At 56.1% G+C, this 115343-nt stretch carries 97 protein-coding genes and 1 pseudogene (2 of these 98 running past the window's edge); 36 read left to right on the forward strand and 62 right to left on the reverse strand.

Translation table 11 applies throughout. From position 1 onward, the window contains the following. The 23 genes and pseudogenes from K6L24_RS19185 to K6L24_RS19295 form a co-directional block, all read right to left on the reverse strand. On the reverse strand, positions 1–972 hold the 5' portion of the coding sequence (locus K6L24_RS19185) for a hypothetical protein (protein ID WP_222681739.1). The gene continues 189 nt to the left of window position 1, outside the view; only the first 972 of its 1161 coding nucleotides appear in the window; the start codon lies at positions 970–972; its stop codon lies beyond the left edge, outside the window. A 3-nt stretch (positions 973–975) separates the two neighbouring features. Continuing rightward, positions 976–1242, reverse strand: a complete 267-nt coding sequence (locus K6L24_RS19190; protein ID WP_222681740.1) for a PAAR domain-containing protein — start codon at positions 1240–1242, stop codon at positions 976–978. 382 nt (positions 1243–1624) lie between these two features. Then, entirely contained in the window at positions 1625–2629 is a 1005-nt protein-coding gene (locus K6L24_RS19195; RefSeq protein WP_222681741.1) for a Rieske 2Fe-2S domain-containing protein, read from the reverse strand. Next, positions 2626–3765 carry a GNAT family protein gene (locus K6L24_RS19200; RefSeq protein WP_222681742.1) on the reverse strand — a complete coding sequence of 380 codons (1140 nt, stop codon included), beginning with the start codon at positions 3763–3765 and terminating at the stop codon, positions 2626–2628. The genes K6L24_RS19195 and K6L24_RS19200 overlap by 4 nt, the downstream gene beginning before the upstream one ends. After that, positions 3762–4916: an ATP-grasp domain-containing protein gene (locus K6L24_RS19205; protein WP_222681743.1), complete on the reverse strand. Its 1155-nt coding sequence runs from the start codon at positions 4914–4916 to the stop codon at positions 3762–3764. The genes K6L24_RS19200 and K6L24_RS19205 overlap by 4 nt, the downstream gene beginning before the upstream one ends. Positions 4917–5210: 294 nt before the next feature. Next, positions 5211–5921 carry a hypothetical protein gene (locus tag K6L24_RS19210; RefSeq protein WP_245006694.1) on the reverse strand — a complete coding sequence of 237 codons (711 nt, stop codon included), beginning with the start codon at positions 5919–5921 and terminating at the stop codon, positions 5211–5213. Between the two features lie 174 nt (positions 5922–6095). Continuing rightward, the gene (locus K6L24_RS19215) at positions 6096–6869 is read right to left on the reverse strand and encodes a hypothetical protein (protein ID WP_222681745.1); all 774 of its coding nucleotides are present in this window, start codon (positions 6867–6869) and stop codon (positions 6096–6098) included. After that, positions 6862–8889: a lipase family protein gene (locus K6L24_RS19220; protein WP_222681746.1), complete on the reverse strand. Its 2028-nt coding sequence runs from the start codon at positions 8887–8889 to the stop codon at positions 6862–6864. Before K6L24_RS19220 ends, K6L24_RS19215 begins: the two co-directional genes overlap by 8 nt. 33 nt (positions 8890–8922) lie before the next feature. Beyond that, entirely contained in the window at positions 8923–9354 is a 432-nt protein-coding gene (locus K6L24_RS19225) for a hypothetical protein (protein ID WP_222681747.1), read from the reverse strand. Further along, a complete protein-coding gene (locus K6L24_RS19230) occupies positions 9351–12218 on the reverse strand; it encodes a type VI secretion system Vgr family protein (RefSeq protein ID WP_245006695.1) in 2868 nt (955 codons plus the stop codon). Before K6L24_RS19230 ends, K6L24_RS19225 begins: the two co-directional genes overlap by 4 nt. A gap of 346 nt (positions 12219–12564) precedes the next feature. Then, the gene (locus K6L24_RS22425) at positions 12565–13218 is read right to left on the reverse strand and encodes a putative T6SS immunity periplasmic lipoprotein (RefSeq protein WP_342393961.1); all 654 of its coding nucleotides are present in this window, start codon (positions 13216–13218) and stop codon (positions 12565–12567) included. Positions 13219–13572: 354 nt separating this feature from the next. Next, positions 13573–14037, reverse strand: a complete 465-nt coding sequence (locus tag K6L24_RS19240) for a putative T6SS immunity periplasmic lipoprotein (protein ID WP_062749649.1) — start codon at positions 14035–14037, stop codon at positions 13573–13575. 156 nt (positions 14038–14193) lie between these two features. After that, a pseudogene (locus K6L24_RS19245) lies at positions 14194–14478 on the reverse strand (type VI secretion system tip protein VgrG); the annotation flags it as partial. Between the two features lie 366 nt (positions 14479–14844). Further along, positions 14845–15312 (reverse strand): putative T6SS immunity periplasmic lipoprotein, encoded by a 468-nt coding sequence (locus tag K6L24_RS19250; protein WP_062747973.1) that lies wholly within the window; start codon positions 15310–15312, stop codon positions 14845–14847. Continuing rightward, positions 15306–15860, reverse strand: coding sequence for a type IV secretion protein Rhs (locus K6L24_RS19255; protein ID WP_222681748.1), 555 nt, complete (start codon positions 15858–15860; stop codon positions 15306–15308). Before K6L24_RS19255 ends, K6L24_RS19250 begins: the two co-directional genes overlap by 7 nt. Further along, a complete protein-coding gene (gene tssH / locus K6L24_RS19260; RefSeq protein WP_222681749.1) occupies positions 15853–18492 on the reverse strand; it encodes a type VI secretion system ATPase TssH in 2640 nt (879 codons plus the stop codon). The genes K6L24_RS19255 and tssH overlap by 8 nt, the downstream gene beginning before the upstream one ends. A 303-nt stretch (positions 18493–18795) precedes the next feature. Then, positions 18796–19287, reverse strand: coding sequence for a type VI secretion system effector Hcp (gene hcp, locus K6L24_RS19265; RefSeq protein WP_062747979.1), 492 nt, complete (start codon positions 19285–19287; stop codon positions 18796–18798). Between the two features lie 3 nt (positions 19288–19290). After that, the gene (locus K6L24_RS19270) at positions 19291–21018 is read right to left on the reverse strand and encodes an OmpA family protein (RefSeq protein ID WP_222681750.1); all 1728 of its coding nucleotides are present in this window, start codon (positions 21016–21018) and stop codon (positions 19291–19293) included. 3 nt (positions 21019–21021) lie between these two features. Then, positions 21022–21675 carry a type VI secretion system protein TssL, short form gene (gene tssL, locus K6L24_RS19275; RefSeq protein WP_062747981.1) on the reverse strand — a complete coding sequence of 218 codons (654 nt, stop codon included), beginning with the start codon at positions 21673–21675 and terminating at the stop codon, positions 21022–21024. Beyond that, positions 21672–23009, reverse strand: coding sequence for a type VI secretion system baseplate subunit TssK (gene tssK / locus K6L24_RS19280; protein ID WP_222681751.1), 1338 nt, complete (start codon positions 23007–23009; stop codon positions 21672–21674). The genes tssL and tssK overlap by 4 nt, the downstream gene beginning before the upstream one ends. Before the next feature lie 15 nt (positions 23010–23024). Next, entirely contained in the window at positions 23025–24572 is a 1548-nt protein-coding gene (tssC, locus tag K6L24_RS19285) for a type VI secretion system contractile sheath large subunit (protein ID WP_062747985.1), read from the reverse strand. A 39-nt stretch (positions 24573–24611) separates the two neighbouring features. Further along, a complete protein-coding gene (gene tssB, locus K6L24_RS19290; RefSeq protein WP_222681752.1) occupies positions 24612–25109 on the reverse strand; it encodes a type VI secretion system contractile sheath small subunit in 498 nt (165 codons plus the stop codon). A 490-nt stretch (positions 25110–25599) separates the two neighbouring features. Beyond that, positions 25600–26448 carry a hypothetical protein gene (locus K6L24_RS19295; RefSeq protein ID WP_222681753.1) on the reverse strand — a complete coding sequence of 283 codons (849 nt, stop codon included), beginning with the start codon at positions 26446–26448 and terminating at the stop codon, positions 25600–25602. A gap of 414 nt (positions 26449–26862) precedes the next feature. Here K6L24_RS19295 and K6L24_RS19300 point away from each other — a divergent pair, with 414 nt between their 5' ends. The 4 genes from K6L24_RS19300 to K6L24_RS19315 all read left to right on the forward strand — a co-directional run bounded on the left by K6L24_RS19300 (position 26863) and on the right by K6L24_RS19315 (position 33124). After that, a complete protein-coding gene (locus K6L24_RS19300) occupies positions 26863–28362 on the forward strand; it encodes an OmpA family protein (protein ID WP_222681754.1) in 1500 nt (499 codons plus the stop codon). A 15-nt stretch (positions 28363–28377) separates the two neighbouring features. Then, positions 28378–30030, forward strand: coding sequence for a hypothetical protein (locus tag K6L24_RS19305; protein ID WP_118664865.1), 1653 nt, complete (start codon positions 28378–28380; stop codon positions 30028–30030). Continuing rightward, positions 30027–30857: a hypothetical protein gene (locus K6L24_RS19310; RefSeq protein ID WP_222681755.1), complete on the forward strand. Its 831-nt coding sequence runs from the start codon at positions 30027–30029 to the stop codon at positions 30855–30857. The genes K6L24_RS19305 and K6L24_RS19310 overlap by 4 nt, the downstream gene beginning before the upstream one ends. A gap of 155 nt (positions 30858–31012) precedes the next feature. Then, positions 31013–33124 carry a TonB-dependent siderophore receptor gene (locus tag K6L24_RS19315; protein WP_187509378.1) on the forward strand — a complete coding sequence of 704 codons (2112 nt, stop codon included), beginning with the start codon at positions 31013–31015 and terminating at the stop codon, positions 33122–33124. A gap of 47 nt (positions 33125–33171) precedes the next feature. Here the strand turns inward: K6L24_RS19315 and K6L24_RS19320 are convergent, their stop codons facing one another. Next, positions 33172–34110: a LysR family transcriptional regulator gene (locus K6L24_RS19320; RefSeq protein ID WP_062747998.1), complete on the reverse strand. Its 939-nt coding sequence runs from the start codon at positions 34108–34110 to the stop codon at positions 33172–33174. Between the two features lie 98 nt (positions 34111–34208). Between K6L24_RS19320 and K6L24_RS19325 the strand changes: the two genes are divergently transcribed. Then, the gene (locus K6L24_RS19325; RefSeq protein WP_240043843.1) at positions 34209–35417 is read left to right on the forward strand and encodes an MFS transporter; all 1209 of its coding nucleotides are present in this window, start codon (positions 34209–34211) and stop codon (positions 35415–35417) included. Positions 35418–35480: 63 nt separating this feature from the next. On the opposite strand, the gene K6L24_RS19330 is transcribed toward K6L24_RS19325, so the two are convergent. The 3 genes from K6L24_RS19330 to K6L24_RS19340 all read right to left on the reverse strand — a co-directional run bounded on the left by K6L24_RS19330 (position 35481) and on the right by K6L24_RS19340 (position 38136). After that, a complete protein-coding gene (locus K6L24_RS19330) occupies positions 35481–36365 on the reverse strand; it encodes a hypothetical protein (RefSeq protein ID WP_222681756.1) in 885 nt (294 codons plus the stop codon). A gap of 95 nt (positions 36366–36460) precedes the next feature. Continuing rightward, the gene (gene fsa, locus K6L24_RS19335; protein ID WP_062748004.1) at positions 36461–37126 is read right to left on the reverse strand and encodes a fructose-6-phosphate aldolase; all 666 of its coding nucleotides are present in this window, start codon (positions 37124–37126) and stop codon (positions 36461–36463) included. Between the two features lie 269 nt (positions 37127–37395). Next, entirely contained in the window at positions 37396–38136 is a 741-nt protein-coding gene (locus K6L24_RS19340) for a DeoR/GlpR family DNA-binding transcription regulator (RefSeq protein WP_084344219.1), read from the reverse strand. A gap of 309 nt (positions 38137–38445) precedes the next feature. Here K6L24_RS19340 and K6L24_RS19345 point away from each other — a divergent pair, with 309 nt between their 5' ends. After that, entirely contained in the window at positions 38446–39261 is an 816-nt protein-coding gene (locus K6L24_RS19345) for a Cof-type HAD-IIB family hydrolase (protein WP_222682342.1), read from the forward strand. A gap of 83 nt (positions 39262–39344) precedes the next feature. Here K6L24_RS19345 and hglS read toward each other — a convergent pair whose 3' ends face one another. Next, entirely contained in the window at positions 39345–40679 is a 1335-nt protein-coding gene (hglS, locus tag K6L24_RS19350) for a 2-oxoadipate dioxygenase/decarboxylase HglS (RefSeq protein ID WP_062748010.1), read from the reverse strand. 484 nt (positions 40680–41163) lie between these two features. On the opposite strand from hglS, the gene K6L24_RS19355 reads away from it, so the two are divergent. From K6L24_RS19355 to K6L24_RS19370, 4 genes are all read left to right on the forward strand, one after another. Next, the gene (locus K6L24_RS19355; protein WP_222681757.1) at positions 41164–42747 is read left to right on the forward strand and encodes a carbohydrate porin; all 1584 of its coding nucleotides are present in this window, start codon (positions 41164–41166) and stop codon (positions 42745–42747) included. Between the two features lie 38 nt (positions 42748–42785). Next, entirely contained in the window at positions 42786–43970 is a 1185-nt protein-coding gene (locus K6L24_RS19360) for an alpha/beta hydrolase-fold protein (RefSeq protein ID WP_062748014.1), read from the forward strand. A 22-nt stretch (positions 43971–43992) separates the two neighbouring features. Further along, a complete protein-coding gene (locus K6L24_RS19365) occupies positions 43993–44409 on the forward strand; it encodes a nucleotide triphosphate diphosphatase NUDT15 (RefSeq protein ID WP_062748016.1) in 417 nt (138 codons plus the stop codon). Between the two features lie 185 nt (positions 44410–44594). Further along, the gene (locus K6L24_RS19370) at positions 44595–45374 is read left to right on the forward strand and encodes a HalD/BesD family halogenase (RefSeq protein WP_062748018.1); all 780 of its coding nucleotides are present in this window, start codon (positions 44595–44597) and stop codon (positions 45372–45374) included. On the opposite strand, the gene K6L24_RS19375 is transcribed toward K6L24_RS19370, so the two are convergent. The 3 genes from K6L24_RS19375 to treF form a co-directional block, all read right to left on the reverse strand. Next, positions 45359–46474, reverse strand: a complete 1116-nt coding sequence (locus tag K6L24_RS19375) for a DUF2817 domain-containing protein (protein WP_245006696.1) — start codon at positions 46472–46474, stop codon at positions 45359–45361. The genes K6L24_RS19370 and K6L24_RS19375 overlap by 16 nt on opposite strands. Positions 46475–46477: 3 nt before the next feature. Next, the gene (locus K6L24_RS19380) at positions 46478–47257 is read right to left on the reverse strand and encodes an ABC transporter substrate-binding protein (RefSeq protein ID WP_062748020.1); all 780 of its coding nucleotides are present in this window, start codon (positions 47255–47257) and stop codon (positions 46478–46480) included. A gap of 160 nt (positions 47258–47417) precedes the next feature. Further along, the gene (gene treF / locus K6L24_RS19385) at positions 47418–49079 is read right to left on the reverse strand and encodes an alpha,alpha-trehalase TreF (protein ID WP_222681758.1); all 1662 of its coding nucleotides are present in this window, start codon (positions 49077–49079) and stop codon (positions 47418–47420) included. 650 nt (positions 49080–49729) lie between these two features. On the opposite strand from treF, the gene K6L24_RS19390 reads away from it, so the two are divergent. Beyond that, on the forward strand, positions 49730–50356 hold the full coding sequence (locus K6L24_RS19390) for a LysE family translocator (RefSeq protein ID WP_137269808.1): 627 nt from the start codon (positions 49730–49732) through the stop codon (positions 50354–50356). A 1-nt stretch (position 50357) separates the two neighbouring features. On the opposite strand, the gene K6L24_RS19395 is transcribed toward K6L24_RS19390, so the two are convergent. Both K6L24_RS19395 and K6L24_RS19400 read right to left on the reverse strand, forming a co-directional pair. Beyond that, entirely contained in the window at positions 50358–50912 is a 555-nt protein-coding gene (locus K6L24_RS19395) for a LeuD/DmdB family oxidoreductase small subunit (RefSeq protein ID WP_222681759.1), read from the reverse strand. Continuing rightward, a complete protein-coding gene (locus K6L24_RS19400; RefSeq protein ID WP_118664883.1) occupies positions 50909–52210 on the reverse strand; it encodes a 3-isopropylmalate dehydratase large subunit in 1302 nt (433 codons plus the stop codon). The genes K6L24_RS19395 and K6L24_RS19400 overlap by 4 nt, the downstream gene beginning before the upstream one ends. 137 nt (positions 52211–52347) lie before the next feature. Between K6L24_RS19400 and K6L24_RS19405 the strand changes: the two genes are divergently transcribed. Then, a complete protein-coding gene (locus K6L24_RS19405; protein WP_187509385.1) occupies positions 52348–53241 on the forward strand; it encodes a LysR family transcriptional regulator in 894 nt (297 codons plus the stop codon). A 242-nt stretch (positions 53242–53483) separates the two neighbouring features. Here the strand turns inward: K6L24_RS19405 and K6L24_RS19410 are convergent, their stop codons facing one another. Both K6L24_RS19410 and K6L24_RS19415 read right to left on the reverse strand, forming a co-directional pair. Next, positions 53484–54263 carry an L-threonylcarbamoyladenylate synthase gene (locus K6L24_RS19410; RefSeq protein WP_118664887.1) on the reverse strand — a complete coding sequence of 260 codons (780 nt, stop codon included), beginning with the start codon at positions 54261–54263 and terminating at the stop codon, positions 53484–53486. Between the two features lie 140 nt (positions 54264–54403). Further along, entirely contained in the window at positions 54404–55468 is a 1065-nt protein-coding gene (locus tag K6L24_RS19415) for an SDR family oxidoreductase (protein ID WP_062748034.1), read from the reverse strand. A gap of 96 nt (positions 55469–55564) precedes the next feature. Here K6L24_RS19415 and K6L24_RS19420 point away from each other — a divergent pair, with 96 nt between their 5' ends. Next, positions 55565–56473 (forward strand): LysR family transcriptional regulator, encoded by a 909-nt coding sequence (locus K6L24_RS19420; protein WP_118664889.1) that lies wholly within the window; start codon positions 55565–55567, stop codon positions 56471–56473. A 101-nt stretch (positions 56474–56574) separates the two neighbouring features. Here the strand turns inward: K6L24_RS19420 and K6L24_RS19425 are convergent, their stop codons facing one another. Further along, positions 56575–57387: an IclR family transcriptional regulator gene (locus K6L24_RS19425; protein WP_062748038.1), complete on the reverse strand. Its 813-nt coding sequence runs from the start codon at positions 57385–57387 to the stop codon at positions 56575–56577. A 335-nt stretch (positions 57388–57722) separates the two neighbouring features. On the opposite strand from K6L24_RS19425, the gene K6L24_RS19430 reads away from it, so the two are divergent. From K6L24_RS19430 to araD, 11 genes are all read left to right on the forward strand, one after another. After that, positions 57723–59249: a sugar ABC transporter ATP-binding protein gene (locus K6L24_RS19430; RefSeq protein WP_222681760.1), complete on the forward strand. Its 1527-nt coding sequence runs from the start codon at positions 57723–57725 to the stop codon at positions 59247–59249. 41 nt (positions 59250–59290) lie between these two features. Next, on the forward strand, positions 59291–60391 hold the full coding sequence (locus K6L24_RS19435; protein ID WP_062748042.1) for an ABC transporter permease: 1101 nt from the start codon (positions 59291–59293) through the stop codon (positions 60389–60391). Continuing rightward, a complete protein-coding gene (locus tag K6L24_RS19440; RefSeq protein ID WP_062748044.1) occupies positions 60388–61488 on the forward strand; it encodes an ABC transporter substrate-binding protein in 1101 nt (366 codons plus the stop codon). The genes K6L24_RS19435 and K6L24_RS19440 overlap by 4 nt, the downstream gene beginning before the upstream one ends. A gap of 10 nt (positions 61489–61498) precedes the next feature. After that, positions 61499–62350 (forward strand): SMP-30/gluconolactonase/LRE family protein, encoded by an 852-nt coding sequence (locus K6L24_RS19445; protein ID WP_174522434.1) that lies wholly within the window; start codon positions 61499–61501, stop codon positions 62348–62350. 230 nt (positions 62351–62580) lie between these two features. Continuing rightward, positions 62581–63579 (forward strand): 3-dehydro-L-gulonate 2-dehydrogenase, encoded by a 999-nt coding sequence (yiaK, locus tag K6L24_RS19450; protein WP_222681761.1) that lies wholly within the window; start codon positions 62581–62583, stop codon positions 63577–63579. A gap of 14 nt (positions 63580–63593) precedes the next feature. Continuing rightward, positions 63594–64064 (forward strand): NanQ anomerase/TabA/YiaL family protein, encoded by a 471-nt coding sequence (locus tag K6L24_RS19455; RefSeq protein WP_062748048.1) that lies wholly within the window; start codon positions 63594–63596, stop codon positions 64062–64064. Between the two features lie 12 nt (positions 64065–64076). After that, complete coding sequence (locus K6L24_RS19460) at positions 64077–65372, forward strand: MFS transporter (protein WP_137269813.1); 1296 nt, start codon at positions 64077–64079, stop codon at positions 65370–65372. After that, entirely contained in the window at positions 65369–66853 is a 1485-nt protein-coding gene (locus tag K6L24_RS19465) for an FGGY-family carbohydrate kinase (protein WP_222681762.1), read from the forward strand. Before K6L24_RS19460 ends, K6L24_RS19465 begins: the two co-directional genes overlap by 4 nt. After that, positions 66850–67512: a 3-keto-L-gulonate-6-phosphate decarboxylase UlaD gene (gene ulaD / locus K6L24_RS19470; RefSeq protein ID WP_062748054.1), complete on the forward strand. Its 663-nt coding sequence runs from the start codon at positions 66850–66852 to the stop codon at positions 67510–67512. The genes K6L24_RS19465 and ulaD overlap by 4 nt, the downstream gene beginning before the upstream one ends. Before the next feature lie 2 nt (positions 67513–67514). Next, positions 67515–68372 carry an L-ribulose-5-phosphate 3-epimerase gene (locus K6L24_RS19475; protein ID WP_118664893.1) on the forward strand — a complete coding sequence of 286 codons (858 nt, stop codon included), beginning with the start codon at positions 67515–67517 and terminating at the stop codon, positions 68370–68372. Beyond that, positions 68369–69067: an L-ribulose-5-phosphate 4-epimerase gene (gene araD / locus K6L24_RS19480; protein ID WP_118664895.1), complete on the forward strand. Its 699-nt coding sequence runs from the start codon at positions 68369–68371 to the stop codon at positions 69065–69067. Before K6L24_RS19475 ends, araD begins: the two co-directional genes overlap by 4 nt. A 566-nt stretch (positions 69068–69633) precedes the next feature. Here the strand turns inward: araD and K6L24_RS19485 are convergent. From K6L24_RS19485 to K6L24_RS19505, 5 genes are all read right to left on the reverse strand, one after another. Beyond that, complete coding sequence (locus K6L24_RS19485; protein ID WP_222681763.1) at positions 69634–70950, reverse strand: cytochrome c; 1317 nt, start codon at positions 70948–70950, stop codon at positions 69634–69636. A 10-nt stretch (positions 70951–70960) separates the two neighbouring features. Further along, positions 70961–72745 (reverse strand): GMC family oxidoreductase, encoded by a 1785-nt coding sequence (locus tag K6L24_RS19490; protein ID WP_062748062.1) that lies wholly within the window; start codon positions 72743–72745, stop codon positions 70961–70963. A 2-nt stretch (positions 72746–72747) separates the two neighbouring features. Continuing rightward, complete coding sequence (locus tag K6L24_RS19495) at positions 72748–73485, reverse strand: gluconate 2-dehydrogenase subunit 3 family protein (RefSeq protein ID WP_062748064.1); 738 nt, start codon at positions 73483–73485, stop codon at positions 72748–72750. Positions 73486–73767: 282 nt separating this feature from the next. Further along, on the reverse strand, positions 73768–76230 hold the full coding sequence (locus K6L24_RS19500) for a sensor domain-containing protein (protein WP_191928011.1): 2463 nt from the start codon (positions 76228–76230) through the stop codon (positions 73768–73770). Next, entirely contained in the window at positions 76223–76411 is a 189-nt protein-coding gene (locus tag K6L24_RS19505; RefSeq protein ID WP_137269818.1) for a hypothetical protein, read from the reverse strand. The genes K6L24_RS19500 and K6L24_RS19505 overlap by 8 nt, the downstream gene beginning before the upstream one ends. A 271-nt stretch (positions 76412–76682) precedes the next feature. On the opposite strand from K6L24_RS19505, the gene sbmA reads away from it, so the two are divergent. After that, positions 76683–77891: a peptide antibiotic transporter SbmA gene (gene sbmA / locus K6L24_RS19510; RefSeq protein ID WP_222681764.1), complete on the forward strand. Its 1209-nt coding sequence runs from the start codon at positions 76683–76685 to the stop codon at positions 77889–77891. Between the two features lie 73 nt (positions 77892–77964). Here sbmA and K6L24_RS19515 read toward each other — a convergent pair whose 3' ends face one another. Together K6L24_RS19515 and K6L24_RS19520 are read right to left on the reverse strand one after the other, a co-directional pair. After that, positions 77965–79617 carry a dihydroxyacetone kinase subunit DhaK gene (locus tag K6L24_RS19515; protein ID WP_187509394.1) on the reverse strand — a complete coding sequence of 551 codons (1653 nt, stop codon included), beginning with the start codon at positions 79615–79617 and terminating at the stop codon, positions 77965–77967. A 368-nt stretch (positions 79618–79985) separates the two neighbouring features. Beyond that, complete coding sequence (locus K6L24_RS19520; protein ID WP_157076031.1) at positions 79986–80189, reverse strand: hypothetical protein; 204 nt, start codon at positions 80187–80189, stop codon at positions 79986–79988. Between the two features lie 19 nt (positions 80190–80208). On the opposite strand from K6L24_RS19520, the gene leuA reads away from it, so the two are divergent. Next, positions 80209–81882, forward strand: coding sequence for a 2-isopropylmalate synthase (leuA, locus tag K6L24_RS19525; protein WP_062748074.1), 1674 nt, complete (start codon positions 80209–80211; stop codon positions 81880–81882). Here the strand turns inward: leuA and K6L24_RS19530 are convergent. From K6L24_RS19530 to gltP, 3 genes are all read right to left on the reverse strand, one after another. Beyond that, positions 81864–82628: an AraC family transcriptional regulator gene (locus tag K6L24_RS19530; protein ID WP_062748076.1), complete on the reverse strand. Its 765-nt coding sequence runs from the start codon at positions 82626–82628 to the stop codon at positions 81864–81866. The two genes, leuA and K6L24_RS19530, sit on opposite strands and share 19 nt — an antisense overlap. A gap of 162 nt (positions 82629–82790) precedes the next feature. Further along, the gene (locus K6L24_RS19535) at positions 82791–84335 is read right to left on the reverse strand and encodes a methyl-accepting chemotaxis protein (protein ID WP_062748079.1); all 1545 of its coding nucleotides are present in this window, start codon (positions 84333–84335) and stop codon (positions 82791–82793) included. A gap of 366 nt (positions 84336–84701) precedes the next feature. Then, positions 84702–86003: a glutamate/aspartate:proton symporter GltP gene (gene gltP, locus K6L24_RS19540; protein WP_062748081.1), complete on the reverse strand. Its 1302-nt coding sequence runs from the start codon at positions 86001–86003 to the stop codon at positions 84702–84704. Between the two features lie 524 nt (positions 86004–86527). On the opposite strand from gltP, the gene acs reads away from it, so the two are divergent. The 3 genes from acs to K6L24_RS19555 all read left to right on the forward strand — a co-directional run bounded on the left by acs (position 86528) and on the right by K6L24_RS19555 (position 90704). Beyond that, positions 86528–88483, forward strand: coding sequence for an acetate--CoA ligase (acs, locus tag K6L24_RS19545; RefSeq protein ID WP_118664907.1), 1956 nt, complete (start codon positions 86528–86530; stop codon positions 88481–88483). A 254-nt stretch (positions 88484–88737) separates the two neighbouring features. Beyond that, a complete protein-coding gene (locus K6L24_RS19550; protein WP_062748086.1) occupies positions 88738–89049 on the forward strand; it encodes a DUF485 domain-containing protein in 312 nt (103 codons plus the stop codon). Then, on the forward strand, positions 89046–90704 hold the full coding sequence (locus tag K6L24_RS19555; protein ID WP_118664909.1) for a cation acetate symporter: 1659 nt from the start codon (positions 89046–89048) through the stop codon (positions 90702–90704). Before K6L24_RS19550 ends, K6L24_RS19555 begins: the two co-directional genes overlap by 4 nt. A gap of 89 nt (positions 90705–90793) precedes the next feature. On the opposite strand, the gene K6L24_RS19560 is transcribed toward K6L24_RS19555, so the two are convergent. The 3 genes from K6L24_RS19560 to K6L24_RS19570 form a co-directional block, all read right to left on the reverse strand. Beyond that, entirely contained in the window at positions 90794–91339 is a 546-nt protein-coding gene (locus K6L24_RS19560; protein ID WP_062748087.1) for a YfaZ family outer membrane protein, read from the reverse strand. A 140-nt stretch (positions 91340–91479) separates the two neighbouring features. Next, positions 91480–92178 carry an LrgB family protein gene (locus K6L24_RS19565; RefSeq protein ID WP_062748088.1) on the reverse strand — a complete coding sequence of 233 codons (699 nt, stop codon included), beginning with the start codon at positions 92176–92178 and terminating at the stop codon, positions 91480–91482. Then, positions 92171–92599 (reverse strand): CidA/LrgA family protein, encoded by a 429-nt coding sequence (locus tag K6L24_RS19570; protein ID WP_118664913.1) that lies wholly within the window; start codon positions 92597–92599, stop codon positions 92171–92173. The genes K6L24_RS19565 and K6L24_RS19570 overlap by 8 nt, the downstream gene beginning before the upstream one ends. A gap of 107 nt (positions 92600–92706) precedes the next feature. Here K6L24_RS19570 and K6L24_RS19575 point away from each other — a divergent pair, with 107 nt between their 5' ends. Continuing rightward, positions 92707–93609, forward strand: coding sequence for a LysR family transcriptional regulator (locus K6L24_RS19575; RefSeq protein ID WP_062748092.1), 903 nt, complete (start codon positions 92707–92709; stop codon positions 93607–93609). A gap of 84 nt (positions 93610–93693) precedes the next feature. Here K6L24_RS19575 and K6L24_RS19580 read toward each other — a convergent pair whose 3' ends face one another. From K6L24_RS19580 to soxR, 4 genes are all read right to left on the reverse strand, one after another. Next, positions 93694–95343 (reverse strand): Na+/H+ antiporter, encoded by a 1650-nt coding sequence (locus tag K6L24_RS19580; protein WP_062748094.1) that lies wholly within the window; start codon positions 95341–95343, stop codon positions 93694–93696. 173 nt (positions 95344–95516) lie between these two features. Continuing rightward, positions 95517–96866: an NCS2 family permease gene (locus tag K6L24_RS19585; RefSeq protein ID WP_062748096.1), complete on the reverse strand. Its 1350-nt coding sequence runs from the start codon at positions 96864–96866 to the stop codon at positions 95517–95519. A gap of 378 nt (positions 96867–97244) precedes the next feature. Next, on the reverse strand, positions 97245–97907 hold the full coding sequence (locus K6L24_RS19590) for a glutathione S-transferase family protein (RefSeq protein WP_118664915.1): 663 nt from the start codon (positions 97905–97907) through the stop codon (positions 97245–97247). A 30-nt stretch (positions 97908–97937) separates the two neighbouring features. Further along, complete coding sequence (soxR, locus tag K6L24_RS19595) at positions 97938–98405, reverse strand: redox-sensitive transcriptional activator SoxR (protein ID WP_062748100.1); 468 nt, start codon at positions 98403–98405, stop codon at positions 97938–97940. A gap of 90 nt (positions 98406–98495) precedes the next feature. Between soxR and soxS the strand changes: the two genes are divergently transcribed. Continuing rightward, positions 98496–98921, forward strand: coding sequence for a superoxide response transcriptional regulator SoxS (gene soxS, locus K6L24_RS19600; RefSeq protein WP_062748102.1), 426 nt, complete (start codon positions 98496–98498; stop codon positions 98919–98921). Positions 98922–98924: 3 nt separating this feature from the next. On the opposite strand, the gene dgcN is transcribed toward soxS, so the two are convergent. Next, entirely contained in the window at positions 98925–100223 is a 1299-nt protein-coding gene (dgcN, locus tag K6L24_RS19605; protein ID WP_062748104.1) for a diguanylate cyclase DgcN/YfiN, read from the reverse strand. 490 nt (positions 100224–100713) lie between these two features. On the opposite strand from dgcN, the gene K6L24_RS19610 reads away from it, so the two are divergent. After that, positions 100714–100995: a YjcB family protein gene (locus tag K6L24_RS19610; protein WP_062748109.1), complete on the forward strand. Its 282-nt coding sequence runs from the start codon at positions 100714–100716 to the stop codon at positions 100993–100995. A 57-nt stretch (positions 100996–101052) separates the two neighbouring features. Here K6L24_RS19610 and K6L24_RS19615 read toward each other — a convergent pair whose 3' ends face one another. Both K6L24_RS19615 and K6L24_RS19620 read right to left on the reverse strand, forming a co-directional pair. Further along, positions 101053–102009 carry an ATP-grasp fold amidoligase family protein gene (locus K6L24_RS19615; RefSeq protein ID WP_062748111.1) on the reverse strand — a complete coding sequence of 319 codons (957 nt, stop codon included), beginning with the start codon at positions 102007–102009 and terminating at the stop codon, positions 101053–101055. A gap of 8 nt (positions 102010–102017) precedes the next feature. Beyond that, positions 102018–103274: an MATE family efflux transporter gene (locus K6L24_RS19620; protein WP_062748113.1), complete on the reverse strand. Its 1257-nt coding sequence runs from the start codon at positions 103272–103274 to the stop codon at positions 102018–102020. A gap of 546 nt (positions 103275–103820) precedes the next feature. Here K6L24_RS19620 and K6L24_RS19625 point away from each other — a divergent pair. Continuing rightward, complete coding sequence (locus K6L24_RS19625; protein ID WP_062748114.1) at positions 103821–104216, forward strand: transposase; 396 nt, start codon at positions 103821–103823, stop codon at positions 104214–104216. An 862-nt stretch (positions 104217–105078) separates the two neighbouring features. Here the strand turns inward: K6L24_RS19625 and K6L24_RS19630 are convergent. From K6L24_RS19630 to gstA, 3 genes are all read right to left on the reverse strand, one after another. Further along, positions 105079–106041: a DMT family transporter gene (locus tag K6L24_RS19630; RefSeq protein WP_062748116.1), complete on the reverse strand. Its 963-nt coding sequence runs from the start codon at positions 106039–106041 to the stop codon at positions 105079–105081. Between the two features lie 71 nt (positions 106042–106112). Then, a complete protein-coding gene (locus tag K6L24_RS19635) occupies positions 106113–106946 on the reverse strand; it encodes an AraC family transcriptional regulator (protein ID WP_137269825.1) in 834 nt (277 codons plus the stop codon). Positions 106947–107012: 66 nt separating this feature from the next. Continuing rightward, on the reverse strand, positions 107013–107618 hold the full coding sequence (gene gstA / locus K6L24_RS19640) for a glutathione transferase GstA (RefSeq protein ID WP_062748120.1): 606 nt from the start codon (positions 107616–107618) through the stop codon (positions 107013–107015). Between the two features lie 215 nt (positions 107619–107833). On the opposite strand from gstA, the gene K6L24_RS19645 reads away from it, so the two are divergent. Beyond that, complete coding sequence (locus K6L24_RS19645) at positions 107834–108766, forward strand: VirK/YbjX family protein (RefSeq protein WP_222681765.1); 933 nt, start codon at positions 107834–107836, stop codon at positions 108764–108766. A 6-nt stretch (positions 108767–108772) separates the two neighbouring features. On the opposite strand, the gene K6L24_RS19650 is transcribed toward K6L24_RS19645, so the two are convergent. Continuing rightward, the gene (locus tag K6L24_RS19650) at positions 108773–109216 is read right to left on the reverse strand and encodes a DUF3828 domain-containing protein (protein WP_062748124.1); all 444 of its coding nucleotides are present in this window, start codon (positions 109214–109216) and stop codon (positions 108773–108775) included. Between the two features lie 164 nt (positions 109217–109380). After that, a complete protein-coding gene (gene dld, locus K6L24_RS19655) occupies positions 109381–111072 on the reverse strand; it encodes a D-lactate dehydrogenase (protein WP_222681766.1) in 1692 nt (563 codons plus the stop codon). Positions 111073–111529: 457 nt separating this feature from the next. Between dld and K6L24_RS19660 the strand changes: the two genes are divergently transcribed. Next, on the forward strand, positions 111530–112927 hold the full coding sequence (locus K6L24_RS19660) for an amino acid permease (RefSeq protein WP_222681767.1): 1398 nt from the start codon (positions 111530–111532) through the stop codon (positions 112925–112927). A 96-nt stretch (positions 112928–113023) separates the two neighbouring features. Here the strand turns inward: K6L24_RS19660 and gdhA are convergent, their stop codons facing one another. Next, positions 113024–114367: an NADP-specific glutamate dehydrogenase gene (gene gdhA / locus K6L24_RS19665; protein ID WP_137269830.1), complete on the reverse strand. Its 1344-nt coding sequence runs from the start codon at positions 114365–114367 to the stop codon at positions 113024–113026. Between the two features lie 493 nt (positions 114368–114860). On the opposite strand from gdhA, the gene K6L24_RS19670 reads away from it, so the two are divergent. Beyond that, positions 114861–115343: the 5' portion of a lipid kinase gene (locus K6L24_RS19670; RefSeq protein ID WP_404997986.1), read on the forward strand. Its footprint extends 420 nt past the window's final position; the window shows 483 of its 903 coding nt (coding positions 1–483); its start codon is at positions 114861–114863; its stop codon lies beyond the right edge, outside the window.

The raw sequence follows: 115343 nt of genomic DNA on the forward strand, positions 1-115343 counted from the left end.
CACCCACGGTGTCAGATGTGATTGAGAAGCAGTCATTAGATCAGCAAATCCATCATTCCAGTGTCCGTAATCACAAAACACATTTGACGTCTGACAGGCAATGGTTTGTGTTTCGAGGAACAAACCCATATCAGCCCTGAAATTTGTCATGTCCAGCGGCATCGGTCGCAATATGCGGGCGGAGTGTGAAAGCTGGTATTTTTCAGCAACATCATCGCTGGTAAGTACCATCGCTGCGAGTGCATCGGAATACAGTTCAGCACCCTGATTCTGCAATATCAGGATCAAATCAATATCGAAAACGGGATTTTTAAGGCGCTCCTCGAGCCAGTCAAAAGAAAGGGCTTCGCAACATGAAACTGAACCTGTTAGCACACGTCCAGGATAAATTTTTTCCCATGATTTGCGGAACCGGGTCTCGAAGTCTGACGAAAACATGTCGCTCACAATGGTAACGTTGAACGGCACTGTCGCAGGCAACATCGCGATCGCGTTTTGTACACCGGCCAGGCCCAGTTCGAGCAAGGTGGTGGACTTCACTGATTTCTCATCAAAATGGCTGGTCAGTGAAAGCAATTGCGGCGCGTCTACAGCATCCGATTTAGCAATGGCGTCAGAAGTCACTCCGGAAGGTAGCAGTATGCTGCTTCCAAGCACGGCCAGATAGCGGCCAGCCCAGGCTTCCCACTGTTGCTGTCCGTATTCAGCTTCCTTCTGCAAAAACTGATGTTCATTGACTGTTTTACCCCACAGCCACCCCCGTAAACAAAACAGGAAAAACCAGCCAAGAACCGGACTGGATGCCAACCACCAGATATTGAATGCAGCCAGTACCTTAACCATGCCTGACGCATGCAGGATAAACAGCAAAATCCCCACAACCGCGGCAACACCTCCAGCCAACAGCCATCCCGTAAAAGATGGCTCAGGAGGCAACTCCATCGTTGTTGCTTTCGTCCTTTCCCAGCCCATTGATTATCCTACCGTGCTGTTCTGAGCACTTGAAATTACAGTACAACCACACTGACATTTGCAGCCATCGACAACGACCGCACGACCATTAAAGGTACGATGCAGTGATCCTTCCACTATAGGATTAGTTCCATGCCCATCTACCGGACAACTCACCATATCACCCACTAACGCGGCTTTTTTCCCGTCGACAGTAATATTGGAAGAGGCGGAGATCACTTTTCCGCCGTGCGATGTTTGATCACCGAATAAAACCAGACCCTTAGCCATAACCATCCTTAATTAGGAATTAAACCTTAAAATAATAGATATAATTAATAATGCAGCACATATTAGACAATTCAACATCTTTCTCCCGCAGTATCAGCACTACGGGGAATTCTATTTACCCAACCACCTCATAATAAATTATGATTAATGTACTCACCGATGGTATTAATCACTTTCGATATTAATTATTTAATTGCAAGCAAATTACTATAATCAGGCACTAATGTGTGTCGTGACTATTTTCCGTATAAAATCATATCCATTTTCACTACAAAAATTGGTTTAAATTTGGCTCGCTACAATTCTTTATGGGAACGGCCAGTCATTCCCAACCTGGTAAACATGGGCTGGCAAAAGTGTAGAGATATTCTGCGCAGCGATATTAAAGCCAGAAATAAAATTGATGTTCCTCGAGAACTAGCGGTTGGCCATCTTCGAGCAAACGCCGAATACTCGGCCCAAGCAGGTCCTGCTCGCCATCTAGAGGTGTGATCAGGGATTCCTGAAAACGCAGTTTATTAGCACTGACCTTCTCCAGCATCCGGCGGTCTTGGCGCAGGATCACACAGAATAACTTGCTCAATACGCAGCGTTTAATCATTGCCGGAAGCCAGCCACGCCCAGTGGCTATCCGTGCAAACAGGCGTAGCTGGCCGTTACCACATGGAGTCAGCCAAGCGCTGACCAGCAGATTGAGATCGTCGCATCGGTCGCGGTACTCAATTTCCGCCAGGCACGGCAGGCGGAAACGTCCCATACTGACACCACGTTCACTTTCGAACAGTCGCGAGATAAGCCCTGACTGTTTGCTCTCTTCGCTGTACACGGCTTCGACGCCATCGGTGAGTGGGCGAACCAACGCACTGATTCTCTGTCGTTGTTTGTCATGACGAATCCAGCCAGAGTGAACGAAATGGGTGTGGAAACCGTCGAGGAAATTCTCCGCCGCGTCTTGCAACGAGCACTGAACTTGCTCGGTGATCCAGAATGTATCGAGTTTCTGCCGGTGCTCGGCGGGTGCAACGGGCGGCCCCCAAGGGCTCTCAGTGCTCAGGCTGACCCACACCAGCCCGTGTGCTTCGCAACTGGGCATACTATTGAGTAGCGGCTTGCTGCCCGGCACCAGGTCGGTGCCGGGTACTTGAGTGCAACGCCCGTCGGCAGCAAACCGCCAGCCATGATAAGCACATTCAATCTGCCCATCGCAAACCTTGCCCGCGCTCAATGGAGCGAAGCGGTGCGGGCAACGATCCGGCAGCGCGGCAGGGCGGCCCTCGTTGGTACGGAATAGCACCAGTGGTGTGTCGTGTATCTGGCACGCCAGCGGTGTGTTTCGCAATTCGTCGCTGAGAGCCACTGGCCACCACTGATGATCAAACGGATTCACAGTTTGAGCTTCCTCATCATGGGCACACCGATACCATGCAACAGACGACTAAGCATGGTCCATACAAGCCGTCGTCCCCAAGACAAATGGGCGATGTAGATCAGGCTGTACTCGATCTGCGGCTGACCACCACGCAAGCGTTTGAACTCAGCAGCTCCAGAGCTAAAATTCAGCACCTGCCGGCGCTCGACAGCTTCTTGCAGGCACAGGCGAGTCAATTGTCGATACAGTCCGGTCCGTTGGGGCAACGCGGTGTCGTAACCGACTATCGGGGCGCTGATCACGGCAGAAGACGTAAACCAGCCCAACGCGCCGTCAATGCGCCCATCAGGGTTGCGCAAGGCGCGGAATTCGAGCCAGCCTTCACGTTGCCCCTGCTGCATCCACTGAGACTTGTAGTGCGGGTTCAGCGTGCAGTATTTTTCCAGATAAAGCAGGTTATAAAGGTGTTCTATTCTCTGGAAGTCGGCGTCACTCAGTTCGGTGCCTGGTATTACTGTATATGGACTGTGTCGTAACAATGTGGCATCCAGCCGGGTGTTGTGATGCTTGAGAAACGGTGCCTGCCCCCCAGCCCGGCCGTCGAACAGATAGACCTGGCGGCTGGGAATGCTCAGGTAACCAAGGGCTTTCAGGCATTGGCGCAATTCACGGTTGCTGAAATCATTGAGCGAGCGAAAACCGATCCCGTGCTCAGGAAAGTCTCGTAGCAGCAGCGCAGTGATCGCAGGTAGTTCGGCAACGTTCCAATCTGGCGGATAAAGATTGGTCGACAGCAGCCAGTTGTTTACCTGCACCAGTTTATTGATCCTGGCAGTGCTCAGTAAGCGCTCGACGGCTTGAGTTAGCAGCTTCAACGGCCAAGTCAGGTATGGTCGGCCGAGGCGCTTGAGCTCTTCGCGGGCATAACCGCTGTACGCTATTTGGGTCGACACCACATAGCAGTTGTCGTCTGGTTCATTACCTTCCGTGATGCTAACAGGAAATTGCTGTGTACCGGTGTCAAGCAACGCCATTCTAGTGCTGACATTACCGATCAAGTCTCCGCAGGCACACGCGCGCACATAGCACCAGGCGAGGCTGTCATTGGGGGTGACAGCCTCGCAGAGAAGTTGTTCTTCAAACAGTAGTTTCATGGCGTGTGCTCGCTCAACGGCAGGCCGTTCCATTCGATATCCGCTGTAGAAGCGGCCAGTAATCCGCAGCGCCGGGATACGGCCCGGGCGATGATTTCCACCAGGCTTCCCCCTTGCGCGATCAGCGGCCACAAATCGCCTTTTTGGACGATGACATCGCGGGCAGCGACATAATCAAGCCAGAACGGGGCGCTCAAGGCTCGTTGCGGTGCCGCTAGCAGAAGCATAGCCAGTGCGATCATCCGTGGCTCGGATGTCGGCTCAAGTACACGCTTGGGTGGATGACTCAGGCTACTCACTAATAACTGGCGCTGGTTGTCGAACAAATGCACACCACTCGTAGCCCTTGGGTTGCACTCCAGCACATGAAAACGGCCATCTCCATCCTCAATAAAGTCAAATCCCACTTGTCCACTGTAGCCTGTCTTCTGGCCAAAGTGCTCGATAAAGCGGCGCACCGGCTCCAATACGCTCGGCTGGAAATAGATCCCCGAGCCACGGCCAACCCGGTAACGCGGCCGATAACAGCTGTGAGCGCGTAAGACGCCGTCAATCAGGACGCTGAAACTGCAAAACTCCCGTCCTTTGATAAACCGCTGCGCCACCCATGGGGCGACCTGGGTGGGTTGCACGTTATTCAACTGTTGGGCTGACGGACGAATCAAGGTCTGCGAGGCAAAACGCGAGTATGCTGGTTTGAACACCCACATCGCAGTTTCATCAGCGAGTGCTAGCAATGCCTGACGGTCCGTCAGCAAACGAGTTTCGGGGGCGGCCACGGGCCAGCCATCGGTCATGGCCGCAAAGTCCCCCTTGTGGTGCAAGCGGTGCAACAGCGCAAAATCGCAGGTCAGCACCTGACACAACGGTGCCAGACGTTCGCGGCCGTGGGCCAAGTAAAACACCTCTTCGCAAGTTGGCAGCAGCAGGTCAATACGTTGGGTTTCGATCACCGCCGCGAGGGTTTCGATCCAGGCTGCTGGATCTTGTCGTGGTTCAGGCAATCGAACATAGTGTTGCACCGAACGGCTGAAACGACTAAGCGGCTGACTCAGCGAATCGCCTACGCTGACGGTCCAGCCAGCCTCGTCAAAGGCTCGCGCCCACTCCAAGCAGGCAGGCGCACGTGCGCCGAGAATCAGTACATGCATGGCAATCCCTCGGGAAATTGCAGCAATATGAGAATGGAGAATCCCTTTGTTCGATCGCAACGGCTTGTATTTCAAAGACTCGACTTGATATAGGAAGTTATTATATCAGGCCGGGAACCTACTTTAGCTCATGATGCAGAGTTAGTATCTGCAGTATACACGCCTTTTGGATAGACGGTTTTACCCATTCAGTATCCTATGGTGGTGAAAATGCACGCTAATCTGCCTTCGTACAGCTAACAATAAAACAATCAGCACAATGAGAAATAATTTATTTGCAACCTTACATATAAATCAATCCTTTAATCTTTTTACATCAGGGTGAGTTGTTCCATCAGATACAACCGTGCCATCAGGGTAGATAATTTTATAGTACACTCCAATTTTTTGTTCTGTTGGAGCTATCATCCTAACTACTTTAGTCTCATCAAGAGTTGGCTCGAATTTTATCTGAAGATTTTTGGTAGAAGATACTATCTTCTTTTGTACAAAATTAACTTTACCAAATAAATTTAAGGTATCATCCACACTTATATCTTTATTGCTATCTATAAAAGGGTAGTATGCAGGAGATAAAATGAGTTCAGAACCTTTAAATAAATCAAAGCGACCACTTTTTGTTGCATTATCATCAAATGCTATTGTAGCACCAACAGCCGTTCCAGGCACTAACTCCTTACCGAGGTGAGTTGCATCAACATATTCAATACCCAGATTAAATTCACTCAACTGCCAATTACATTTACCGCCACCATTTTTAGCTATTTTTGCAACCCATAAATTAGAATTACTTTGGTTCTGAAGTGGGATCTTTACGGGATTATATCCCACTTTCTCATAGTGTTGGCCGTCCCGCATACTCATCAGCTTTCGCTTGCACGTCGTTGATATGTACAGAACCTCAAGCGGAAACGGTTTCGTATACTGAGAAGGGTTTTTTACTTCAATATTGACCCATTCTGTATCTGCCGGTGGAGATAACGTCTTGTTAACGGCATGGCTCATACTGCAACCCGCCACAGTAAATAACATCAGCGAAAGCAGAATAGTTTTTTGATTGATTAGACATTTTTCATTACCTCTTCTCCACATTGAGCAAACCGCAAAAGCGTGTTACAGGCCTGCGATTGTAATAATAAATTATCCTGATACGTTTAACAGAAAAAACCTCTATCATTTTTATTTTTTAATTTTCACTTTATCGACTTTATCAAAATCAGGAAAAACAGTTCCATCGGATATAACACTACCATCTGGATATATTATTCGAGGGTAAATGCCTTTGATTTTTTTTTCTGGCTCAATATATCTAATTATTTTATCTTCATCTAATAAAGGCTCAAATAAAACATTATTACCATCAGTAACTCTATAACTTAAAAAATTTTTTTCCCCATACAAAGACAGATCTTTCAATTTTTTATTAATATTCCACTCCGTTATATAAGGATAATATTTTGGTGATAGTTTCAAATCCCCTTTCACTATTCTATATTGTCCATTTCGAGAAGCATCATTATCAAAAGCGAGCGACACTCCTACCGCAGTACCGGGTACAAGATCCTTGCCAAGATGTATAGCATCTATATACTCGATACCTAAATTGACCGCACTCAACGTCCATTTGCATGAACCACCACCAGTCATGGCTACTTTTGCTTTCCAGATATCCCCGCTCTCTTGCTGCATGGAGATCCTAATAACGTTGTAACTGGATTCTGTGATAACAGAGCCATCAAATCCACTGATTCTCTTTTTCATACATTCATACGAGATGTATCTGACTTCCAGCGGGAAGGGTTTTGTATACTGCGACGGGTTTTTTACTTCAATATTGACCCATTTTGTATCCGCCGGTGGAGATAACGTTTTGTTAACGGCCCGGCTTATACTGCACCCTAATAAGGAAAACAATACCAGGGAAAGTAGAATAATTTTTGATTGGTTAAACATTTTCCATTACCTCTTCTCCATATTGAGCAAACCGCAAAAGCGTATCATTGCCAGACGGCAGAGATAATGTTGGAGTCAGCGATATTCCCAACAAGCCTTCTATATTGAGGAAAGTTTCATTTCTGGATAATTCATCATTCGGTATATCATTTTTATTTTCTGCCATCTGCTCCCTGAATTCATCCACATTATATCGGTGCTCAGTAAATGTGCTTTTTTCCACTATGCCGGCATAGTCAATCAACTCTAACACCTTGTTATACATATAGGGCATATAGGACGTCATAAAGTGTTCAAAAATATTTATATTAATCCCTCTGTCCGGGTTGCTACCTTTAGGGAAGAAATTTTTTAAATCCGATTGCGTCAATGATGCTTTAAATTCTTTCTGTTTCTTACCGGCCTGTTGCATCTCTTGTTCCGCCAGAGCGGGCACCAGATAAAGCTTAGCCTTTAGTGGAAGTGGATTTCTGATGGTAATGCACCCTGCAGGAGTTGGGAGATCCCTCTTACACTCATTCCATTCCCGGCTCTGGATGGCCGTGAGAAAGGCTACCGTATTGCCGTGGTGCCAAAAGCAGTCTCCCCAGGCAACCATCTGGTAAGCGAGAAGCTCACCCAATGACCAGAAAAAGCCCAGCGTCCCACCAAACCATCCCCATAATTTATATAACTCATTATCCAGATTAGCTTCTGCTGGAACCGCAGGAATCGGGTCGTTATCATTGACATGGCGAAAATGGGTAATATCCGATAACTGCATCACGGCATCGCGGGTAAAAGTTCGTGGCATTCCATAGGTGTATAAAAGGGGATTGCTATTTTTCAATGAAGCAGCATGAATTAATGCAAGTGCTCCACCTAAGCTATGACCGCAAATATATAAATCACGAGAACCAGATAATCGTTCCAAGCTTACAATTTCTGTAGCGAACTTTATATTCACTCTATTATACCCACTCCAGAATCCAGTATGCACTTTCCCAGCAGGTAGTAACGTGGTGCATTGCGTTTTGTCTATATCACATAATTCTGAATTTACCGGTCTGAATGCAAGATCCGTCCCCACATCAAACAAGCTGGCCGTTCCACGCCAGGCAACTATCACCTTATCCGCGTTATAAACATAATAAAGCTGCGTATCACCGTCTGCATTTTTCGCTGCCGTATCGTCCTCTGCCTGTACTGTTCCATGTGGATTATTCTCGTCGACTTTAGGCGAAGTATCTCGTGAAGTATCCATAAACACCGGGGGATGATATCGTTCACTAAAGGGAATATCCTGCACCAGCATATTCCATGCCGAACCGTCTTTATAAAGCTGAGGTAAGCGGGAAAGATCCTGACACTGGTTAATAAAAAAGCGCGTAATTGACACCGTATCCAGAGTACTGTCGTCTGCATAGGCAAGCGTTGCTGCCGCCCCAAGGTTAATTCCATTCGCAATGGAATAGTCCTTTTGATGATGCAAAACAAGCTCCCAGGCTCTGAAAGGACATATTTCAATAACGTGTCGCTTTTCAAGCTCATTGGTTCTTATAATCACCCCTTTCATAATTTTCTGCTGAGGGAAATGGAATGGCGGCCAGACTTCCCCATCTCTTAACTCAACAGAAGGAAGCGTCCGGCAAAGTTCACCGATAACGGCATAATGCCAGATATACCCTTTCTCTTCAGCTTCAGGACGCACAATAGAGTCATTTTCGGCATCGCGACTAACGCGTAAAGCACGTTTTTCCATTTCCTTTGTCAGTTGGTTACTGTCAAGTGTCAGCCTCAGCTCCAGACCGTGCGGCATCTCGATCCTGATTAGCCCCTCAGCATCGCTCTGACCAGAATAAGTGAATCCCTCCACCGGCCCGGAAACAGGATGAGCGCTTTCAACAGTCCATGGCATATTCGCCACGGGATCGCCCTGCTCATCAACCAGTTGAAATTCGACCCAGTAGGGTTTTTGCTTTCCCGCCGTGGCCTTTGCCTCTGTATGTGTGACAGATGTCACTAATGAATTGCCTGCCATAAACATCCCTTTTTATTCAGATTTAGCAAAAATTTACGAGCTCTTTTCTCTTGAAAGATAAAACGTTCCAACCTTAATTATTTCTGATAAGAATACAGCGGCAAGAGATATCGCTCCAATTTTGACTGACATAGTTTTAAACATCCATGGCAATATCGAAACAGAAGGGAGCATGAAGAACAGCCTGAATGGTGTTTGAAAATAAACTATCCAGCTCACATACTTCCATTTTTTTAAGAACATTACAGCAGAAAAAACAATTGATATATTAAGCAATAATGAAAATAAAAAAAAGACTAGCGAATAAGCCCCTTGCTGCGGATAAATACTGCTAAAAGACAACACATCATCAATTAAAGGAATTCGTCCCTGAGAGATATTCAGCCAGATAAACCTGGCGATATAAATGAGATCAAACACCGCCCAAAAATAAAATACGTGGTTCTGTTTTAATCTTAATTTCATTTAATTCCCTCATAGACATCATCAGCGGTCGTTGGTTGCCAGTACCATGACTGACCTGTAACAGCCCAGGCATCGTCACCTTCCAGAAAAGTTTGCGTTACTTTTCTCTGTTCTCCGTAACGATGTACTGCTGATTGCTGCTCTGTCTCTTCTGTAGCATCAGATGGCAAAGGCTGCCATTCCTGAATTTTATCTCTTTTCGTATTCATATAGTCCTTCCCTTCAGAGCCAAAAACACGCCCCTCATCTCCCATAGAAGTTAAGCGGTTGATTGCCATAACTGCGGTATTCTTCAACCCGTGATAATCATGATCAACAGTAACCCAATGCCCAGGCCCTTCATCCTTTTGCTCACGTGGGAACTCAATTTCCATTTTACCTGGAGTTGATGAGTAAAACGGTGCAGTCTTCCCTGACGAGTCCGATATACCTTCAAGCACCTCGCCATCTGGAGAGGTTACTCTATAACTGGTGAATGGTTTGATATCCCCTGACTCAGGATCGGTAACAGTAAACGTTCCGCCATACCCCTTAGGAAAAGTCACCGGGGGTGTGTCTAAACTGGCAGGTCCTGTCTGATTAACATTGGCCGCTTTCAGCAAAATATTCCCCGGACATCCCAGTTCAATATTCCCACCGCTAAGTTTTATATAAGCACCACCGCAACTTAAAATCAGTTCCTTGCTGGCATTCACCTTCACGCTCCCCTGACCACTGGCGACAGTGATGTCCTGTAATGCTGAGACATTCATGGCATCAGCTTGTGCCTGAATATCAACCTTCCCAGCCCCGGCATACATTTTGATCCCTGCAGCCTGTGCAAACAAACTTACAGCCTCGCTTGCCGCTACAGTGAATGATTGCCCGGTGCTGATATCCGTGTTTTTACCTGACATGAGACCAATACTTGCACCACCAGAAGCAAGCCGGACAGCCTCAGGGCTGAGAATGCCTATACCAGCGGGTGCACTGGCCAGCATTCCTGGCATTTTCAGATATTTCAGTGAGCTGTTTAGCGTCTTCTGGCTGTCGATGTCAGATACCGTTGCCTGTGCCCCTTTCGCAGCAGCCTGGAGGCTTCTTGCCAGCGTGAGTGCCTGCTCCAGTTGTTCTACAGCCCTGTCCATTTCAAGCATTTTACTGCCGACGTCAGGCTGAGCATCTGCAGTGAGTAGAATCCCCTTACCACCACGAACGCTGACCCAGTCGTTAGTGCGCAGCTCCGCCCCCTCACCACGAAGAACCCTGGAAGCATTGACGTTGTGCCCTAAATTAAGTTGGGTCTTACCGCCATACTCCGTACTGAGCTTGATATGCTCTTCGCCGCGCTTGTCTTCCATCCGCAGCTTGTTCAGGCCAGCTGTGCGGATAACATTGCGCGTGCTGTTGGCCTCAGTGACGTGGTCAACGTGGCGGGAATCATGCAGCGCGTGGGCGATGTACGGCCGGTCCGGGTCGCCCTCATGGAAGGCAATGGCGACTTCAGTGCCCTGTATCAGCGGGAAGTGGAAGCCGTACTTGTCACCACCGTAAGGTTTGGCGAAGCGCACCGGCATACTTTCCATGCCCTGACGCTTGTCGTCGCGGTCGGCATCGAATTTTACCCGGTACATACCTGAGGCATCCTGCCAGGCATAGATGTCGTTATCCTTGGCGCTGGTCACACGCGCCGTCAGGGTGCCGCTGACCACCGGACGCCTTTTAGCAGCAGGACGCCAGCATCGGTTCTCGTAGTAAGGCATCCCTTCCCACGTCACTGACAGAGCATTCTTACGGCTGGCGATATAGCCCGTGCGGGTAATGATGATGCCGTTGTCCGTTTCTGATGGTAGCGTTGGCGGTACCGCCAGTTCACGGATGGTCAGCACCTGGGCCGGTGAAAGCAGGGCATCATTGCTGCAGCCGCTGACAGTCGTCTGTCCGGACAGAAAACGTTCGTGCTCCAGGCGCGCCCAGAAGTTACCGGTTTCTGCTGACGGTGTAATTTTGTCACCCCGCTCAAGATGACGCGGCAGATAGTGATAGACTTCACCGTAGGTCACACCGTCACCGTCACCACGGGTCATGTCAGCCGGTACAGAAGTCAGGACATTCTGGGCTTCACGGTGATTGTAATCACTGGCGATGACCGTGCGCTCCACCACGTTGTGTCGGACGTTAACGCCCCATACCGAGTCCGCTGCATTATCACTCATTCCCGACGGGCTGCTGAGTGGCAGAGATTTACCGAACGTCCAGGCACTCTGTTTGTCAGCGAAGTGCACCACCTCAGTCTGCGTGTCGGGCTGCAGGGTGAAGAAGTAGACAATCCCCACTTCGGCCAGCAGACGCTCAATGAAGGCGAGGTCGTCTTCCTTGTACTGGTTAATCTGTTCACGCTTCGGATAGTCGGCTTTGAGGGTGAACTCAAACTCCCAGCCTTTCAGGCCGTGCTCCTGCAAGACTTCGGTGACCACTTCCGGTACCGACTTGTTGACGAAAAAGCGGTGGGTACGGAATTGCCTGCGCAGCAGAGACAGGAACGGCTCAATAATAATCTGGTACGTCGCCTGGTCACGTGAACCGCTGATACGCTTAAAATGCGTTACCACGCCATGAACCACTTTCTGCCCGGTCAGCCCCATCAGTGGCCCGGTTCCCATGGTCAGCGTGGCAGGCCTGGTCAGCAGCTGCGCTGCGCTGATATTCTGGTCGCTGCTGGTAAAAAGAATGGTGTAGTGGTAAAGCTCACTCATGAACTCCTGTCCGCTGAATTCTTCCACATCCAGTGAGGCTGTACAGGACGGAATATCCAGACGGTAGCGATTCAGTCCGCCTTCCGTTAGCGCAGACAGGGTGTTATTAAGCGTATCTGTCAGACTCATGATATTGACTCCATGGGATAACCTGCTGTCCATGACTTTCTTGCCGGCGGGCAAGTAACAGGTTTAAGTACTTAGTGAGTAAGAAAAAGAGTGATTACAATTCCAGCCCCGACAGTGCAATGAGGGCTTTAATCAGTTATACGGTCATTTCAAAATTATTCATGCCGTATTCGCCGTCGCCACTAATGGTATAAAGCGCTTAACAGACGTGTAAAAAATGCATCCGGAAAAAACAGCACACTCATTATGACTAAACTAATAAAAATAAAAATCTTCATTGTTTTTATGCCGGAACACTATTCAGAGACTTTAATTGAACCATAGGGCCTTGCAAGTTCCCGGTCGGTCAAAGGGAAACTATATACTTGATTATTATTAACCCCCACACCGACAACAAAACTTCTTGATTCATTATGACTTCTGGTCGAGCGCAATAAAACTCGACGATATATTTATTGCCACTTACAAAGCCATAGAAGGAAGACGGAATACAGAGCTCTCCATCTGAAACAATGAGATCAGGAGAGAAGTTATATTTTTTTTCTTTCGAGGATGTTCCGCGTAAATTGATGGCAATAGCAACAGGTTGATAATCCTTCGCATCCTTGATCTTAATACATACCTCCCCTCCCTTCGAACTGGCTAACGAGGTTTCGTCCGGTACCATTCTGTCACCTGGGCCAGGACACCCTGTAAGTATCATTAGGCACACACTGAGTAAAAGCGTTTTAGATAGTGTCCTCACCATGGCCCCCCCCCGCAATGCATTTCGATATTGTTCTCTTATTATCGATTCCGATGTATCACCATCTAGCGTAACAATCGGATATTTTTTTATTTCAAGATAATTCCATGCATCATATCGAAATTTCTGGAGGACAAAATTATCTGCAATAATCTGCGCCTGCTGCTCCATCGGGTATTCACTTAACAGACGGCCATCGAGTGTGTAACGATAGCTCACCATCCAGCTCACCAGGCCCCGTCCAATAACATTCATCCCTCTTTCCCGTTGCCAGGCATGACTCATTTCATGGATGAATAGATGCTGCATATGATCGGTCGACTGATCCTACCCGCGAAAAGTCATCATGGTACTGATTACGAAAATAGAGCTCACCATTCGGCGTCATTGCCACATTCTCGCCCTGTAATCCAAAAGGCAGATAACTGCCATATTGAAGGTTACTCTCTTAACCAATTGGGCCAGTCTGAATTTGTCACCCAGACTCTCCCGTCGATGACCGGAGTCAATAAAGTCATATCCCAGATAGCAAAAGCTATCCAAAAAAACAGTACGGCGGCAATAACTAGCATAATAAAGAACATTACTTACCTCCGAGACTGCTATTCATCAATTCTTAATCATTTCATCATACGGCCTCAGGATCTCCATATCGTTGGGTCGTATGCTATGAACCACACCTTTACTCACCTCCAGCGCTGAAACAATACGTCGAGGACGGTCTGCATGCCTGAAAGAGGCAAAGCTGGCTTGAATGAAATACTGGCCATCTTTATTAAACTTATAAAATGATGGTGGAATACAAAGAAATTCATTATTTATCCGTAACTGTGGGCTGAATATTATTTTTTCATCTTTTGGTTTTGTTCCCCTGGGATTAATAGATATGTACTTTAATACATAGTCATCGCCACCATTGACAGAGAAGCAAACACTCCCATCATTAACAATGATATGCCCCTCTTCATCTGGCTTCAGTCTGTCGCCAGGCCCCGGACATCCTGTTAAGGTCTGCAAACATATAACAGCAAGCAGGCCTGCACGCATAACCCGAAAAATTATCGGTATCACCATGGAAATCCTCTTAACGCGTTTTTATATCCTTGTTTAATGACAGCTTCAGAAATATCACCATCCAAAGTTATACTGTGGTCAATCCTCAGCTTTAACCAGCCATAATACCCTTCACTTTGCAAAGAAAAATTATCTGCAATGATTTGTGCTTGCTAAATGCGTTACCACGCCATGCACCACTTTCTGCCCGGTCAGCCCCATCAGTGGCCCGGTTCCCATGGTCAGCGTGGCAGGCCTGGTCAGCAGTTGCGCTGCGCTGATATTCTGGTCGCTGCTGGTAAAAAGAATGGTGTAGTGGTAAAGCTCACTCATGAACTCCTGTCCGCTGAATTCTTCCACGTCCACTGAGGCTGTACAGGACGGAATATCCAGACGGTAGCGGTTCAGCCCGCCTTCAGCTAGCGCAGACAGGGTGTTCTTAAACGTATCTGTCAGACTCATGATATTGACTCCATGGGATAACCTGCTGTCCATGACTCTCTTGCCGACGGGCAAGTAACAGGTTTAAGTACTTAGCGAGTACGAAAAAGAGTGATTACAATTCCAGCCCCGAGAGCACTGGCGAGGGTTTTAATCAGCGACGCGGTTATTTCAAAATTGTCTATGCCGTATTCCCCATCACCTCTGACGGGAATAAAATGCTTAACAAACATGTAAATAAGAGCATCAGGAAGAAATAGGCCCCCAACGACAATGAACAGAAAGAAGGTAAAAACTCTCACTCGGCTAACCACCCCGACGCAGGAATAGAAGAATAAATCATATATTTACAAGAAAAGCTCTAAACACGGACACTTATTACACTTGCTATTCTGACACCTGAATTGAGCCATAAGGCCTTGCGAATTCGCGATCTGTCAAAGGGAAATTATACACTTGATTATTATTAATACCGACACCAACGACAAAGCTTCTCGCTTCTTTATTATCAAGGGTTGGATGAAGTACAAACTCAACAATATACTTGCTACCATTTTCAAAATGAAAATAAGATGGAGGAATACATAATTCACCTTCAATAACCTTAAGGCCGGGAGAAAAATTAAAATCTTTCTCCTTTGAAGGCGTCCCTCGCAGATTGATACCCATATCTACTGGCTGATAATCTTGTGCATTATCAATATTCACGCAAACATTATCACCCTTTTTACTCACCTGTGCAGTTTCATCAAAACGAAATCTGTCACCTGGTCCAGGGCATCCCGTCAGGATTGGAAGACAAAAAAACGCTAACAACAAAGAGTTAAGCTTAATAAAATAGTTACTTCTCACCATGGAAAACCCCTCAAAGCATTTTTATATCCCTCACGTATCACCGACTCAGAAGTATCCCCATCGAGCGTAATATCGGGATATCTTTTATTTTCAAGGTGACTCCAGATTTCATACCCAAATGTCTGTAAAACAAAATTATCTGCAATAATCTGCGCCTGCTGCTCCATCGGATATTCGCTTAAGAGACGACCATCAAGGGTATAACGGTAACTCACCATCCAGCTCACCAGCCCTCTGAAGATCACATTCATTCCTTTTTCACGCTGCCAGACATGACTCATTTCATGGATGAACAGATGCTGAAAACTGTCGGTTGTCTGTGAGAAATCATCGAAATATAGATCACGAAAATAGATCTCCCCGTTCGGCGTCATCGCCGTATTCTTATCCTGTAAATTGAAAGGAAGATAACTCTCTCTGTGGATCCATACTTTCGAATAATCAATAGTGGATAAAAAAACAGATTGTGCCAGCTGTATCTCACCCGTCGTAAGTAGCCTGGCACCACCTTCTTTAATTCTGAACTGATCCTGAGTTTCTTCAGTCATGTTTAAACTCCAGCCCAATCCCCTCTTCCTCACTCCAGCTAAGGCGTAGCGACTGTGGTTTCTGTCTGGCGGCCATATGGGTCAGCAGCTGCTGACTCAGCACCGGCAGGATTTGCTGGTTGAGCAGGCTGTCGACGTTGCGCGCGCCGGTATCCGGCAGCAGGCAGGCGGCAGTCAGCGCGTCATACAGGCTCTCCCCGATCTGCGTAGTCAGACCGTAGTGACGGTTGAGGCGCTTGCTGACCTGTGCGAGCTTCATTTGCACGATGGTGCGCATGGCAGGCTCACTCAGCGGACGGTAAATCACGGTCTGGAAGCGCGCCAGCAGCGCGGGCTGGAAGTGGTCACGCAATATCGGGCGCAGCAGTTCGTGCAGGTCTGCTTCGGTGGATTCTGGTTGTTCGTCCAGCAGCTGCATCAGGGGGTCGCTGCCGAGGTTGGAGGTCATCAGGATCACGGTGTTGCGGAAGTCGATTTCACGCCCTTCGCCGTCGCGCATAAAGCCGCGGTCGAAGACCTGATAGAACAGGTTCATAACGTCGCGGTGCGCCTTTTCCACTTCATCCAGTAGCACCACGCTGTACGGACGCTTGCGCACCGCTTCGGTCAGGATACCGCCCTGGCCGTAGCCGACATAGCCCGGCGGCGAGCCTTTCAGCTGCGACACGGTATGCGGCTCCTGGTACTCGGACAGGTTGATGGTGATCAGCGATTTTTCACCGCCGTACAGCACATCCGCCAGCGCCAGCGCGGTTTCGGTTTTACCGACGCCACTCGGACCGACCAGCAGGAACACGCCCTGCGGCCCGTTCTCGCTGGTCAGCCCGGTTTTAGCGGCGCGCAGCCGCTGCGCGATGGCGTTAAGCGACGCCTGCTGGCCCACTACGCGCTGGCCGATTTCCGCTTCCAGTGTCAGCAGTTCGGTCTGCTCGTCCTTCATTAATGAGGAAAGTGGCACCCCGGTCCAGTCGGCAATCACGTTGGCAACCGTGCGGGTGTCCACATCCACCTGAACCAGCACGTCGCCCTGCTGTGCCTGTTCGAGCTGCTGCTGCAGGACGGAAATGTCTGCCTGCAGGCTGATGTCCTGGCGGCTTGCCATCAGCTGCTGCGCCAGCGCCTTTTCAGTGCTAAAACGTGCTTCCTGCTCCCCGATACGCGCGTCCAGATCAGCCCGCTGCTGCTCAATCACCCCCAGGCGGTCACCATGACGGTTGTTGCCGGCGGCGATATCTTCCAGCAGCGCCTGCTCTTCCAGTTCCAGCGCGGTCAGCTGTGCTTTCAGGCGCACAATTTGTTCAGGCACGGTATCGAGACTCATACGTACGCGGGCGGCGGCGGTGTCGAGCAGGTCAACGGCCTTATCCGGCAGCTGGCGACCGGTCAGGTAGCGGCGGGAAAGCGTAACGGCCGCACGCACGGCGTCATCGGTGATGTGCACGTTATGGTGTTCGGCATAGCAGGATTTCAGGCCTCTGAGCATCAGGCAGGCGGTTTCGTCGTCCGGTTCGTCCACTTTTACCATCTGGAAGCGGCGCTCCAGCGCGGCATCCTTCTCGAAGTACTGCTTGTACTCGCTCCAGGTGGTGGCGGCGATGGTGCGCAGCTCGCCGCGTGCCAGGGCCGGTTTCAGCAGGTTTGCGGCATCCGCCCCCCCCGCCTGATTGCCCGCACCGATAATGGTGTGGGCTTCGTCGATAAACAGCAGAACCGGCACAGGCGACTGCTGCACCGCATCGATGACGTTTTTCAGACGCTGTTCAAATTCACCTTTCACGCCTGCCCCTGCCTGCAACAGGCCGAGGTCAAGGGTGCGCAGGATGACGGTTTTCAGCGATTCAGGCACGTTGCCTTCAGCAATCCGCAATGCCAGGCCTTCCACCAGTGCGGTTTTGCCGACGCCCGGTTCACCGACCAGGATCGGGTTGTTCTTGCGGCGTCTTGAGAGGATATCCACCATCTGGCGGATTTCCGTGTCACGGCCAAACACCGGGTCAATCTTGCCCTCTTTCGCTTTAGCAGTGACATCGAGGGTGAATTTATCCAGCGCGTTCTGCAGCGCCGGGTTCAGTTCGCCCTCTTTCAGCTCTGCACCCACAGGACGCCCCACAAACTCCACCTCACCGCCATGCCCCTGGGCCAGTTCGGCCTCAAACTGTAGCTCCGGGCGTTCATCAGACTGTGCATCCAGCAGCGGGCGCAGGCGGGAAAGCTGACTCATCCCGAGCGTCAGCAACGGCCACAGTCCGTCACAGTGAGCAAGCCGCTGATTTTCCGTCAGTGCCATCAGCAGATGAACGCTGCGGATACTCGGCTCTCCGGCAAGCGAGGCCAGCATCCAGGCTTCCTGCAGCAGTTTCTGGGTATCAGCAGATAGCTGCGGGCGATTGCGTACTGAGCGCGGCTGATTATCCAGCCAGCCCAGTAAATCCTGCCAGATGGCATCCATATCCCACTCGTAGCGGCGCGCAAGCACCGTCAGGTCACCTTCCCCCTGTTCAAGCAGCTTCAGCAGCCAGTGCTCCGGCAAAATTTCCGCGTGGGCACGGGTCTGGCAGAGCGAAGCCGCGCCTTCCATCGCACGGGCACAGTAAGGGTTCAGACGTCGCAGCAGGATGGCTGGATTTTCCATGAATTTCTCTCTTTGTCGGTTCCTGGACACGCTACCGCCCATCGCTGTTTCCCGTGAAGGGGACCAGAGCGCATACGGTCGGGCTGGCAGTTTGTGGGTTTCTTTGCTGAACGCCCGCGAGCTGCAGACGTTCAGCAAAACAGCGGAAAGGTCATCCCCCTCCGCTTAAAAACGAGGATTACGCTAAAGAGTTCGTGTCGCAGGAAGGCGGCAAGTTCGTAAGTCTCCGGGAACAGAGATAACTATGTGACCGGAGCGAGCGAACGCAGCCAACGCACCTGTGGCGCGAAATATGACGCGTAATCACGCGGTGGCGCGTTCGTTCCAGCTATCGGAATGAATGATGTTGCCGTCTTTGTAGGTCCAGGTGATTTTTTCGTAACGCAGCTCGATGGTTTCGAGGTGGTTATGCTTCTCGTAGCCCGGGTCTTTGATGTCGTGCATTTTCGGCGCGACTTTCACCAGCTTGACGTTCTCCAGTTTGGTGTTGAAGTACTCCACTTCCTGGCCCGCATCGTTGATTTTGTACCACCTGAATTCGGCAGACTTGAGGGTCTGACCGGTGGTCACCGCCTTGTACAGGTACGGGCTGGAGGAGTCGATTTCCTTGGTGAACAGGAACGGGGTGTGGATACGGGTACCGGTCAGCTTGCCGGTGTTGTTATCGGTCGGGATGTACAGGTTATGTTCCTGTGCCACCACTTCGATGCTGCCTTCACGGTCTTTCACGTCCACGGAACCTTTGATGTCCGCACCGCCGTCGTCTTTCAGCCACAGATAGACTGGAATTGCCATGTGTTACTCCTTATCAGAACTTACTGTTGTGTCATCATCCTGTGATGACGTCTGGGATACTGATGCCAGGCAGGCGTCTGCCTGCGGCACCAGACTGATTTCGACCCGGCGGTTCAACGCACGACCTTCCGGGGTATCATTAGTTGCGATCGGGCGCGTGGCGCCGTAACCCTGTACCGCAAAGCAGCTTTCCGCGATATCGCCGGTGTCGCGCATCCAGTCACGCACGGCTTCCGCACGTCTCTGGGACAGCGTCTGGTTAAGCAATGCACTGCCGGTGTTATCGGTATGGCCGGACACGACAATCAGCCAGCCCGGTTTGGCTTTGATGCCTGCCAGCGAGTTCACCAGTAGTTTGGTGGAACCGGGCTTGAGGTCGAACCTGCCCGAGTCAAACAGCGACATGCTGTCGAGACGAAGGATTTTCGCATCCTGAATGATTTTCTTAATGACCGGTGGTGGCGGTGGCGGCGGCGGTGCCCAGTCACTGACGGCGGCCTCAACGGACGGCACCAAGCGCAGCCCCTGATACAGACCCAGGCGATAACGCAGTGGCTCCCCGCGACGCTGCCAGTCGTCCAGCAATGCGCCATCGGCCCTGAGGCGCTGCTGCGCACGCAGTTTCGGTGCCACAGGCTTACCGGTCATCTGGTGATACAGTGCAAGGTGATCGCCAACATTACGGATGAGGCGCTGGTTGTTCATCCAGGACGCCAGCATGGCGAGTGCCAGGAAAATCCCGCCCAGAAATGCGGCGTAACGCCAGAACACCATTCTGCGGCTCACGCCTCGCCGCCGCGGTAATGCTGGCAGCAGCAGTTCAGGCAGCGGCAGTGGTTCTGTGGTGACAACGGCATCCGGTGGCAGCGCCGTCACGGAAGTGATGTGCTGTTGCCAGAGATTGCCCGCGATGCCGCTCACCGGCACCATGCACATACCCTGCACACAGGGCTTCATCACCGGTAGCTCGCCCTGCCGTAGCGACAGCAGGTCATTCACCGCGCTGCTCTGCCAGGCAAGCAGACTGTCCAGCCACAGGCCCTGGCTCAGACGCGAAAGACGCCCGTCTGAGCCGGTCTCCCGGGTCCATTCCGTCAGTGACACATTGCCCTGACCGGGCTGATACACCTGAATACCGCTTCGCTGGCTTACCGTGGTAAACCAGACGGGCTCTGCCTCCGCGCAGGCTACAGGGGGCGATACCCAGGTGACGGTCCACAGCGGGGGGAGAGTGCCCAATGCCGCACGGCACTGGGCGACAGCCCGCTGCCAGCCCCGCAGGGACTGGGTAAAATCATCAATGGAGGTGTGCTGTTCAGGTACCACCGCCAGCATGACGGAGATTTGCGACACCAGGGCCGGGCGCACCAGGCTCAGGTGCTGTGCAAAGAGAGGCAGCTGTTCCGCATCCTTCACACACAGATACCAGCCCTGCCGGGTTTCCCGGTGACGGGAACCGGACACAAACAGCGGGGTGTTGTCGCCACAGACGAGGATAACCGCCCCCTGAAAATCTTCCGGCGGCAGGTTTTCATCCGCAATCTCACGGACAGCGGTGGCCCGCGCCTGAGAAGCCCGAAGCTGACGCCAGATCATCACCCCGGACACCAGAAAAACCAGCAGGCTGAGTGCCACGCGGCTACCCGTGGACAGTGGCCAGAATTCCAGAACGAGCCACAGCGCCAGCAGGCCACCCAGAGCAGTTAACAGACTTCGGTACGCAACCTGCATCGCTTACCCCGGCCTGACGATCTGGCTTACCCGTTCGGTAAGCGAAGACGAAAGGAAGAACCAGAGTGCGACAAGGGCGACAGCGGCCACAACCCAGCTCAGCCAGTACCCGCGACGGCCGCTGCGCAGGCGTGATGCCCGGGCAACAATGGGGGCATCCTGCGCCAGCGTAAAGGCCGGCACCCGCTCACCCAACGCCCGCACCACATCTTCACGTCGTTCATCGTCTTCAGCCCGGTATTGGCCAACAAAGCCCAGTTGCAAAGTGCGGTACATGCAGGTCAGTACCGCGATGTCTGGTGCCGTTTCTTTCAGCAGGTTGCGAATACGTTCCCACACCTCTTCGCCTGCATTCAGAGTGCCAAAAAAGTGCGCCTGAAGCGGGTCACGCCGCCAGGTCAGGTAACCGTCATCGCTGGATCCGCGGTTCAGCACGCTCTCATCAAGCAGGGCACACAGCGCATAGACCATGTGATCACGGCTGATATCGCTGTAGCCGGCCTCCTTCAGCGCGGCTTTCGCCTCCAGCACCAGACGACAGGCCCGACGGTAGAGCCCCTCCCCGTCACGGACCTCCTGTCCGCCCCGTAGCTGGCTGACCATCAGCCAGCCGGGGTAGAAAATACGCTCAATTTGACTCATTTCTGATGTATTCATGTGCGCAGCACCGCAAAGAGTTCAAGATCCACATCCCCCAGTGATCGCGGGGTATAGAAGGTGCAGCTTCCCGCTTCCAGCATCGCCCGCGCCGCCTCACTACTCAGATCCAGCGAGAAATACTGGTTCTCAAGGCGTAACGGGATAGCGGCCGGCACATGGGTCAGCGGCTTGATAACTATCCCGCTCAGGGCCACATTCACCACATCCGAAACATCATCAAAGCTGCCCGCTTTACACAGCTGCGGGAATTTTGTCTGAAGTTCATGGTTCGACATGGAGGAGCGTACGGAAAGGTAGAAATCCGCCCCTTCGCGCAGGCGCGCATCGTGCAGGGCACCTTTCCAGATCTGATCCTGATGCTCCAGGTGAATACTCACCACCCGTGACGGCAGGCTCGCTTCCAGCAGCTTATCGAGCAGTGCCAGCAACGGCGGGAATACCCGCTCCGGTGCATCATGCTGATAAGCAGGAATATCCCCGGCGTCGTGTTCCAGAGAGAAAGTCAGCAGGCTGCCGGCCAGACGGGTCAGTTCGCGATACAGCAGTTCCGGGTGACGCTCCGGTGTCTGCAGCAGCTCCGTCAGCACCGGCCCGGCGCTGTTCAGGGCATTGAGCAGCCAGAACAGGGAGACATCCGCAACTGCAAAATCTGCCATCCGCTCATTGCTCTCACGACGCATGGCCATCAGGCGACGGCGGCGGGCCTGCAGACGAACCAGCAGGTCACCCAGTTCGGTGGCAAGCCACGGGCTGGCAGCAACAGAAAGCATCGGCGGGATGAAAGCCGGGTCCCGGCTCCACTGCCCCTGGGCATTACGTACCAGACGGGCCACCGGACAGGTCAGGTATGCTGTGTTTTCCTGGCTGGACAGACGCAGGGTCAGCGCATGACGCAGAATCGCGAGTTCCCCGCGTTCATGCCCGGCCAGTTCCTGCACCACCACACGCTCCGCTTTCCAGCGACGCGGGCGCTCACTGTCCTGCCCGTTATTGAGGTTGCCACCACTGGCGCTCAGCAGCGGCAGTGCGACAACCACGTCAACAGGCTCACTGCCCGCTGCAACAGATAAATCACAGACCGGAGGGAGCCTGTCCGCCAGGTCGGTATCAACAAGGGTTCCGTCCTGAAAGCGCACCACCAGACGGGTGGCGTTCAGACGCGAGAGCGCCAGTGCGGCATCGTCAAATTCTGCCGCAACCACGCCCCAGGGATGAGAAATACCCATCCGGGCGACCATGTCGGCGACGTGCGCCTCCCAGCGGGCCTGCTGCTGGAACTGTTGTGGGGCCAGCATGGCCCCGTCAGTCCATAACGGACGATAGATTTTCATCCCTGTTAACCTGCCTTACGCTTTCGCTTTCGGCATCTGGGAAACCAGAGACAGATTGACGTCCATGCCTTCCACCTGGAAGTGTGGGATAGCGAACAGCCTGACGCGGAAGAAGCCCGGGTTATCTTCGATATCTTCGACAATTACTCTGGCATCGCGCAGCGGATGGGAAGCCTGCAGCTCGTCACCCGGATCGGTCATTTCCGTGACCAGGCCGCGCACCCAGGTATTCAGCTCCAGCTCCAGCAGGCGGCGATCCTTGGTGGTGCCGATGTTTTCGCGCTGGATCAGCTTCAGGTAGTGCGCAATGCGCGACAGCAGGAAGATGTACGGCAGGCGTGAGTTGATGCGGCTGTTGGCGGTCGCGTCTGCGGTGTCGTACAGCGCCGGTTTCTGCGTTGAGTTGGCGGAAAAGAAGCACGAGTAGTCGCGGTTTTTGTAGTACGACAGCGGGATAAAGCCGAGGTTGGCGAACTCAAACTCGCGGGTTTCCGGAATCATCACTTCACTTGGGATCTTCACCTGATTGCCGGTGCCAAGGTCATAAAGGTGGATCGGCAGATCGGTTACCGCTCCCCCGGCCTGCGGGCCACGGATCTGCACGCACCAGCCGTTGTTGATAAAGCTTTTCACCATATTAGCGGCGAAGGCAAACGAGGCATTGGTCCACAGGTACTTATCGTGCTCCGGGCCTTTCACTTCTTCCACGTAGTTGAAGCTGCGCACCGGCACGGTATCCGGGCCGTACGGCAGGCGCCCGAGCACGCGCGGCATCACCAGCCCGATATAGCGTGAGTCGTCAGTGTCACGGAATGACTTCCATTTGATGTATTCGGCGCGGTCAAAGTAGTTGCCGATATCTTTAATCGCCGCCACGTCTTCCATGTTGTCTTTCAGGAAGAACTGCGGGCCGGCGGAGCCGATAAACGGCATATGCGCGGAAGCAGCGACTTTGGAGATGTTGCGCAGCAGCGCCACGTCCTGCGCCGAGGCGTCGAACTCGTAAGAGGAGATCAGTGCGCCAATCGGCTCGCCGCCCGGGGTATCGTACTCAGCGATGTAGGTGTGCGCATACAGGCCGCTCTGAATGATTTCCGGCGAGTCTTCAAAGTCCTGGCGCAGATCGTCCTTGGACAGGTCCAGCACTTCGATTTTCACGTTCTGCCGGAAGTCAGTTTTGTCCACCAGCGACTTCAGGCCGCGCCACAGGGATTCCACCTGCTGAAACGCGTCATGGTGCATCACGGCGTCGAGCTGGCGGCTGATCTGCCCATCCAGTAGCGCGATATGGTGGTCCAGCAGGGTTTTGTCCAGCCTGTCGATGCCGGAGCCTGACTGGTTCAGGCACTCAACCAGCACTTTCATTGCGGCAGTGACACGCTCGTCGACGCTGGCATCGGACATCGCCTGGCTGTCCTGCCAGATATCCAGGTCGCTGAGGTGCGTGACCGGGCTGAGGTTAATTTTTTCAAACAGGGAGGCGTAAACGCCGCCCACAGCAGGGCGATCCAGGACGGTGTGACCACCGGTGGAGGAGGTTTCATTTTGCACAGACATCAGCATTCTCTCGTATTAATCCATTAATCGGGTCATCGCCGGGGGTTACGCCTTTTGAGGCGCGAGGGCAGATAATTCGCTACGCAGTTCGTCACTCAGTGCCGGGTTTTTCAGTATGGTTTCCAGTTCCTTGCGGAAGGTGACGTTATCCAGCAGGTTGGCCTTGAGGTCGCGCAGCAGGTTGCGCATTGCCAGCATGGCTTTGAGCTGGGGGATCTGGCGGGCGACCTGCTCCGGAGTGAAGTCTTTCATGTCGCGGAAGGTCAGCCTGACGTTCTCTTCGCTGCCGTCGCCGGCCAGCGTGTTTTCAACGGAGATATTGAGTACCGGAGAGAACTCCGCCAGCACGCTGTCGAAGTTGTTTTTATTGACGTTGACTTTCTCACGCTCGGACAGCGCACGCTGCTCCTGACCGTTACTGAAATCACCGGTGACCAGCAGCTTTAGCGGCAGTTCCATTTTTTTCTGCGCGCCGCCGGTATGCAGATCCAGCCGGATATTGACACGCGCTTTTGGAATCTCATTCTGATAAGAGTTGCTCATATTTACTCCTGTAAAAAATGGGCAAGGAAAGCGACATAAACACACCTTCCTTGTGTGGGTAGAGATGACTATAAAGTAATCTTTTTACAGGGAGCAAGCGTTTAGATCATATGCTCGACCATGATTTATATAGGAATTTTCTTGAAATTTGAGTTAAGTCTATGAATGAAATGGTTTAACCTCAGGGAGGCATTTTGATAAACAGAAGCGGTTTTCAGGCGATAAGGAGGGCAGAAGGTCAGTACAATGTCGTTAAAGTAACGTCTAACAATAAGCGGTAATGAAAAATAATTATGGGAATCACTCATTAAATGAGTCTGGGCAGCCACGCAGATGTGAAGGAGGGGATAAAACAGTGAAAAAGACGCCTCTCATCCCCTGCAGTGCTGACTGTGACTGAGAAAAACAGGGAAAAAGAGTGCGTATACGCGACAAAAGTGGACGGCAGGAATAACTGGAAATAACAGGTAATATTCAGCAGAACGGCGCGTTAAATATCGAGCGTTTCTGCTTTTACCCAGGCAATCAGCGGTGAGCCTTTGGCATTCACATAGCCAATATTCACCCATTGGCCTTGGGATGAACGCTGGATGATCCTGATGCGGTCGCCTTTCACCAGATAGCCTCGGGTCTTACTGTTCTCCTTAGCCTCCGTGAACAGAACCGATCGCGATTTCACCGTTGCAGTAGTCTCAGTACGGGTTACATACCGCAGCAAATAACGGTTAATGATCCCTGCCGCTGCGTGATTCGTGTCAGCCAGCCGCTGATAGTCATTGATATTCTCTTTCGCCGGGGCATCACAGCGCAGAAGGTTACTGACGCGACTGGCTTCCAGCAGGGCGAAATCCGATGCTGCCGCTTTCAGTGTAGGCCGCTGGGACAGGAAGTCGAAGGTTTCGGCATCAGGCCTGGCGGAGCCGGCCAGAATATCGTTCTTCCCGGTCCATGTGTAACCGCAGGCTTCACCCGACCAGTCACTGGTGATACAGCCGTTGCGCATATCCACCACGCTGCAATAGGCCCGGTCGGTATAAGTTACCGAGCCATCTTCCTGCACCAGTTCACCGCCAGAAAGGCTGTTGACCACCAGATAGCGCCCGGAGGGAGACACCGGCGACGTGCTCTCATAGACACGGTCAGGCTGCGTAAGGTCAGCCTGACCGTGACGGTTCGAGAACACCATTTTACCCCACATCGCGGTGGCGTAATGTTCCCCCGCTGTTTTCTGAGAAAATGTCAGGGTTCCCCCCATCGGCGAGTGAACTGAAACATCCGCGTAGCTTGTGCCGGCGAAGAGCAGTGAACAGACAATAAGACATGCGTAACAAGGGGTCATCGTTCCCTGAACCTGAATAAATGAAAAAGAGAGGCGAAATATAACACCCGAAGTCAGGCCGGCGTTAATAACGACGATCACCGGTTTACCCGCCCGACTTATTGACCGCCTGAGTTTAAATGTTCTACTATTTGCCGCCTTCATCACCCTCTTACAATAATATCGTCCGGGCATGAAGGATTTTTACTGTTTTCGTTAACTACCCGATACCTATGCCATTCTCCTGATAATTCCGTTTATCCGGGCAGCTGTTCGTTTGCATAAAGGCACAGGTCGGATAACAGGCTAACTTAAGACAAATTTCTGAATTATCAGCACTGACACCAAGAAAATCAGATCCACTTTTTATTAAAGACGTTCTTTCATAATGAAAAAGCGGACAGTTTTTATTCTCAGGCAGGAGAACGGGGTGAAATGAGACAGTATCCATTAAGGAAAATCAGCCTGGTGGCGGCCGTGGTAACGCTGACCTCCAGCTGTGCCACGATGCATCAGGCCGGTCAGGACTACGGTACCGCGATTGGCTGCGTTGGCGGCGCGGCGCTGGGGAGCGGGTTAACCTATCTGCTCACCGGCGATGCCAAAAAAGCCCTCGCGGGTGGATTAATTGGCGGAGTAGCAGGCTGTGCAGCCGGGAATATCTGGCAGAACCGTGAAAAAGCACTGGCCAAAATTGCTGCGGAAGAGCATATCGCTATCCAGACCCGTACGCTGGAAGCGCAGGCGAAAAGCAGCAAACAGGCCGTCGGCCTGGTGGCACAGGTGCAGGACAAAGGCATGTTCGATACCAACAGCGCACAGCTCTCCTCTGATGGTCTGCGTCAGGTCAAAAAACTGGCGGCCGCAATGAAAGAGGGCGATCAGGGAGGGGTGATCCTGGTGGTAGGCCATACCGATGCTACCGGTAATCCGCAGCTTAACCAGCGCCTGTCTGAACAGCGGGCGCAGAACGTCGGCCGGGTGCTGGAACAGGCAGGCCTGAGCGGTAAAAATCTCTTTTTCCAGGGCGCAGGCTCTTCACGTCCGGTCGCAGACAATGATACCAGCGAGGGTCGCGCTGCCAACCGACGCGTAGAGATTGCCGCCCTGGCCAGTGAAGCCCTGTTAAAACAGCGTCTGGAGCAGGAAGGCAGCAACCTCGCCTATCTGCGCTACGGCACCACCAGCGAAAGCGCCAAACCGGCCAGTACGCGCGCACCTGCCCGCAGCAGACCGGCGAAAACCACCCCCGCCGTCAGCAGCGCCCCCCGCACGCCACCGGCGGCCACCGACACCGGGAGTGTCAGAGCGACAGCACCTGCGACCACCGCCTCACGGCCCGGCACCTCCGGCCCGGCGGCGATCGTGGACTTTGGTGGCCAGCCGGTCAGCAGCAGCACCGCCTCACTGGCCGCCAGCCTGAAACCCCGCAGCAGTGGCTTTAGCCTGATTTCCGAAGCCCATGCAGGCGGCGTGATGAAAAGCTGTTACAGCGATAACGCCCGTATCGGTGGTCAGGCGAAAAACCTGGCCAGCGGTCGCACAGTCGAAACCAGCGAAACGAAAAAATACCTGCCGGGCATGAATGGCCGCGCATGGGCCGGGCTGGTTAACGGCCACCTGGTGACCCTCTCTCCGGTACGGGTGCTGAGTGATAACGCCACGGTCACGGAAAATCCGAAGGTGTATATCACCCGCGATTATCAGACCCGGCATAACCGCAAAGCCGATGCGCCGCTTGCCGCCGTCGCCAACGCGTGGGAAGGGGAAGACAGCATCCTGTATCGCGTTTATCTGCAAAATGAGCAACAGCAAGCGCTCTCCTGTATCGATCTGCTGATACCGAAAGAGACGAAGAAAGCGCAGCAGGGACAACTCTTTTACAGCAATCACCACAGCCCATACCAGGCGTCTTACGCCCCCGTTGGCCTTTAAATTCAGGAACAGTTAATGGAATTTCTGCAAAGTATTGCCGAAGCGATCTCTTTATATCGTTATATTTTTTGGCCGCTGGTGGGGCTGATGGTACTGATCATCATTTTCATCCGCTGGTGGGATCAGGTGAGCTATTTCTTCCTGAACCTGATGAGCAGCCTGCCGCTGTTTGGTTATATTACCCGCCTGTCGCGCAGCCATGAGCCGCGTCGCCGTGGCACGGGGGGCCTGGCCTGGTATCCGGCAGAAGAGGCGATCTGCGCCAAGTACTGGCAGTATTACAAAACCTCCAATCTGGATGCTGACTTCTATCTGCGCTGCGTCAACTACCTGAATAAAGTCGACGAGCGCGGTCGTAAGCCGACCGGCATTATTCTGTGGTGCGTCAGCGTGGCCCTCGTCCTGCTGGAAGCCTTTATTTTTGCCTTAGTACTGTCACCGTTTATCGCGAACAATATTTCTGCCAACCAGGCGGAGTTTTCTGCCATCGTGATTTCGGTACTGATCGGCGTGGTGCTGGTGCCGGCAACCCACCTGATGGGATCAGAACTGCATAAAAACACTCTGCTGAAAAAGATCCGCTACTGGTATGCCGAAGCGCGCCATGGCGGGACGGCCAAAGGCCTGAGCAAAAACACGCAGATCTCGCTGGAAACCACGCGGCTGGACGATAACGACCCGAACTATCTCCAGATGCTGAACCGCGTGACCCACAACGCCCAGGTGAAGCCGCAGTACTGGGCTACCGGCATTGCACTGGCGCTGATCCTGTTCTTTGCGGTCGGTGCTTACTTTGTTCGTGCCGCCACCATTGACTCTATCGATACGCAGGCCGTGAACGGCTCACCTTTCAGCCAGCAGACGGCAGCGGCCTCCGGGTCGCCATTTGACCTGCCTGCTGCGGCCGTAGAAGACAATGCCCGTGCCGACCGTCAGGCTGCGCATGAGATCAGCGATAACCGCGTGTTTGCCTCCAAGCTGACCTTTATTATTCTGTCGGTGATTTTCGTTGGCGTTCAGCTCATCGGTATTCTGGTGGGCCTGTTCCGCTCCTTTGCCGGCATTGAGTCTAAAGCGGCCTCAAAATATATCGGTAACTTCAGCGGCTCAGAAGAGTTTGCCACCTGGCATGCGATGCGCCGCGAACGCGTAGAGCGCGACGCCCAGGAGAAACTGACCTCGCTGCAAAATCGCCTGATGATGAAGCGCACCAACAGCCAGAGCGAAGCCCTGAATACCCTGCCCACCTTCCAGGACTATGCCAGCGGCAAAGTGCGTGACAAAGCGCGGCTGGATGCCGAACAGCAGATCCAGATGCAGGAGTATGCCGCGCCTCAACCCACCCCCGCAGCACCGCCAGTGGCCGTGACTCAGGCCGTGCCTGCGCCGCAGCCGCCCGCAGCCGCCCCGGCGGTCATCCCGGAGCCTGTCGCAGCCGCCGCCATCGCACCGGCTGCCGCGCCGGTGACGGCTCCGGCTCCGACGGCCTCCGTGGCAGATGACGCGGAGGAGAAGCAGCGCATTCATGCTCTGGGCGATCTCACCTCGTTCAGCGCCGATGAACTGCAGCTGATTGCCGACGATCAGGGATTAGCCCTGCCCGCGCTGCAAAAGCGCCAGCAGGTGCAGGCCCTGCTGAATAAGGCACGTCAGGGAGGAACGGCATGAAAGCCCTTATCGCGCTGATCCTGCTGGGCATGAGCACGACGCTGTACGCTGCCGAACGTAACGATATTCCCAGCTGCTACAGCTACGCCAGGCTCGACGCCGAACGCCCGCCTGCCAGCGGGCGCGAGCTGGTGATTATTGTCGACCAGACAGTGAAAGTGCCGACCGAACTGAAAAAGTCGATCTGGCAGCAGGTGCTGCGCTTCGCCCAGCCTGGCGACCACATCATCCTGTATCAGTTCTCTGCTCTGCTGCAGGACAACTACATGAAGCGCACCTTTGACGGCAAGCTGGAAGGCCCGTTCACCGATCAGAAAGCGCGCAACAGCCTCGGCATGGACAGCCTGAAATCTCTGGATGGCTGCCTGTCGCAGCAGAAACAGTATTTTGAGCAGACGATTGGCAAAAAGCTGGCCGCTGCCTTTGCAGAGCAGGGCGACAATATTGCTAAAAGCGAGATCATGGACAGCCTGAAGCGAATCAGTGACGATCTGAAGGCAGAGCCGGCGCAGGCAAAAACCATTCTGCTGGTGTCGGATATGCTGGAAAACAGCGATTTCGGCAGCTTCTACAGCAATAATCAGATCCGCCTGCTGGCACCGGAAAAAGAGATGCAGCGCGTCAGCAAACAGCATCTGCTGGCCGATTTTGCCGACAGCAGGATCTACATTGCGGGGGCCGGGCTGATCGACAGCGAGGCGAAAAATAACTACCGTTCCGGAAAAATCATGCAGCAGCTGGAAGCGTTCTGGCGCGACTATTTTGCGGCGTCCCACGCCACGGTGATCGGCTTTGGTGCGCCGGAACTGACGGTCGATCTGCAGTAAACGCTCTGCCCGGCACGCTCTTTGCCCTTAACGCGCTGGCCTCACGGTCAGCGCGTTTTTTATTATTGGAAAATTTTTGTCGGAAGTTATTGCATAGTGACAACCAATGATAATAATTGTCGTTATCTTTCACATTCTCATTGGCATCTAAACCCATGTTCACCACTAAGCCCTGTCTGCTCGCCGTGCTGATTGCCAGCACTTGTGCCTCTTTTGCCCATGCGGCAGCCAGCGATGAAAAAACGCTGGTGGTCAGCGCCTCAGATTCCGGCGCCGCCGCCCTGCCCGCCTATACCAACAGCGCCACCAAGTCGGCGGTACCGGAAAGCAAAACGCCTCAGGTGATCAACACCGTCGGCAGCAAAGAGATTGTCGCGCGTCACGCCAGCTCGCTGAATGAAATTCTGCGCTATGCCCCCGGCGTGTCCACCGAAACCCGCGGCGCCACCTCCTACATGAGCGAATATAAAATTCGCGGTTTCACGGTGGATAACACCTTCTATGACGGCTTACAGCTGCCGTATAACGTCACGGGTAACACCAAGGCCAGTATCGATCCGATTCTGATCGACCATGTGGATATCCTGAAGGGCCCGGCGTCGGTGCTGTACGGTAACGGTTCGCCGGGTGGCCTGGTGAATATTCAAAGTAAAAAACCGGAGAAAGAGCAGAAAACCGAAGTCGGGTTTAACAGCGGCAACCGCAAGCTGCGCGAAGGCTATATCGACAGCACCGGAGCGATTGCCGACAGCGACTGGAGCTATCGCTTTATTGGTAAAGCCAGCGCCGGGGACGATCAGCCACGCACCACTCACAGTGAAAACTACCTGGTCGCTCCATCACTCACCTGGCAGCCGTCGGATAAAACCCGCCTGACGATCGACGCGCAGTATCAGGACATCCCCAGCCTGACGCCGTCTGACCCTCTGCCACTGGCCGCGCTGACGTCGTCAGATGCTTCGCGCCGCACTTATGCAGGCGACCGCTGGAGCGGCTTTAAACAGCGCCAGTGGATGCTGGGTTACAGCTTTGAGCATCAGTTCGATAACGGCTGGGGTGTGGCGCAGAAGGCGCGCTATTTTGACGTTGATACCCACCAGCGCAGTATTTATGCCTCGGGTCTGACCAATCCGGCCGTCAGTAACAGCCAGCTGGATCGGTTTGCCTACACCACCGATGAAGACCTGAAAAGCTTCAATATCGATAACCAGGTGACGAAGCAGTGGGATCTGGGCGACTGGCAGCATCACCTGCTGGCGGGCGTGGACTATCAGCGGATGGATTCTCACTTCAACTATCAGTACGCCACCCGCACACCGGGCTTTGATCTCAGCAATCCGGACTACAACCAGGTCAACGAATCGGCACTGGGCCTGTATACCGCCCAGCTTAACCGTCTGAGCTTCAACCAGACCGGCTACTACTTCCAGGACCAGGTGGAGTTCGGCAATCTGAGCCTGATCGCCGGGTTACGCTACGATGACTACCGATCCACCAACACCGACTACCTCGGTAATAATCAAAAAGAGTGGGTGGCGCAGCACCGCCTGACCAAACGCCTCGGGGCGCTCTACACCTTTGATAACGGTATCGCACCGTTTATCAGCTACTCCGAAGGCTTCAAACCGGTTTCTCCGACGGGCAACCTGACCTCCGCTAAACCGACCACCAGCCGTCAGCTGGAAGGCGGGGTGAAATACCTGCTGGCCGATTACGCCACCACGGTGACCGCCTCGGTGTTTAATATCCGGCAGAAAAACGTGCTCACCTCCGATCTCAGCTTCCTCAATTATCGCCAGACCGGGGAAGTGGAATCGAAAGGGGCAGAGCTGTCGGTGATCAGCCGTCCGACCGACAATATCAGCCTGATCGCCAACTATGCCTATACGCACGCGCTGAATACCGAAGATGATAAGTACCAGGGGAAACGCCCGACCCAGGTGGCGGAAAACAGTTTTAATCTTTGGGGTGACTACACCTTCGACAACGGCGCAGTGCGCGGCCTGACTGTCGGTGCCGGTGCGCGCTACGTCGGCCCGATGGAGATTGCCCTGGCCAACGATCAGGGCAAGCTGGGCGGCACCACGCTGTGGGATATGGCGGTATCTTACAATATGGCAGCGGTCTCGCCACAACTGGCCGGGGTGACGCTGAAAGCCAGCGCGCAGAACCTGACCAATAAAGAAACCTTCACCTGCTACGACACCACGAACTGCTGGATCGGCCGTGACCGCACCTGGCAGGCGGGCATCAGCTACAGCTTCTGAGCCCCGCTCACTGCAGGCACTCTCTCTCCGGGAGTGCCTTTTTTTATTCAACGCAGCGGGTGCTGCGTCCCCGTCAGTACCGGCATCGCCTCACGCATCATGGTCAGAAACATCCGCAGGCGCGCAGGATAGTAGCGGGCGTGGGGATAGACCAGATACACCGGCAGTGCGGCGGCCTGCCACTGCGGCGCGAGGTGCAGTAACGTTCCGCGCGCAATATCCTCCTGCACCACCCATGATGACGCAATCCCTACACCCATCCCTGCCAGCACCGCATTGCGCAGGGCGTAAAGACTGTCGGTCAGCAGCCGTGGCTGGATATCAAAGCGCTGGTTTTCTCCGCCAGGAAGGTGCGTCAGCGAGACGCTGTGACGATAGAAGGTGCTGAGGGCCAGCCATGGCAGGCTCTGGAGCTGTTGCGGGTGCTGCGGTACCGCATCCGTCGCCAGAAGCGCGGGGGAACCAATGACAATGCGCGGCACTTCTGCCACCAACTGGGCCACCACCGACGGTTCGGTGACCGGGCCGACGTGCACCGCGCAGTCGATGCCCTCGGCAATAAAGTCCGGGTGGCGGTCACTCAGCATCCACTCCACGGTCATCCGGGGGTAGCGCTGCAGATAGTGCTGCAACGGCACAATCATCTGATCCTGCCCGAAGGCGTGCGGAGCCAGCACCCTCAGCACCCCCTGCGGCTCCTCGGTGACGCCGCGCAGGTCGTCCTCAATGCCCTGCCAGCTTTCCAGCAGTGTCCTGGCGTGGGCATAGCAGCGCTGGCCGTCTTCTGTCAGCTTCATCACATGAGTGGTTCGCTGTACCAGCTTCAGGCCCAGCAGCTTCTCCAGGGTTTGCAGGCGACGGCTGACGGTGGGCTGACTGGTGCCCAGCCGTGCGGCGGCGGCCGACAGATTGCCAGCTTCCACGATGCGCACAAAGGTCTGCATCAGTTCTATACGGTCAACGCCGGGAAATTGTGAGGTGTTCATACGCCTATCGTATAACAGTTCTACCAGGCAGGCGACTACCGCTGCGCCTGCCAACGCATAATAATAGCGTCAACTTCACAGACACACAGGTGCTGACCATGTCGACCCAATCTTCTTCTTCACCCCAGCCGCTGTCCGGCCCCACCGTATTGATGCTGGCCAGCGGCGCTGGCTTCAGCGTGGCGTCGATCTACTACAGCCAGCCGATGCTGGAAATTTTATCCAGCGAGCTTCATGCCAGCGTGACAACCAGCGGTCTGGTGCCCACGCTGACCCAGATGGGTTACGCGCTCGGCATTTTACTGCTCGCCCCGCTGGGGGATCGCCACGACCGGCGCACCATTATTACGATTAAAGGCGTGCTGCTGACGCTGGCGCTGCTACTCAGTGCAGCCGCGGGCAACATGATGGTGCTGCTGGCCGCCAGCCTGGCGATTGGCATCACGGCGACAATGGCGCAGGACATTGTTCCGGCCTCTGCCAGCCTGTCGCCGGAGGCTCAGCGGGGTAAAACCGTGGGCACGGTGATGACCGGTCTGCTACTGGGTATTTTGCTCTCGAGGGTGGTCAGCGGGCTGGTGGCGCAGTATTTTGGCTGGCGGGTGATGTTTGTACTCGCCGCCGTAATGGTACTGATGATTACGCTGGTTCTGTGGCGTCGCCTGCCACATATCGCCCCCAGCACCACACTGGGCTACCCGGCGCTGCTGGCATCAATGCGTCACCTGTGGCTGCACCACGGCGAACTGCGCCGCGCCACGCTGGCACAGGGGCTGCTTTCCGTCGGATTCAGTGCTTTCTGGTCAACCCTGGCGGTCATGCTACATACCCGTTATGGTCTCGGCAGCGCCACGGCGGGTGCCTTTGGTCTGGCCGGCGCAGCAGGTGCCATGGCCGCCCCGCTGGCGGGAATGATGGCCGACCGTCGCGGCCCGGCGCTGGTGACGCAGTTCAGCACAGCGCTGGCCACGCTGTCGTTCGCCGCGCTGTTTTTCCTGCCGCTGCTGCCGGTGCCCGCTCAGCTGGCACTGATTGTGGTTTCGGCGGTTGGTTTTGATTTTGGTGTGCAGGCCACGCTGGTGTCCCATCAGACGCTGATCTTCGGCCTCGAGCCTGCCGCCCGCAGCCGCCTGAATGCGCTAATGTTTACCGGCGTATTTATCGGGATGGCGATCGGTTCCGCGCTGGGCAGTCTGATCCTGGAGAAAGCGGGCTGGCCGGGGGTGGTCGCCCTGCTGACGCTGGCCGGTGCCCTGAGCTTTGTAGTGAGAATGCATGCCCGCCGCATCCGGCTGGCACAGGCCTGAGTCTGGATCTGCCGGCATTGGCACGGGGCGGCCCGAAACAGGTCGCCCCTGCGGGCAGGGGGGTTATTGCGCCAGCTTTTTCATAAAGTCATCCCACTGCTGGCGATAGACCTCCAGCTGCTTCAGGGCCCCGTCGATGGAGGGCTGTGCCTTGTTATCAGGATTCGGCGTGGCGTTAATCACCCGGGCAAACGCACTGAAGGTTTCGGCCATATTGCTACTCAGTTTCGTTGCCGCCAGCATCGTGGTCAGTTCAACCTGTGGCCGGGCGGTCCCGCTTTTCACCTGTTCAAGGTATTGGCGTGCTTCAGACTGCATGGTGCCGGTGCCGTACTGCCTGGCAATATCCAGCATCCCCTGGGCTGACAGCAGGGTGCGTTCTTCACGATCGGCAATTTTCCCCTCAGTCATCCCGTCGACAATCTTTGTGGCCTGCTGCTGCTGATCCGGGGCAACATATTTTTCCACCAGCTTATGCAGTTTGGCCTGAGTTAGCGACAGCGCCATCGCTTCAGAGGTATCGGAATTGTCGTACTGATTACGACCCATCTGGCCCTGCGCTAAGACTTCATGCAGGTCAGCAGCAAACTTATCCATGCTGGCCTGAGTATTATCGCGGGTCATGCCGAGCAGGGGGGTGAAGGTGCGGGCATCCCAGTTGGTTTGCGGGTCATTAAACAGGTCATAGCCAAGGTTAATCACCGCCGTCTGGCTGGCGGATTTACCGGCATGCAGATCCTTCAGATTGTTTTCCTGCTGTTCCGCCGTCAGCGGTTCGGCCGTCGCCTGCGCCAGCCGCGCGCGGCCCTCCGGGGAGATCGCCACGACGCTGGCGGGTAAGGTTTTCCCGGTAATGCTTTCTGTCGCCGGCGCAGCATTGGCGGCGCCTGCGGTGGTGGCAACATATCTTCCTGCCACGCTGTCGGTTACTCCACTGATCACACCCATAAAGCCCTCTACGGTTATTGCGTTAGTAGAGCAAATTATCGGCAAAAGATTAAAATCCTTTACGTAAAATACGCGCAGGCCGGTCAGCGCCAGCGTTAAGACAGCGTCAGATTGCCATAGGCCTGTGACCAGTCCTGGTCAAAGCGCTGCAGGGCGCTCTCTACCGCCGGGTCGAGCAGAAACAGCTCCGCCACATCAGGATCGACGGTGATCGCCCGGCAACCAGCGAGCATACAGTCCAGCACCTGGCGTGGCGTACGGAAGCTGGCGGCCAGCACTTTGCTCTGGGGACAGTGCAGATCCAGCAGGGTTTGCAGCTCACGCACCAGGGCAATGCCGTCACCGCCCTGGGCATCGACCCGGTTAACGTAAGGCGCAATATAGCCGGCACCGGCCAGCGCGGCATAAAACCCCTGTCCGGCACCGTACACTGCCGTCCCCAGCGTGGGGATATTCTGTTGAGTCAGCGCCTTTATCGCCGTCAGGCCCTGATGGGTCACCGGCACCTTCACCACCAGCGAAGGCACGATTTCACGCAGCTGTAAGGCTTCATCCACCATCGCCGCCGCCTCATGTGCCAGAACCTGGGCAAACAGGGTCGCGTCAGCAGGAAGAATCGACACCATTTCCTGTAATACGCTACTGAGGGGCCGCTGGCTGCGCGCAACAATACTCGGGTTGGTGGTCACCCCTTTCACCGGCAGCACCGCGGCCAGGCGTTTTACTACTGCGACATCCGCCGTGTCTAAATAAAATTCCATCATTTTCTCCGGGAACGGGTTTATCTTTGTTTCATATGAAACATCATTTGCTTTCGCATAACGATAATGAACATTTCCCTTCCGAAAGTCGATCGCCGTCACGCTTAGTCACTCAGGGAAAATAAGCCAACACCATAAATAAAAGCATTAAAAAACAGAAAGATAATTAATATTTTGTCGGCAGGGTTATAAAGAGTGAAAGTGGCCTTTCACCCGAAAGAGGATTATGAAGCAAAACGACGGGCAGATGAAAGAAGCCAGGCCGGGGATCAGACTTTCAGTACCGTAACTCCCTGTTGCTGGAGTGCATCTTCCATCGTCAGTAACAGACCGGCATCCGTAATGACAGTCCCGATATCGCTGTGTTTCGCCACGTTGTAAGGGAACAGCTTGCCAAACTTACCCGACTCGGCGATCACAAAGTTCTGTACGCGCTTCTCAATGGCCAGCCGGATATTCTCCGCCCGCATAATGTCCCGTCCGGTAAATCCCTGCTCCGGGCTGTAACCGTCAATGCCGATAAAGACTTTGTTAAAGTTAATATTGTTAATGCACAGATGCGTCAGCGGCCCCACCAGGCACTCGCTGCGTTTTTGCAGCACGCCGCCGATAAGCACCACGTCCTGATAGCAGTTTTTCAGTTCGTTGGCCACGTATACACAGGGGGTCACCACGGTCACATCCAGGCCGGATCGGCCGATCTCCCGGGCAAAGTGCGCATTGCTGCTGCCGGCTTCGATAAACAGCGTATCGCCTTCTGACAGCAGCGACAGTGCCCGTTTTGCCATCGCCTCTTTGGTGGAGAAGTTACTGCTGACGCGCTCGGAGAGATCGTTAAGCGATACCGCATAGCCATGCGCCCGGGTGAGATAGTGCAGGCTTTCCAGCACATTCAGATCCTTACGGATCGTGACGCCAGACACACCGGCGATCTGCGCCAGCTCGTTAATACTGACCTTCCCTTTCTCTTCTACCCGATCGAGAATTCGCCGGTGTCGCTGTTTCATCATGACCTTCTTTCGCCACAGGGGCTTTCATTCGTAACGTTTCGTTTTCATATTAAGGAAGCCACCGACAGATAACAATCGCCCATCCCAGGAAATCACTGCCTCTTTTTCAGGTCGGTTTTTCCGCATACGGGTATTTTTCGCCATACTGCACGCCAGTAACCGGGCTTCGGGCGCAGTCCGCCCCGCCTGCCCGGTCGTAGCACTGGCGTAACGCCGTTAAAAGAGGAAACCTTGTGCAAAAACTGCCTCTTTTTTCCTTCACCGTTTGCAACGATGATGGACACTGTTCTTACTTTTTACTCAGGGGACCTGATGATTAAAATGATTGCTGTCGATATGGACGGCACCTTCCTCGATGACCATAAAACCTATAATAAAGCGCGCTTTTTAGCGCAGTATCAGCAGCTTAAAGAGAATAATATTAAGTTTGTCGTGGCCAGCGGCAATCAGTATTACCAGCTGATCAGCTTTTTTCCGGACATCCGCGATGAGATTGCTTTTGTCTCTGAAAACGGCGCGAACATCGTTGACGCAGGCAGGACACTGTTCTGCGGTGCGTTAAGCGATGACCATCTGAAAAAAGTGCTGGCGGTGCTGGGCACACTACCCTATGCCCACACCGTGGTCTGCGGGCCGCGCAGCGCCTATATGCTCAAGAGTGCCCCCGACTCGCTGCGGGCGCTGATGGCGAAGCACTATCATCGCCTGGAACTGCGCGACGACTTCACCGCGCTGGATGACACCATCTTCAAATTCTCGCTGAACCTGGCCGATGAAAAGATCCCGGAGCTGATGGCACACATTGGCCATGCTCTGGATGGCATCGTCGCCCCGGTATCCAGCGGCTTTGGCTTTGTTGACCTGATCATCCCCGGCGTGCATAAAGCCCACGGGCTGTCACTGCTCCAGCGTCAGTGGCAGATTGCCGACCATGAAGTGGTCGCCATCGGCGACAGCGGCAACGATATTGAGATGGTTGCCCAGGCCGGATTTGGCTTTGCCATGGCCAACGCGCAGCCTGCCGTGAAACACGTTGCACGTTATCATACCGAGAGCAATAACCAGGAAGGGGCGCTGAACGTGATCGAGCGCGTGCTGACCGGTCGCGCGCCGTTTGACGGTTAAGGCCGCCCCGTGCCGGGGAATTCTACCGCGGGCGGGCTGACCGGAACAAAAGGTCAGCCCCTGCGGAACCAGAAGGTCAGCGTCTACAGAAACAGACGATCGAGGGAGTCCTGCTGTCGCTGCTGATACAGCGCAAACTCATCAATAACCGGGCAGCCCAGCGCCTGCTCAAACGCTGCCTGGCTGGGGTTTCCACTGCTCACTCGCTGCGTGTCGCCGCCCAGATTAGACTGGAAAATACCGGCCGCACTGACCGGCAGGAAATCTTCGTAGATAATCGGTTCGGCAATCACCGCGCCCCGGGCGATCTGGCTCTCCAGATCCTCGCCCGGTGAGACGCCGTGCTGCGGATCGCGGCGGTAACGATAAAACGCCAGCTGCTGCTGGCGCAGCTGGTCAGCGTCATCAGGGAACGCGGCAAACACTGCGCTCAGGTGGCGCTGGTGGCTGGCGTTGTCGTCGTGTTTTTCGGCCGAGGCCTCACGCAGCAGGCGGTCGTACAGCTCCCGCCCTTTGCGCGTCAGCGCCACGCCGCGCTGCTCAATTTCGCCAAAGCGCGCGGTATGTGTGCCGGCCGTCTGGTCGGTAAAATCAATCGCCTCATTCAGCGCCTTGAAGCTTGTCTGACGCAGCAGGATCGGGCAGCGCCTGGCCGGTGGTCCTTCAATGGTTTCTTTCGGCGTAATGCCATACTCCGGCATCAGCTGCTGTATGCGATCGATATCCAGCGTGCGCGGCGTCAGATGGTTGATATGCGGCCCGCGGAAGCACGCCACATCGGCAATCAGGCGATGCTGGGCCAGCAGGGCATGATAGGTGCTGAGATCGACCGAAGCCTGATGATGCCAGCGGAAGGTGTCCAGCGCCTCCCGCACAAACTCATCCGCCTGTTCATCCGTCAGCCCCCCCTGCTGCTGATGTATTGCCAGCAGTTCGCGCAGGCGAGGAGTAAAAATATCGCGCCGGGCCAGCAACTCACTCACCCTGTCGCGCAGCGCCGGGTCCTCAATCAGCTCCAGCCGCAGCAGTGAGGTAAAGACCCGGAACGGGTTAACCTGTAATGAAGCCTCCGATACCGGACGGAACGCGGTTGAGTGTACCGGTACCCCGGCGGTGGAAAGATCGTAATAACCCACGGCGGACATCCCCATCACCGCAAACAGCTCGCGCAGGGTCGACAGCTCCTGCGCCGTCCCCACGCGGATAGCGCCGTGGCGCTCCACGCTCAGGCGGTTGACCTCCTGCGGCCACTGAGCGGCATCCAGCGCATCCGGGCTTTCTGCCAGTACCTGCTGATTTACCTCGCGCACCAGTTGCAGCAACGTGCCATATTGCGGAACTTCCTTCTGATACATCGCTGACATCGCTTTAGAGAAACGGTCGCGGATCTGGTCTTCGCTGATAAAACGGTGACTCATTGCAGATCTCCTGAAAGGTGCTGTTGATGTTCCCACAGGGAGGATAGCCATGCCGGTGAAGGCTAAGTGTTAGTTTCATCACAGATTGTAAACTGAGAATGAAAATATCATTGCAGCCGCGTCGGCAACTGAGACAAAATCATTCTATTACGAAATATTTCAAAGTGAATTTTCGTTAACCGACACTCTGGATTGTTACTGTTTACCAGCCGACTGGTGACAGGCAAAACCTGAAGCGTTTTTCTTACCCTGATTAAGCGGTAAGAAAAGCTATTCAGGTTTTTTTTTGCTTTGAGAAAAGTGTTTCGCAGAAATGAATAAGGAGAATGAAGAGAAAAGAAATAAAACGATAAAAATAACCCTCTGATTTAAAAGAGCGTCGTCTGCATTCGCACCCGCTCTCCATTTTATGCCCGTTAGCGGTAAGACTGGCAGGGAAACCGCATGTCTTTTATTTATCATGCCACACCTGGGAAGCTAAAAAGTGAAAAAATCGTCATTAACAATAATAGCCGTTCTTATTACTTCTGCCCTGTTTCCATCCTCTCTTCTTGCCGCGAAATTAACGCTGGAGCAGCGGCTGGAATTGCTGGAAAAGGAATTACAGCGCACGCAAACAGAATTTCAGCAATATAAAGCCCGGCACGAACAGCCGGCTATAGCAAAACGTGCGACAGCGGTCAGCCCGCCAGAGGCCAGCACGACGCCTGCCCCGGTCAGTGCCCGCTCAACGGTGGAGGTGGCCAGCACCTCAGCCGCTGGCGAAAGTAGCCAGCCGGTCAGCCTGAAAGCGATCAGCCAGTATGTCAAAGACGAGATCGGCTTCACCTATTCCGGCTACCTGCGCAGCGGCTGGGCAACCGGCAACAATGGCTCCCCGCAGTCTTATGCGATCGGCTCCGTCGGGCGCTTTGGTAACGAGCACAGCGGCTGGTTCGACTTACTGCTGAAGCAGCGGGTCTATCAGCAGAACGGTAAAAGCGCCGAAGCCATCGTCAAACTGGATGGTAACGTCAGTCAGCAGTACGGTTCCGGCTGGTTTGGTGATAACAACGGCAATGAAAACCTGCTGCAATTTTCCGATATCTATCTGACCACCAAAGGCTTCCTGCCCTTCGCGCCTGAGGCGGACTTCTGGGTCGGTAAACACACCCTGCCGGTCTATGAGATCCAGATGCTGGACTGGAAAAGCGTACGTACGGACGTCGGCGGCGGTATTGGCATCGAAAATCTGGCGGCCGGGCCGGGTAAGGTAGATTTGTCCCTGACGCGTGAGGATATCGACGTTTACTCGCGCGATCTCAACAATAAGACCCAGATGAACACCAACTCCGTCGAGGCACGCTATAAAGACCTGCCGCTGTGGGACAGCGCCACCCTGACGGTGATGGGTAAATATTCCATGGCCAATAAAACGGATGAGCAGAAAAGTAATGAAGGCAGTGATCGCTTCTACACGCTGAAAGATGCCTGGCTGGCCACGGCCATTGTGCGGCAACAGCTGAGCAACAAGGGTTTCAACGACTTCAGCCTGCAGGCCGGGAACAACTCTTTCGCCAGCAGTTTTGCCAATTACAACGGGGCCAGTTCCAATGTCAGCTACAACGGGTACTATTATGGCGACCATACCAACGGCACGGCATTCCGCGCCATCTCACAGGGTGAAATGTACCTGAGCGATAAAATCATCATGGCCAATGCGCTGGTCTACTCGCGCGGTCACGATGTGTACAGCTACGAGAGTGGTTCACACAGTGATTTTGAGAGCCTGCGTACCGTGGTACGTCCGGCCTGGATCTGGGACAGCTATAATCAGACCGGCGTGGAGCTGGGCTGGTTCACCCAGAGCAATAAAACCCAGTCAGGCGACACGCTGAAAGAGTCCGGCTATAAAACCACGCTGTATCACGCGCTGAAAGTGGATACCAGCATTCTTAACTCGCGCCCGGAGATCCGTTTCTACGGCACGTACCTGCACGTGCTGGACAACGGACTGTCAGATTACCGCTTCCAGGACAGTAAAAACGATCAGCTTTCGCTGGGCGTGCAGGCCGAAGTCTGGTGGTAATCTGCCCCTGATGTGCTTAACCGATAAGGACGTAACCGATGAAGAAGTCTGCTGTTGCACTGCTGCTGTCCGGCCTGTTGCTGGGTGCTACGCTCCCGGCCTTTTCCGCCACGCTGCCTGCTGATTTTCCGCCTTTTCCTCCCCAGGACCGGCCGGTAAACCAGTACGTGACCCAGGTGAACGCTGACCGCAGCATTACCTTCCGGCTGTATGCACCACAGGCGAAAAAGGTCTCGGTGTTTACCGGGGCCACGCCGGAAAGCTACGTGTCACACCCGATGGTGAAAGATGCCAGCGGCATCTGGAGCTTCCGCTCAGCGGTACAGGCCCCTAATCTGTATGAATATTTCTTCAGCGTCGATGGCTTCCGCAGTATTGATACCGGAACAGCGTATGCCAAGCCGCAGCGTCAGGTGAACACCAGCCTGATCCTGGTACCGGGCAGTATTCTCGATGTGCGCAACGTGCCGCACGGTGATGTGCGCACGCTGACCTATCACTCGCCTCAGCTGAAGCGGGAGCGTCAGGTGGCGGTATGGACGCCGCCGGGCTATGACGGTAAAGGCGCGCCGCTGCCAGTGCTCTACTTCTATCATGGCTTCGGCGACAGCCTGCGCTCGGCCATCGACCAGGGGCGGGTGCCGGAAATGATGGATAACCTGCTGGCGGAAGGCAAAATCAAGCCGATGCTGGTGGTGATCCCGGATACGGAAACCGATACCGCCACCACCACGCCGGAAGACTATGTGCCGCAGGAACGCCGCAAACTGTTCTATCCACGCAATGCGCAGGCGGCCGACCGCGAACTGATCCACGATATTATTCCGCTGATCAACCAGCGCTTTAACGTGCGTCATGATGCAGAGGGCCGTGCTCTGGCGGGCCTGTCACAGGGGGGTTACCAGGCCCTGGTGTCCGGCCTCAGCCACCTGGATTATTTCAGCGCGCTGGCGACCCTGAGCGGCGTCAGCACCACGACCGTCCCTGACGCACGGGTGGCGGCGCAGCTGGAAAAACCGCAGCAGATTAACCGTCAGCTGAAAAATTTTACTGTGGTGGTGGGCGAAAATGACATCGTGACCGGAAAAGATATCGCCGGGCTGAAGCAGACCCTGGAGGAAAAAGGCGTGAAGTTTGATTATCACGCCTGGCCGAAGCTGGGTCACGAGATGGATGTCTGGCGGCCCGCCTATGCTGAGTTCGTGCAGAAACTGTTCCGCTAATCCGGTCATATGGGAGAGATCGATGTCATCACCACGTATTGGGGTCGGCGTACTTATTTTCCGTGACGGTAAGCTGTTACTGGGGAAACGCCGGGGCAGCCACGGTGCCGGCGACTGGTCGGCCCCCGGCGGGCATCTGGAGTTCGGGGAAACCCCACAGCAGTGTGCAGCACGTGAAGCGCTGGAAGAGTGCGGCATGGTGACCGGCGACTGCATCGCCGGGCCATTTACCAACGATATTTTCCAGGCCGAACAGCAGCATTACGTCACGCTGTTTATGCTGGCGTATCACGCCAGCGGCACGCCGCAGCGCTGTGAGCCGGAAAAGTGTGAGGGCTGGCACTGGTGCGATCCGGCTGCGCTGCCGCAGCCGCTGTTCGCTCCGCTGAAATCGCTGCTGAAACAGGTCGATCTGGTGGCCCTGAGTACACCGCCTTAACAGCCGTTTCCCCCGGTAAATCTTCCCCGTCGTTCCCGCGAGGGTCGGAACATCAAAAAAGCACCCGGCGGCAGCGCCCGGTGCTTTTTAGTCTGTGCAGCGGTTAAAAAGCGTGCAAAATCAGTAGCGCACCGCGGGACGCCGTCGTACAGTGGATCACCTGCCCTTCTGCCCGTGAGAACCGAATGAACCCGCTTGCCTCGCTGCTGAACCTGAGTGCCCACCCGATTACCGATGCCGCTTACACTGCACGCTGTCAGCAGGCGCTTGCCGCACAGGGTGCCCTGGTGCTGCGCGGTTTTTTAACCGCTGCCGCCCTGGCCGCCATTAAGCAGGAAGGCGAGGACAACCAGCATCTGGCCTTTTATGCCAGCAGCCGGCACAACGTCTATCTGCAAAAAACCGACGCGGCTTTTGCCGCCGACCATCCGCGTAACCGTCAGGTGATCTCATCGAAAGGCTGTATTACCGATGAAGAGATCCCCGCCGACTCTGCCCTGCGCACCCTGTACGATTCGGCCGCCTTTAAAGCGTTTCTCTGCGGTGTACTGGATGAGCAGCAGCTGTTCCCCTATGCCGACCGCCTGTCGTCGATCAACCTGCACTACGCGCACACCGGCCAGGAGCTGGGCTGGCATTTTGATAACTCGTCGTTCGCCATCACGCTGCTGATCCAGAAGCCGCAGGCGGGCGGGGTTTTTGAATACGTCAGCCATCTGCGTAACGCCGAAGCGGGTGAGATGAACTACAGCGGCGTCGGGGCGGTGCTGGACGGCCAGCATCCGGTGGAAAAACTGGCGATTGAGCCGGGGGACCTGGTGCTGTTCCGCGGACGAAACGCCCTGCACCGGGTAACGCCAACGGAAGGGGATATCACCCGCATGCTGGTGGTGCTGGCCTACAACGCCCGCCCGGACATTGCGCTGTCAGAAAGCGCCCGCATGACCTTCTACGGGCGACTGTGAACTGACTGCTGGAGTGCCTGCCAGCCGCGCTGGAAAATCTGTTGCGTGCGCAGTGCCGTCAGCGCCCGCCAGTCAGGGTCAGCCGGGTAGAACCCCTCAAACAGCTGCTGTTTCACCGCGCTGGCCTGCTCACTGTGCAGGTCTCCGTACAGATGCAGCCAGTGGTCGTCACGCACGCGGCGGTGCATTTCGCGGCCGTCATACGTCCCGCACTCGACCACCAGCGGGATCAGCCGGGTTTGCGGCAACTGGTCCAGCATAAACTGCGACAGATAACCGGTCGCCGTTGCGGTCACGCCGGTATCGCTCTCACCGTCTTCGCCGGTTACGATCACCGTCAGCCACTCGCCAAACAGACGTTTCGCCTCATCGTGCGCCGGGTAGGGGCGGCCGGCTATTGCCAGCAGCATCGCATGGCCCCAGGCGCCGGCGCCGGTATGCAGGTCGAAGCTGATGATCCGCTGCGCCCTGTGCAGATGACGGGCGATAATCTGTTGCAGGATCTGCTGTGACCAGCTGGCCTCGCTGCCGCCGAAGAAAATCCCGTCTGGAAACTGATACTGTCCGGCCTCGACGATCCTTTTTACGCCACTCCAGCCCACCCCGGCACACGCCAGGGCCATCTGTGCGTCGGCGGCTGCGCGCTCCGGCCCGTCAAGGTCGCGGCAGGTATAGATGCCGTGCAGCGCCGGATAAGCCACGTTCTCCGGCACCCGGCTACGGAAATCAAGGAAGTTACGATTAAGGTCGATGTTGTCTTCATTGACGCGACGCAGGTGCGCCGTCCCCCACGGGTTAATCAGATGAACCAGCACCAGCGCCACTGCCGGGGGCAGGGGATCGTCGGCCATCCCCTCCAGCCAGGCAATCTGGCTGTCGGAACCGTAGTAGCCCTCCACGCCGTGCGTGCCGGAGACGATCAGCATGACCTGCGACGCATCGGCTCGGCCGATCACCGCCACATCGGTAAAGAGCGCCTCGTCCTGCGGCCCGCGCAGCGGGTGCGGATAAGAGGTGATCGTGCCCCCCCGCTTTGCGGCCGCCCTGAGAAAGCGGTCGCGCTGGTGGCGAAAATCCGGCAACGTCGTCTTTTCCATCATGGCCTACTCCGGGCGGTGATAAACATCAAAGCTGAAGTATTGTTTCGCCAGCCTGTCGTAGGTGCCGTTTTTATGCAGTTCTGCCATCGCCTCGTTAATTCTGGCGATGCGGGCACCGTCGTCTTTACGCAGGCCAATTCCCACGCCTTCGCCGAAGTATTTCGGGTCATACAGCGGTTTTCCGGCAATGTGATACTCAGCCCCCTGAGGCGTTTTCAGGAAACCGGATTCTGCGGCGGCCGCATTGGTAAAGGTGGCATCCAGACGGCCTGAGGCCAGATCCGGGTAAATTTCTGACTGGTTGGGATAACTCACGACCTGAACGCCCTGACTGCCCCACATGGTCTGGGCGAAGCCTTCCTGGGTTGTCCCCTGCGCCACGCCGATGGTTTTGCCCTTCAGTGAGGCCAGTTCCGGCAGCAGCTTGCTGTCTTTACGCGTCAGGAGGGCGCTGGGCGTGTTGTAAAGCATATCGGTGAAGGCGACCTGCTGGCGGCGCTTATCGGTCATGGCCATCGCGGAGAGGATGGCATCAAACTTGCGGGCGTGTAACGCCGGGATGATACCGTCATAGCCGGTTTGCACCCAGACGCATTTCACCTGCATCTGCTGGCAGATGGCGTTGCCCATATCAATATCAAATCCCTGAAGTGAGCCGTCGGCGGCTTTGGATTCAAACGGGGGAAACGTCGGGTCAACGCCAAAACGCAGCTCGTCTGCCGCCAGGGCGGAGACGCTAAACCCCGCCAGTAATGCCAGCGCGGTCAGGGACAATTTTTTCATCTCAGGTTCTCCGAATCATCATGCGGGTTAACGTCCAGTAATAGCATGATTTTTCATGGAGAAATAAAGCTTTTGTCTTATGGCTGGCGGGCGCAGATAAGCCCCGTTGATAATGCAGAGTCTGATCTCAGAGGTGGCCGGGCGGCCACCTCCAGGGGGATTAACGCGGCGGGTACATTTCCAGCAGGCGGCGCGTCACACCGTTAGTCCAGCCGAAGCCATCCTGCAGCGGGTACTCACCCCCACCGCCAAGCAGAGCGGCATCACCGCTGATGTTATATTTTTCCACCAGCTTATGGTGCTGCTGCCAGGTGCTGTCGACCGTATTCAGCCAGCGCCGGGCGATCTCCTGCGCCAGCAGTTCATCGCCGTAACTGTTAAAGCCTTTGACCGCCAGCCACTGCATCGGTGCCCAGCCGTTCGGGCTGTCCCACTGCTCACCGGTCACTTCCATCGTGCAGAGCATGCCGCCCGGCGCAAGAAGGTAGTCACGCACGGCTTTTGCCGTCCGCGTGGCCTGATCCAGACTAGCCATACCGACATACACCGGAGTGACCGCGGCGGCGCTGAACAGGGCTTTCTCCCCTTCCCGCCAGTTGTAATCGCGGTACAGGCCAGTTTCCTCTTCCCACAGATACTTATCGACCACCTCACGGCGGCGCAGCGCCAGATGCTGGAAGCGGTCAGCAACCTCCTGCTCCCCTTTGCTCGCCGACAGACGGGCAATGGTGGTTTCCAGCTTGTAGAGGAACGCATTCAGGTCGATCGGCACGATGCTGGTGGTCTGGATACTCTCCAGACGGCCAGGCTCGGCCAGCCAGCGGGAAGTGAAGTCCCAGCCGGAGGCGGCCCCGGCACGCAGGTCGCGATACACTTCGCTCGACGGGCGCGCTGAGCGGCGCGCGGTTTCCACGTCTTCCAGGTACGACTCGTCACGCGGCGTGTCGCGGTCATCCCAGTAGCGGTTAAGCACCGATCCGTCGGGCAGCATCACCACGTGTCGGTACGCCTGGTTGGGGGAGAGTTCTTCCTGCCCGTCCATCCAGAATGCATATTCACTTTTCAGCTGCGGCAGGTAGTGCTGCGCTTCATGAATATCATTCTTCTCAAACAGCTCGACCATCATCGCAAACACGGGCGGCTGTGAGCGGCTGAGGTAATACGTCCGGTTACCGTTGGGGATATGCCCGTACTTATCGATCATCCAGGCAAAGTTGTCGGCCATATTTCGCATCAGATCACAGCGGCCTGCGGAGGCAAAGCCCAGCATGCTGAAGTAGGAGTCCCAGTAATAAGTTTCACCAAACCGGCCTCCCGGCACCACATAGGGTTTGGGCAGCGGCAGCAGCGATGAAAACTCGCAGTGCTTTTCCGGCTGACGGGTTAATACCGGCCACAGCGCATCAATATGCTGCTCAATGCTGTTATTTGGATCGGCGACATAGCGGCTGTCGTGAATGTGCGGCAGCTCGAAGTTTTCCAGCACAAATTCCAGCAGGTTAAAATCGTCCCGCTCGCGGGCCAGGTAATAACGAAACAGAATGCGCTCCGGCTCGAATCTGGGCGCGCAGTCGGCAAAGATTTTACTGTCGGAAAAAATACGCGACATCTGCACGGCCTCAAACAGTTCCTGATAACGGTCTGATGGCGTGAGAATGTCCGGCGCAGGCAGGCCGCGGATAGGCTCCGGCTGTGGCTCAACCGCCGATTCCGGGCCAGCCTCATAATCGAGATACCAGGCTTCATTCTCAGCAAGGTTAACGTCAATCATCGCTTCGTTTTGGTTAAAAGTGATAAGAACCTCCTGATGCCGAAAATACATGGGCAAAGTCGTCTGGTGGAAAAAATATTTTTTGAGAATAAGGGGCTTATTATAGTACCCCAGTCTCAACGTGCAACCCGATGTTTCTATTACGCTTAATGACTGAATATTTCAAAAAATAAACAACCCGAAATATAAGCCCAATTTACTGACATAAATAAAAATACAGGAAGTGATGCCGACAGAATAAACCGCGACTCTGTATAAATAAAACGATTATTTTATTAATGCATTACAGCATCTTAGACTGAATGCTAAGAAAAAAGCTCACCGCCGCGTTATTGTCATTTTTATTCGGCATTCTTCATGGCTATCAATCTGTTAGCCAGCTTCAGGGGGTGACGGACGGCTGTCAGAGGGAATGGCAGGGAAAAAGCCCTGCTGCTGCAGAACCAGAAAAGGGGAAGAAAGAGGCCGCTGCGCCCTGATTCAGACAATACTGAGACCGCATCAGGCATTTTTACCGCCGGGGATCGCCAATAAAACCGTCCGGTTGAGAACGCGGGGGACGATGCCAGGATCCGCAGGAATATTTACCCACTGTGATTTACTTCTCACTGTCGGGAAAATAAACTACGTCGCGTTCGTGACTCAACGAACCGAATCAAACAGATTCCCCTCAGGCTGAGGGGAAGCAGAAAGGATGATGTATGACGCTTCAACTCTGGCTGGCTTATACCGGCGTGATTGCCGCCCTGATTGCCATACCCGGCCCGTCGGCCCTGATCAGTATGACCCACGGCCTGCGCTACGGTCGCAAACAGGCCCTGGCAACGGTGACCGGTGGCGTACTGGCCGCGATGGTGCTGATGACGGCCTCCGCGCTTGGCCTGGGGGCAATCCTTGCCGCCTCGACCACCGCCTTTACCGTCCTGAAAGTGGTCGGTGCCGCCTACCTGATCTGGCTGGGGATCGCCGCCTGGCGAGATAACAGCGAACCCACCGCCGTGAATACCGTGGACGCCGGAGACACGCCCGGAGCCTGGCGCCTGTTCCGTAAAGGCTTTACGGTCGGTATCAGCAACCCGAAAGATCTGCTGTTCTTCGCGGCGCTGTTCCCGAACTTTGTCGATGCCAGCCAGCCGCACGCCATGCAGTTTGCCACGCTGGCCATCACCTGGGCAGTCCTGGATCTCAGCATTATGTTCAGCTACGCCTGTGCCGGACGCCGCCTGTCGGGCGTCTTCTCTAATGCCCGCCGCCTGCGCATTCTGAACCGCTCCACCGGCAGCCTGTTTGTCTTCGCCGGCGGTGCGCTGGCGGTTTCAGCCAAATAAGTTATCCGCCCTGGCTTATGCGCCCGCTGGCGCGCGCATAAGCAAACAGCCCTCCGGCCTCGATAATCCTCGCCAGCTCGCCCACCGGGTCGGTCTTCAGCATTTCCCCCGTTTCCAGCAGTGTGACCGTCTGGCTGCGGGGATCTATCGTCACAAAATCCCCGGTACGCAGCCGCTGATGCAGTGCGCCAGAGCAGATCACCGGCAGCAGTTCCCCGGTCGCCACGCAGTTGCGGAAAAAAATACGCGCAAATGATGGGGCCAGCACCGCTTTTACCCCGGATGCCCCCAGCGCCATCACAGCATGCTCCCGCGAGGAACCGCAGCCAAAGTTTTTACCCGCCACAATAATCGGGTAAGCCGCACGTCCGCTGCCAGCATCAATAAACGGCAGTGCCCCTTCCGGCAAACCACACATCGCCAGGGAAGCCAGCTGGGCGTAACCCTCCGGCAGGGAAGGATTCACCTTGAGATACTCTGCAGTGAGGATTTGGTCAGTATCAATGTTGTCGCCCAGCACATATACCGCGCCGCTGATGATCGGTTCCATACTCATACTCCAAGTTCTGCAGGATTGGTGATCATGCCGGTGATCGCCGCAGCCGCGACTGCGTAAGGTGATGCCAGATAAATGCTGGCGCGCTTATGTCCCATACGGCCAACAAAATTGCGGTTGGTGGTGGCGATCACCGATATCGGCTGATGCACACGGCCAAAGGTATCTGGCGGGCCACCGCAGCAGGCAGCACAGCCCGCTTCTGACGATAGCTGTACGCCCGCATCGGTCAGGATTTGATAGACCGATACGCCCCCGATTTGTGTGGTGATAAGGTGGTGAAACACCTCTTTGGTGGCCGGAACGGCGAAGGTGGGGATGGTGACTTTGCGCCCTTTCATCACCTGTGCTGCGGCAATGAAATCGGCCAGCTTACCCCCGGTGCAGGAACCGATATAGGCCTGCGAAATGGCGACGTTTTTCAGGGTATCAATGGCCACCACATTATCGGGCGAGTGAGGTTTTGCCACCTGAGGCTGCATCCCCGTGACGTCAAAATCGACCACGCGGCTATAGACCGCATCGGCATCCGCGGTCACCAGGCTGAACGGCACATCGGTGCGTGCCGCCAGATAATCAAGCGTGGCCTGGTTCGGCACCATAATGCCGTTCTTCGCCCCGCACTCCACCACCATATTGCATATCGTCATACGCTCTTCGACCGACAGGGCGTCAATCACGCAGCCACCAAACTCAATCGCTTCATAGGTTGCGCCCTCGACGGTCAGTTCCGCCAGCAGCGCCAGAATCAAATCTTTGGCCTGGACATGAGTGGGCAGAATGCCGTGATAATTGACGCGGATAGTGGTCGGAACTTTCAGCGGGATTTCCCCCGTACCCAGCGCGTAGGCCGCATCCGTGATGCCTAAGCCAATCGCGAAACAACCAAAGGCGCCGGCGGTGACGGTATGAGAGTCAGTGCCCAGCAGCACCTCTCCGGGCCGGGTATGGCCGCCTTCGGCCAGGCCGATATGGCAGACCCCTTTATACTGCGGTGTGCCCACGTCGTAGAAATGGGTAATATTCTGCTCTTTGGCAAACTCCCGCATAACACGGATGTTCTGATTAGCCTGAGGGTCGGCAGAATAGACAAAATGGTCCGGGATCATAATAAAACGCCCGGCATCCCAGACTTTTGCCTGCGCGCCAAACTCTTTTTTAAATACACTGGCGACGCCTGGTGTACAGGGGTCGTGCGACATTAATATATCCACTTTCGCCCAGACTATTTCTCCAGGCGTGACGGTATCCCTCCCGCTGGCACGCGCGAGTATTTTCTGACTGATTGTCTGACCCATATTTATTTATCTCTGTGTATTATTCCGGCCAATAAAGTGAATAAACTTTATTTACCTTACCGCTTTTCACTGCCGGGTAAACGCGGAATATGCTAATATCGTGGATTGTTTCCCTCTAAAAACAATCCGGGATCATAATGAGCGATTTTGAAAACCTGCACGGCATGATTATTTTTGCCAAAGTGGTGGAAACCCTGAGCTATACCGAAGCGGCGAAGGCACTCGGGCTGGCAAAATCCTCAGTGAGTAAAGAGATCACGGCGCTGGAAGTGCGCCTGGGGGCAAAACTGCTGCAGCGCACCACCCGGCGCATTCAGGTGACAGAAGTCGGGATGACCTATTACCACTACTGCTACCGGATTCTGCATGAGGTGAAAAGTGCCGACCTGTTTATCCGCCAGTTTCACGAAGAGCCTACCGGCAGTCTGCGTGTGGTGGCACCGGTTTCCTTTGGCTGCCAGTGCATTGTTCCGGTGCTTAACCGCTTTGTCGCCAGTAATATCCACGTCAGTGTCGATCTGGATCTGACCGATCGCGCGGTCAATCTGGAAGAGGATGGCTTCGATATCGCCATCGCCATTACCCGCGAACTGCCGGAACACCGCCACTATCGTCCGCTGTCCGATATCGCCTGGGGGCTGTATGCCGCGCCGGCGTATATGGACAACATCGGTGCGATAACCAGCCCGGATGACCTGCCGCGCCAGGAGTACATTCTGTTTCGCGGCCCGGCCCACACCATTTCATTACCGTTTCGTAAAGAGAAGCAGAAAAAGGATATTGAAGTCCGCAGCCGCTTTCGCGCCAATAACAGTATTGCCCTGTTAAATTCGGCCGTAGCCCAAACCGGCATTGCCTATCTGCCAAATTATATTGCTCAGGAGGCGGTGGCGTGCGGAGATTTGGTGCAGATCCTTCCTGAGTGGGAAATGGATATTTATAAATCCTACGTTCTGGTAAAGAGTGATAATTTTATTTCACCGCGCGTTCGGTTATTTATTGAAGCATTGCAGAAGGCATTAAAAAAATAGCCATGACGACCGGAAAGGGAATGGAGAAAAGGTAAGAACTGGCCGATAGGGAAAATAAGGTCGGCCACTACGGTTTATCGCGGATAACGATTTCATCCTAAATAATGGGCGTCCCCTCATGGGGCCTGATTTTGGTACAACAAGGCGGCAAAGGGGGGAATCCCCGGGAGCTTACCTGAGTAAGTGACCGGGGTGAGCACATGCAGCCAACGCCGTTGTAGCGTCAAGTATGACGGGTAAAATTAATAGTAGTTGCCGTGACGGTAATCCCAGGTCGTAAAGATATCCGACATCATCGACATAATCTTATCAACATCCAGGCCTTTACGGATCAGCACCGGGCACGGCGTGATATTACGCTCGCCTTTCTGCTCGGGTACCAGCTTGCCGTTATCGTCAACCATCGCTACCATCACACCCTGCTCGTAGCGGGTCTTTTCTGACTCGTTTGGCTGAATAGACTTCACATAGTCGTTGGCGGCAATAATCAGATCCGCGTGCTGTTCAATACGCTCGCCGATTCCTTCGACCAGGCCACGGTTGCCTTTGCCTGACGGATTAGCCGAGCTGGCGAAGGAGAACTTGCCGTGGTTTTCCCACAGCTCTTTCGCCAGGTTCTCGCCGGGTACCCCAAATTTGATGACGAAACAGCTGGTCTGACGGCGGTCCATCATCAGCTCTTTAGAGCCGTCATCCGGGATACGCGCTACCGCTTCTTCTTTCCACGGCAGGATACAGCCCAGCAGCACGTCTTTGTCCCAGTGCTGCTGATACAGCGCTTCAATTTCCGGGTTCAGCTGCGCCAGCTCTTTCAGCTGCGCCAGAGAACCGCACAGTACCACGCCCGGCTTATTACGGTTACGCTGCTTGGCGTCAAACTTGCGCTCCAGACCTTTGGCGTCAGATGTCATGATGATGTAGCCCACTTTGGTCGGGCAGACGATCATGCCGCCTTCCGCAGACAGGATCTTCACGGCTTCTGGCTGTAAGCCACCATTCCAGTTAACAACTTTATCGTTCATAGCAGTACCTTTCGCTCGGATTCGGTTCAAAGTAAAGTGGGTCATCACCCGTTGAAACCATCCTGCCACAGCCAGTTTTTAGCGCAACAATAAACGCTATAAAGCTACGATTGTTTCCCACAGGAAACAACCGTTGCCGGTCAGCGCGGGATTAACTGCGCTGCTTTTAAGCGGTCAAACAGCTCAAAAAAGGCCTCACGCGTCGGCTGATAGCCGGTAAATCCGGCTTTCCGGCTTTTGCTGACGTCGGTAAACACTTCCATCGGGCGACCGAGGTCGGCATCGGTGTGCCACCATGACGCCAGCTTGCTGACATCCGGCTCTTTGAGGCCGCATTCACCGGCGATCTTCTGCCACTGCTGTGCGGCATCGCCCATCCGCCCTTCCAGCGGCTGTTCGCCGGCAAAAGGGGCCGGTTCAATGCCGAAGTACGCGGCAATTTCGCCCCACATCCACTGCCAGCGGAACACGTCACCGTTGACCACGTTGTAATCCTGGTTTTGCGCGGAAGGCGTGGTGGCAGCCCAGACCAGCTGGTCGGCCAGCAGACGGGCATCGGTCATGTCGGTCACCCCTTCCCACTGTGCTTTGGATCCCGGAAAAACAAACGGCTGTCCGGTCTGTTTGCATAGCGTGGCGTACACCGCCAGCGTCTGTCCCATATTCATGGCGTTACCGACGGCGAAGCCAATCACCGTATGCGGGCGATGCACGCTCCAGGTGCAGCCATATTTTTCTGCGGCGGCAAACACTTCGTCTTCCTGGGCATAGTAGAAATTCTCCACCGGCTGGCGACCCTGCTCTTCGCGGAACGGCGTGACCGGCACCACGCCCTTGCCGTAGGCGTCAAAGGGACCCAGGTAGTGCTTCAGGCCGGTGATCAGCGCCACATGGCCCCCTTTCAGGGAGTCTCCCAGCGCATCCAGTACGTTACGCACCATCGCTCCGTTGACGCGGATGTTCTCTTTCTCATTTTCCTGGCGCGCCCAGGCGCTAAAGAACACCTTATCCACCACCACATCCTTCAGGGCAGCCTGTACAGAGTCCGCATCGGTCAGGTCGGCAGTCAGCGATGTCACTCCGCCGATCACCGGCGTACGTCCGCGTGACAGCCCATTAACCTGCCAGCCTTCCGCCAGCAGACGTTCAGCCAGGGCACTGCCGGTGACGCCACTGACGCCCACAATCAAAGCTCGTTGTTGCATAATTTCTCTCCTGTTCAGTGAATCCCTTCAGCTTAATAGAGAATTAAATTCCCATCTCAGGTATAAATTCACAGCATTAATGAACGGGAGGAATGAATGGCCGTCTCTGAAGATCGTCTGAAAGGGATCACTGCCTTTGTCGCCACAGTGGAGAGCGGCAGCTTTACCGCCGCCGCCGAACGGCTGCATCTGACCAGCTCTGCCGTAAGTAAAAGCATGGCGAGACTGGAAGCACGCCTCGGATCTCGGCTGTTTGAGCGCACCACCCGCCGTCTGGCACTGACCGATGCCGGGCAGGCCTATTACGACACCTGCACCCGCGTGCTGGGGGAGCTGAGCGAAGCCGAATCGGTGCTGGCGGCCCAGCGAACCATTCCGGTCGGCCGCCTGCGCGTGGCCGTCCCCCATACCTTTGGTCGCCTGCATGTGATGCCGCTGCTCAATCACTTCTGCCGGCAGCATCCGGATATGCAGCTGAACCTGTCGTTCTCGGACCGGTTTGTCGATCTGTTTGAAGAGGGTATTGACGTCGCGGTGCGCATCGGTGGGCCAGGCCGCTATCCCCCTTCTCTGGCGGTGCGCTATCTCGGCTGCGAACAGCTGATCTTCTGCGCCTCACCTGACTACCTGACGCAGCACGGCACCCCGCAGTCGTTAGCGGAGCTGGAACAGCACCGGGCGATTGTCTATGACCGCATCGACGGCAGCACCAGCCCGTGGCATGTCACCTCGCCGGATGGCCGCATCACTACGCGTACCGTACCGCACCGGATGGCGCTGGGGGATGGCGAAGCGCAGCGCTCCGCGGTCATGGCCGGGCTGGGTGTGGCGCAGATGGCGACGTGGCTGATGGAAGAGCAGTTGGCACGCGGTGAGCTGGTGCCCTTCCTGCCGGAACTGACAGTGCCGGGCCTGCCGCTGTACGTGGTCTGGCCGCGCAGAAAGCAGCTCACGCCGAAAGTGGATGCGCTGTTAAGCGCGCTGGAGACATTGAGGATTGGATAAGTAAGGGCGATCGCAAAAGACGATCGTCCCGCTGCAAAACTCTCCCACGGAGCCGCAGCAAAACTGTCGCGGCTGACCTTCCTGTTCGGTCAGCCCGCAGGTTAACCGTGAAAACCCAGCTCGGCAGAAATGGCTTTGGCCGTGGCCACCACCGGAGCCATCAGCTTTTTCACCCCAATCTGCTGGAGTTTCGCCGTCGGCAGGGACACGGATACCGCATACGGCACCCGCTGCTGAATATCAAACACCGGGGCAGCAATGCAGGAGACGCCCAGTTCGTTCTCTTCCCGATCCATAGCGGTGCGCTGCTGGCGAATGCCCTTCAGCTCTTCCAGCATTTCTGGCAGCGTGGTGATGGTATTTTTGGTCAGGGGCTGGATGGTTTCCTGATGGCTCTGCCAGTACTGCGCCGGATACTCTTCGCTGCCCCAGGCCATAAAGATTTTGCCCATGGCGGAACAGTACAGCGGCATATGCTGGCCGATGTAGGCGCGGGTACGCATCATGCCGGTGGTCGGTTCCAGCTTGTAGATCAGGATCACATGGTCATCTTCCCGGCTGGAGAAGTTGACCGTCTCCCCCACCTCCAGATTCAGCTTTTCCAGATGCGGTGCCGCCACGTGGATCACGTTCAGCGATGAGAGCGCCTTCTGCCCGACGGAGATAAATTTCGTGGTCAGACGATAGCTGCCCGGTGACGGCGCCTGGGTGACATAGCCGCTGCTGTGCAGCCCCTGCAGCAGACGATGCACCGTACTTTTGTTCATTCCGGACAGTTCAGACAGATGGGCCAGCGGGCAACCGTTCGGGTAGTTGCTTAAGAGTTCAATCAACTGAAGGCCACGGAACAGGCTCTGCGTCCCCAGCGGTTTGTCTTTCTTATCGTCCTTCACGCTATCCGCTTTTACGCTCATCCACGCTTCCTCTTGGTTTCCTTCGCCCCCTCGCGGGGCGGTGCCCGATGTTACCCCATGCTTCCCGCACTGTGAATATGGAACGATGTTTCAGTGTGATTTCTGCGGCGTAAATCGCCCGGAACGCCACGAGACAGAAGTGAGCTGTCCATCACAATTCCATAACAACAAAAATAACTTATTGTTTTTAAATGATAAATAAAACACTCACTCCTTTGCTTTCCGCCCCAACTGAGAATAGTATTTTTGAAACTCGATTTCGCATATTGAAATATTGCGGTGATTTTTCTGGCTTCACCGCTGTTAATGCTCACCAGGAGTTGCAGGAGGCTGCCATGCAGCATACACCCGGTACACCCATTCTTACGCTGAACCACATCACCAAACGCTTTGGCGGCAATATCGCCGTCAACGATGTCAGCCTGGACGTTTTCCCCGGTGAAGTGGTCGCCCTGTTAGGGGAAAACGGCGCCGGAAAATCCACGCTGATCAAAGTGCTCGCCGGGGTGTACAGCCGCGACGAAGGCGATATTCGTTTCCGTGAGGCCAGCATCGCCTCCGCCGCCAGTTTAAAAACCGCCCGGCAACAGCCGATCGCCTTTATTCATCAGGATCTCGGGCTGATTGAGTGGATGACCGTCGCGGAAAATATGGCGCTGGTGATGGGCTTTACCCGCCGCATGGGGCTGATTGACTGGCGGGCGGTGCGCGAACGTTCCCGCGCGGCCCTGGATGAGGTGGGTATCGCGCTGGATCCGGATGCCCGCGTCTTTGAACTGTCACGTACCGAAAAGTCCCTACTGGCCATTGCCCGCGCCGTGGCGGTAAACGCCGAGGTGCTGGTGCTGGATGAACCCACCGCGTCCCTGCCCGCCAACGACGTGCGCCACCTGTTCAGCGTGATCAACCGTCTGAAAAGTAAAAAGGTGGGCATGATTTACGTCACCCACCGCCTGGACGAAGTGATTGAGATTGCTGACCGCGTCTGCGTGATGCGCGACGGTAAACGCGTGGCGGGGGGGATGACGGCGCAGTACAAGCTGCGCGATCTGGTGGAGATGATTGTCGGAGAGGCCATTGAGGGCGATCGGCGCGAGCCGCTGCCGGAAGCCCGCCCCCCGGTGCTGACCCTTGACCGGCTGTGCACCGGTGAAGTCGGCCCGGTCTCCTTCAGCCTGCAACCCGGCGAAATGCTGGCGCTGGCCGGGCTGCGCGGGGCAGGCCAGGAGGAAATTGGCCGCCTGCTGTTTGGCCTGCGTGAGCGCAGCGGTGGCAACATTCAGTTCCGCGATAACGCCTATCACGCCGGGTCGCCGCAGCAGGCGATGGCGGCAGGCGTCTCACTGGTGGCGGGTGACCGCACCGGGGAAAGCCTGGTGATGTCGATGAGCGTGCGGGAAAACCTGTTTATCAATCCCTGTGCCAGCGGCCACCGCCTGCTGTCGCGCTACGGCCGCCGCGCCGAAATCGGGGCCAGCTGGTGGAAGGTACAGCTGTTCGATGTTCGCCCTAAGGACGTCAATCTGGATATCAGTGCGCTGTCGGGCGGCAATCAGCAGAAAGTGGTGATGGCACGCTGGATGCACCTCAACGCCCCGCTGTTAATCCTTGAAGATCCCACGGCGGGCGTCGACGTCGGCGCGCGGGAAGAGATCTACCACCTGCTGAACAAGGCGCTGGCCGACGGCATCGCGGTGCTGGTGATCTCCAACGATTTCGAAGAGATCGCCCATATCTGCAACCGCGCACTGGTGTTTAACCGCGGTCAGGTGGTGGGCGAACTGAAAAATGAACGCGTCACCTTCGCCAACCTGCTCGAACTGGCTTCGGCCAGCCAGGAAACGCCGGTCGCTAACGTCTGAATCATTAACGCCACCGCCTGACGGTGGCAGGAGAAGCTGTTATGTCCAAAACATCCGTGAAGTCTACCGCGCTGGAGCAGCGGGTCAGCCTCGGCGAGCACGGTGCCGCCGCGTGGCTGATGCAGATCGTCACCCGCTACGGCCTGCTGCTGCTGTGCGTCCTGCTCACCGTCCTGTTCTCAGTGTTGTCGCCCTCGTTCGCCAGCATGCTGACACTACAGGCGATCCTCGCCAGTAAGGCCAAAATTGCCCTGCTGGCGCTGGCCGCCACCATTCCCATGATCGTCGGCAAAATCGACCTGAACGTCGGCTTTGGCATCGTGCTGTGGCATATCCTCGCCATCACCTTACAGGTCGAGTATGGCTTCTCCTGGCAGATGGCGGTGCTGACGGTGCTGGCGATCTCCGCCGTTTACGGCCTGCTCAACGGGATTCTGGTGGCACTGGCGGATATTGACAGCTTCGTGGCCACCCTTGGCTCCGGCACCGTGCTGTACGCCGTTGCGCTGTGGCACTCCGGGGGCCGCCAGATCGTCGGCGACCTGCCCGATGCCTTTATCGCCCTGCACCACACCGAAATATTCGGCATTCCGATTGGCGCATTCTACGTACTGGCCGTGGCCATCGTCCTGTGGCTGATCACCGAACACACTCCGCTTGGCCGCTGCATGTATGCGGTGGGCGGTAACCCCGCGGCGGCAAGGCTGAACGGCATAGCTGTTAATAAATTTACCATCGGCGCGTTTATCGCCTCCAGCGTGCTCACCGGTTTCAGCGGCGTACTGATCGCCGCCGAGCAGGGCGTCGGCCAGGCGAGCGTCGGTATGGATTACCTGCTGCCTGCACTGGTCGGGGCGTTCCTCGGCAGTACCACTATCCGCCCGGGCCGCGTGAATGTCTGGGGCACCGTGGTGGGCATCGCTATTCTCGCCATCGGGATTGCCGGTATCCAGCAGTTTGGCGGCGATTTCTGGGTTGAGCCGCTGTTTAACGGTGCCACGCTGCTGCTTTCCATTACGCTTGCCGGTTACGCCCAGCGCCGCCGGATGCTGAACCAAAAAGCCGTGGTGCGCAGTCAAAACACCCCGGCTGCCACTCCTGACAATAATCAAAACACCATCACTCCGGGGAGTACCTTATGAAACGTCATCTTCTTGCTCTGACTCTTGGCACGCTGCTGGCCGGTTCGCTGCCAGCCTGGGCTGACAGCTACCTCGATCAGGCCACCGCCGCAGTCAGTAAAGCCACCGCCAGCGTCACCCAGTGGGACGGCCCTACCACCGGGCCGACCCTGCAAAAGAACAAGAAGGTGATCTTTATTGCCTCGGATATGAAAAACGGCGGCGTGCAGGGCGTGCAGCAGGGGCTGAGTGAAGCCGCTGCCGCAGCAGGCTGGAAGCTGGAAACGCTCGACGGCGGCGGCTCGGTGAAAGACCAGCTGGCGGCGCTGAACCAGGCCATTGCCCAGCGCCCGGACGGCATTGTCATTGGCGGCTGGAACCCAAACGTGGCCAAAATTCCGCTGAAAAAAGCCGTTCAGCAGAAAATCGTGCTGATGGCCTGGCACGCCGAACCGCAGCCGGGGCCGATTGCCAAATATAACGTGGTAACCAACATCACTTCTGATTCCAACGAGGTCGCCCGCCTTGCCGCGCAGTATGCGGTGGTGCAGTCCGGCGGTAAGGCACAGGTGCTGATTTTCACCGATTCGCTCTATCAGATTGCGCTGGATAAGGCCAATACGATGAAGCAGGAAATTGAGAAGTGCAGCGGCTGTAAGGTGGTGGAGTTTATCGATACGCCGCTGGCCGATACCGCCAACCGCATGCCGTCAATGACCTTCAGCCTGCTGCAAAAATATGGCGATAAGTTTCAGTACGCGCTGGCGATCAACGACCTTTACTTCGACTTTATGGCCCCGGCGCTGAAGACCGCGGGCAAAGGCGGCAAAAACGCGCCGTTTAATATCTCCGCCGGGGACGGCTCGATTTCGGCCTTCCAGCGTATCCGCAGCGGCGACAGCCAGATCGGTACCGTGGCCGAGCCGCTGAAGCTGCACGGCTGGCAGCTGCTGGATGAGTTTAACCGCGCCTTTGCCGGTCAGCCGCCGTCAGGCTATGTCACGCCGGCGCACCTGATCACTAAAGCGAACATCGGCAGCGACGGCGGACCGCAAAACCACTACGACCCGCAGAATGACTACCAGGGGCATTACAAAACCATCTGGGGCGTGAAGTAGCGGAGGGGCTATGCAGAGGACTGACAACCTGACGCTGGAAAAACTCTGCTCCCCGGCACTCTGGGCCGAAGGGCCGGTATGGCTGCCGGAACAGGATGCCGTGGTGTTCAGCGATGTGAAAGGGAACCGCATGTTCTGCTGGCAGCGCAGCGGCGAGGTGAGCCTCTGGCGCTCGCCGTCCCACTACGCTAACGGCAACGCCCGCGATCTGCAGGGCCGGGTAGTGAGCTGCGAGCACGGCCGCCGCGCCATCAGCCGCACGGAGCATGACGGCAGCGTCACGCTGCTGGTGGAGAAAGTGGACGGCAAGCGCTTCAATTCACCTAACGACGTGGTGGTGCGATCCGACGGCACGATCTGGTTCACCGATCCGCCCTACGGGATCGTCAGCGACGATGAGGGTTATCACGCGCACAGCCAGGTGATCGGCTGTTATCTCTACTGTTTCGATCCGATCGCACAGCGGCTGACTATCGCCGCCAGCGATCTGCAGCGCCCCAACGGGCTGGCTTTTTCGCCCGATGAAAGTCTGCTGTACGTGGCGGATATGTCGGTGGTCGACTTTCCGACGCTGGGCCGCCGCCAGCTGCGGGTCTATCCGGTTGACGGCCATGAGCTGGGCAGCGGACGGCTGTTTGCCGAAGTGGCTCCCGGCTTCCCGGACGGTTTCTGCGTCGACGCGCAGGGTTATCTTTACTGTAGCTGCGCCGACGGGGTGATTATTTTCGACAGCAAAGGCATGCCGTGCGGCAAGATCCCGCTGCCGGAACGCGTGTCGAACTGCACCCTCGGTGGCCCGCACGGTAACGAGCTGTATATCACCGCCACCACGTCGCTCTACCGGGTGCAACTCCCGCACTAGCGCGACAGGGCCTTCCCGGCAGCCGGATTCTCCTGCTGCCGGCTTTCGCTCGGCCAGAATCGGGTGGATGTGCCAGCGATCACAGAACCCAACACTATTTTTATATACTTGTTTTATAACGATAAATTACCACCTCATTTCTTTGACTTGTTCTCTCCAGGCGCATAGGATTTATTTGGAACGACATTCCATATATTGAAATAATGCCACCTCCGGGGAGAAACAGCAGTATGAGAATCAGCTATCAGCAGTTGAAAGAGGCGTTCCTGCGGGTGTTACTGGCACGCGGTGTCCCGGCAGATAAAGCCGAAAGCTGCGCCACGATGTTCACCGACACCACCGAGAACGGCGTTTACTCCCACGGGGTGAATCGTTTTCCCCGCTTTATCCAGCAGCTGGACGCGGGGCATATCGTGCCTCAGGCCGAAGCGGAAAAGATCCTTTCTCTGGGGGCCATCGAACAGTGGGACGCTCACCGCGCCATCGGTAACCTCACCGCCCGCAGCATGATGGATCGCGCCATTGAACTGGCCGACGGGCACGGCATTGGTCTGGTGGCGCTACGTAACGCCAACCACTGGATGCGCGGCGGCAGTTACGGCTGGCAGGCGGCAGAAAAAGGCTATATCGGCGTCTGCTGGACCAACTCCATCGCGGTGATGCCGCCGTGGGGCGCGAAAAACTGCGCCATCGGGACCAACCCGCTGATCGTCGCCGTGCCGGGTGAGCCCATCACCATGGTCGATATGTCGATGTCGATGTTCTCCTACGGGATGCTGGAAGTGAACCGCCTGGCGGGCAACACCCTGCCGGTCGACGGCGGTTTTGATAATGACGGGGAATACACCCGCGATCCCGCCACCATCGAAGCCAATCGCCGCATTTTGCCCATGGGTTACTGGAAAGGCTCCGCCCTGTCTATCGTGCTGGATATGGTCGCCACCCTGCTCTCTAACGGCGCTTCCGTAACAGAGATAACCGAAGATAACGGTGACGAATTTGGCATTTCTCAGGTGTTTATCGCTATCGACGTCGATCGTCTGATCGACGGTGCGACCCGCGACAGCAAGCTGGCCCGCATCCGCGAATCGATCACGGGCGCCGAACGCGCCGACGAGCAGCAGGCCATCCGCCTGCCCGGCCACAAATTCCCCGGTATCCGCGCCGAGAACCAGCGCCTGGGGATTCCGGTTGATGAGCGCGTCTGGGCACGTATTCAGGCGCTGTAACGGGAGCAGAGACGATGATTTTTGGCCATATCAACCATACCGATGCCCGCCACTACCCGCCGGCGATTGCCCGTGCCCTGGCGTACTTAGCCTCGCACGACCTGGCGGGCATGGCGGCCGGTCGCTATCAGGACAGCCAGACCGGCTGGCAGGTGCAGGTGCTGGATCTGCATACCGCCCCGCACGGTGATAACTACCCGGAGGCCCACCGCCGTTTTATCGATGTGCAGTACCTGGTGTCCGGCAACGAGCTGATGGGGGTCGCCACGGAAAAAACCGAACCGCCCGTTCACCTGCCTTATGACGACGAACGCGACATCATCTTTTACCGCGACGTGCCGAATGAAACCCTGCTTCTGATGCAGCCGGGCCACTTTGCCGTGTTCTTCCCGCAGGATATCCATCGCCCGAACTGTGCGCTGGACGCTCCCGAGGCCATTCGCAAGGTGGTGGTGAAGATCCCCACGGCCGATCTCGCTGACTGAAAGAGGATCCCTATGAGCCTGACTTCCACCCCGATCGTCCGGGAACCGATCCCCGCCCTGCGCTGGCTGCGGATCATCCCGCCGATCCTGATCACCTGCATTATCTCCTACATGGATCGGGTCAACATTGCCTTTGCCATGCCGGGGGGGATGGATGCCGATCTCGGCATCAGTGCCTCCATGGCCGGACTGGCCGGCGGCATCTTCTTTATCGGCTACCTGTTCTTACAGGTGCCGGGCGGCAAGCTGGCGGTGTATGGCAACGGCAAGCGGTTTATCGGCTGGTCGCTGCTGGCCTGGGCGGTGATCTCCCTGCTGACCGGCCTGGCCACCAGCCAGTATCAGCTGCTGGCGCTGCGCTTTGCGCTGGGGGTGTCCGAAGGCGGAATGCTGCCGGTGGTGCTGACGATGATCGGCAACTGGTTCCCGGATGCGGAACGCGGTCGCGCTAACGCCATTGTGATCATGTTTGTGCCGATCGCCGGGATCCTGACGGCCCCGCTCTCCGGCTGGATCATCACTGCCTGGGACTGGCGCATGCTGTTCTTTGTCGAGGGCGTGCTGTCGCTGTTTGTGATGGCGCTGTGGCACTTCACCATCAGTAACCGCCCGCAGGAGGCGACGTGGATCTCACCGGCGGAAAAACAGTATCTGATCACAACCCTGCACGATGAACAGCTGCTGATCAAAGGAAAAAACACCCGTAAAGCCTCGCTGCGTCAGGTGATGCGCGAGCCGGTGATGTGGCGGCTGATCCTGGTGAACTTTTTTTACCAGACCGGGATTTACGGCTACACCCTGTGGCTGCCCACCATCCTGAAAGGGCTGACCAACGGCAATCTGGAACAGGTCGGCTTGCTGGCGATCCTGCCCTATGTCTGCGCGATCGTCGGCATGTTCCTGTTCTCTGCCCTGTCAGACGCCACCGGCCGCCGCAAGCTGTTCGTCGCGCTGCCGCTGGCCGGTTTCGCCCTGTGCATGGCGCTGTCGGTACTGCTGAAAGCGCATATCTGGTGGTCTTACGCGGCGCTGGTCGGCTGCGGGTTCTTTATTCAGTCGGCGGCTGGCGTGTTCTGGAGCATTCCTCCGCGCCTGTTTAATGCCGAAGTGGCCGGCGGCGCGCGGGGGGTGATCAATGCCCTGGGCAACCTCGGCGGTTTCTGCGGGCCGTATATGGTCGGGGTACTGATTGTCGCGTACAGCAAAGATGCCGGGGTATACAGCCTGGCGATTTCACTGGCCATCGCCTCACTGCTGGCGCTGACGCTACCCGCCCGCTGTGATGCACAGAACAGGGAGGCAGCATGAGCCACTACTGGTTAGGACTGGACTGCGGCGGCACCTTTATTAAAGCCGGTCTGTATGACGCTCAGGGCCGGGAACGGGCGGTATCCCGGCAGACGCTACCGGTACTGGTACCGGAACCCGGCCGCGCCGAGCGCGATATGCCGCAGCTCTGGCAGCAGGCTGCCAGGGTGATTGCGGAGGTGATGAAAATCAGCGGGCTGCAGGCAAACCAGGTCGCCGGGGTGGGCATATCCGCCCAGGGAAAAGGTCTGTTCCTGCTGGATAAACAGCGTCAGCCGCTGGGCAACGGCATCCTCTCCTCTGACCGCCGGGCGCTGGCGCTGGTGCAGCAGTGGCAGCGGGACGGCATGCCGCAGACGCTCTACCCGCTCACCCGGCAGACGCTGTGGACCGGACATCCGGTCTCACTGCTTCGCTGGCTGAAGGAGCACGAGCCGCAGCGCTATGCGGCTATCGGCAGCGTGCTGATGGCCCATGATTATCTGCGCTACTGCCTGACCGGGGAACTGGCCTGCGAAGAAACCAATATTTCCGAATCTAATCTCTACGACATGCAGCAGGGCGGCTGGTCTGCCGCGCTGGCTGACACGCTCGGTATCGGTGACATTCTTCCGGCCCTGCCGCCGATCGTCGGGTCAACGGCCATCGCCGGACAGGTGACCGCAGAGGCCGCTGCCCTGTGCGGACTGCGCGAGGGCACACCGGTGGTAGGAGGGCTGTTCGACGTGGTTTCTACCGCGCTGTGCGCCGGACTGCACGATGACACCCGGCTGAACGCGGTGATGGGCACCTGGTCCGTGACCAGCGGCATCACCGACCGTATCAGCGACGAGACCGGCCACCCGTTTGTCTACGGCCGCTACGCCATTGACGGTCAGTACATTATTCACGAAGCCAGCCCGACCTCGGCGGCCAACCTGGAGTGGTTCTGCCAGCAGTGGGGAATGGATGACTATGCACAGCTGAATCAGTGGGTCGCCGCCCTGCCCCCTGCGCAAAGCTCACTGCTGTTCCTGCCGTTCCTCTACGGCTGTAACGCCGGGGGCGACCTGCACGGCAGCTTCTTTGGTCTGCAGGCAGGCCACCAGCGCGGCCACCTGGTACAGGCGATCTACGAAGGCGTGGTGTTCTCGCACCTCACCCACCTGAACCGCATTCTGACACGCTTCCCGCAGGTCATCGCCCTGCGGTTGAGCGGCGGCCCAACGCGTTCCGCCGAGTGGATGCAGATGTTTGCCGATGCCAGCGGCCTGCCGGTCGAGATCCCACAGATTGAAGAGAGCGGCTGCCTGGGGGCGGCACTGGCGGCAATGACCGGTACCGGGGCCTGTGCCTCGCTGCAAGCGGCGCAGCAGGCGCTGCAACCGGCCATCGTCAGCTATCAGCCGGATGCCGGGCGTCACGCGCTGTATCAAAAAAAATATCAGCGTTATCAGCAGCTAATCACGGCACTGATCGCCGTACAAGGAGTTACCGCATGAGTCATTCCCCTGTTCCCCGGTTGCAGCTGGCGCTCGACCACACCCGGCTGGATGCCGCCCTGGAGACGGCACAGCGCCTGCACCATCAGGTCGATATTGTCGAAGCGGGCACCCTTCTCTGCTTAAGCACCGGAATTGATGCCGTGCGCCAGCTGCGCCAGCTTCTCCCGGGTAAAACGCTGGTGGCCGATTTCAAAGTGGCCGACGCCGGGGCCACGCTGGCAAAACTGGCCTTTGAAGCCGGGGCCAACTGGATGACAGTGATCTGCAGTGCGCCGCTGGCCACCTTTGCCAGCGCGCTGGAAGTCGCCCGGCAGCACCAGGGCGATATTCAGATTGAGCTGTTCGGTCACTGGACACTGGAGGATGCCCGCCGCTGGCGTGAACTGGGGCTGAAACAGGCCATCTACCACCGCGGCCGCGATGCGCAGGCCAGCGGCCAGCAGTGGAGCCCGCAGGATCTGGACGCGATGAAAGCGCTGTCTGATTTGGGCTTTGCGCTGTCGGTCACCGGCGGCATAACCCCTGATGAACTGCCGCAGTTCAGGGACATCGACGTGAAGGCGTTTATCGTTGGCCGGGCGCTCAGCGAAAGTGCCGACGGGCTGGCGACGGCTGCCGACTTCCATCAGGCCATTGCCAACATCTGGGGACACTAACCATGCGCCAACACCCGCTGGGAATTTATGAAAAAGCCCTGCCTTCTCATCTGAGCTGGCCGGAACGTCTGGCCCTGGCGAAAGCCTGCGGCTTCGACTTCGTTGAGATGTCGGTAGATGAAACCGATCTGCGCCTGTCGCGCTTACAGTGGAGCAAAGAGCAGCGTCTGTCGCTGGTCAACGCGATGATGGAAACCGGGGTCAGCATCCCGTCAATGTGCCTGTCCGGTCACCGCCGTTTTCCGTTTGGCAGCCGCGATCCGGAGATACGCCAGCAGGCGTACAGCCTGATGGAGCAGGCTATCCAGTTGGCGAAAGACGTCGGCATCCGCACCATCCAGCTGGCGGGTTACGACGTTTACTACGAACCGCACGACGAAGGAACGGTGGCCCGTTTTGCCGAAGGGCTGGCCTGGGCAGTCGACCGCGCCGCCGCCGCGCAGGTAATGCTGGCGGTGGAGATTATGGACACCGAATTTATGAATGCCATTAGCAAGTGGAAGCTCTGGGATAAGCAGCAGGCCTCGCCGTGGTTCACCGTCTATCCCGATGTCGGCAACCTGAGCGCCTGGGGCAACGACGTTGCCGCCGAGCTGGCGCTGGGCATTGACCGCATTGCCGCCATCCACCTGAAAGACACGCAGCCCGTAACCGCCAGTTCTCCGGGGCAGTTCCGCGACGTGCCGTTTGGCGATGGCTGTGTCGACTTTGTCGGCGTGTTCCGCACGCTGAAAGCGCTTAACTATCGCGGGGCGTTTCTGATTGAGATGTGGACCGAGAAAGCCGAGGAGCCGGTGACCGAGATTGTGCAGGCCCGGCGCTGGATTGAACAAAAAATGCAGGAAGGAGGCTTACAGTGAGCTTAACAACGCTGAAACAGCAGGTGTTCGAGGCTAACCTGGCGCTGCCGCGTCACCGTCTGGTGACCTTCACCTGGGGTAACGTCAGTGCCATTGACCGCAGCCGCGGGCTGGTGGCGATCAAACCGTCCGGGGTGGAGTATGACGGCATGACCGTGGACGATATCGTGGTGGTGGAGCTGGAAACCGGCCGCACCGTTGAGGGCAGCAAAAAGCCGTCGTCCGACACCGCCACGCATCTGGCGCTGTACCGGGCGTTTGCCGATATCGGGGGCATTGTCCATACCCATTCACGCCACGCCACCATCTGGGCGCAGGCCGGGTTGGATCTGCCGGCCTGGGGCACCACGCACGCCGACTATTTCTACGGCACCATACCCTGTACGCGCCTGATGACGCCGCAGGAGATCGCTGACGATTACGAACACAACACCGGCGAGGTGATTATCGACACCTTCCGTTCGCGCGGCATCAGCCCGACGGCGATCCCGGCGGTGCTGGTCAATGCCCACGGACCGTTTGCCTGGGGCAGCACTGCCGACAACGCCGTGCACAATGCGGTGGTGCTGGAAGAGATTGCCTACATGGGGATTTTCTCGCGCCAGCTGACGCCAGGCATGCAGGATATGCAGCAGGTGCTGCTGGATAAGCACTATCTGCGCAAGCATGGAGCGGGGGCATATTACGGGCAGTGACCGCTGGCGGCTTTCTTTCCGCTGCGGTGAACCGGGGTTTGGCCGGCGCCACAGCGGTTAAAAGCATTTCGCTTTCCTGCTGCGCAGGCGAAACGACCCAGGTCAACAGCATTTCGCTTTCCTGCTGCGCAGGCGAAGCGACCTAAGGCCGGCAGTCGCCCCGGCCTTAGGCATCCGCGCTTGCGGCTGGCGCACCGCCCGCTTTTCGCGGGTGCCCTCGTCAGCTTCGTTCGCCGTACTGACCGCTCGTGACGCACATCCCTGTGCTGCACTCACTCTCACCGCCCTCCTGGCCGTTCGTCCTGGCTCACTGCTCTTCCTCAGCGAGGCTTAACGCCGCTTAAAGGTCAAAAACCAGATCATAAGACAATAGACAAAAGACAAAGGCCTTTTTCTGTTTGTAATATCTCAGGTTTTTGGTTTGGGTTTTAACGTTGAAACTGCGCCGAAGAAGCGATGATTTCCAGGACGAGCCGACGGGACGTCGGCACGAGGGGGTGAAGGGGGACGGGCCAATTGCCGTCCCCCTTCAAGACCGCCTGTAAGGCGGCCGGAACATCCGCCCGTTACGGCGTCAGCTTCTCCACGTCGGCATTCCCCTGCTGATGCACCACGGCCTCATCCTTACGCACCTCAGCCACATCGCTGGCGGTCACCGTGGACGTTGCGATATTGCCCCAGCTGGTGCGGATAAAGTTCACCACGTCCGCTACCTGCTGGTCGTTCAGCCGCCAGCCGAAGGCCGGCATGGTGATGGCGGTCGGTGCGCCTTTCATGCCCGGCAGCTGCGCGCCACTAAGCACAATATGGATCAGCGAGGTGGGATCGGATGCCAGCACTACCGGGTTCCCGCGCAGTTCCGGGAAGAAGCGCGCGTAGCCGCTGCCGTCCGTTTTATGGCAGGCGGCGCAGCTGTCCACGTAGACCGACGCACCGGTTTTACTGTCATCACCTTTCCACAGCGCTTTCGCCACCGTATCGTCCGGCGTGAAGCCCACCTGATTCGGATCTTTCGCCCCCAGCGACTTCAGATAGCGGGCAATCGCCGTGGCATCTTCCGCTGTCAGGTGCTGCAGGCTGTGCTGCACCACGTCGGTCATGCCGCCGAAGACCGCCGTATGATCGTTGCGGCCCATCCGCAGGAACTGTACCAGGTCCTCCTCACTCCAGCGTCCCAGACCATCACGCCCGTCGCCGCGCAGGTTGCTGGCAGTCCAGCCGTCAATCGGCGCGTTGCTGCCGGAAAGGAAGTCGCTGCCCTCGTCGTTGTTCAGCGCTTTTTCCTGCATGGTGATGCTGCGTGGCGTATGGCAGGCCCCGCAGTGCCCCAGCCCTTCCACCAGATACTGACCGCGCGCCAGCACCGGATCCTGACCTTGCACCGGCTGGAAGGCTTTCACGTCCGGGGCAAACACCCCGCGCCAGATCGCCAGCGGCCAGCGCATCGACAGCGGCCAGGGGATATCGCTCTCCTGATTGGCCTGCGCCACCGGCTTCACGCCGTGCATAAAGTAGGCATACAGCGCCTGCATATCCTCATCGCTGACCACGGCGTAAGAGGGGTAAGGCATCGCCGGGTAAAGCGTATCGCCATTTTTCGCCACGCCGTGGCGTACCGCTTTCTGGAAGTCGTCGTAACTGTAGCCGCCAATTCCGCTCTGCTTATCCGGCGTGATATTGGTGGAGTACAGGGTGCCGATGGGTGTCGCCATCGGCAGACCACCGGCAAACGGCTCACCGCCGGCTTTGGTATGGCAGGCCACACAGTCCCCGGCGCGCGCCAGGTACTCGCCGCGCGCTATCTGCGCATCCGCACCGTCTGCCGCCAGGGCGTTCAGTGCCATCATGCCCGGCAGCAGGGCAATAAGAAGTAACTTTTTCATCTGTTTATCCTTATGCCTGCACCAGTGGACCCGGATTTTTCAGGTACTGTTCGCGGATCGCTTTTGCTGACCAGTAGGTGAGCGCGGCGACCATGCCGGTCGGGTTGTAACCCAGCCCCTGCGGGAACGCCGAAGCACCGGGAACAAACACGTTCGGCACATCCCAGCTCTGCAGATAACGGTTAATGGCGCTGGTTTTTGGATCTTCACCCATGATCGCCCCACCGTTCATATGCGTGGTCTGATACACGGTAGTATCGAAATGCGTGCCCGGCATTTTTGGCGCGCCGCTGATGAGCTTTGGATTCATCGCTTCGGCAATCTTGTGCATACGTCCGTGCATAAACTGCGACATTTTAATGTCGTTATCCTGCCAGTCGAAGGTCATACGCAGCAGTGGCTGACCGTGGACATCCTTATAGTTGGGATCCAGGTCGAGGTAGTTATTGCGGTAAGACTGGTGGGCACCGTGGGCATCCATCGACACATGATGGGTGTAATGATCGGCCACCGCCGCTTTCCATTTGCTGCCCCAGTTTGGCGTTCCCGGCGGCGTTGGCAGCCCGGAGATTGGTTTCACACCCGCCTGATTCACCCACATCGGGGAGCCGCCGACAAAACCGTATTTCGCATGGTCAAAGTTGTCGGCGTTGAAGTCGTCCACGCCCACACCGGCCCCCCCCGCCCCGATAAAGTTATTGGTGAACACATCCTTACCGAAGAAGGCTTTAATGGTGGAGATATTCTGGTAGGCAAAGTTACGCCCGACGGTGCCTTCGTTGGTCACCGGATCGTACGGTTTACCAATGCCGGACAGCAGCATCAGGTGAACGTTGTGGAACTGGAAGGCCGACAGGATCACCAGATCCGCGGGCTGTACCTGCTCACGACCCAGCGCATCGACATAAGTGACCCCGGTGGCACGCTTTTTATCGTCGGTCAGGTTCACCCGCAGGACGTGTGCATTGTTGCGCAGTTCAAACTTTGCCTCCTGGCGCAGCGCAGGCAGAATGTTGACGTTTGGTGAGGCTTTGGAATACATGTAGCAGGCATAGCCGCTGCAGTAGCCGCAGAAGTTGCACGGCCCCATCTGCGCGCCGTAGGTGTTGGTGTACGGGCCGGAGGTATTGGCCGACGGCAGATCGTAAGGGTGATAGCCGATGCTCTCCGCCGCCTGGGCGAACAGCTGCGCTGACCAGGTGCGCTTCTGCGCGGGCAGCGGGAACGGGCTGGAACGGTCCGGGGCAAACGGGTTACCTTTGCCGCCCTGGCCGACCACTTTGCCCTTCACACTCCATGCCGAACCGGAGGTGCCGAATACCTTCTCGGCCTGGTCGAAGAACGGCTCCAGCTCGTCATAGGTCACGCCGAAGTCCTGAATGGTCATGCCTTCCGGGATGAAATTTTTGCCGTAGCGCTCTTCATAGTGGCTGCGCATCCGCAGTTCCATCGGGTCAACGCGGAAATGCACGCCCGACCAGTGCAGGCCCGCGCCGCCAGTGCCGGTACCCGGCAGGAACGCGGCCAGCTGACGATAGGGCTGTGCAGTCTGCGCAGCGTTATGACGGATGGTGACGGTGCTTTTTGACAGATCCTGGAACAGCTTTTTACGGATGTTATAGGTCAGCTCGTCAATCACCTGTGGATAAGCGCCGTCAGGATAGGTATCCCGGTGCGGGCCGCGCTCCAGCGCCACTACGTTCAGACCCGCTTCGGTCAGCTCTTTCGCCATGATCGCCCCGGCCCAGCCGAAACCGACGATCACTGCATCCACTTTTTTCTGTTCGTTAGCCATGATTAGCTTCTTTCCCCGCGAATTGATACCGGCGGCAGCGTGTAACGCTCCCCGCGTTCCACCCAGTCCATAAAGTCGGCGCGTGCGCCCGGGAAGTTGATCAGCTGCCAGCCGACCAGCCCCTGATTGCCCCCGTGGATCGGGTCACTGAAAAAGCCTTCGCGGGTGTTCTGTAACAGGAAGGAAAAGAAGGTTTTCGCCGGGAGCTGGGGCAGCGTCACGCTGCCCGCTTCCAGGGCCTGTAAAAAGGCGTCCTGCTGGTCGCTGCTTAACTGTGCGAACAGCTTACCGTGCTGCTGCTTTGCCAGCGCATCGGCATCGGCCAGGCCAAGCCGGTAGATATCACGCGGCGTCAGCGGCAGCTGATAACCCAGGGCTTTATCGGCATCCGGATGGAATGGCCCCTGCATATACCAGTTGCTGCCCGTGGCGTAGGGCGTGTTCATCTGGCGGTCGATGTATTCGGGTACGCCAGCTTCCAGCGCGCCGGGGCCACGCTCATCGGCGGGGATCAGCCGGGCGACTGCTGCCTGCACAAAGGCGTACTCTTCCGGGGTAAACCAGGTGGGCTGATACTCACGCGCCTGCTGCGGGCCGCTGGCAGCCGCCTCTTTCGCCACGGCGGGCGCGACGGCGGCCAGTGAACCCAGGCCGGCGGAACCTATTGCCATCGCCGGGGCGAGGGTGATGGTTTTCAGCAGAAAATCCCTGCGGGTACTGCCTGTTTTTTGCTCTGACATGGCATTGCCTTCTCAAACGTTCGCGTGGGCGATCGCTAAAATGGGGGGACGGATGGTTTTATCGTCACACTTCTCTATAGGGGGTGTTTAGTGTTCCGGCGTTTAGAGGTTTTTTGTTACCGGTAACAGAGACGCATACTGTAACAGTTATACGTATAAGGTGTGAGGGGATAGAAACAAAAAGGCACAATTTCATTAACAATTTACCTGCCCCACCTCCGGCAGAGCCGATCACGGATCGCGATCGGCCCTGCCGGGGCGGTTAAATCCTTTTCAGGCAGGTTAAAACGCCTGCAGGCGGTTCTCTGACGGCTGCGGGCGGCCGAAATAGTACCCCTGGAACAGCGTGCAGCCCTCCTCCTTCAGCCGCTCAAACTGCTCATTGCTCTCCACCCCTTCGGCGGTGATCTGAATATCCAGACTACGGCTCATCCCGGTGATCGCGCGGATAATCGCCAGTGCCTCGCGGCTGTCGTGCATGTCGTTGATAAACGACTTATCGATTTTGATTTTATCGAACGGGAAGGAACGCAGGTAACTCAGCGACGAATAGCCGGTGCCGAAGTCATCCAGCGCAATACGGATGCCCAGCGCCTTGAGATTTTGCAAAATATGGATATTGACCAGGGTGTTATCCAGCAACACGGATTCGGTGATCTCCACTTCCAGCCGGTGCGGGGCCAGGCCGGACTCCTTCAGCGCGGCCTCGACGACCGACACCAGCGCGCTGTTTTTAAACTGCAGCGGGGACAGGTTTACCGCCACGCTCTGCTCGCCCGGCCAGGTCGCCGCTTCACGGCAGGCTTCATAGAGCGCATAGGCACCCAGGCTGTGGATCAGCCCGGTCTCTTCGGCAATGGGAATAAAATCGACCGGCATGATGATGCCCCTTTCCGGGTGCAGCCAGCGCATCAGGGCCTCATAGCCGATGATCTCCCGGTGCTGATGGTTGGTGATAGGCTGATAATACAATCTCAGCTGGCGGCTGGTGAGCGCCTCACGCAGATCGTTTTCGATGGCCCGGCGCTTCTGCGCGATGTCCCCCATCCGCTCAGTAAAATGTTCATAACGGTTACGACCGTTACGTTTGGCTTCGTACAGCGCCATGTCCGCACAGCGTAACAGCTCATCGGGCGTGGCCATGCCACTGTCGGCGATGGCGATGCCAATACTCAGCCCCACCGACAGGTTATGCCCGTCAACACTGAACGGAGGACGAATGGTTTCGATCAGGCGGCAGGCAACCGCTTCGGCCTCCTGCCGGTGTGTCAGCCCCGGCAGAACAATGGAGAACTCGTCACCACCGCTGCGTGCCAGCGTATCCTGATCACGCAGAACCCCCCGCAGGCGCACCGCAACGGAACGCAGCAGATCATCGCCCGTCTGGTGGCCCAGGGCATCATTGACGTTTTTAAAGTTATCCAGATCCAGCCCCATCGTGGCCGTTTTGCGGCGCGCATCGCGATCTTCCCGCAGCGCCTGAGTCAGGCGCTGGTTGAACAGGACGCGGTTCGGCAGACTGGTGAGATTATCGTGATGAGCCATATGATGAATTTGTGCATCTGCCGCCCGCTGGTCGGTGACATCATCGGCAATCAGCAGCACATAGTTATGATGCTCATCGTTACCCCGGATGATCGAGGCGCTGGCGTTAATAATCCGCTCGCCGCCCGGCGTCATCAACAACCGCTCATTGCGCTGCATTCCCTCTCTGCGCTGCGCGGCATCGGAGAGCTGCATAAAGTATTCGCCCATTTCGGCAGTCATGCACTCCGGCCCGCGCTTGCCGATAAAATCGCGCTGCGTCCCCCCGAGCAGCTGTTCGGCTTTGTTGTTGATCAACAGGATCTCGCGTGAAACAACATCCTCCACAATCACGCAGGAGGGAATATTGGCAATAATGGTGTCGAGGAACGTCGACAGCGAGGCCATTTTATCGCTGTTCTGCTCGGCCAGATCCCGCGATCGCAGGATCTGCTGCTCATACTCACGCACTTCGGTACAGTCGCGGGTGATCTTGGCAAAACCAATCAGCCGATCCTCGTCGTTACGGATCGCGTCGATCACCACATGCGCCCAGAAGGCGCTGCCATCTTTACGGTATCGCCAGCCATAATCTTCAAAACGCCCGGTGCGGCTGGCAACCGCCAGATTGCTTTCCGGCAGCTGCAGCAACCTGTCCTGAGCGCTGTAGAAGCAGGAAAAGTGCTTACCGACGATCTCCTCAGCAGTGTAGCCTTTGGCGCGGCGCGCACCGGCGTTCCAGTTCATGACGCTGCCGCGCGGATCCAGCATATAGATCGCGTAGTCCTGCACCCCTTCCACCAGCACGCGAAAGGTCTGCTCACGTTCAAACTGTTCATGCTGCATCCGGCGCTGTTCGGTACAGTCGCGCGTCACTTTCGCATAGCCGATCAGCCGGCCCTCATCATCCCTGACGGCATCAATGACCACGTGCGCCCAGAAGGCCGAGCCATCTTTGCGGTAGCGCCAGCCCTCGGTCTCATAGCGTCCGCGATCAAACGCGATCGCCAGCCCCTTCTGCGGCGCTCCCTGCAGCCGGTCCTCTTCACTGTAAAAACAGCTAAAATTCTTGCCAACAATTTCAGTCGGTAAATAGCCTTTGGCACGCTGCGCGCCCGGATTCCAGTTAGCCACCGTCCCGTCAGGCGTAAGCATATAGATTGCGTAATCGACTACGCTTTGTACCAGCAGCCGGTACATTACATCCGAGTTTTCATTCATTATTATTTTCACCCAGGCGCTGACGCTCCTTTTCCATTGAAGAAAAGACGTTCAGCGCTGCATACGCCCTTAACTGGCGCAAAATAACCCGCCCGCGCCACCCGAAAGCGGCAGGATCCTTGTCTGTAAATGTGGTCAAACCACACGGGTATAAACCTAAAACATCAGCCTGTTCAAGCAATTTCCATCCGCTTGCGCCAGTTCATTAACGGTTGTCGGCCAGGCTTAAAAAGATATTCAGCGTAAATTTTTATCTTTACGCCCTTAATGGCGTCAGTTTGCAGGGAAATTTGTCCTTCCACTTCCACAAAATAAAGATTACGGGAAAATTAACGGCACAAATAACCAGAAAATATAAAAGATGTTTATACCGACATTAATAGATACAACCGTAACGAGATTACTCACTGTTAATCGCGGTATAACCAGCGGACATTAACAGCGGAGTGCCTATGTTTAAATCATTTTTCCCCAGGCCCGGGCTGTTTTTCAGCAGCGTGGTGCTCTGGAGTCTGTTCGCGGTGGTGTTCTGGTTTGCCTATGCCGACAGCAGGCTGGCTCACCTGATGATGCACCTTTCGTGGCTGCCGTCGGGCGCATTGCCCAATAACGCCCTGCGGTTTATCTCTCCTGGCGAGTTGGGCTTCTATAGCTACTATCTGCTGGCCACGCTGCTGTTTGCCGGATTCTGGTTTTTCCTCAGTCCCCATCCCTGGCAGCGCTGGTCCATTCTGGGCAGCGCGCTGATCATCTTCGTGACCTGGTTTTCCGTGCAGGTGGGGGTCGCGATCAACAGCTGGTACGAACCCTTCTACGACCTGATACAGAAGGCCATGGCGCATCCGAATACCATCAAAATTTCGGCGTTTTATACTCAGGTCAACGGCTTCCTCAGCATCGTGCTGATTGCCGTGGTGATTGACGTGCTGAATCTGTTTTTTATCAGCCATTATGTCTTCCGCTGGCGTACGGCGATGAACAGCTATTATATGGCGCACTGGTCGCGACTGCGCCATATCGAAGGGGCCGCCCAGCGCGTGCAGGAGGATACGATGCGCTTTGCCTCGACCCTGGAAGATATGGGCGTCAGGCTGATTGATGCGCTGATGACGCTGATTGCCTTCCTGCCGGTACTGGTGGCGCTGTCGGTACACGTGAAGACAGTGCCGATCCTCGGGCAGGTGCCCTATGCGCTGGTGATTGCGGCGGTGGTCTGGTCACTGTTCGGCACCGGGCTGCTGGCGCTGGTGGGGATTAAGCTCCCGGGACTGTCATTCCGTAATCAGCGGGTGGAGGCAGCCTATCGTAAGGAGCTGGTGTATGGGGAGGATAATGCGGATCGCGCCAGCCCGCCAAAGGTTCGCGAGCTGTTTTTCAGCGTGCGCAAAAACTACTTCCGCCTCTATTTTCACTATCTCTACTTTAATATCGCGCGCATTTTCTATCTGCAGCTGGACGCGGTATTCAGCATCTTTGTGCTGTTTCCCTCTATTGTGACAGGCGCCATCACGCTCGGCCTGCTGACGCAAATCACTAACGTCTTCGATCAAGTGCGCGGCGCGTTCCAGTATCTGATTAACGCCTGGACCACACTGGTGGAGCTGATGTCGATCTACAAGCGTCTGCGCAGCTTCGAGCAGGCGCTGGACGTCGGGGACTGACCCGAAAAGAAGGTCAGCCCCGGCAATGAACGGCAGGGGGTGACCTTTTTTCGGTCGCCCCGTTCCCCTGCGGCTACGGCTGGTGAGCCACGGCCAGCGCGGCAAACACCTTCTCGACGGCACAGGCACCCGGATCTTTCACACCGTCCAGGCTTTCCTGGTTAAGGTAGGACGATCGGCCGGCGCGAGCGCTGCGCATGGTGCTGGTGCTGTCGGCCCCTTCCCTGGCCGCCGCCGCAACGCGGGTCAGGTCGTCCCCGTTAAGCAGCGCGGCAAAGGCGGGGTGTAAAGCATCGATCATCGTGCGATCCCCGACCTGCGCTCCGCCGTAGTGCTGCATCCGCGCCAGGCCTGCGGTCAGGGCCTCTGCCAGCGATGCGCCAGCGGCCAGTTGCTGTCCGGCGGCGGTAAACATAATCGACATCAGCACCCCACTGGATCCGCCCATGACGGTGGCCAGCTTTTCCCCCACCACCGTCAGCAGCGCATGCGGCTGGTTGAGCGGCAGCGCGTGGGCCTCACTGGCGTCCAGTACGCTACGGGCACCCGCGGCAAAGGTCGATCCGGTATCCCCGTCACCCACTTTCGCATCCAGCTGGTTAAGCTCACTCTCCAGACCGATCAGCGTCTGGCATATCGTCTTCACTATCGCTGCCGCCGTCGGGTTATCAGACGGGGTGACGGACTGCAGCTGCGCGGCCGTTTTCGCCGGAATTTCCGCCGCGGAGAACGGCGCGAACGCCGGGCTCCAGCCGCTGACCTGTACCGGGGCCAGCAGGGCCGTCTCGCGTTCCGCATCCAGCTGCATCACCGACAGGGAAAACCCTTTCATATCCAGCGCACTGACCAGCGTCGCCGGGCCAATCAGCAGCTTCACCTGCTGGCCCAGCGCGGAATGCAGCGCTTCACGCACCACTATTGCCATCTCCAGCGCCGAAAAGCCGCCCAGATTATTAACCATCAGAGCAAGGGGGCCCGCGATTTTTTTCGCCGTCAGACGCGACACCAGCTCTGCCACAATCTCCGCGCTGTTCTGGGTTTTCAGTGTCGACGCACCCGGCTCACCGTGGATCCCCATACCCAACTCACTTCCGCCTTCCGGTACGCGATGGTCATCACGTGTCTCGCCCGGAACGTGGCAGGTGGTGAACGCCAGCCCGATAGATGACGTCGCGTCACAAGCCTGCTGTGCCACGGCGGCCACCTGCGCCAGCGTCTGCCCCTGTTCGGCGGCGTAGCCGGCAACTTTATGCACCAGAGCCGTTCCGGCAATGCCCCGTGGCTGCGGGTTTTCCGGCAGTGCAATATCGTCGCGCACCATCACCATTTCCACCTTATAACCCAGGCCCCGGGCTTTCTCCGCCGCCAGACCAAAGTTAAGGCGGTCGCCGGTATAGTTTTTTACGATCAACAGGCAGCCGGCGTCTCCGGTGACGTTGATAATGGCATGCAGCACAGCATCCACGCTGGGTGACGCGAAGATATCGCCACACACTGCCGCCGTCAGCATCCCCTGACCGACAAAGCCGATATGGGCTGGCTCATGCCCCGAACCGCCGCCTGAAATCAGGGCGACGCGCGACTTATCCCAGTCCTTGCGGACCACCACACGCATCTGCGGCCCCAGCGATAAACGGCCAAGATTATGGTGCGGGGAACTGAGCAAAATGCCCTCAATCGCGTCGTTCACTACATGCTGTTTTTGATTCATAAAAAACTGACTCATTCGCGCTCCTCATCCACATAAAATAATGGTTACTGGTTCATATATTAATAAAACCTTAATCGATCCAACATAGTTGCGATATTTCTTATTTACAGTATGGGCCAACACTGAAAATAGGCCGGGTGATTTTTACCTGCAACATGGCACAGTCAGGAAAAACAGGCTATCACAATGATAATAAAGAAAACTTACTGCTGTGTAATATTTTAATACATATTAACCACAGCCGATCAGCCATAATGAAATTGTAGTATCAATCACAATTTGCTATTAAATGAACTGCGGGAAGACAAAAATAAGTTTATAACTCAATGTGGATGATAAGACGGTACAACAGAACAGCCGCTTACCGATTTCCATCATACGTATCACAACCTGAAAAGGCGTTGATCTTCAGTGCCCTTTCCAGTCTCAGTGTCACCCGTCATACCCACGCCAACACCAGGGCGTAAAAGGAGCAGGGTTTTCCCTTTTGCTCCTTTTTTTTCATCTTCAGTTGTCACTTTTTCATACACGGTTGTCAGTTTTGCGCCAGCCAGAAGCGGCATCGTCATTGCAGTATAGGGCTTCACCCAACAAGGAGCCTGACCGATGCTGCAGCAACCCGCCGACAAATATCACCCGTTTCCTCCCGTCACGCTGACCGATCGCCAGTGGCCAGGCCGTACGCTGAAGAGCGCGCCACGCTGGCTCTCAACTGACCTGCGCGACGGCAATCAGTCGCTGGCAGAACCGATGGATGCGGCACGTAAGAAAGCATTCTGGCAGCTGCTGCTCCAGTGTGGATTCAGGGAGATTGAGGTGGCGTTTCCCTCGGCGTCACAGACTGACTTCAACTTTGTGCGTGAGCTGATCGAAGAGCGGATGATCCCTGATGATGTGACTATCCAGGTGCTGACCCAGGCCCGAGCCGATCTGATCGATCGCACGTTTGTGGCGCTGGAGGGGGCAAAACAGGCCTGTATCCACCTGTATAACGCCACGGCACCGGTATTTCGTCGTCTGGTGTTTCGCCAGAGTCGTGAGCAGATTATCGAACTGGCCGTTAACGCCACGCGACTCATTCGCCAGCGCTGCGAAGAGCAGCCGCAGACTCACTGGACCTTTGAATATTCGCCGGAAACCTTCTGCTTCACCGAGGCCGATTTCGCCCTGGAGATCTGTGAGGCCGTGGCGGCCGTCTGGGAGCCCTGTGCGCTGCGCCCGATGATCATTAATCTGCCCGCGACGGTCGAGGTGAGTACGCCTAACGTCTATGCCGATCAGATCGAATACTTCTGTCGTCACTTTTCCCGTCGCCCGCAGGTCTGTATTAGCGTACATCCGCATAACGATCGCGGTACCGGTATTGCTGCCGCCGAACTGGCACTGCTGGCAGGGGCTGACCGGGTGGAAGGCTGCCTGTTCGGCAACGGGGAACGCACGGGTAACGTCGATCTGGTGACCATGGCGCTTAACTTCTACACCCAGGGCATCGATCCGCAGCTTAACTTCAGCCAGATGAAGCAGGTCGTCGACGTGGTGGAACAGTGTAACCAACTGCCGGTTCATCCCCGCCATCCGTACGCCGGAGAGCTGGTCTTTACGGCTTTTTCCGGTTCCCACCAGGATGCGATTAAAAAAGGGTTTGCCGCCCGTCAGCAGCAGCAGGACAGTCGCTGGGAAGTCCCCTATCTGCCCCTGGATCCGGCGGACATCGGTTGCAGCTATGAGGCGGTGATCCGCGTCAACAGCCAGTCAGGAAAAAGTGGTGCAGCGTGGATGATTGAACAGAATCACGGCCTGGCCCTGCCGCGCGCCCTGCAGCAGGATTTCAGCCAGCAGGTGCAGCAGGTGGCCGATGCGGAAAATCGTGAAATGACCCAGGCGGCCATCTGGCAGCTGTTTCGTCGGGTGTACGGCATTGAAGCCCCGACGTTGCAACTGGGCGAGTACCGCAGCGAAAGCGACAGCCAGGGGGCGTTACGCTTCGAGGCGGGCATCCGCCAGGGCGATCGGTATGACACCATCAGCGGGCGTGGCAACGGCCTGTTGTCGGCGGCGGCAGATGCGCTGCGCCAGTCGCTGGACATCGCGTTTACCATTCAGGATTATCACGAGCATACCCTCGGCCAGCGCAGCGACAGCCGGTCCGTCACCTATCTGCGCTGCATCTTCCCCGGCAATCGCAGCGCCTGGGGCGTGGGTATCGACAGCGATGTGTCACGGGCCTCTTTGCAGGCGCTACTGAACGCCGTGGCGCAGCATCAGCCAGCCGGGAAGTAGTCGCTGGGGGCGACACCCAGGATGCGGCGGAACATCGCGCTGAAGGCGCTCTGGCTTTCATAGCCCAGCTCCAGCGACACCGCCAGCACTGAATCCCCCCGCGCCAGGCGCGTCAGGGCTTCCATCAGCCTGGCGCGTCTGACCCAGTCACTGAACTGCAGACCCGTCTCCTGATAAAAACGCCGGGCGAGCGTACGGCTGCTGACGTTGACCCGGCGGGCGCTGTTTTCCAGCGTCCAGCTCTCTCCCGGTGCCGCGCGCAGCGCCCGGCACAGGCCCAGCAGCGCCTCGCTCTGCGGTTCCGGCAGGCTGAAGGGGAGCTCCGTCATCACGCGGATTTCATCAAGGATCAGTTCATAGATGCGCTCGGCCCGGCTGGCGGGCCTGTAAGCTTCAGGCAGATCCAGCGCGCTGACGATCAGCTCGCGCAGCAGCGGTGAAATCTGCACCACCTGACAGCTGGCCGGCAAATCGGCACGGGCCAGCGGATCGACAAACAGCGTGCGTGCCGCCACCTCCCCGGTCATCTGCAGTGCATGTTTCACCCCGGCCGGCAGCCATACGCCGCGACCCGGCGGTACAATCCAGTGCCCCAGCACCGTCTCCACCCTGACGACACCGGTCAGCGTATGCACCAGTTGCGCGCAGTTATGATGATGCTGCGGTTCAACATCGCCGTGACGATAGTCGTGCGCGTAGGGGATCAGCGGACGGTGCGCAAAGGAAAAGTCGAGGGTGGCTGTCATGGCGTTCTCACGGCGGGATGGAGAACCATCCTAGCAAAAAAAGGGGCGACCGGAAAAAAAGGTCGCCCCTGCGAAAATCATCACTTTCACCGGTACGGCCGGCCCTTACCGTCACCACCTGATGGCGTGGCTGACCTTTTACGCGGTCAGGCATCAGCGCGGTTAACGGAAGACGCTGATGGCCTCAACCAGTCGCGTCGCCTGCCGCGTCATCCGGCCGGAGGCCTGCGCGCCCTCTTCCACCTTCGCGGCGTTCTGATGGGTGATATTGTCGAGATCTTCCACCGCCAGGCTGATCTCACCGATGGCCGTGGCCTGTTGCGCAGTGGCCGCACTGATCTCGGCGATCAGTGACGTGACGTTCTGCACCTGAGAAACAATGCTTTCCATGGTTTTACCCGCCTCATTCACATGCAGCGTGCCGGATTTGACCTTACCGGCGCTGCTCTCTACCAGCATTTTGATCTCACTGGCGGCTTTCGCGCTGCGCTGGGCCAGGCTGCGTACTTCTCCCGCTACCACGGCAAACCCTTTCCCCTGTTCTCCTGCACGGGCGGCTTCCACTGCCGCATTCAGTGCAAGGATATTGGTCTGGAAGGCGATGCCGTCAATCACGCTGGTGATGTTGGCGATTTGCTTCGAACTGTCGGTAATTTCAGCCATCATTTTCACCATGTCAGCCATCGCTTCCCCGCCCTGAACGGCAGCCTTGCTGGTACTGATCGACAGGCTGTTAACCTCTGCGGCGGTCTCGGTATTACTCTTCACCGTGGCGGTCATTTCGTTCATTGTCGCAGCCGTCTGCTGGACGTTAGCTGCAGCCTGCTCCGTGCGGCGGCTCAACTCGCTGTTGCCCTGGGCAATGGCGTCGCTGGCGCTGAGTACATTGATGGCCTGCCCGCTGACATCATCAACCAGCCAGCGGAACATCAGCCCCAGTTGACCAATAGCCCGCAGTGTCGTCCCTACCTCATCAACCCGATCCATCTGTTCCACTTTATGATCGGCACCGGTGGCGACGCGCAGCGCCTGCTGGCAGACCCGCTCAATCGGCCGGGAGACCTGCATTTCCAGCCAGGCCGATGCCAGCAGCAGCAGCAGCGCCATCCCCGCAGCAAACAGCCCCAGCGCGGTATGGCTCAGACCCAGCCCCCAGACGCCCAGCGTGGCCAGCGGTAATACCGCCAGCAGCGCCGAGCGGATACGCCAGCGCAGCGGCAGAGTTTTAAACAGTGACCGCCAGCTCATCAGGCCGGTACGGACAATCAGCCCCTTATGGAAGCGCTGACCTTTTGCTTTCCCGTTACGAAAATCCTGGTACAGACGTTCCGTTGCGCGGATTTCTTCCTCACCGGGTTTGGTGCGCACCGACATGTAACCCTGCACATTGCCATTGCGTACCACCGGGATCGCGTTGGCACGTACCCAGTAGTGATCGCCATCTTTGCGACGGTTTTTGACCAGTGCCGTCCAGGGTTCCCCTTTTTTCAGCGTTGCCCACATATCGGCAAAGGCTTCCGGCGGCATGTCCGGGTGGCGCACCATATTATGGGGCTGGCCGTTGGTTTCCTCCGGCGTAAAACCGCTGACCTCAATAAAGGCATCATTGGCATAGGTGATATAGCTGCGGGTATCGGTGGTCGACATGAGCGTGGCGTCATCGCCGAACTCATATTCCTGCTGCGTAACGGGCAAGTTATTGCGCATGGGTTAAATCCTTGAATGGATCAACGGGAGTTGTACCAGGGAATATTAGTAACGTTTTTTTATATTTTCGGCGCGAAACCAGGGATCTTTAGCCGGGTTTACGCAAATAGCGTGATCGGGGCGACAAAGCCAGCCACATTGGCGTCAGTGCCCTGCTGGCAAACACGTGGCCGGCGTCAGCAAAACTGCCTCTTTTTTAGCAGGGTATTATTCTTCAGAGAAAATTTATGATACTGGCAATACACCTTTATTCAGGCCAGCCAGAGGCGGGAAGGTCAGCAGGGGGCTTTAGCAAAGAGCAATAAAGGAAGGCGTTGACCGGGAAGGGATCGGGCTGGCAGTCAGAACTGCCAGCCCGCAGGAGGGTTACGCTGTAGGCTGCGCCTTTAGCTGTGCCTCATAGGCCTGGGCCTGTTTGGCATCGAACTGGTCTTCCCACTTGGCAATCACCAGCACCGCCAGTGCATTACCCACCACGTTCAGCGCGGTACGCGCCATATCGAGGATACGGTCAACACCGGCGATAAACGCCAGACCTTCCAGCGGGATGCCCACGCTGCCCAGTGTGGCCAGCAGCACCACAAAGGAGACGCCCGGCACGCCGGCAATCCCTTTCGAAGTGACCATCAGCGTCAGCACCAGCACGATTTCCTGCCCCAGAGAGAGGTCAATACCGTACAGCTGGGCGATAAAGATGGCGGCAATACTCTGATAGAGCGTGGAACCGTCCAGATTAAACGAGTAGCCGGTCGGCACCACAAAGCTGGTGATCGCTTTCGGCGCGCCGTAGGCTTCCATCTTCTCCATTATACGCGGCAGCACGGTTTCCGAGCTGGCGGTAGAGTAAGAGAGGATCAGTTCATCCTTCAGAATGCGGATCAGAGTGGTGATACGCAGCTTGCAGAAGCGGGCCACCGCACCGAGAACCACCAGCGCGAAGAACAGGATCGCCACGTAAACCAGGATCACCAGCTTCGCCAGCGGCCAGAGTGAGGCAAAGCCGAAGTTCGCCACGGTCACCGAGATCAGCGCAAACACCCCGACCGGCGCATAGCGCATGATCATATTGGTGACTTTGAACATCGCTTCTGACGTTGAACGGAACACTTTCACCAGTGGGTCACGGTGTTCCGACGGCAGGGAAGAGAGGCCCAGGCCAAACAGCACGGAGAAGAAGATAATGGGCAGCATGTCGCCTTTGGCGATCGCCGCAAAAATATTCTGCGGGATCAGCGACAGGATGGTGCTCACCAGACTGTGTGGCTGCCCCTGAACCTCTGCCGTTGTGGCTTCATACTGAGAGATGTCCACCGTTGCCAGCGTCGACATATCAATGCCGGAGCCGGGTTGAAACACGTTCGCCAGAGTAATACCTGTCACAATGGCAATGGTGGTAATCACTTCAAAATAGACGATGGTTTTGACACCGATGCGTCCGAGTTTTTTGGCATCACCTACGCCGGCGATACCGACAATCAGTGTAGAAATAACGATAGGTACGACGATCATTTTGATCAGGTGAATAAAGATATCACCCGCCGGGCTGAGAACGTTGGTGACTAACCATTCACGATTTTCCGGCTGGTTATGCAGTATCGCACCCGCGGCGATGCCGAGAACCAGTGCAATCAGTATTTGCCATGCAAGGCTGAATTTTACGGCTTTCATAACGTGTCTGTTTCCTTAACAAAACCTGCTTTCCGCGTGTGGTATGCGGAGTGAATAACACTCAAGGGAGGCTGACCGGGATCGGGCAATTCGCAGGTAATGGATGGTTGATACCTGATTTACAGGCGCGTAATCAGTACCATTTTCAACGCCCTAAATGCAACCCCGCCAGAGATGCGGCTAATTAATCCCCCCTGGACAGGATAAAGCCCTGCCTGCTCGCCCTGTATAATAACTCTTTGTAATAAATAGAAATATTTCAGTCAATCACAGCATCACTATGCATAAACAGCGTATTACCCCGCAGAAACAAAATGGTCTATCTGCGCCTTTTTTGTGCGACTTGTCGTGCGTATCTCAACGATTATTGCGCAAAATGAATATCTTTAACGCCGTCAGGGCGTTCGGATCCATCAGATTAGGTTATGGCGTGATCTGCCGCGCAAAAAGAAAACAAAGCCAAACCAATATCTTCACTTAACCTTTGATTGACATATTATTAACAATCTTCAAGGAGGCCAGCTATGAGCCAGTCACATACCTACCCGGTTCCCGCGAACATTGCGGAAAATACATTGATCGCACCTCAGCAGTATTCGTCGATGTACCAGCAGTCGGTACAGGACCCCGATGCCTTCTGGGGTGAACAAGGCAAAATCCTGGACTGGATTAAGCCTTTTACCGTCGTGAAAAACACCTCCTTCGCCCCCGGCAATGTCTCTATCCGCTGGTTTGAGGACGGCACGCTAAACCTGGCGGCGAACTGTCTTGACCGCCATCTGGCCACCCGTGGCGATCACCCGGCCATTATCTGGGAAGGGGATGACAGTAGCGAAAGCAAAACCATCACCTATCGTGAACTGCATCGTGACGTCTGCCGCTTTGCTAATACCTTAAAAGAGCTGGGCATCAGCAAAGGCGATGTCGTGGCTATTTATATGCCGATGGTGCCGGAAGCCGCCGTCGCCATGCTGGCCTGCGCGCGCATTGGCGCCGTGCATACGGTGATCTTTGGTGGCTTCTCCCCTGAAGCCGTGGCCGGACGCATTATCGACTGTAACGCCCGTCTGGTGATCACCGCCGATGAAGGCATTCGTGCCGGACGCGCCATTCCGCTGAAGAAAAATGTGGATGATGCGTTGAATAACCCCAACGTCACCAGCGTCGGCAACGTGGTGGTCTTCCGCCGCACCGGGAAAGACGTGGGCTGGAAAAACGATCGTGATCTGTGGTGGCACGAGCTGGTGAATAAAGCCAGCGCCCATCATCAGCCGGAAGAAGTGGGGGCGGAAGACCCGCTGTTTATCCTTTATACCTCCGGTTCCACCGGGAAGCCGAAAGGCGTGCTGCATACCACCGGAGGCTACCTTGTCTATGCGGCAACCACCTTCAAGTACGTATTCGACTATCATCCGGACGATGTCTACTGGTGTACCGCCGACGTTGGCTGGGTCACCGGGCACAGCTATCTGCTGTATGGCCCGCTGGCCTGTGGTGCCACCACCCTGATGTTTGAAGGCGTGCCGAACTGGCCAAAACCGAGCCGTATGGCGGAGGTCGTGGATAAGCACAAGGTCACCATTCTGTATACCGCCCCGACGGCGGTACGCGCGCTGATGGCCGAAGGCGACAAAGCGATTGAAGGCACCGACCGCTCCAGCCTGCGTATTCTCGGATCCGTAGGTGAGCCGATAAACCCGGAAGCCTGGGAGTGGTTCCATAAAAAAATCGGCAACGGCCGCTGCCCAATCGTGGACACCTGGTGGCAGACGGAAACCGGCGGCTTTATGATCACCCCGCTTCCGGGAGCGACAGCGCTGAAACCCGGCTCGGCCACTAACCCGTTCTTTGGCGTGCAGCCTGCGCTGGTCGACAATGAGGGCAACGCCCTGGAAGGAGCCACAGAAGGTAACCTGGTGATTGTCGACTCCTGGCCAGGCCAGGCACGAACCCTGTATGGCGATCACGAGCGCTTTGAGCAGACCTACTTCTCTACCTTTAAAAATATGTACTTCAGCGGCGACGGCGCACGCCGTGATGAAGAGGGCTATTACTGGATCACCGGACGCGTCGATGATGTGCTCAATGTCTCCGGCCACCGTCTGGGTACTGCGGAGATCGAATCAGCCCTGGTGTCGCACCCGCTGATTGCAGAAGCGGCGGTGGTCGGCATCCCGCACGGGCTGAAAGGCCAGGCAATTTATGCCTACATTACGCTTAACCACGGTGAAGAGCCGTCACCAGAACTGTATACCGAAGTGCGTAACTGGGTGCGTAAAGAGATCGGCCCGATAGCCACCCCGGATGTGCTGCACTGGACGGACTCCTTACCCAAAACCCGCTCCGGCAAAATCATGCGCCGTATTCTGCGCAAAATCGCCGCCGGGGATACCAGTAATCTTGGTGATACCTCAACCCTCGCCGATCCTGGCGTGGTCGAGAAATTACTCGAAGAGAAGCAGTCGATTAAAATGCCATAACACGACGGGGGCCTCTGTGCCCCTGTTCTTAAACTGCCGCAGAGCAGCCCTGCCGTATCAGGTCTTAATCTTGTCCGAACCAGGAAATTATAAAAACTATATTTCACATTTCCCCTCAGTTACTGACGCTGCAGCAAGGCGGTAAAGCGATGAACTCCCGGGGACTTATTCACATAAGTCACCTGGAAAATAGCTCAGGCCTGTACCACTTCGGCGGCAGGGATGAAGGGGGAAATACCTCTGGAGATATGACAATGAACGATGTCCTTTATCAAAGAATAGAAAAGAGCGCACGTTTTAAAGAGCTGGTGAGGAAACGCCAGAGCTTTGCCACCCTGCTGTCCGTCATTATGCTGGTGCTGTATGTCGGCTTTATCTTACTGATTGCTTTCGCGCCCGCCTGGCTCGGCACCCCGCTTCATGAAGGAACGAATGTGACGCGCGGTATTCCCATTGGCGTAGGCCTCATTGTGATCTCCTTCCTGCTGACCGGCGTGTATGTCTGGCGTGCAAACGGCGAGTTCGACCGTCTGACCCGCGAACTGCTGAATGAGGTGAAAGGATGAAATCACGCCATCTGTTCTTTGCGCTGGCGGCCCTGCTGCCCTGCGGCGTGCTGGCGGCGGATGCCATCAGCGGTGCGGTTGAGCGCCAGCCCACCAACGTCGAAGCGATTATCATGTTCCTGATTTTCGTCGCTTTTACGTTGGGGATCACCTACTGGGCCTCCAAGCGTACCCGGTCACGCAGCGACTACTATACGGCGGGCGGCAATATTACCGGCTTCCAGAATGGCCTGGCGATGGCCGGAGACTTTATGTCTGCCGCCTCGTTTTTGGGGATTTCGGCACTGGTTTATACTTCCGGCTACGACGGACTGATCTACTCCCTCGGCTTCCTGGTCGGCTGGCCGATTATTCTGTTCCTGATCGCCGAGCGCCTGCGTAACCTCGGGCGTTATACCTTTGCCGATGTGGCCTCTTACCGCCTGAAACAGAAGCCGATCCGCACGCTTTCGGCCTGTGGTTCCCTGGTGGTAGTGGCGCTCTATCTGATTGCGCAGATGGTCGGCGCAGGCAAGCTGATCCAGCTGCTGTTCGGCCTGGATTATCACGTGGCGGTGGTGCTGGTCGGTATCCTGATGGTGATGTACGTGCTGTTTGGCGGCATGCTGGCCACCACCTGGGTACAGATTATTAAAGCCGTCCTGCTGCTGTTTGGGGCCAGCTTTATGGCCATTATGGTGATGAAAACGGTCGGTTTCAGTTTCAATACGCTGTTTACCGAAGCCATCAAGGTTCACCCGAAAGGGATTGCGATCATGAGCCCCGGCGGGCTGGTACACGATCCGATTTCGGCTCTTTCGCTCGGGTTGGGTCTGATGTTCGGTACAGCAGGTTTACCGCACATTCTGATGCGCTTCTTCACCGTCAGCGACGCGCGGGAAGCACGTAAGAGCGTATTCTGGGCCACCGGCTTTATGGGTTACTTCTACTTCCTGACCTTTATTATCGGCTTTGGGGCCATTCTGCTGGTTGGGGCGAACCCGGCGTTTAAAGACGCCACCGGCGCGCTGATCGGCGGTAACAATATGGCGGCGGTGCATCTGGCGGACGCGGTGGGCGGCAGCCTGTTCCTCGGCTTTATCTCTGCCGTGGCCTTCGCCACCATTCTGGCGGTAGTCGCCGGACTGACGCTGGCGGGGGCTTCCGCCGTGTCTCATGACCTGTATGCCAGCGTGTTCCGTAAGGGGCAGGCCACTGAAAAAGATGAGCTGCGGGTGTCAAAAATAACCGTCGTGCTGCTGGGCATTGTGGCGATCCTGCTGGGGATTATGTTTGAAAAGCAAAACATCGCCTTTATGGTCGGGCTGGCGTTCTCGATTGCCGCCAGCTGTAACTTCCCGATTATTTTACTGTCGATGTACTGGTCAAAACTCACCACGCGCGGAGCGATGATTGGCGGCTGGCTGGGCCTGCTGACGGCGGTGCTGCTGATGATCCTCGGCCCGACGGTATGGGTACAGGTGCTGGGCAATGCGAAAGCGGTGTTCCCGTATGAGTATCCGGCGCTGTTCTCGATGCTGGCGGCGTTTATCGGTACCTGGCTGTTCTCGGTGACCGACAGCTCGGCATCCGGTGCGGAGGAGCGTCAGCGCTTCCAGGCGCAGTTTGTTCGTTCACAGACGGGGATCGGCATTGAAGGCGGGAAAGGTCATTAATACCAGAGAGACAGGTGCGGACCGGGTGTCACGGTCCGCACCGTAGTGGTTCACAGGGGCGGACCGGCTGTTTCGGTCCGCCCGCGCTGTCAGAAATGAACAGCAGCACCCACATAAGGGCCATCAGCCACGACGTTATCTTTACGGCCATCTTTACCGTTCATCGTCATGTACTTGTAACCCACGCTCACATCCACCAGCGAGATAGGCTGGAAGCTCACGCCTGCGGACGCTTCCTGGTAGTTATCGATATGGCTGGAGAACGAGTCCGGAGACCAGAAGTATTCACCGTACACGTTGAACATGTTAGTCACCGGGACTCGCACGCCGCCACCGATAGCCACACCGTAGCCATCTTTGGAGTCTTTCGGGTTAGTTGACATCGCTTTAACAGTGGGAGACAGGAACACATCACCGACAGCCACGTTGTAGCCCAGACCCAGGCTTTCTACGTTACCGTCGTGATCGCTGCGCAGCCAGTCACCGGAAAGTGCAAAACCAGGGGTATTAGTACCCAGGCCTACGTGAACGTCAGTGTAATCTTTGCCCACACTCACGCCACCTTCAATCGCCTGGGCAGAGCCTGCCAGCGCCAGCAGCGCCAGAGCGCCGGTTGTCATTGCCACTCTTTTCATTTTTTTCTCCTGATTAAAATTTACTCACGCCTTGATGCGGCGGCCTTGCAGAGTAAACCAACCGTTAAAGAAATTATATGAGAAAGCCGTGAATCAATGTGAATTTGAGTAACCTTACAAAAGCGCTGAAAACCGTTTATTTAACTCACGGCCCACATAATATGGCCAATGACCGGCGCAATCACCACCGTGACCACACCCGATAACATCATCACCAGGCTGGACACGACACCCTCCTGCTGCCCCATCTCATAGGCCCTTGCTGTCCCCGCACCGTGCGAAGCCGCACCGAACCCGGCGCCCTTCGCCAGACCCTGTTTGATCGCCAGACGCAGGAACAGCAGGTCGCCCACCGCCATGCCAAACACCCCGGTGATCACCACAAACAGCGCCACCAGATCCGGCTGACCGCCCAGCTGCTTCGCTGCCGCCAGCGCAAAGGGCGTGGTGATAGAGCGTACCGCCAGACTGCGCTGGATGGCTTCCGGCAGGGCCAGCATCTGCGCCAGCCATACCGAACTGCACACCGCCACGGTCGTCGCAGTGATCACACCGGCACTGAGGGAGAGCCAGTGACGGCGAATGATCGCCATGTTTTCATAAACCGGCACCGCGAATGCCAGCGTGGCCGGGCCAAGCAGCCACAGCAGCCAGCGGCTTTCACCGATGTAGTCCTGCCAGGAGATATGGGCAACCAGCAGCAGCGCGACCAGCACCATCGGTGTCATCACCAGTGGCATCAGCAGCAGCCGGTGCCAGCGACGGTAGAGTCGCTTATTGAGGAAGTAAACCACCAGTGTGGCAAGCAGGCAGACGATACTGAGAATAAAATCACGCATCGTTTTTCCCCTGCTTACGGGCGGCAAGCCACAGTTCAAAGCGGTATACGCGCTCCACCACCAGTGAGGTTGCCGCCAGCACCAGCAGCGTACTGAGGCCGATCACCAGCAGAATGCGCCAGCCTTCCACCCGCAGTAGATCGCCGTAGTTCACCACCGCCACGACCGCCGGGACAAAGAACAGCAGCATTTCGGCCAGCAGCCAGCTGGCTCCCGCTTTCACCCAGCCCAGCGGCAGTACGCGCAGCATAATCATCGCCAGCAGCAGTAACATGCCGACAATATTGGCGGGCAGCGGCAGATGCAGCCAGTTCACTAACTGCTCTGACGCCAGAAAAAGCCCGACATACAGCGCCACCTGAAGCGGAACCTGCACCCGCTGCAGCCAGGCCGAACCCTGTGGACGTATCGCCAGTGCCATGCTGTTTTTCCCTCTTAAAATGTTTTTATGGGAAAGAGTATAAAGCGGTAACAAAGGGTGAAAAAAATGACTTAATATTATCCCAACTATGCCAGACAGGAATGATTATGGACGTTCGCGCCCTGCGCTACTTTGTGGAAGTAGTTCGTCAGCAGAGTTTTACCCGTGCCGCCGAGCAGCTGTACGTCACGCAGCCTACCATCAGCAAGATGTTGCGCCAGCTGGAGGATGAACTGGGCTGTACGTTGCTGATCCGTGAGGGGCGTAAGCTGCATCTGACCGATACCGGCCAGGCGGTGTACCAGCGCGGAGTCACCATCCTGCAGGAGTTTAAGCAACTGGAGGCGGAGATCAGCGATATCAACGAGCTGAAAACCGGTGAGCTACGCCTGGGCATTCCCCCCATGGTCGGGATGCAGATTGCCGGTTCGATCTCCGCCTTCCGTCAGCGCTATCCCGGTGTGGCGCTGAAAATCTCCGAGTTTGGCGGGCTGACCGTGCAACAGGCCGTGCTGTCCGGCAGCCTGGATATTGCCATGACCGCCCTGCCGGTGGCGGATGATTTGCCCCTGAATTCGCTGGCGCTGATGAGTCATCCTCTCTGTGTTCTGGTGCCGCGCACCGACGCCTGGCTTCGCCGCAGCCATATGCCGATCAGTGAACTGGCGGGGCTTCCCATTCTGATCTACAACGAGGAGTTTTCCCTGAATCGCCAACTGATGCGGGCGTTTCAGGCCAGCGGATTTACGCCGCAGATTGCGGTACGCAGCGGACAGTGGGATTTTCTGGCGGCAATGGTGCAGGCCGGAATGGGTGTGGCGATCCTGCCGGAGCCTATCTGCCAGCGTCTGGATAAGAGCCAGTTGCTGTGGCTGCCGCTGGAGTCGGATCTGGTGTGGAAGCTGGGGCTGATCTGGCGGGAAGGGAGTTATCTGTCGCGCAGCGCCCAGGCATGGATTACCTGCTGCCGCGAGTTCTGGCCGGGGGAAACGCCACGCATTTCATTGTGAACCACTGGGGACAGGCGTAAACCACGCAAACCGGCGGCACGGGCGACCAGAAAAGAAGGTCGCCCCTACCCAAATACCCTGCGGTTATTCTTCCTTTTCGACCAGCAGGGTTTCCATCAGATCGAGATCGTGCAGCAGTTTCTGCATGGTTTCATTGCTGATTTTCTGCGTGGCGCGCAGGTGATACAGCTCACCCCGCTCGGCACGCAGCGCGCTCAGGCGGAAGCGACGTTCCAGATTTTCCGCAAACAGAGCGCGCTCCAGGTCCTCTTTACCATCAACGCGACGACGCAGATTACCAATCACGCGGGAGCTGACTTCTTTAATCAGCTCCGGATCGATGTTCTCTTCGGTGTCACTGGTCAGCCGCTCTTCCATTTTATACAGGCTTTCAATCGCCGTACCGGCCATCACCGCACGCGCCATCTGCAGCTCACGACGGTGAACCGTCTTATCGACACCTTCCACCCCGCGCAGCAGCAACGGCAGCATCACCACGCCCACCAGCAGTGAGAACAGGATGACCCCGGTGGCCAGGAACACCAGTTCATAACGCGCCGGGAAGTCATTGCCATTACTCAGCAGCAGCGGAATAGACAGCACACCCGCCAGCGTTATCGCCCCGCGCACGCCAGCGAATGAGGCAATCAGCAGCTCACGCGTTGAGTAGCTGGAAAACTCCATGGGGCGTTTTTTCAACGCGCTGCGGCTGATAAAGCGCATGGTCCACAGCCAGCCGAAACGCACGATCATCAGCGCCATATAGATCAGCACCACCGAGGCAAACAGCACCCACAGCTCCACATTAGGATCGGCATCGGCCTGACGTACGGAGATTTCCAGAATGCCCGGCAGCTGCAGACCCAGCATCAGGAACACCATGCCGTTAAACACGAATTCCAGCATCTGCCAGACGCTGTTAGCACGCAGGCGCATCGCCAGCGGTGCCTGACGAATAATCCCGGAGCGCGAGATGGTCATCCCGGCGGCGACCGCGGCAAGAATACCGGACACGCCGATATGCTCGGCAATCAGGTAAGACGCAAACGGCAGCAGCAGCAGCAGCACGGTCTGCGTCGCCGGGTCATCGCCGCTCCAGCGGCTGAACAGGCGCAGCGACTTACCGTACAGCCAGCAGATCGCAATCCCCGCCAGCAGGCCGCCAATCGCCACTTTCATAAACTCCAGCGACGCGCCCGAGACGGTGAAGACCATCGTGCCCATGGCCACCGCGACGGCAAACTTCAGCGAGACCAGACCAGACGCATCATTCATCAACGCCTCGCCCTGCAGGATCGCCATGATTTTTTTCGGGATGCGCCCCTCGCCGACAATGCCGGAGAGCGCGACAGCATCGGTCGGTGACAGCACCGCCGCCAGCGCAAAGGCAGACAGAAGCGGAATACCGGGCACCAGCCAGTAGATCAGGTAACCAATCCCGACCACAGTGATCAGCACCAGAACCAGCGCCAGGCCAAGGATCTCACGCCCGTGATTGAGGAACTCGCTGGTCGGGGTTTTCCAGCCATCAGCAAACAGCAGCGGCGGAATAAACAGGACTAAAAACAGCTCCGGATCAAAATCGACGTGCAGACCAAACGTCGGCCAGGCCAGCAAGGCGCCCATCGCGATTTGTACCAGCGGCAGAGGGATCTGAAAGGGAATAATACGTGCTGCGACGCCCGACAACGACACAACCAGCGTCAGAATGAGAATAGTGAAGAAAATTTCCATGCGTTCCTTTTTATATGTCTTCCGAAGGCTCTGAACAAAAGCAGCCCAGGATTTGTATACCCTGCGGGATAGTAAAGCAAATTAGGAAAGCGTTGAAAAACAGGATGTGCCTTAAGAGGGGAAATTCAGTGGCATCTGAAGGTGGGGCCGGTGAACCCGGCCCCGAAACAGCATTAAATCGCCCAGCCGCAGGCATAAAAAGCGACCAGCGCGACGGCGATCAGCACCGTACCGACGTTGAGCTTGCGCCATTCCCCGGCAAAGATACGGCCGATGACCAGCGAACCGAAGCCGAGCATAATGCCGGTGACGATATTACAGGTCAGCACAATAAACACCGCGGCCAGCAGGCCAGACATCGCATCGACGAAGTCGCTGAAGTCGATCTTGGAGACGTTGCTTAACATCAGCAGACCAACGTACATCAGCGCGGGGGCGGTAGCATAGCCCGGCACGAGGTACGCCAGCGGCGACAGGAACAGGATCATCAGGAACAGAACGCCGACCACAATCGCCGTCAGACCGGTTTTACCGCCTGCCGCCGTTCCCGCTGCGGACTCGATATAGACTGCCGCAGGCGCTGCCCCGACCAGACCGGAGAAGATGCTGCTCAGGGAGTCGCTGGTCAGTGCCTTACCGCCGTTAATGATCTGGTTGTCTTTATCCAGCAGGTTGGCCTGCCCGGCCACGGCGCGGATGGTGCCGGTGGCATCAAAGACGGCGGTCATTACCAGCGCCAGCACGCTGGGCAACACTGCCGGTTTCAGTGCGCCGAGGATATCCAGGCTGAACAGCAGCGAATTTCCCTGAGCATCGCTCAGGCTGGGCATGGCAAACAGCCCCTGATAGCTCACGGCCGGGTCAAAAATCAGGCCGATCACCGAGATGGTAATAATGGTCAGCAGGATGCCGCCGGGTACGCGCAGTTTCTCCAGACCAAAAATCACCGCCAGACCCAGCAGCGTCATCACCACCGGGAACGACGGGAAGTGGCCCAGCGCGACCGGAAGGCCCGGCCCCGGGTTTTTTACCACCAGGCCGACGCCGTCGGCGGCGATCAGCAGCAGGAACAGGCCAATACCGACGCCGGTGCCGTGCGCCACGCCCATCGGCAGATTGCGCAGGATCCAGGCCCGGATGCCGGTAGCCGAGATCAGCGTAAACAGCACCCCCATCAGGAACACCGCACCCAGCGCGACCGGCACGCTGATCTGCTGACCCAGCACCAGGCTGAAGGCCGTGAAGGCCGTCAGGGAAATGGCACAACCAATCGCCATCGGCAGGTTGGCCCACAGCCCCATCAGCAGGGAACCAAATCCGGCGACCAGACAGGTTGCCACAAACACCGCCGTTGGCGGGAAGCCCGCTTTGCCCAACATTGAGGGCACCACGATCACGGAATAGACCATGGCCAGGAAGGTCGTCAGACCCGCCAGGATTTCCTGACGGACGCTGCTACCGCGCGCAGAGATTTTGAACCAGGCGTCGAGAGAGCCGCTGGCCGGTTGAGAAGGAGCTGACATTGTAATCCCCTGAACATTCTTATGAGTTATGGCGGCGTGGTACCACTGCATCCCAGCGGTAGTCAACGTTTGCATCCCTGGCACAATATTCACGGTGTCAAAAACCTCAGGGCGAGGCACAAACCGGATAAAGGCAAACGTTTACTATTCCACGTAAAAACCGCGTTATTGCAGTGCGTATTTTCGCGCAAACGATTATCCGGTGTTTAATGGTGCATATTCAACACCTGTTATCGCTTAAATTTGCACAAGTCTTGATTTACATCTCCCTCTGTCGTTCACAGTGAGAGATGGTAGCGGGGGAATTCCCCGCCCCCTAATAGCGCTTTCTTATGACGGCTATGCGGGCAGGGTGCAGGGGATCAGGCAGGAACGAACTCAATCAAACTTCACTTCACCGCCCTGCTGCAGCGCACGCTGCCAGGCGGCACGGCTCTCTACCTTCTGCAGCCAGGCCTGGATAGCCGGACTGTCGGCGGCCCCACCGCGCGCGGTCAGGGCCTGCAGGGGGAAGCTCATCTGGACGTCAGCGATGCTGAACCGGCTACCGGCAAACCATTCGTTGCGGGCCAGATGCTGCTCAATAAACTGACGGTGGGTGGCGAGCTGTGGGTCAAGGTAGCCCTTCTGCACCCCTTTACCAAAGGCGCTGCCGATCGGCCGCAGCAGCCAGGGAACCGGGGCTTTCCCCATGCGGCTGAAAATCAGCTTCATCACCAGCAGCGGCATCAGGGACCCTTCCGCATAGTGCAGCCAGTAGCGCGACTGGATCACCGCTTCGTCATCGATTGGCTTCAACTGGCCACCGATATCATAGTGCGCTTCCAGATATTCAAGAATCGCCCCGGACTCCGCCACCACGCGATTGTCATCGGTGATCACTGGGGCTTTACCTAACGGGTGCACTTTTTTCAGCTCCGGGGGGGCCAGCAGCGTACCCTCCCGCTGATAACGTTTAATCTGATACGGGACTTCCAGCTCTTCCAGCAGCCACAGCACGCGCTGTGAGCGTGAGTTATTCAGGTGATGTACGGTGATCATAGTCGCTCCTTAAAACCTGAGTATAGAAGGTTAAGCGCCTTTCACATCCAGCAGGATCGCTCCGGTACCCTGTTCACTGAGCCGGTCATTCGGATTGCGCAGCGGGCAGTCCTCCATCGACAGGCAGCCGCAGCCGATGCAGCCATCCAGGTCATCACGCAGACGGGTGAGCGTTTCAATGCGCCTGTCCAGTTCGTCACGCCACTGCTGCGACAGCCGCGCCCACTCTTTCGGTGTCATTCTTTTGCCGGGGGAGTACTGCATCAGGCTGTTGCTGATGGTGGCCAGCGGGATGCCGATGCGCTGGGCGATTTTAATGACCGCCACGCGTCTGAGCACATCACGCGTGTAGCGCCGCTGATTTCCCGGATTGCGGAAGCTGCTGATGAGCCCTTTGCTTTCATAGAAATGCAGCGTGGATACCGCCACGCCGCAGCGCCGGGCAACGTCACCAGGGGTCAGTTCCCGCTTATCGGAAGTGCGTACAATTTTTTTCATTTAGCGCTTTACCTCAAGTTAACTTGAGGAATTATACTCAGCTACCATTGAGTTCGCGACCTTTGACGCAGAGACCCGGGAGAAAAGTGTATGCATGACGACATCATCAGCACCCTGACAGACTGGATCGACAGTAATCTGGAAAAAACCCTGTCGATTGATGAAGTGGCGGCGAAATCTGGCTATTCGAAGTGGCACCTGCAGCGTATGTTCCGTTCCGTAACGAAACAGACGCTGGGTGGTTATATTCGTGAACGCCGCCTTACGCTGGCCGCCGAAGCGCTGCGCCTGACCCAGCGTCCGGTGTTCGACATTGCCCTGCAGTATGGCTATGACTCACAGCAGACGTTTTCCCGGGTCTTCCGCCGCCAGTTCGCCCAGACGCCGACGGCCTATCGCCATTCCATGCGTCGCCAGACGCTGCAGCGTTCAGGCTGGAACTTTGACTGCGGTGACTATGTCGCACCGCGCTTCAGCCCGTCCGGCCACGAGAAAGCCTGTCCGACGTGCAGCTAACGTTTAGCGCGATGCCATCAGCCTCTGCGGTGGTATCGCCCGCGGTTCCTGCCCCCAGTGCAGCGGCGACAGATACCAGCCACCGCCCTGCTGCTTAATGTGATACATCGCCGCATCGGCCTGAGCGACCAGCGCCTCCGGTACCGCGTGATGCTTCGCCATCGCCGCCCCCACGCTTAACGACTGCACCACGCGAGTACCATCGGGCAGCTGAACCGGCGGCTGCATCGCACGGATAATGCGGCGGGCCACCTGAGCCACCTCGTCTTCTTCACCGGCGCTGGTGAGCAATACCGCAAACTCATCCCCTCCCAGCCGCGCGACCATATCGTTTTTACCCAGGCGAGCCTGCAGACGCTGTGCGGTTACGGTAAGCACGCGATCGCCCGCGGCATGACCATAACGGTCATTGACCTGCTTAAAGTGGTTGCCGTCAATAAACAGCACGCTGACCTGCTGACGACGATGGGGGTCCAGCAGCAGGGCCTGAAGCCGGCGTTCGAACGCCTTACGGTTTGGCAGCCCGGTCAGCCCGTCGTGAAGTGCCTGATGGGCAAGGGAGCTGTTCTCCCGCGTCAGATGACGCTGCCACTGGTCGAGTTCGTCGAGCAGGGCGTTAAAATCCCCGCTCAGTTTGTCCAGTTCGGCAATCGACGCCGACGGCACGCGCAGGGAAAACGCCCTTCGCTTTCTTACGTCATGAGTGACGGAGGCGATATTTTTCAACCCCTGTAAAATGCCGGCGTGCATACGGTGAGAAAGATAGAAAGCCAGGAAGGCGGTGATCAACAGACTGCCTCCCAGCCACTGCAGGGCCTGCCAGAGATAATGCAGCACGCGCGTCGCGTCGCCATGGATCCAGACCCGGCCAATTTCCTTGTGATGGTGGATGATGGGCGCGCTGACCGGTTTTGGAAACAGCCATTCTGCAACGGCTGCGCTGAGGCCACGGTGCACATTGGCTCCCGGCATCTGCCAGCTCACCAGCAGTTTCTGATGAGCATCATAGATGCGCGCAGCCGAAAAATCGGAATGGGTGCCGATATCACTCAACAGGTTTTTTGCTGTTTCAGCATCGCCTTTTAATACTGCGCTATGGGCGCTGTAACTGACGCTGGTGGCAATAAGCTGAATATTGTTTTCCGCGTAGCTGCGCAGCACATACATCGACAGTGCGGACAGGGAAAGGCCACTGCACAGCAGGAACACCAGCATCACCGTCAGGTGAATACGCCGGAACGACTGGCCCATCGTCGGCAGCACACGTGCCGTCTGAGACGGTCGCTGATTGAGGGTGTTCATCCGATGTTCACAAGTGATGAAAGGCAGCGAAGCCAGGAGTGACCATGAAAAGACATATACTCCCCCTTGGTGATTTCTGCTGTACGCAGATCGATAATTATATTAGAAATATTTATAATTCTTGTTTTAGACCGACAGCTGTCCGGCCCAGGGAAAAGCACTGGGAAAAAAGAGACAACCGGGTTATGAGTAGCATTAGCGAAAAAATCCTACAGATCATCAAGTCAACGCACAATGTTAAATAGCGTCGGATTCATCTTAAACCAATAAATTTGACTTAACAGAATACTCAGACTAGCGGCTAAAAAATATCTACCATACCAGGTTTAAATTTTGTTCAATTTTTAAAAACGGATGATATAATGTGATCGCCATCACACTTTAATGACCTGTGCGTCAGACCGGAAAGGAGCACACCTGGCAGCTCCGGTTCCGCTTCGGGTGATGTCGCATTTGATTTGTCAGGACAGGCCCCCCGGAGTTTTTCAGCATGGCGACGATTACCACCAGCGTTATCCTTATGAGATGGGAGCTGCTCAGTGCAGTGATGATGTTTTTTGCCAGTACCTTCAACGTACGCTGCCGTAAAGCCAGTCGTAACGTGATGGCCTTTGCTTTTACCGGCATCGGTATTGGCATGTCGTGCTGGTTTGTCACCGGGCTGCTGGGCATTACGCTGAGTATGGAAAACCTGCACAACTTCTGGCATATCACCAAAGAGGTGTTTGTTGAGGTGATGAGCCGTGCTCCTGCCGACTGGCCCATGCCGTAAACGACATCAGCCCGGGGAGCTGTCCTGACTCACCGGGCAGGCGATGTCTTGCCACGTTTAGATCTTTTTGAGCACCGCCGGCATCGGCACGTCGCTGGAGGCTTTGACCTCAGGCAGCGCTGACGTCTGGCGATCCTGCAACCACATATCACCCATGATCTGGTTCAGACCGTTTTCCAGTCCGGTGACCATGCCCGCGCCAGGCGTGAAGGTCAGCTCACCGAAGTAGATATTGCCTTCATGGATATACCAGTCCACCCGCACATAATCAAAATCTGCTGCCAGCTGTTTACTGAGCGCCAGTGCATGCTCCAGCGTCTCCAGCTCGGCGCTGGTATCGAATCCGGTGTCACGAATTTTATAGAACGTCTGCTTCAGGTTGTTAACGTAGAAGTTCATCGACAGCGCAGCGTTCCCCACCCGGTTATAAATCACCTGCAGCACATATTCGAAGTTACCGTCTTTCTTGTTGAACATATGAAATTTGTAGTCAACGGCGGCAAACTTACCGTCACCAACGTACTGTTCAACCAGAATACGGGGCTTAATGTAGCGATAGTGGATCTCACGGGCATGGTGCGAGAAATCCTTATGCAGCCACTCATCGCAACGCTTGATCAGCAGCTGCTTTTGGATGCAGTCCGGCTCTTCCAGCACGATCTCAACCATGCCTGAACCATGATTGGGTTTGATCACCGTATTCTTCAGGCTTGGCAAGCTCAGCAGTGAAATCGGATCGTCGGTCTGATGAACCAGCGGGATCAGATATGACTCACCAATGGTATGAGCAATATAATCCCGGACCAGTAATTTGTCCGATAAATTGGCATAGCGCACATGGTCTCCCGTCACATATTTTCGATACAGAACTTTCTCATTGAAGAGTCTGGGTTCCCGGATATTCGGTATTCTTTTGAACTTCTGAAAGTAATAAACTTTATCCTGGTAAGACCAAGGCATTTTCTTGAACAGGTAAACAAAACCCTTTCTCAATTCTGCTTTGAGCTTCAACATGATTGACCTCATCTGTAGGTTTTGTAGTTGAGTGAGGAAAGCTGTATTTTAAGAATGACGCCATTCTTAAAGAAATAATTCATTATCGTCAGGGAAAGGAGTTCGGTGATAAATACACTCCATGCTGCCCCTGTTAATCCCCAGGCGTGGATAAAGAAGTAAGACGTGGCCAGACCAATCACGACCAGGAGAACCACTTTCACCAGTAAGTAATTGAAACCACCCTCTTTAACCATGTAGCGATACGCTACGGTGCCCATTGCTGAAAAACAGGTCGCTAGCGACAATAATGTAATGAGATTTCCTGATTGTGTGTAATCTTGCCCATACAGGCTGTTAATGATCCTGTCACCAAACAGCGTGACAACGGAGAGCATCAAAAGTGAAACTGCCATAACATAACCATTCAGTCGTGAAGCCAGTTTAACTGCCACATCCGCACGCTCTCTGAAAATTTCAGAAAAGCAGGATGTAATAAGTGCCACTGGAATAAAAATCCATGAAGCAGAGATGGTATTCGCCGCGGTAAACAGCCCCAGGTCGTGGGCCGAGCTCACCCCCAGCAAAAAGAACTGTGCGGTTTTTACCTGCACAGCAATAAACACGCTGGAAATGGCGAGTGGCAGACCCGCGTACAACAAATAACGCAGATAATTCTTACGCTTATGCTGTGGCGGCAGGCTGATAGTGTTGACCTGATAGAAGCGACTGCGCTTAATCAGATAGGGTACCAGCGTGACCGCGACCATCGAAAGTGACAACCACAGCGGACTCAGTTTGCACCAGGCGATAGTAAAACTAATGATAAAGCTCAGTATCATTCCGGTGGCATTCGCCACCGTATTCATTCGTGATTCCAGGCGGGCGTTATTGTAAACGCTAAAAACATCCTGAGTCACAAACAGGGCAGAAAAAAAAGAAGCCACAGCAAAAACAATAAAGTTTTCGCGCATCGTCAGCCAGACGTATAACAATACTGGCAGTGACAACAGCAGTAATAAATTCAGGCGCAGCGACTTCGCCACCGCCATCAGTCGCATTCCTTTCGGCGTGCTTTTACTGATGCTTTTAAAAAGAATGGTCTCAGTACCAAAAATGGCAATAGTCTGAATAATTGAAAACAGTGAGGCAGAAAATGCTATCTGGCCAAATATAACGGGGCCGAACGATTTAGCCACATAAGATGTGACAAAAATCACACCAAACACTGACACAATTTTTTCGGACATCATCCACGCCGCATTGGACATCACACTGTATTTCATCGAAGCATCCTTTGTGTTTCCCACTCACTAACCCTGCAAACCAACACATCCGTGTCCACAACTGATTCAACTACGCACAGTGGAACGCTGGCGAGAACGTAAAAACGAAAAATTTTATATTTAATGGCCTTATTGTGCCTTTTATTTTTAAAAGTCTGTTTTCTAAGCGAAGCAGTCGACCATGCTGTCGATTATGGTTTTGTATGGTCTTAATTTTTCTATGATGGCTTTCTCAATCCCTTTGACCGGGATTAAAGTTAGCACACATTTTTTTCCCTGCACGTTGGAGTTTTCCTAATTACGCCGTGGTCTTGTACTGGCATGAGACGAATCTATATCAAAAAAACCAATATCGAAAGCTATCAAAACCCTTTTGAAATAAAATAGGAGAAATCCCATGATGTTATTTCTTCATAATCCCTTAACTTAAAGCCTGCCATTCCAATCGCGTACTTTTAATCACTGCGCTAATATTTACGCAAAACAGATCCATTGATTAATGCAGTTATTCTCACTCCATTATTGTTAAGAAAGGTAATAGCATTCATGAGAAAGTCACGATATACCGAAGAACAAATCACCAGTGCCATTAAAGCTTCTGAAAACGGCATCAAAGTGAAAGAGATTTGTGAAGAACTCGGCATTTCTGAAGCCACATTCTACAGTTGGAAAAAGAAATACGCCGGACTGTCATCTGAAGAAGGCAGGAAAATCAAGGAATTGGAAGAGAAAGTTCATAGTATGGAAAGAGAGATCCAGTCCCTTTCATCTGATAAGGAGATGCTGCAAAGCGTGCTCAAGAATTTCTTTACAACCAATGACAAACGGCAAGCCGTTAATTTCCTACAGGATACCTATGACATTGGTACGCGCCGCAGCTGCCGTCTGCTGGATATCAGCCGTAGTGTTTACCATTATCCTTACAATCTTGAAAATCAATAATCAGGCAGTCGATGTGTATTATGATGCTTTAACAGGACCAAAATAAAATATTCTTTACGCTTATTGAAAAGTACAGATCGACTTTTTGATGCGGACGATTACTAATGAGTTATTTGTAACCCCGCAACAGTATTTGGCTGTATCTTCGTCACGCACCAGCTAAAACCTCAATAGCATCAAGGCTTTCAATGCGCGTTTATCTTTGCAACCAAAGATAAACGCGCCTAAAGTGAACCTGAAGTTTCTAATAATTATTTCTCTTTCTGCCAAAAAAACGTTAGCCCCCTTCACACTTCTCTTTTTTTTTATGGTTCATTAATCTCAGTTTTTTCTGATGGATGCCGCAGACGCCGCGATGCCTCTTTACACCGATTTACCTGGCCTGCCGGGCAGGGAACCGATATGCAGGACTGATGATGCAGAATTTAAAGTTTACCAACACTAATCATTTTATCCCCCTTCACGCACTCATCACCGCTGGAATCACGCCGTCGCTTATCATTAGCCAATCTGTCCCTTCCGGGTACACACCAGGGTCTGGTGATTTTATCATCAGCGAAGTTAAGTTAAGGATGGTCTGTGGCTGAGAAAGCCGTCTCAAAAATGAAGATTTTCACATTCAGTAGACGGGATTCACTGTACAAAAAAAAGGATTTGTTGATTAGCGATTATTCTTATAGCCGAACAATCGCGACCTGTGCCAGACGGGGCAGCGGGCTGGCAGGGATTAAAACCCCATTGCTGCGCTGCAAAGAGTGACGAAGATCACATTGTGGCGAAGAAAATAGGCAAAACCGGGCCACAGAGGATTGCGTTGCTCTTCCGGCGATAGTGGGACTTTCATCGCCAGGAAGAGGAAAATTTAATCGCGAATTTTCAAAGGGTTTACTACCGGTTCTGGCTTGATACGCATTGCGCTGACGACGCCCACCATCAGACACAAAATGCCGCACAGCGTCAGCACCGGCGGCCAGGCCTGACGTAATAAGAAGGTATACGCCAGACCGGCCAGGATCTCGAAAACAATCAGCGGCCCCACCAGCACCGTCGGTAAACGCTGGCTGGCTTCATTCCAGCACAGCGTGCCCAGCCAGGAGCACAACAGTGCAATCGCCAGCATCAGCGCGATAAAAACCCCGGGCCGCGGGCCAAACGGCAGCGAAAATCCAGGCTGGGTCAGGTGCAGCTGCCCCATGACCAGCAGGTATCCGAGCAGCGCCATCGGCAGCGTGGCCAGTCCCTGTGCGGTAGCCCAGGTGGCCGGACGGATCGCATTTTTCCGCAACCAGCGGGCATTGCGCAGCGGATACCACGTCCAGCACGCCACGGCGATGAAAGCCAGCGCGACTCCGCTGAGGTAGCGCCACAGGTCCGGTGGATGCGCCGCACCGTTCAGTTCAGCCACGTTCACACAAACCAGGCCCACAATAATCAGCACCAGGGCCGGGAATAACTTACCCCAGCGTAACTGGCCCTCATCCCGGCCATAAAACAGATTGGCACTGACGGCGATCACCACCGGGAGTGTGCCGATAATCATCGTCGACACTGGCGCGCCGGTACGCTGTATCGCCGTGGCCAGGCAGGCGTAATAAAGCAGATTGCCCACCAGTGTCAGCTTGATCACCTCCTGCCAGTCGCGGCGGGTCAGGGCCGCCAGACGATGGCGGTCCTGCCAGGCCAGCGGCAGGGCAATCAGCCCAAACGCCAGATAGCGGCCCATTGATTGCAGGGTGCCGGGATAATCCGGCACCATCAGCGGCCCGACAAAAATCAGGCCCCACATCAGCCCTGCACTGAGGGCAAAGAAAATTCCAGTGAGCATTGTCCACTCCGGACAGCAAGAAAACCCCATTATGGGGGAAGGTAAGACCGGGGGATTGTAGCAAATTGCGGTCAGCGGACAGCGGCCCGCACCTGCTGCTGATAGCGGCCAGGGGTAATGCCATAGCGGGCGGCGAAGCTGCGGGTCAGATGCGCCTGATCGGTCAGGCCCACCGCCGCCGCGACATCAGCCGCCGGCAGCCCGGCACGAAGTAGCTGGCTGGCCTGATACAGGCGAAATGCCATCAGCATCTGATGTGGGGTGACGTGATAGTGGGCTTTAAACTGCCGCTGAAAGTGAAAGGGACTGAGAGAGACCAGCGCCGCCAGCTCGTCGAGAGTAATCCGCTGACAGAGGTTGGCGCGCAGATAGTCGCGAACACTATCAAAGCGATGCCGCGGCTCCGGCGCTAGCGGACGCGCGATGCGGGCATGAGGACGCAGCAAATCGCACAAGGTCAACAGTAACCCATCCAGGGCGAGGGGATCGTCAGTCTGCCACAGGCTGCCGAGCAGATAAGAGAGCTGTCGGGCACGCAAGGGATCGTGACACACTGCCTGCTCAAACCACCAGTCCGGCTCGCCGGTCAGCGCCGCCAGCCGCTGTGGTTCAATGTAGATCATGCGGTACTGCCAGCCGCCCTCGGTGGCGGATTCCCCGGTATGCAGCTCGTCCGGGTTCATCAGGACCAGAGAGTCAACCGGGGCAAGGTGCTGTACACCACGATAACGAAAGCGCTCGGCCCCACGATCGATAGTGCCAATGCCAAACGCTTCATGGGTGTGGGGCTCAAACGCATAGCGGGTGATATGGGCGCGATAGAGCTCAACGCCCTGCCGCCCCGAAAGGTGGCGGAAGCGGGCGCGATCCTGCTCATCACTGAACTGCTCAGGCACTCCGTCCATTGCCACCCCCGCCAAATCACATCAGGCCGTCAGCTTACGATCTTTACCTGATGCGATCCAGACGGCTTATATCAGACCTTCGGCCTTCATTGCACGCTGCACGGCAGGACGCGCACCTACCCGGGCAGCGTAAGCCTGCAGATCGGGCCAGCCATCGAGGGAAAAGCCCACCACCCGGCTCCAGCCGAGCACGGTGAACAGGTAGGCATCGGCCACCGTAAATTGCTCACCCTGCAGCCAGGTTTTTCCGGCCAGCGCGGAAGACAGCCAGTCGAGGCGCTTATTCAGTCCAGCCACGGTCGCCTGCTTCCAGTCTGCCGTTTGCGCCGGGTTAAACAGCGCGCCCATCGGCTTATGGAGTTCAGTCGAAATAAAGCTCAACCACTCCAGCACTCTGTAACGATCTGCACTCCCTGCCGCCGGGATCAGACCCGCTTCTGGCTTCAGATCGGCGACATACTGCGCGATGACCGTCCCTTCCGTCATCAGGCTGCCGTCATCCAGTAACAGCGCAGGAATGTAACCTTTACTGTTGATGGTAACAAAGTCGCTACCGGATTCGGTTTTTTTGGTTTTCAGGTCAACTTTTTCCAGCGTAAAGGTCGCCCCGACCTCCTCCAGAACGATATGTGGGGAGAGCGAGCAGGCACCCGGGGTATAGAACAGTTTCATCAGTCGTAATTCCTTTTAAATTCACGAGGGTCAGAGTACGCGACTCATCTTACGCCGATGTTGGCCGTTGATGCCACACTGGCGTGTCTGGCGCAAAATTAAACGCCAGCTTAACCGTCGTGCTGACTGAGGACGTGGCCTGACCGGCATTGATGCGCCATTTATTTTCCGCGTGCTTCAATGCTGTCAACTCCACAGGGACAGGTTAAAACATCATGTCAGAAACACTGGTCATCCCCCGTCATACTGACGGGCTTTCGCTTTTTCTGGCTCTGCTGAACGGCGGCGTTATTCCGGGTGCGATCTGGGAAAAACCATCCTGGCGCGCCAAATTCCTTGCGCGTTCGCTGGCGTGGCCTCTGGCAAGTGCGCAGCACATGCAGCAGATCGCCTCCCGGCCCACAATGCGCCAGGCGCTGGATCTGCAACCGATGCTGCCGGGTAAAATCCACCGGCCTTACCTGTACCTGGGGCTGTCCGCCGCACAGCGTGGAGCGGTGCTGAGCCAGCATTATGACTTCCTGCAACAGCTTACCCACCCTGGCCTGCGCAACGCGATGCTGTCGGCCCAGCCCACGGAGCTGGCCAGCTTCACCGGCAAGGAGGGAGAACAGTTTCAGATCACCCTGACCTGTAACGGACGCTGTGAGCGTGAAGGCGAAGTGAATATGCTGTTGCACAGCGACGGCACGGTACTGGCTATTCTGACCTTCGCGGTAACAGACCATCAGGGACTGCCGATGCTGGTGATCGGCGGGATCCAGGGCGCAAGCAGCAGCACGCCGCACGAGCGGATCCGGGCTGCAACCAAGTCCTGCTATGGGCTGTTCCCCAAACGCGTGCTGATGGAGGGGCTCTCGCTGCTGGCACGGGCGACCGGGATCAGTGCGATCAGGGCAGTGAGCGACCGGGGCCACACCTACCGCAGCCTGCGCTACCGCTTTAAAAAGAAGGATGTTTTTCTGGCGAGCTATGACGAATTCTGGCAGTCATTAAACGCGGAACGGGTTTCCCCGGCGCTATGGCAGTTGCCGCTGGTATTCAGTCAGAAGAGTATGGATGAAATCCCCAGTAAAAAGCGCGCGGAGTATCGCCGCCGCTATGAACTACTGGAGGTCATCCGCCAGCAGTTCGCCCGTTTCCACTGAGGATGATTACGGCGCGGTGGTCTCCTGCTCGACATCGTCGATCTTCCAGCCATCGCGTTCGTGAAGCAGCGTGACCAGCAGATGCTGCTGGTCACCGGGGTCACGCCCCAGGGTGACATCCCCCGTTGCCCGGTTACCGTTTAACGTAAAACGGCTGACACTGACGTTATTGACCCAACCATCACTGTAGTCCTGATCCTGTAAAAAATAGTCATCATCCATGCCATCCGGGCTTTTAATCAGCAGATTGATTTTTTCCAGCAGACGCTGCGTCACGTATTCGTTAAGTAACGGATCGTGTTCATCAATCGGGCTCTCTTCTTTATTCAGTGCCGTCAGATACCAGTTGTAAAACGCCAGGCTGGTTCCCTGGGGATCGTCATTATGTGCTGCCGCCGCTGCCTGAAAAGCAACGAGCGAAACCACCAGCATCAGCAACCACTTTTTCATGCAAACCGCTCCGGATAACACCGCTATTCATTTTCCCAACCAGAACCCGTCAGGTTGCCAGTGATTGTATTGAATTTATCCGGCTAATCCAGCCTCCGTTCCCCTGTTTACCTGCTTATTTAGTAAATGTTTATCGCAGGCCAGACAGACAGGCATGACCCCCGTCATGCCCAGTGCTTTTTCTTACTGGTTTTACCAATGCCCGGATTACAGGCGTTAGTGGGGTCAAGTTGATGGAAGTGATGCTGATGAGCATCGGAAGCGTGATACAGATGCCCGATGTTATGTTCTGCCGGGTACTTTGCTCCGCGCTGGTCAAGATAGTCCAGCACCGCCGCTTTGAACTGTGCGCCATCCACGCCCGGTTTCAGAATATAGTCCTGATGGTTCACCAGACAGAAGAAGTGACCACAGCAGGACGCTTCCAGTACCTGATCCTGCAGTGCTGGCGGCAGGCGGATCAACCACTGGTCGTCATTACGACGCAGCGCAATGTCAAAGGCGATCAGACGTTCATCGGTGCTGATACCGGCATGTTCGCAGTAAAACACCGTACAGGCACCCACGCCAAAGCGGACCAGAAACGCATCCTGCTGCTCCGCGTCCGTACAATGGAACCAGTCGCCGTTGCGTGAAGCAAAGAACGTGGTGAGCAGACGACTCATTTGCGCCACCTCCGGCCGGGCCAGCTTAATCATCAGATGATGCTCATAACGGCGATGATAAGAGAGCAGGCGCGGGGCAACGGTTGACGGCGTGATGCGATTGCCCCACTGGATCAGCCGGTCGACAGTATTGGCTGGCAGGATCCTGAGCTTTTTCACCCGCGCATCCCACTGCGCCTTTTTGCGCATCAGCCCCGGCAGCGCCGCCGGCCCCAGCCGTTTGATCGACAAAAACATATGACGGGCATAGCGCAGGGTCAGGCGAAACGCGTTGCGGTGAATGTATTCCGCCTGGATTGGCAGCGTATCGAGCCGTTCGATCAGATAGCGACGCAGGTCGAGCAGTACCTGCTCATCATTGGTGCCGATGTAGAAGGTGTCTTCCTGCGGCGTGGCGTCGAAAGTGGCCAGACGTACGGCAAAGACGATCACCTTACCGGCACAGCCCGCACTGTCGTGCAGATACTGCGGGTTGCCGTTGAAGCGCGTGGGCGTGGTGGCATCGACATCTTTGATCAACGCCGCGTAGTCGTCGGCCCAGGTTTTCCCTTCCCAGTCCGGCGCGGTGCCGGTGGTATAGTCTCCGGCTTCCAGCCGGGCGATCATCTCTTCCGGGGTCTGGCCCAGATCAATACCGAGGTGGTTGATCAGATGCAGCTGGCCGCGATCGTCAATCTGCGCAAACAGCGACTTTTCGGTAAACGCCGGGCCGCGCTGCAGCAGCGAGCCACCGGAGTTATTGCAGATCCCCCCCACCACCGACGCGCCAATGCAGGAGGAGCCGATCACGGAATGCGGCTCTTTCTGCCACGGCTTCAGGCTCTCTTCCAGCTCCGTCAGGGTACTGCCGGGGAAGGCAATCACCTGCTGCGCATTATCGATGACCTGAACGCCTTTAATATTGCGCGTGCTGACAATCACCACCGGACGGTCATAGTCATCACCGTGCGGCGTCGAGCCACCGGTCACCCCGGTATTGGACGCCTGCATCAGGATAATGGCATCGTTTTGCTGACAGACTCTGAGCACCTGCCACAGCTGCAGCAGCGTTGCCGGCAGCACGACCGCCAGCGCGTCGCCGTGACCCACGCGAAAACCTTTGCAGTAATAGGCCTTACGTTCACCGTCAGCGATCAGATGGTCTGAGCCGACGAGGTCGCTCAGTTGTTGCAGGATCAGAGAATGTTGCATTCAGGGTGCCGCTCCATAGCGCATTTTTAGCAGCATCGATTGTACCCGAGGGGCTGGCGCCAGGGCCAGCGCCGGCGGCGTGAAAATCGGTCAGGTTGCTGATCGCGGCGAAAAGCCCATAACGGAAATCGATCGTAACGCCAGCCTGCCGATCTTTTTTTCGCACGCGTCTGTCGGCAAAAAATGAATAAATAGTTAACTTTTTATTAACCTGTAGGAAACGCTTTTTTATGCATTCTCTATGCAATTTAACTGCATATAAAAATATTTTACCCTGTTTTTCAGAAAGTTGAATGTGATCAAAAAGTGAATAATTTGTCTATACACCTGTGTTGACTTTGTTACAGCGCAGCGCCAGCATGAACGCCACGTACCTGTCCCCCCGACGTATTGCCCTGATTGTCACCCGTTTCAGTGAGGGTTGTGTCTGCTAACAAGAACGGATTGAGAGGATGCCATGTCTGACCCAAAGGATGCGCCGCAGCACCTGCATCGCGGACTCAGTTCGCGCCATATTCAGCTGATTTCGCTGGGCGGCGCTATCGGCACCGGGCTGTTTATGGGGGCGGGAAAAACCATTGCGGTGTCCGGCACCTCCATTCTGATCACCTATATTGTGGTCGGCTTCTTTATGTATATGGTGATGCGGGCAATGGGCGAGCTGTTGCTGAGCCGCCTGGATTACCGTTCGTTTGCAGATTTTGTTTCCGACTACCTTGGTCCAAAGGCGAGCTTCTTCCTCGGCTGGTCATACTGGCTGAGCTGGGTGGTGACCTGTATTGCCGATGTGGTGGTCTGCGGTGGTTACATGCAGTACTGGCTGCCGGCGCTGTCGCCGTGGATCCCGGCGCTGTTGACGCTGGGGCTGCTGTGCCTGTTTAACCTGCTGTCGGTGAAGATGTTTGGCGAAGCCGAGTTCTGGTTTGCGATTATTAAAGTTATCGCCATCATTGCGCTGATCGTCACCGGCTTCTGGATGATCGCCCGCGGCTGGACGTCACCGGATGGCGTGACCGCTTCGCTGGACAACCTCACGGACACGGCGGTGTTTATGCCACACGGCATCGTCGGCTTCTTCGCCGGATTCCAGATCGCGATTTTCTCCTACACCGGCATTGAACTGCTGGGCACCATGAGTGCAGAAACCCGCTCGCCGGAGAAGGTATTGCCGCGGGCGATCAGGGCGATCCCGCTGCGCATCATTATCTTTTACGTGCTGTCGATGGTGGTGATCATCGCCGTGACGTCCTGGCCGCACATCTCGCCGGACACCAGCCCATTCGTGACGCTGTTTGCCAAAGCCGGGCTGCCCGCCGCCGCCGCCGTGATCAACTTTGTGGCGCTGACCTCGGCGATGTCCTCCGCCAACAGTGGGGTCTACTCCAGCACCCGCATGCTGTATGGCCTGTCGCTGGAACAGCACGCCCACTGGCAGTTCCGTATTCTGTCGCGCACCACGCGGATCCCGGTCCGCAGCCTGATGTTTTCCTGCTTTTGCATGTTAAGCGGCACGCTGTTGCTGTTCCTGGTGCCCAACGTGATGACGCTGTTTACCGTGGTGTCTACACTGGCAGCGATTCTGGTGATTTATACCTGGGGAATGATTCTGGTGGCGTATCTGGTGTACCGCAGGCGCAGCCCGGCCCTGCACGAGCGCTCGGCGTTTAAAATGCCCGCCGGGATTGTGATGAGCTGGCTGACGCTGCTGTTTTTTCTGTTCTCACTGGTGGTAATGGTCTTTGACCCGGATACGCTGACCGCGCTGTGTGCGATGCCGCTGTGGTTTATCCTGCTGGCGTGGTTCTGGCGGGTGAAACAGCGGCGTGAACAGCAAAATGTTGTTACGGCGTCGTAGGGGCGACCCTTTTTCTGGTCGCCCCGTGCCGGTGACGGACACTGCCGGGCCGCCCCGATCAGCATGGCCACCCGGTAAAACATTCACGATCCGATGTTACAGCACACCCTGAGCCAGCATTGCATCCGCCACTTTAACGAACCCGGCAATATTCGCGCCGTGGACGTAGTGGGTCTGCCTGCCTTCCCCGCCGTGCTCCACGCAGGCGTGATGAATATCCAGCATGATGTGTTGCAGACGAATATCAACCTTCTCCGCTTTCCAGCTCAGACGTGCCGCATTCTGCGCCATCTCCAGGCCAGAAGTGGCTACGCCACCGGCATTTGCCGCTTTGCCCGGCGCAAAGAGTACACCCGCCTCAAGGAACGCATCGGTCGCCGGGATAGTGGTCGGCATATTGGCCCCTTCCGCCACGGCTTTCACGCCGTTAGCAATCAGCTGACGTGCCGCCGGCAGATCAAGCTCATTCTGCGTCGCGCACGGTAAGGCGATATCGACCGGCACGCTCCACGGCTGCTGCCCGGCAAGGTAAACCAGGCCACGTTCACGCGCATAATCTTCCACGCTGCCGTAACGCACGTTTTTGATCTCCGCCAGCAGCGCCAGCTTTTCCGGGGTAAACCCGGCTTCGTCTACCACCGTTCCGCGTGAATCAGAAGCCGTCAGCACGCGCGCGCCCAGCGCCATCGCTTTTTCAATGGCGTACTGCGCCACGTTACCGGCACCGGAGACCGCAACGGTACTGCCTTCAAAGCCCAGTCCGTGACGTTTCAGCATCGCATCGGTGAAGTAGACCAGACCGTAGCCGGTGGCTTCCGGGCGGATCAGGCTGCCGCCGAATGACAGGCCTTTGCCGGTAAACACGCAGGCGGTATTATTCGACAGCTTCTTCATCATCCCGGCCATAAAGGCCACTTCACGGCCCCCCACGCCGATATCCCCCGCAGGCACATCGGTATCCGGGCCCAGGTGGCGGTAAAGTTCTGTCATCAGCGCCTGGCAGAAGCGCATCACTTCCGCCTGGCTTTTCCCTTTCGGATTAAAGTCCGACCCGCCTTTACCGCCGCCCATCGGCAGGGTGGTGAGGGCATTTTTAAACGTCTGCTCAAAGCCGAGGAATTTCAGAATCGACAGGTTTACCGACGGATGGAAGCGCATCCCGCCTTTATAGGGGCCAATGGAGGAGCTGAACTGCACGCGCCATGCCCGGTTCACCTGCACCTGACCGCGATCGTCCGTCCAGGCAACGCGGAACTGGATCACACGTTCCGGCTCGACCAGACGCTCCAGCAGGCTTTGCTCCTGATACTGCGGGTGTCGTTCCAGGAACGGCCACAGTGACGTGAACACCTCGCGCACGGCCTGCAGATATTCCGGCTGGTGAGGATCGCGCTGCTGAACGGAGGTGAGAAACGACTCAAGAGAGTGAAAAGCTGTCATGACTAATTCCTTGTGCGTAATGTTCTGGCCCTGATGTTGTTTAGTATTGTTAGGGTAATCAGAGGGATGATGTTGTTCCTCTGCGACTATATCACCGGCTTTCGGTGGTACAACAAAAAACTTATGACCCGAAATATAGTTAAAAAACGGGTGAAACTGCCGCAGGCGGCGGAAAACCTGAGCTGATGCAAGAAATTCCCACGCATCATCATAAGAAAAAGTTATCACACAGCCACCGTCATCACTGTTGTTGATTGCCCGGTCAGAAAAGCAAAAACGGACCGCTGAATAAATATCTGCGGAAAAAGAAAAGATGACACTTTTATTACAGTGCAAACAAACGACAGTGATTGTATTTATTTCAGCCGCAAGACAGTCTGTGGCGTCATTATTTATGTATAAATGTAAACTTAATAAATGCGGCTTGCCGCATCGTAATTGAGTGTGATTTCATCAACCCTCCACAAATTGTGCTTTACCACCTGAGAAAATAATGATGAGCAATCACAACGAAAATAATCAGGAAAAGCCGATCGGATTATTACTGATTAATGAAAACGCCCGTAACGGGAAAGCGAATAAACAGCAGGCATTATCCCTGCTGACCGCCGGAGGCATTCAGGTGATTGAGCCCGGGCCCGGCGATCGCCGTGACAGTAGCGAGATTATTCTCGACTATGCCGACCGCATCGATCTGGTTATTGTCGGCGGCGGTGACGGCAGCCTGAATGCCGCCGCGAGAGGCCTGATGCACAGCGGGCTGCCGCTGGGCGTACTGCCGCTGGGCACCGCCAATGATTTCGCCCGCACGCTCGGTATTGCGAATAACCTGAGTCAGGCCGTCAGGGTGATTGCCACCGGGCACCAGCGCCCCGTCGATCTGGGTGAGGTCAATGGCCACCTGTTTTTTAACGTTTCCAGCATCGGTTTTTCCGCCACGCTGGCACACCATTTAACGGCCGAGTCCAAAAAACGC

The organism is Erwinia persicina (assembly GCF_019844095.1).
GTDB classification, from domain to species: domain Bacteria; phylum Pseudomonadota; class Gammaproteobacteria; order Enterobacterales; family Enterobacteriaceae; genus Erwinia; species Erwinia persicina.

What these genes read in the sequence shown, in the direction of transcription:
- K6L24_RS19190 (WP_222681740.1), bottom strand. Translation starts at nt 1,242, where the DNA reads ATGGCTAAGGGTCTGGTTTTATTCGGTGATCAAACATCGCACGGCGGA.
- K6L24_RS19200 (WP_222681742.1), bottom strand. Translation starts at nt 3,765, where the DNA reads ATGAAACTACTGTTTGAAGAACAACTTCTCTGCGAGGCTGTCACCCCC.
- K6L24_RS19205 (WP_222681743.1), bottom strand. Translation starts at nt 4,916, where the DNA reads ATGCATGTACTGATTCTCGGCGCACGTGCGCCTGCCTGCTTGGAGTGG.
- K6L24_RS19210 (WP_245006694.1), bottom strand. Translation starts at nt 5,921, where the DNA reads ATGAGCCATGCCGTTAACAAGACGTTATCTCCACCGGCAGATACAGAA.
- K6L24_RS19215 (WP_222681745.1), bottom strand. Translation starts at nt 6,869, where the DNA reads ATGTTTAACCAATCAAAAATTATTCTACTTTCCCTGGTATTGTTTTCC.
- K6L24_RS19220 (WP_222681746.1), bottom strand. Translation starts at nt 8,889, where the DNA reads ATGGCAGGCAATTCATTAGTGACATCTGTCACACATACAGAGGCAAAG.
- K6L24_RS19225 (WP_222681747.1), bottom strand. Translation starts at nt 9,354, where the DNA reads ATGAAATTAAGATTAAAACAGAACCACGTATTTTATTTTTGGGCGGTG.
- K6L24_RS19230 (WP_245006695.1), bottom strand. Translation starts at nt 12,218, where the DNA reads ATGAGTCTGACAGATACGCTTAATAACACCCTGTCTGCGCTAACGGAA.
- K6L24_RS22425 (WP_342393961.1), bottom strand. Translation starts at nt 13,218, where the DNA reads ATGAATGTTATTGGACGGGGCCTGGTGAGCTGGATGGTGAGCTATCGT.
- K6L24_RS19240 (WP_062749649.1), bottom strand. Translation starts at nt 14,037, where the DNA reads ATGGTGATACCGATAATTTTTCGGGTTATGCGTGCAGGCCTGCTTGCT.
- K6L24_RS19250 (WP_062747973.1), bottom strand. Translation starts at nt 15,312, where the DNA reads ATGGTGAGAAGTAACTATTTTATTAAGCTTAACTCTTTGTTGTTAGCG.
- K6L24_RS19255 (WP_222681748.1), bottom strand. Translation starts at nt 15,860, where the DNA reads ATGACTGAAGAAACTCAGGATCAGTTCAGAATTAAAGAAGGTGGTGCC.
- tssH (WP_222681749.1), bottom strand. Translation starts at nt 18,492, where the DNA reads ATGGAAAATCCAGCCATCCTGCTGCGACGTCTGAACCCTTACTGTGCC.
- hcp (WP_062747979.1), bottom strand. Translation starts at nt 19,287, where the DNA reads ATGGCAATTCCAGTCTATCTGTGGCTGAAAGACGACGGCGGTGCGGAC.
- K6L24_RS19270 (WP_222681750.1), bottom strand. Translation starts at nt 21,018, where the DNA reads ATGCAGGTTGCGTACCGAAGTCTGTTAACTGCTCTGGGTGGCCTGCTG.
- tssL (WP_062747981.1), bottom strand. Translation starts at nt 21,675, where the DNA reads ATGAATACATCAGAAATGAGTCAAATTGAGCGTATTTTCTACCCCGGC.
- tssK (WP_222681751.1), bottom strand. Translation starts at nt 23,009, where the DNA reads ATGAAAATCTATCGTCCGTTATGGACTGACGGGGCCATGCTGGCCCCA.
- tssC (WP_062747985.1), bottom strand. Translation starts at nt 24,572, where the DNA reads ATGCTGATGTCTGTGCAAAATGAAACCTCCTCCACCGGTGGTCACACC.
- tssB (WP_222681752.1), bottom strand. Translation starts at nt 25,109, where the DNA reads ATGAGCAACTCTTATCAGAATGAGATTCCAAAAGCGCGTGTCAATATC.
- K6L24_RS19295 (WP_222681753.1), bottom strand. Translation starts at nt 26,448, where the DNA reads ATGACCCCTTGTTACGCATGTCTTATTGTCTGTTCACTGCTCTTCGCC.
- K6L24_RS19300 (WP_222681754.1), top strand. Translation starts at nt 26,863, where the DNA reads ATGAGACAGTATCCATTAAGGAAAATCAGCCTGGTGGCGGCCGTGGTA.
- K6L24_RS19305 (WP_118664865.1), top strand. Translation starts at nt 28,378, where the DNA reads ATGGAATTTCTGCAAAGTATTGCCGAAGCGATCTCTTTATATCGTTAT.
- K6L24_RS19310 (WP_222681755.1), top strand. Translation starts at nt 30,027, where the DNA reads ATGAAAGCCCTTATCGCGCTGATCCTGCTGGGCATGAGCACGACGCTG.
- K6L24_RS19315 (WP_187509378.1), top strand. Translation starts at nt 31,013, where the DNA reads ATGTTCACCACTAAGCCCTGTCTGCTCGCCGTGCTGATTGCCAGCACT.
- K6L24_RS19320 (WP_062747998.1), bottom strand. Translation starts at nt 34,110, where the DNA reads ATGAACACCTCACAATTTCCCGGCGTTGACCGTATAGAACTGATGCAG.
- K6L24_RS19325 (WP_240043843.1), top strand. Translation starts at nt 34,209, where the DNA reads ATGTCGACCCAATCTTCTTCTTCACCCCAGCCGCTGTCCGGCCCCACC.
- K6L24_RS19330 (WP_222681756.1), bottom strand. Translation starts at nt 36,365, where the DNA reads ATGGGTGTGATCAGTGGAGTAACCGACAGCGTGGCAGGAAGATATGTT.
- fsa (WP_062748004.1), bottom strand. Translation starts at nt 37,126, where the DNA reads ATGGAATTTTATTTAGACACGGCGGATGTCGCAGTAGTAAAACGCCTG.
- K6L24_RS19340 (WP_084344219.1), bottom strand. Translation starts at nt 38,136, where the DNA reads ATGATGAAACAGCGACACCGGCGAATTCTCGATCGGGTAGAAGAGAAA.
- hglS (WP_062748010.1), bottom strand. Translation starts at nt 40,679, where the DNA reads ATGAGTCACCGTTTTATCAGCGAAGACCAGATCCGCGACCGTTTCTCT.
- K6L24_RS19360 (WP_062748014.1), top strand. Translation starts at nt 42,786, where the DNA reads ATGAAGAAGTCTGCTGTTGCACTGCTGCTGTCCGGCCTGTTGCTGGGT.
- K6L24_RS19365 (WP_062748016.1), top strand. Translation starts at nt 43,993, where the DNA reads ATGTCATCACCACGTATTGGGGTCGGCGTACTTATTTTCCGTGACGGT.
- K6L24_RS19370 (WP_062748018.1), top strand. Translation starts at nt 44,595, where the DNA reads ATGAACCCGCTTGCCTCGCTGCTGAACCTGAGTGCCCACCCGATTACC.
- K6L24_RS19375 (WP_245006696.1), bottom strand. Translation starts at nt 46,474, where the DNA reads ATGATGGAAAAGACGACGTTGCCGGATTTTCGCCACCAGCGCGACCGC.
- K6L24_RS19380 (WP_062748020.1), bottom strand. Translation starts at nt 47,257, where the DNA reads ATGAAAAAATTGTCCCTGACCGCGCTGGCATTACTGGCGGGGTTTAGC.
- treF (WP_222681758.1), bottom strand. Translation starts at nt 49,079, where the DNA reads ATGTATTTTCGGCATCAGGAGGTTCTTATCACTTTTAACCAAAACGAA.
- K6L24_RS19390 (WP_137269808.1), top strand. Translation starts at nt 49,730, where the DNA reads ATGACGCTTCAACTCTGGCTGGCTTATACCGGCGTGATTGCCGCCCTG.
- K6L24_RS19395 (WP_222681759.1), bottom strand. Translation starts at nt 50,912, where the DNA reads ATGAGTATGGAACCGATCATCAGCGGCGCGGTATATGTGCTGGGCGAC.
- K6L24_RS19400 (WP_118664883.1), bottom strand. Translation starts at nt 52,210, where the DNA reads ATGGGTCAGACAATCAGTCAGAAAATACTCGCGCGTGCCAGCGGGAGG.
- K6L24_RS19405 (WP_187509385.1), top strand. Translation starts at nt 52,348, where the DNA reads ATGAGCGATTTTGAAAACCTGCACGGCATGATTATTTTTGCCAAAGTG.
- K6L24_RS19410 (WP_118664887.1), bottom strand. Translation starts at nt 54,263, where the DNA reads ATGAACGATAAAGTTGTTAACTGGAATGGTGGCTTACAGCCAGAAGCC.
- K6L24_RS19415 (WP_062748034.1), bottom strand. Translation starts at nt 55,468, where the DNA reads ATGCAACAACGAGCTTTGATTGTGGGCGTCAGTGGCGTCACCGGCAGT.
- K6L24_RS19420 (WP_118664889.1), top strand. Translation starts at nt 55,565, where the DNA reads ATGGCCGTCTCTGAAGATCGTCTGAAAGGGATCACTGCCTTTGTCGCC.
- K6L24_RS19425 (WP_062748038.1), bottom strand. Translation starts at nt 57,387, where the DNA reads ATGAGCGTAAAAGCGGATAGCGTGAAGGACGATAAGAAAGACAAACCG.
- K6L24_RS19430 (WP_222681760.1), top strand. Translation starts at nt 57,723, where the DNA reads ATGCAGCATACACCCGGTACACCCATTCTTACGCTGAACCACATCACC.
- K6L24_RS19435 (WP_062748042.1), top strand. Translation starts at nt 59,291, where the DNA reads ATGTCCAAAACATCCGTGAAGTCTACCGCGCTGGAGCAGCGGGTCAGC.
- K6L24_RS19440 (WP_062748044.1), top strand. Translation starts at nt 60,388, where the DNA reads ATGAAACGTCATCTTCTTGCTCTGACTCTTGGCACGCTGCTGGCCGGT.
- K6L24_RS19445 (WP_174522434.1), top strand. Translation starts at nt 61,499, where the DNA reads ATGCAGAGGACTGACAACCTGACGCTGGAAAAACTCTGCTCCCCGGCA.
- yiaK (WP_222681761.1), top strand. Translation starts at nt 62,581, where the DNA reads ATGAGAATCAGCTATCAGCAGTTGAAAGAGGCGTTCCTGCGGGTGTTA.
- K6L24_RS19455 (WP_062748048.1), top strand. Translation starts at nt 63,594, where the DNA reads ATGATTTTTGGCCATATCAACCATACCGATGCCCGCCACTACCCGCCG.
- K6L24_RS19460 (WP_137269813.1), top strand. Translation starts at nt 64,077, where the DNA reads ATGAGCCTGACTTCCACCCCGATCGTCCGGGAACCGATCCCCGCCCTG.
- K6L24_RS19465 (WP_222681762.1), top strand. Translation starts at nt 65,369, where the DNA reads ATGAGCCACTACTGGTTAGGACTGGACTGCGGCGGCACCTTTATTAAA.
- ulaD (WP_062748054.1), top strand. Translation starts at nt 66,850, where the DNA reads ATGAGTCATTCCCCTGTTCCCCGGTTGCAGCTGGCGCTCGACCACACC.
- K6L24_RS19475 (WP_118664893.1), top strand. Translation starts at nt 67,515, where the DNA reads ATGCGCCAACACCCGCTGGGAATTTATGAAAAAGCCCTGCCTTCTCAT.
- K6L24_RS19485 (WP_222681763.1), bottom strand. Translation starts at nt 70,950, where the DNA reads ATGAAAAAGTTACTTCTTATTGCCCTGCTGCCGGGCATGATGGCACTG.
- K6L24_RS19490 (WP_062748062.1), bottom strand. Translation starts at nt 72,745, where the DNA reads ATGGCTAACGAACAGAAAAAAGTGGATGCAGTGATCGTCGGTTTCGGC.
- K6L24_RS19495 (WP_062748064.1), bottom strand. Translation starts at nt 73,485, where the DNA reads ATGTCAGAGCAAAAAACAGGCAGTACCCGCAGGGATTTTCTGCTGAAA.
- K6L24_RS19500 (WP_191928011.1), bottom strand. Translation starts at nt 76,230, where the DNA reads ATGAATGAAAACTCGGATGTAATGTACCGGCTGCTGGTACAAAGCGTA.
- sbmA (WP_222681764.1), top strand. Translation starts at nt 76,683, where the DNA reads ATGTTTAAATCATTTTTCCCCAGGCCCGGGCTGTTTTTCAGCAGCGTG.
- K6L24_RS19515 (WP_187509394.1), bottom strand. Translation starts at nt 79,617, where the DNA reads ATGAGTCAGTTTTTTATGAATCAAAAACAGCATGTAGTGAACGACGCG.
- leuA (WP_062748074.1), top strand. Translation starts at nt 80,209, where the DNA reads ATGCTGCAGCAACCCGCCGACAAATATCACCCGTTTCCTCCCGTCACG.
- K6L24_RS19530 (WP_062748076.1), bottom strand. Translation starts at nt 82,628, where the DNA reads ATGACAGCCACCCTCGACTTTTCCTTTGCGCACCGTCCGCTGATCCCC.
- K6L24_RS19535 (WP_062748079.1), bottom strand. Translation starts at nt 84,335, where the DNA reads ATGCGCAATAACTTGCCCGTTACGCAGCAGGAATATGAGTTCGGCGAT.
- gltP (WP_062748081.1), bottom strand. Translation starts at nt 86,003, where the DNA reads ATGAAAGCCGTAAAATTCAGCCTTGCATGGCAAATACTGATTGCACTG.
- acs (WP_118664907.1), top strand. Translation starts at nt 86,528, where the DNA reads ATGAGCCAGTCACATACCTACCCGGTTCCCGCGAACATTGCGGAAAAT.
- K6L24_RS19550 (WP_062748086.1), top strand. Translation starts at nt 88,738, where the DNA reads ATGAACGATGTCCTTTATCAAAGAATAGAAAAGAGCGCACGTTTTAAA.
- K6L24_RS19555 (WP_118664909.1), top strand. Translation starts at nt 89,046, where the DNA reads ATGAAATCACGCCATCTGTTCTTTGCGCTGGCGGCCCTGCTGCCCTGC.
- K6L24_RS19560 (WP_062748087.1), bottom strand. Translation starts at nt 91,339, where the DNA reads ATGAAAAGAGTGGCAATGACAACCGGCGCTCTGGCGCTGCTGGCGCTG.
- K6L24_RS19565 (WP_062748088.1), bottom strand. Translation starts at nt 92,178, where the DNA reads ATGCGTGATTTTATTCTCAGTATCGTCTGCCTGCTTGCCACACTGGTG.
- K6L24_RS19570 (WP_118664913.1), bottom strand. Translation starts at nt 92,599, where the DNA reads ATGGCACTGGCGATACGTCCACAGGGTTCGGCCTGGCTGCAGCGGGTG.
- K6L24_RS19575 (WP_062748092.1), top strand. Translation starts at nt 92,707, where the DNA reads ATGGACGTTCGCGCCCTGCGCTACTTTGTGGAAGTAGTTCGTCAGCAG.
- K6L24_RS19580 (WP_062748094.1), bottom strand. Translation starts at nt 95,343, where the DNA reads ATGGAAATTTTCTTCACTATTCTCATTCTGACGCTGGTTGTGTCGTTG.
- K6L24_RS19585 (WP_062748096.1), bottom strand. Translation starts at nt 96,866, where the DNA reads ATGTCAGCTCCTTCTCAACCGGCCAGCGGCTCTCTCGACGCCTGGTTC.
- K6L24_RS19590 (WP_118664915.1), bottom strand. Translation starts at nt 97,907, where the DNA reads ATGATCACCGTACATCACCTGAATAACTCACGCTCACAGCGCGTGCTG.
- soxR (WP_062748100.1), bottom strand. Translation starts at nt 98,405, where the DNA reads ATGAAAAAAATTGTACGCACTTCCGATAAGCGGGAACTGACCCCTGGT.
- soxS (WP_062748102.1), top strand. Translation starts at nt 98,496, where the DNA reads ATGCATGACGACATCATCAGCACCCTGACAGACTGGATCGACAGTAAT.
- dgcN (WP_062748104.1), bottom strand. Translation starts at nt 100,223, where the DNA reads ATGAACACCCTCAATCAGCGACCGTCTCAGACGGCACGTGTGCTGCCG.
- K6L24_RS19610 (WP_062748109.1), top strand. Translation starts at nt 100,714, where the DNA reads ATGGCGACGATTACCACCAGCGTTATCCTTATGAGATGGGAGCTGCTC.
- K6L24_RS19615 (WP_062748111.1), bottom strand. Translation starts at nt 102,009, where the DNA reads ATGTTGAAGCTCAAAGCAGAATTGAGAAAGGGTTTTGTTTACCTGTTC.
- K6L24_RS19620 (WP_062748113.1), bottom strand. Translation starts at nt 103,274, where the DNA reads ATGAAATACAGTGTGATGTCCAATGCGGCGTGGATGATGTCCGAAAAA.
- K6L24_RS19625 (WP_062748114.1), top strand. Translation starts at nt 103,821, where the DNA reads ATGAGAAAGTCACGATATACCGAAGAACAAATCACCAGTGCCATTAAA.
- K6L24_RS19630 (WP_062748116.1), bottom strand. Translation starts at nt 106,041, where the DNA reads ATGCTCACTGGAATTTTCTTTGCCCTCAGTGCAGGGCTGATGTGGGGC.
- K6L24_RS19635 (WP_137269825.1), bottom strand. Translation starts at nt 106,946, where the DNA reads ATGGACGGAGTGCCTGAGCAGTTCAGTGATGAGCAGGATCGCGCCCGC.
- gstA (WP_062748120.1), bottom strand. Translation starts at nt 107,618, where the DNA reads ATGAAACTGTTCTATACCCCGGGTGCCTGCTCGCTCTCCCCACATATC.
- K6L24_RS19645 (WP_222681765.1), top strand. Translation starts at nt 107,834, where the DNA reads ATGTCAGAAACACTGGTCATCCCCCGTCATACTGACGGGCTTTCGCTT.
- K6L24_RS19650 (WP_062748124.1), bottom strand. Translation starts at nt 109,216, where the DNA reads ATGAAAAAGTGGTTGCTGATGCTGGTGGTTTCGCTCGTTGCTTTTCAG.
- dld (WP_222681766.1), bottom strand. Translation starts at nt 111,072, where the DNA reads ATGCAACATTCTCTGATCCTGCAACAACTGAGCGACCTCGTCGGCTCA.
- K6L24_RS19660 (WP_222681767.1), top strand. Translation starts at nt 111,530, where the DNA reads ATGTCTGACCCAAAGGATGCGCCGCAGCACCTGCATCGCGGACTCAGT.
- gdhA (WP_137269830.1), bottom strand. Translation starts at nt 114,367, where the DNA reads ATGACAGCTTTTCACTCTCTTGAGTCGTTTCTCACCTCCGTTCAGCAG.